Annotated in this window: 124 protein-coding genes (2 of these 124 running past the window's edge); 83 read left to right on the forward strand and 41 right to left on the reverse strand. The window is 63.6% G+C overall.

The genetic code is table 11. From position 1 onward, the window contains the following. Window positions 1-1107, reverse strand: the 5' portion of a protein-coding gene (egtB, locus tag E0H22_RS10265; protein ID WP_430715240.1) for an ergothioneine biosynthesis protein EgtB. It extends 132 nt beyond the left edge of the window; the window shows 1107 of its 1239 coding nt (coding positions 1-1107); the start codon lies at window positions 1105-1107; its stop codon lies off the left edge, out of view. Window positions 1108-1404: 297 nt separating this feature from the next. Here egtB and grxD point away from each other — a divergent pair, with 297 nt between their 5' ends. Genes grxD through E0H22_RS10285 form a run of 4 tightly spaced genes read left to right on the forward strand, consistent with a single transcriptional unit; the run spans window position 1405 to window position 4911 of the window. Beyond that, window positions 1405-1740: a Grx4 family monothiol glutaredoxin gene (gene grxD / locus E0H22_RS10270; RefSeq protein ID WP_233025543.1), complete on the forward strand. Its 336-nt coding sequence runs from the start codon at window positions 1405-1407 to the stop codon at window positions 1738-1740. Further along, complete coding sequence (locus E0H22_RS10275; protein ID WP_233026271.1) at window positions 1740-2282, forward strand: O-acetyl-ADP-ribose deacetylase; 543 nt, start codon at window positions 1740-1742, stop codon at window positions 2280-2282. The genes grxD and E0H22_RS10275 overlap by 1 nt, the downstream gene beginning before the upstream one ends. 48 nt (window positions 2283-2330) lie before the next feature. Continuing rightward, window positions 2331-3650: a serine hydrolase domain-containing protein gene (locus E0H22_RS10280; protein WP_233025544.1), complete on the forward strand. Its 1320-nt coding sequence runs from the start codon at window positions 2331-2333 to the stop codon at window positions 3648-3650. Then, window positions 3631-4911 carry a serine hydrolase domain-containing protein gene (locus tag E0H22_RS10285; protein WP_233025545.1) on the forward strand — a complete coding sequence of 427 codons (1281 nt, stop codon included), beginning with the start codon at window positions 3631-3633 and terminating at the stop codon, window positions 4909-4911. Before E0H22_RS10280 ends, E0H22_RS10285 begins: the two co-directional genes overlap by 20 nt. Before the next feature lie 106 nt (window positions 4912-5017). Here E0H22_RS10285 and E0H22_RS10290 read toward each other — a convergent pair whose 3' ends face one another. The 4 genes from E0H22_RS10290 to budC are packed head-to-tail and all read right to left on the reverse strand — an operon-like array spanning window position 5018 to window position 9910. Next, window positions 5018-6226 carry an ABC transporter substrate-binding protein gene (locus tag E0H22_RS10290; RefSeq protein ID WP_233025546.1) on the reverse strand — a complete coding sequence of 403 codons (1209 nt, stop codon included), beginning with the start codon at window positions 6224-6226 and terminating at the stop codon, window positions 5018-5020. Window positions 6227-6265: 39 nt separating this feature from the next. Next, window positions 6266-7291, reverse strand: coding sequence for a zinc-binding dehydrogenase (locus E0H22_RS10295; protein WP_233025547.1), 1026 nt, complete (start codon window positions 7289-7291; stop codon window positions 6266-6268). Between the two features lie 35 nt (window positions 7292-7326). Beyond that, window positions 7327-9075, reverse strand: a complete 1749-nt coding sequence (locus E0H22_RS10300; protein ID WP_233025548.1) for a thiamine pyrophosphate-binding protein — start codon at window positions 9073-9075, stop codon at window positions 7327-7329. Window positions 9076-9121: 46 nt separating this feature from the next. Beyond that, window positions 9122-9910 carry a meso-2,3-butanediol dehydrogenase gene (gene budC, locus E0H22_RS10305; protein ID WP_233025549.1) on the reverse strand — a complete coding sequence of 263 codons (789 nt, stop codon included), beginning with the start codon at window positions 9908-9910 and terminating at the stop codon, window positions 9122-9124. Window positions 9911-10095: 185 nt separating this feature from the next. On the opposite strand from budC, the gene E0H22_RS10310 reads away from it, so the two are divergent. After that, a complete protein-coding gene (locus E0H22_RS10310) occupies window positions 10096-10743 on the forward strand; it encodes a TetR/AcrR family transcriptional regulator (protein WP_233025550.1) in 648 nt (215 codons plus the stop codon). A gap of 57 nt (window positions 10744-10800) precedes the next feature. On the opposite strand, the gene rpsD is transcribed toward E0H22_RS10310, so the two are convergent. The 6 genes from rpsD to rpe form a co-directional block, all read right to left on the reverse strand. Then, window positions 10801-11418, reverse strand: coding sequence for a 30S ribosomal protein S4 (gene rpsD, locus E0H22_RS10315; protein ID WP_233025551.1), 618 nt, complete (start codon window positions 11416-11418; stop codon window positions 10801-10803). Between the two features lie 299 nt (window positions 11419-11717). Then, entirely contained in the window at window positions 11718-12113 is a 396-nt protein-coding gene (locus E0H22_RS10320) for a cupin domain-containing protein (protein ID WP_233025552.1), read from the reverse strand. Window positions 12114-12197: 84 nt separating this feature from the next. Continuing rightward, window positions 12198-12992 (reverse strand): glutamate racemase, encoded by a 795-nt coding sequence (murI, locus tag E0H22_RS10325; RefSeq protein WP_233025553.1) that lies wholly within the window; start codon window positions 12990-12992, stop codon window positions 12198-12200. A gap of 148 nt (window positions 12993-13140) precedes the next feature. Then, window positions 13141-13695 carry an MOSC domain-containing protein gene (locus tag E0H22_RS10330; protein ID WP_233025554.1) on the reverse strand — a complete coding sequence of 185 codons (555 nt, stop codon included), beginning with the start codon at window positions 13693-13695 and terminating at the stop codon, window positions 13141-13143. Window positions 13696-13810: 115 nt separating this feature from the next. Next, a complete protein-coding gene (gene purB, locus E0H22_RS10335) occupies window positions 13811-15121 on the reverse strand; it encodes an adenylosuccinate lyase (RefSeq protein WP_233025555.1) in 1311 nt (436 codons plus the stop codon). 113 nt (window positions 15122-15234) lie between these two features. Beyond that, complete coding sequence (gene rpe, locus E0H22_RS10340) at window positions 15235-15936, reverse strand: ribulose-phosphate 3-epimerase (RefSeq protein ID WP_233025556.1); 702 nt, start codon at window positions 15934-15936, stop codon at window positions 15235-15237. Between the two features lie 234 nt (window positions 15937-16170). Between rpe and E0H22_RS10345 the strand changes: the two genes are divergently transcribed. Further along, complete coding sequence (locus E0H22_RS10345; protein WP_233025557.1) at window positions 16171-16920, forward strand: EF-hand domain-containing protein; 750 nt, start codon at window positions 16171-16173, stop codon at window positions 16918-16920. 398 nt (window positions 16921-17318) lie between these two features. Then, complete coding sequence (locus tag E0H22_RS10350) at window positions 17319-18500, forward strand: outer membrane beta-barrel protein (RefSeq protein ID WP_233025558.1); 1182 nt, start codon at window positions 17319-17321, stop codon at window positions 18498-18500. A gap of 110 nt (window positions 18501-18610) precedes the next feature. On the opposite strand, the gene E0H22_RS10355 is transcribed toward E0H22_RS10350, so the two are convergent. Continuing rightward, window positions 18611-18883 carry a hypothetical protein gene (locus E0H22_RS10355; protein WP_233025559.1) on the reverse strand — a complete coding sequence of 91 codons (273 nt, stop codon included), beginning with the start codon at window positions 18881-18883 and terminating at the stop codon, window positions 18611-18613. A gap of 196 nt (window positions 18884-19079) precedes the next feature. Further along, a complete protein-coding gene (locus E0H22_RS10360; protein WP_233025560.1) occupies window positions 19080-20081 on the reverse strand; it encodes a P1 family peptidase in 1002 nt (333 codons plus the stop codon). Between the two features lie 122 nt (window positions 20082-20203). On the opposite strand from E0H22_RS10360, the gene E0H22_RS10365 reads away from it, so the two are divergent. Then, the gene (locus E0H22_RS10365) at window positions 20204-20938 is read left to right on the forward strand and encodes a cytochrome c biogenesis CcdA family protein (protein WP_233025561.1); all 735 of its coding nucleotides are present in this window, start codon (window positions 20204-20206) and stop codon (window positions 20936-20938) included. A gap of 170 nt (window positions 20939-21108) precedes the next feature. On the opposite strand, the gene E0H22_RS10370 is transcribed toward E0H22_RS10365, so the two are convergent. The 5 genes from E0H22_RS10370 to E0H22_RS10390 form a co-directional block, all read right to left on the reverse strand. Then, window positions 21109-22221 (reverse strand): branched-chain amino acid ABC transporter substrate-binding protein, encoded by a 1113-nt coding sequence (locus tag E0H22_RS10370; protein WP_233025562.1) that lies wholly within the window; start codon window positions 22219-22221, stop codon window positions 21109-21111. A 174-nt stretch (window positions 22222-22395) separates the two neighbouring features. Further along, the gene (locus E0H22_RS10375) at window positions 22396-23139 is read right to left on the reverse strand and encodes an ABC transporter ATP-binding protein (RefSeq protein WP_233025563.1); all 744 of its coding nucleotides are present in this window, start codon (window positions 23137-23139) and stop codon (window positions 22396-22398) included. 151 nt (window positions 23140-23290) lie between these two features. Continuing rightward, window positions 23291-24118 (reverse strand): ABC transporter ATP-binding protein, encoded by an 828-nt coding sequence (locus E0H22_RS10380; protein WP_233025564.1) that lies wholly within the window; start codon window positions 24116-24118, stop codon window positions 23291-23293. Beyond that, window positions 24115-25437 (reverse strand): high-affinity branched-chain amino acid ABC transporter permease LivM, encoded by a 1323-nt coding sequence (livM, locus tag E0H22_RS10385; RefSeq protein ID WP_283818809.1) that lies wholly within the window; start codon window positions 25435-25437, stop codon window positions 24115-24117. The genes E0H22_RS10380 and livM overlap by 4 nt, the downstream gene beginning before the upstream one ends. Window positions 25438-25450: 13 nt before the next feature. Beyond that, on the reverse strand, window positions 25451-26368 hold the full coding sequence (locus E0H22_RS10390) for an ABC transporter permease subunit (protein ID WP_233025565.1): 918 nt from the start codon (window positions 26366-26368) through the stop codon (window positions 25451-25453). Between the two features lie 284 nt (window positions 26369-26652). Between E0H22_RS10390 and E0H22_RS10395 the strand changes: the two genes are divergently transcribed. Next, entirely contained in the window at window positions 26653-26808 is a 156-nt protein-coding gene (locus E0H22_RS10395) for a hypothetical protein (RefSeq protein ID WP_233025566.1), read from the forward strand. Between the two features lie 202 nt (window positions 26809-27010). Then, window positions 27011-27607 carry a hypothetical protein gene (locus tag E0H22_RS10400; protein ID WP_233025567.1) on the forward strand — a complete coding sequence of 199 codons (597 nt, stop codon included), beginning with the start codon at window positions 27011-27013 and terminating at the stop codon, window positions 27605-27607. On the opposite strand, the gene E0H22_RS10405 is transcribed toward E0H22_RS10400, so the two are convergent. The 3 genes from E0H22_RS10405 to E0H22_RS10415 all read right to left on the reverse strand — a co-directional run bounded on the left by E0H22_RS10405 (window position 27604) and on the right by E0H22_RS10415 (window position 30228). Further along, window positions 27604-27993, reverse strand: a complete 390-nt coding sequence (locus E0H22_RS10405; protein WP_233025568.1) for a carboxymuconolactone decarboxylase family protein — start codon at window positions 27991-27993, stop codon at window positions 27604-27606. The genes E0H22_RS10400 and E0H22_RS10405 overlap by 4 nt on opposite strands. A gap of 84 nt (window positions 27994-28077) precedes the next feature. Then, on the reverse strand, window positions 28078-28857 hold the full coding sequence (pcaD, locus tag E0H22_RS10410; protein WP_233025569.1) for a 3-oxoadipate enol-lactonase: 780 nt from the start codon (window positions 28855-28857) through the stop codon (window positions 28078-28080). Window positions 28858-28875: 18 nt separating this feature from the next. Next, the gene (locus E0H22_RS10415; RefSeq protein ID WP_233025570.1) at window positions 28876-30228 is read right to left on the reverse strand and encodes a 3-carboxy-cis,cis-muconate cycloisomerase; all 1353 of its coding nucleotides are present in this window, start codon (window positions 30226-30228) and stop codon (window positions 28876-28878) included. 185 nt (window positions 30229-30413) lie between these two features. On the opposite strand from E0H22_RS10415, the gene E0H22_RS10420 reads away from it, so the two are divergent. The 10 genes from E0H22_RS10420 (at window position 30414) to E0H22_RS10465 (ending at window position 39227) form a co-directional block, all read left to right on the forward strand. Continuing rightward, complete coding sequence (locus E0H22_RS10420; RefSeq protein ID WP_233025571.1) at window positions 30414-30860, forward strand: SRPBCC family protein; 447 nt, start codon at window positions 30414-30416, stop codon at window positions 30858-30860. 234 nt (window positions 30861-31094) lie between these two features. Next, window positions 31095-31580 carry a (2Fe-2S)-binding protein gene (locus E0H22_RS10425; protein ID WP_233025572.1) on the forward strand — a complete coding sequence of 162 codons (486 nt, stop codon included), beginning with the start codon at window positions 31095-31097 and terminating at the stop codon, window positions 31578-31580. Window positions 31581-31620: 40 nt separating this feature from the next. Then, window positions 31621-32427, forward strand: coding sequence for an FAD binding domain-containing protein (locus E0H22_RS10430; protein ID WP_233025573.1), 807 nt, complete (start codon window positions 31621-31623; stop codon window positions 32425-32427). Window positions 32428-32462: 35 nt separating this feature from the next. Continuing rightward, window positions 32463-33371 (forward strand): AAA family ATPase, encoded by a 909-nt coding sequence (locus E0H22_RS10435; protein WP_233025574.1) that lies wholly within the window; start codon window positions 32463-32465, stop codon window positions 33369-33371. Between the two features lie 153 nt (window positions 33372-33524). Continuing rightward, complete coding sequence (locus tag E0H22_RS10440) at window positions 33525-34727, forward strand: vWA domain-containing protein (RefSeq protein ID WP_233025575.1); 1203 nt, start codon at window positions 33525-33527, stop codon at window positions 34725-34727. A gap of 11 nt (window positions 34728-34738) precedes the next feature. Then, a complete protein-coding gene (locus E0H22_RS10445) occupies window positions 34739-35062 on the forward strand; it encodes an XdhC family protein (protein WP_233025576.1) in 324 nt (107 codons plus the stop codon). Between the two features lie 2 nt (window positions 35063-35064). After that, on the forward strand, window positions 35065-35766 hold the full coding sequence (locus E0H22_RS10450) for an XdhC family protein (protein WP_233025577.1): 702 nt from the start codon (window positions 35065-35067) through the stop codon (window positions 35764-35766). Beyond that, window positions 35763-37367 carry an NTP transferase domain-containing protein gene (locus E0H22_RS10455; protein WP_233025578.1) on the forward strand — a complete coding sequence of 535 codons (1605 nt, stop codon included), beginning with the start codon at window positions 35763-35765 and terminating at the stop codon, window positions 37365-37367. Before E0H22_RS10450 ends, E0H22_RS10455 begins: the two co-directional genes overlap by 4 nt. Window positions 37368-37440: 73 nt before the next feature. Then, window positions 37441-37821: a DUF4189 domain-containing protein gene (locus E0H22_RS10460; protein WP_233025579.1), complete on the forward strand. Its 381-nt coding sequence runs from the start codon at window positions 37441-37443 to the stop codon at window positions 37819-37821. Between the two features lie 86 nt (window positions 37822-37907). After that, window positions 37908-39227, forward strand: a complete 1320-nt coding sequence (locus E0H22_RS10465) for an adenylate/guanylate cyclase domain-containing protein (protein WP_233025580.1) — start codon at window positions 37908-37910, stop codon at window positions 39225-39227. Between the two features lie 48 nt (window positions 39228-39275). Here E0H22_RS10465 and bcsS read toward each other — a convergent pair whose 3' ends face one another. The 3 genes from bcsS to E0H22_RS10480 form a co-directional block, all read right to left on the reverse strand. Beyond that, on the reverse strand, window positions 39276-40106 hold the full coding sequence (gene bcsS / locus E0H22_RS10470; protein WP_233025581.1) for a cellulose biosynthesis protein BcsS: 831 nt from the start codon (window positions 40104-40106) through the stop codon (window positions 39276-39278). A gap of 139 nt (window positions 40107-40245) precedes the next feature. Next, on the reverse strand, window positions 40246-40725 hold the full coding sequence (locus tag E0H22_RS10475) for a DUF488 domain-containing protein (protein ID WP_233025582.1): 480 nt from the start codon (window positions 40723-40725) through the stop codon (window positions 40246-40248). Between the two features lie 13 nt (window positions 40726-40738). Then, window positions 40739-41539, reverse strand: a complete 801-nt coding sequence (locus E0H22_RS10480; RefSeq protein ID WP_233025583.1) for a DUF72 domain-containing protein — start codon at window positions 41537-41539, stop codon at window positions 40739-40741. A gap of 295 nt (window positions 41540-41834) precedes the next feature. On the opposite strand from E0H22_RS10480, the gene E0H22_RS10485 reads away from it, so the two are divergent. Genes E0H22_RS10485 through E0H22_RS10495 form a run of 3 tightly spaced genes read left to right on the forward strand, consistent with a single transcriptional unit; the run spans window position 41835 to window position 45019 of the window. Next, the gene (locus E0H22_RS10485; RefSeq protein WP_233025584.1) at window positions 41835-42968 is read left to right on the forward strand and encodes a glycosyltransferase; all 1134 of its coding nucleotides are present in this window, start codon (window positions 41835-41837) and stop codon (window positions 42966-42968) included. A gap of 17 nt (window positions 42969-42985) precedes the next feature. Further along, window positions 42986-44494: a glycosyltransferase family 39 protein gene (locus E0H22_RS10490; RefSeq protein WP_430715271.1), complete on the forward strand. Its 1509-nt coding sequence runs from the start codon at window positions 42986-42988 to the stop codon at window positions 44492-44494. A 60-nt stretch (window positions 44495-44554) separates the two neighbouring features. Next, window positions 44555-45019, forward strand: a complete 465-nt coding sequence (locus E0H22_RS10495; protein WP_233025586.1) for a helix-turn-helix domain-containing protein — start codon at window positions 44555-44557, stop codon at window positions 45017-45019. Window positions 45020-45119: 100 nt separating this feature from the next. On the opposite strand, the gene phhA is transcribed toward E0H22_RS10495, so the two are convergent. Continuing rightward, window positions 45120-46004: a phenylalanine 4-monooxygenase gene (gene phhA / locus E0H22_RS10500; protein ID WP_233025587.1), complete on the reverse strand. Its 885-nt coding sequence runs from the start codon at window positions 46002-46004 to the stop codon at window positions 45120-45122. Between the two features lie 358 nt (window positions 46005-46362). On the opposite strand from phhA, the gene E0H22_RS10505 reads away from it, so the two are divergent. Further along, complete coding sequence (locus E0H22_RS10505; protein ID WP_233025588.1) at window positions 46363-47352, forward strand: Bug family tripartite tricarboxylate transporter substrate binding protein; 990 nt, start codon at window positions 46363-46365, stop codon at window positions 47350-47352. A 66-nt stretch (window positions 47353-47418) separates the two neighbouring features. On the opposite strand, the gene E0H22_RS10510 is transcribed toward E0H22_RS10505, so the two are convergent. The 3 genes from E0H22_RS10510 to E0H22_RS10520 form a co-directional block, all read right to left on the reverse strand. Beyond that, on the reverse strand, window positions 47419-48639 hold the full coding sequence (locus E0H22_RS10510) for an ABC transporter substrate-binding protein (protein ID WP_233025589.1): 1221 nt from the start codon (window positions 48637-48639) through the stop codon (window positions 47419-47421). A 67-nt stretch (window positions 48640-48706) separates the two neighbouring features. Then, a complete protein-coding gene (locus E0H22_RS10515) occupies window positions 48707-49030 on the reverse strand; it encodes a 2Fe-2S iron-sulfur cluster-binding protein (RefSeq protein WP_233025590.1) in 324 nt (107 codons plus the stop codon). A gap of 7 nt (window positions 49031-49037) precedes the next feature. Continuing rightward, on the reverse strand, window positions 49038-50303 hold the full coding sequence (locus tag E0H22_RS10520) for a cytochrome P450 (RefSeq protein ID WP_233025591.1): 1266 nt from the start codon (window positions 50301-50303) through the stop codon (window positions 49038-49040). 110 nt (window positions 50304-50413) lie between these two features. On the opposite strand from E0H22_RS10520, the gene E0H22_RS10525 reads away from it, so the two are divergent. Then, the gene (locus E0H22_RS10525; RefSeq protein WP_430715241.1) at window positions 50414-50938 is read left to right on the forward strand and encodes a MarR family winged helix-turn-helix transcriptional regulator; all 525 of its coding nucleotides are present in this window, start codon (window positions 50414-50416) and stop codon (window positions 50936-50938) included. Between the two features lie 113 nt (window positions 50939-51051). Here the strand turns inward: E0H22_RS10525 and E0H22_RS10530 are convergent, their stop codons facing one another. Together E0H22_RS10530 and E0H22_RS10535 are read right to left on the reverse strand one after the other, a co-directional pair. Continuing rightward, window positions 51052-51222, reverse strand: coding sequence for a hypothetical protein (locus E0H22_RS10530; RefSeq protein ID WP_233025593.1), 171 nt, complete (start codon window positions 51220-51222; stop codon window positions 51052-51054). After that, window positions 51222-51368: a hypothetical protein gene (locus E0H22_RS10535; protein WP_233025594.1), complete on the reverse strand. Its 147-nt coding sequence runs from the start codon at window positions 51366-51368 to the stop codon at window positions 51222-51224. The genes E0H22_RS10530 and E0H22_RS10535 overlap by 1 nt, the downstream gene beginning before the upstream one ends. 209 nt (window positions 51369-51577) lie before the next feature. On the opposite strand from E0H22_RS10535, the gene E0H22_RS10540 reads away from it, so the two are divergent. Then, window positions 51578-51784 carry a hypothetical protein gene (locus E0H22_RS10540; protein ID WP_233025595.1) on the forward strand — a complete coding sequence of 69 codons (207 nt, stop codon included), beginning with the start codon at window positions 51578-51580 and terminating at the stop codon, window positions 51782-51784. 58 nt (window positions 51785-51842) lie between these two features. Further along, window positions 51843-52580, forward strand: a complete 738-nt coding sequence (locus E0H22_RS10545; RefSeq protein ID WP_233025596.1) for a hypothetical protein — start codon at window positions 51843-51845, stop codon at window positions 52578-52580. Window positions 52581-52632: 52 nt separating this feature from the next. Here the strand turns inward: E0H22_RS10545 and olsE are convergent, their stop codons facing one another. The 4 genes from olsE to E0H22_RS10565 all read right to left on the reverse strand — a co-directional run bounded on the left by olsE (window position 52633) and on the right by E0H22_RS10565 (window position 57422). Continuing rightward, window positions 52633-53625 carry an ornithine lipid hydroxylase OlsE gene (olsE, locus tag E0H22_RS10550; protein WP_233025597.1) on the reverse strand — a complete coding sequence of 331 codons (993 nt, stop codon included), beginning with the start codon at window positions 53623-53625 and terminating at the stop codon, window positions 52633-52635. 221 nt (window positions 53626-53846) lie between these two features. Further along, the gene (locus E0H22_RS10555) at window positions 53847-54419 is read right to left on the reverse strand and encodes a DUF1254 domain-containing protein (protein WP_233025598.1); all 573 of its coding nucleotides are present in this window, start codon (window positions 54417-54419) and stop codon (window positions 53847-53849) included. Beyond that, window positions 54416-54997, reverse strand: a complete 582-nt coding sequence (locus E0H22_RS10560) for a DUF1214 domain-containing protein (protein ID WP_233025599.1) — start codon at window positions 54995-54997, stop codon at window positions 54416-54418. Before E0H22_RS10560 ends, E0H22_RS10555 begins: the two co-directional genes overlap by 4 nt. Before the next feature lie 157 nt (window positions 54998-55154). Further along, entirely contained in the window at window positions 55155-57422 is a 2268-nt protein-coding gene (locus E0H22_RS10565; RefSeq protein WP_233025600.1) for a transglycosylase domain-containing protein, read from the reverse strand. A 225-nt stretch (window positions 57423-57647) separates the two neighbouring features. Between E0H22_RS10565 and E0H22_RS10570 the strand changes: the two genes are divergently transcribed. The 17 genes from E0H22_RS10570 (at window position 57648) to E0H22_RS10650 (ending at window position 70646) form a co-directional block, all read left to right on the forward strand. Then, window positions 57648-58160: a YcgN family cysteine cluster protein gene (locus E0H22_RS10570; protein WP_233025601.1), complete on the forward strand. Its 513-nt coding sequence runs from the start codon at window positions 57648-57650 to the stop codon at window positions 58158-58160. Between the two features lie 119 nt (window positions 58161-58279). Further along, window positions 58280-59041, forward strand: coding sequence for a glycosyltransferase family 2 protein (locus E0H22_RS10575; protein WP_233025602.1), 762 nt, complete (start codon window positions 58280-58282; stop codon window positions 59039-59041). A gap of 154 nt (window positions 59042-59195) precedes the next feature. Continuing rightward, window positions 59196-60842, forward strand: coding sequence for an MDR family MFS transporter (locus E0H22_RS10580; RefSeq protein ID WP_233025603.1), 1647 nt, complete (start codon window positions 59196-59198; stop codon window positions 60840-60842). Window positions 60843-60997: 155 nt separating this feature from the next. Beyond that, window positions 60998-61162, forward strand: a complete 165-nt coding sequence (locus E0H22_RS10585) for a Flp family type IVb pilin (RefSeq protein WP_233026275.1) — start codon at window positions 60998-61000, stop codon at window positions 61160-61162. 140 nt (window positions 61163-61302) lie between these two features. After that, the gene (locus tag E0H22_RS10590; RefSeq protein WP_233025604.1) at window positions 61303-61575 is read left to right on the forward strand and encodes a DUF3551 domain-containing protein; all 273 of its coding nucleotides are present in this window, start codon (window positions 61303-61305) and stop codon (window positions 61573-61575) included. Window positions 61576-61589: 14 nt separating this feature from the next. Further along, window positions 61590-61883, forward strand: a complete 294-nt coding sequence (locus E0H22_RS10595) for a DUF3551 domain-containing protein (RefSeq protein WP_233025605.1) — start codon at window positions 61590-61592, stop codon at window positions 61881-61883. Between the two features lie 313 nt (window positions 61884-62196). Further along, on the forward strand, window positions 62197-62349 hold the full coding sequence (locus E0H22_RS10600) for a hypothetical protein (RefSeq protein ID WP_233025606.1): 153 nt from the start codon (window positions 62197-62199) through the stop codon (window positions 62347-62349). 41 nt (window positions 62350-62390) lie between these two features. Continuing rightward, window positions 62391-63050, forward strand: a complete 660-nt coding sequence (locus tag E0H22_RS10605) for a hypothetical protein (RefSeq protein ID WP_233025607.1) — start codon at window positions 62391-62393, stop codon at window positions 63048-63050. Continuing rightward, entirely contained in the window at window positions 63019-64293 is a 1275-nt protein-coding gene (locus E0H22_RS10610; RefSeq protein WP_233026277.1) for a DNA-packaging protein, read from the forward strand. The genes E0H22_RS10605 and E0H22_RS10610 overlap by 32 nt, the downstream gene beginning before the upstream one ends. Before the next feature lie 126 nt (window positions 64294-64419). Beyond that, window positions 64420-65595, forward strand: coding sequence for a phage portal protein (locus E0H22_RS10615; protein WP_233025608.1), 1176 nt, complete (start codon window positions 64420-64422; stop codon window positions 65593-65595). A 209-nt stretch (window positions 65596-65804) separates the two neighbouring features. Next, window positions 65805-66461, forward strand: a complete 657-nt coding sequence (locus E0H22_RS10620; RefSeq protein WP_233025609.1) for a metallophosphoesterase — start codon at window positions 65805-65807, stop codon at window positions 66459-66461. Window positions 66462-66571: 110 nt separating this feature from the next. Beyond that, window positions 66572-66799: a hypothetical protein gene (locus tag E0H22_RS10625; RefSeq protein WP_233026278.1), complete on the forward strand. Its 228-nt coding sequence runs from the start codon at window positions 66572-66574 to the stop codon at window positions 66797-66799. 23 nt (window positions 66800-66822) lie between these two features. Beyond that, entirely contained in the window at window positions 66823-66984 is a 162-nt protein-coding gene (locus tag E0H22_RS10630) for a hypothetical protein (protein ID WP_233025610.1), read from the forward strand. 284 nt (window positions 66985-67268) lie between these two features. After that, window positions 67269-67895, forward strand: coding sequence for an HK97 family phage prohead protease (locus E0H22_RS10635; RefSeq protein ID WP_233025611.1), 627 nt, complete (start codon window positions 67269-67271; stop codon window positions 67893-67895). Then, the gene (locus E0H22_RS10640) at window positions 67892-68815 is read left to right on the forward strand and encodes a hypothetical protein (protein WP_233025612.1); all 924 of its coding nucleotides are present in this window, start codon (window positions 67892-67894) and stop codon (window positions 68813-68815) included. The genes E0H22_RS10635 and E0H22_RS10640 overlap by 4 nt, the downstream gene beginning before the upstream one ends. Before the next feature lie 8 nt (window positions 68816-68823). After that, a complete protein-coding gene (locus E0H22_RS10645) occupies window positions 68824-69201 on the forward strand; it encodes a hypothetical protein (protein ID WP_233025613.1) in 378 nt (125 codons plus the stop codon). 191 nt (window positions 69202-69392) lie between these two features. After that, a complete protein-coding gene (locus E0H22_RS10650) occupies window positions 69393-70646 on the forward strand; it encodes a phage major capsid protein (protein WP_233025614.1) in 1254 nt (417 codons plus the stop codon). Window positions 70647-70696: 50 nt separating this feature from the next. On the opposite strand, the gene E0H22_RS10655 is transcribed toward E0H22_RS10650, so the two are convergent. Beyond that, a complete protein-coding gene (locus E0H22_RS10655) occupies window positions 70697-71020 on the reverse strand; it encodes a hypothetical protein (protein ID WP_233025615.1) in 324 nt (107 codons plus the stop codon). 336 nt (window positions 71021-71356) lie between these two features. Between E0H22_RS10655 and E0H22_RS10660 the strand changes: the two genes are divergently transcribed. Then, on the forward strand, window positions 71357-72133 hold the full coding sequence (locus tag E0H22_RS10660) for a hypothetical protein (protein ID WP_233025616.1): 777 nt from the start codon (window positions 71357-71359) through the stop codon (window positions 72131-72133). After that, window positions 72130-72501: a DUF2019 domain-containing protein gene (locus E0H22_RS10665; RefSeq protein ID WP_233025617.1), complete on the forward strand. Its 372-nt coding sequence runs from the start codon at window positions 72130-72132 to the stop codon at window positions 72499-72501. Before E0H22_RS10660 ends, E0H22_RS10665 begins: the two co-directional genes overlap by 4 nt. A 19-nt stretch (window positions 72502-72520) precedes the next feature. Here E0H22_RS10665 and E0H22_RS10670 read toward each other — a convergent pair whose 3' ends face one another. The 3 genes from E0H22_RS10670 to E0H22_RS10680 form a co-directional block, all read right to left on the reverse strand. Continuing rightward, window positions 72521-72733 carry a hypothetical protein gene (locus tag E0H22_RS10670; protein ID WP_233025618.1) on the reverse strand — a complete coding sequence of 71 codons (213 nt, stop codon included), beginning with the start codon at window positions 72731-72733 and terminating at the stop codon, window positions 72521-72523. 284 nt (window positions 72734-73017) lie between these two features. Then, window positions 73018-73344: a hypothetical protein gene (locus E0H22_RS10675; RefSeq protein ID WP_233025619.1), complete on the reverse strand. Its 327-nt coding sequence runs from the start codon at window positions 73342-73344 to the stop codon at window positions 73018-73020. Window positions 73345-73423: 79 nt separating this feature from the next. Continuing rightward, window positions 73424-74194: a S1 family peptidase gene (locus E0H22_RS10680; RefSeq protein WP_233025620.1), complete on the reverse strand. Its 771-nt coding sequence runs from the start codon at window positions 74192-74194 to the stop codon at window positions 73424-73426. Window positions 74195-74266: 72 nt separating this feature from the next. Between E0H22_RS10680 and E0H22_RS10685 the strand changes: the two genes are divergently transcribed. The 32 genes from E0H22_RS10685 to E0H22_RS10840 all read left to right on the forward strand — a co-directional run bounded on the left by E0H22_RS10685 (window position 74267) and on the right by E0H22_RS10840 (window position 104075). Next, on the forward strand, window positions 74267-74827 hold the full coding sequence (locus E0H22_RS10685) for a head-tail connector protein (protein WP_233025621.1): 561 nt from the start codon (window positions 74267-74269) through the stop codon (window positions 74825-74827). After that, window positions 74824-75144, forward strand: a complete 321-nt coding sequence (locus E0H22_RS10690; protein WP_233025622.1) for a phage head completion protein — start codon at window positions 74824-74826, stop codon at window positions 75142-75144. The genes E0H22_RS10685 and E0H22_RS10690 overlap by 4 nt, the downstream gene beginning before the upstream one ends. A gap of 14 nt (window positions 75145-75158) precedes the next feature. Beyond that, a complete protein-coding gene (locus E0H22_RS10695) occupies window positions 75159-75569 on the forward strand; it encodes a DUF3168 domain-containing protein (protein WP_233025623.1) in 411 nt (136 codons plus the stop codon). A gap of 100 nt (window positions 75570-75669) precedes the next feature. Next, complete coding sequence (locus tag E0H22_RS10700) at window positions 75670-76077, forward strand: phage major tail protein, TP901-1 family (protein ID WP_233026279.1); 408 nt, start codon at window positions 75670-75672, stop codon at window positions 76075-76077. A gap of 10 nt (window positions 76078-76087) precedes the next feature. Further along, window positions 76088-76405, forward strand: a complete 318-nt coding sequence (locus tag E0H22_RS10705; RefSeq protein WP_233025624.1) for a gene transfer agent family protein — start codon at window positions 76088-76090, stop codon at window positions 76403-76405. After that, window positions 76402-76605 carry a rcc01693 family protein gene (locus tag E0H22_RS10710; protein WP_233025625.1) on the forward strand — a complete coding sequence of 68 codons (204 nt, stop codon included), beginning with the start codon at window positions 76402-76404 and terminating at the stop codon, window positions 76603-76605. Before E0H22_RS10705 ends, E0H22_RS10710 begins: the two co-directional genes overlap by 4 nt. After that, entirely contained in the window at window positions 76598-77131 is a 534-nt protein-coding gene (locus E0H22_RS10715) for a phage tail tape measure protein (RefSeq protein ID WP_233025626.1), read from the forward strand. The genes E0H22_RS10710 and E0H22_RS10715 overlap by 8 nt, the downstream gene beginning before the upstream one ends. 258 nt (window positions 77132-77389) lie before the next feature. Further along, window positions 77390-78016 (forward strand): DUF2460 domain-containing protein, encoded by a 627-nt coding sequence (locus E0H22_RS10720; RefSeq protein ID WP_233025627.1) that lies wholly within the window; start codon window positions 77390-77392, stop codon window positions 78014-78016. Beyond that, window positions 78013-78909, forward strand: coding sequence for a DUF2163 domain-containing protein (locus E0H22_RS10725; RefSeq protein WP_233025628.1), 897 nt, complete (start codon window positions 78013-78015; stop codon window positions 78907-78909). The genes E0H22_RS10720 and E0H22_RS10725 overlap by 4 nt, the downstream gene beginning before the upstream one ends. Window positions 78910-78931: 22 nt before the next feature. Then, entirely contained in the window at window positions 78932-79384 is a 453-nt protein-coding gene (locus tag E0H22_RS10730) for an NlpC/P60 family protein (protein WP_233025629.1), read from the forward strand. Window positions 79385-79746: 362 nt separating this feature from the next. Continuing rightward, window positions 79747-80289, forward strand: a complete 543-nt coding sequence (locus E0H22_RS10735) for a hypothetical protein (RefSeq protein ID WP_233025630.1) — start codon at window positions 79747-79749, stop codon at window positions 80287-80289. A gap of 301 nt (window positions 80290-80590) precedes the next feature. Beyond that, window positions 80591-84433, forward strand: a complete 3843-nt coding sequence (locus tag E0H22_RS10740) for a baseplate multidomain protein megatron (protein WP_233025631.1) — start codon at window positions 80591-80593, stop codon at window positions 84431-84433. 4 nt (window positions 84434-84437) lie between these two features. After that, window positions 84438-85508 carry a DUF2793 domain-containing protein gene (locus E0H22_RS10745; protein ID WP_233025632.1) on the forward strand — a complete coding sequence of 357 codons (1071 nt, stop codon included), beginning with the start codon at window positions 84438-84440 and terminating at the stop codon, window positions 85506-85508. A 791-nt stretch (window positions 85509-86299) separates the two neighbouring features. Continuing rightward, entirely contained in the window at window positions 86300-87040 is a 741-nt protein-coding gene (locus E0H22_RS10750; RefSeq protein WP_233025633.1) for a glycoside hydrolase family 19 protein, read from the forward strand. Between the two features lie 2 nt (window positions 87041-87042). Next, window positions 87043-87630 (forward strand): 3TM-type holin, encoded by a 588-nt coding sequence (locus E0H22_RS10755; RefSeq protein WP_233025634.1) that lies wholly within the window; start codon window positions 87043-87045, stop codon window positions 87628-87630. Window positions 87631-87707: 77 nt separating this feature from the next. Continuing rightward, complete coding sequence (locus tag E0H22_RS10760; RefSeq protein ID WP_233025635.1) at window positions 87708-88379, forward strand: response regulator transcription factor; 672 nt, start codon at window positions 87708-87710, stop codon at window positions 88377-88379. A 207-nt stretch (window positions 88380-88586) separates the two neighbouring features. Then, window positions 88587-89972 carry an ATP-binding protein gene (locus E0H22_RS10765; RefSeq protein WP_233025636.1) on the forward strand — a complete coding sequence of 462 codons (1386 nt, stop codon included), beginning with the start codon at window positions 88587-88589 and terminating at the stop codon, window positions 89970-89972. A 96-nt stretch (window positions 89973-90068) separates the two neighbouring features. Beyond that, complete coding sequence (locus E0H22_RS10770) at window positions 90069-90542, forward strand: RT0821/Lpp0805 family surface protein (RefSeq protein WP_233025637.1); 474 nt, start codon at window positions 90069-90071, stop codon at window positions 90540-90542. A 98-nt stretch (window positions 90543-90640) separates the two neighbouring features. After that, window positions 90641-92017, forward strand: a complete 1377-nt coding sequence (locus E0H22_RS10775; protein WP_233025638.1) for a hypothetical protein — start codon at window positions 90641-90643, stop codon at window positions 92015-92017. A 153-nt stretch (window positions 92018-92170) separates the two neighbouring features. Further along, window positions 92171-93109: a LysR family transcriptional regulator gene (locus tag E0H22_RS10780; RefSeq protein WP_233025639.1), complete on the forward strand. Its 939-nt coding sequence runs from the start codon at window positions 92171-92173 to the stop codon at window positions 93107-93109. A 201-nt stretch (window positions 93110-93310) separates the two neighbouring features. After that, on the forward strand, window positions 93311-94264 hold the full coding sequence (locus E0H22_RS10785; protein ID WP_233025640.1) for an ABC transporter substrate-binding protein: 954 nt from the start codon (window positions 93311-93313) through the stop codon (window positions 94262-94264). 8 nt (window positions 94265-94272) lie between these two features. After that, window positions 94273-94959 carry an isochorismatase family protein gene (locus E0H22_RS10790; protein ID WP_283818812.1) on the forward strand — a complete coding sequence of 229 codons (687 nt, stop codon included), beginning with the start codon at window positions 94273-94275 and terminating at the stop codon, window positions 94957-94959. A gap of 29 nt (window positions 94960-94988) precedes the next feature. Continuing rightward, window positions 94989-95375, forward strand: coding sequence for a Rid family hydrolase (locus E0H22_RS10795; RefSeq protein ID WP_233025642.1), 387 nt, complete (start codon window positions 94989-94991; stop codon window positions 95373-95375). A 1-nt stretch (window position 95376) separates the two neighbouring features. Further along, entirely contained in the window at window positions 95377-96213 is an 837-nt protein-coding gene (locus E0H22_RS10800) for an ABC transporter permease (RefSeq protein WP_233025643.1), read from the forward strand. A gap of 12 nt (window positions 96214-96225) precedes the next feature. Further along, entirely contained in the window at window positions 96226-97041 is an 816-nt protein-coding gene (locus E0H22_RS10805; RefSeq protein WP_233025644.1) for an alpha/beta fold hydrolase, read from the forward strand. Then, complete coding sequence (locus E0H22_RS10810; RefSeq protein WP_233025645.1) at window positions 97038-97829, forward strand: ABC transporter ATP-binding protein; 792 nt, start codon at window positions 97038-97040, stop codon at window positions 97827-97829. Before E0H22_RS10805 ends, E0H22_RS10810 begins: the two co-directional genes overlap by 4 nt. Before the next feature lie 118 nt (window positions 97830-97947). Next, window positions 97948-98928, forward strand: coding sequence for a quinone oxidoreductase family protein (locus tag E0H22_RS10815; RefSeq protein ID WP_233025646.1), 981 nt, complete (start codon window positions 97948-97950; stop codon window positions 98926-98928). An 84-nt stretch (window positions 98929-99012) separates the two neighbouring features. Next, on the forward strand, window positions 99013-99819 hold the full coding sequence (gene rutD, locus E0H22_RS10820; RefSeq protein WP_233025647.1) for a pyrimidine utilization protein D: 807 nt from the start codon (window positions 99013-99015) through the stop codon (window positions 99817-99819). Window positions 99820-100010: 191 nt separating this feature from the next. Further along, a complete protein-coding gene (gene ccmI, locus E0H22_RS10825; RefSeq protein ID WP_233025648.1) occupies window positions 100011-101117 on the forward strand; it encodes a c-type cytochrome biogenesis protein CcmI in 1107 nt (368 codons plus the stop codon). A gap of 6 nt (window positions 101118-101123) precedes the next feature. Next, on the forward strand, window positions 101124-101618 hold the full coding sequence (gene ccmE, locus E0H22_RS10830; RefSeq protein ID WP_233025649.1) for a cytochrome c maturation protein CcmE: 495 nt from the start codon (window positions 101124-101126) through the stop codon (window positions 101616-101618). Beyond that, on the forward strand, window positions 101615-103597 hold the full coding sequence (locus E0H22_RS10835) for a heme lyase CcmF/NrfE family subunit (protein ID WP_233025650.1): 1983 nt from the start codon (window positions 101615-101617) through the stop codon (window positions 103595-103597). The genes ccmE and E0H22_RS10835 overlap by 4 nt, the downstream gene beginning before the upstream one ends. A 4-nt stretch (window positions 103598-103601) precedes the next feature. After that, window positions 103602-104075: a cytochrome c-type biogenesis protein gene (locus E0H22_RS10840; RefSeq protein WP_233025651.1), complete on the forward strand. Its 474-nt coding sequence runs from the start codon at window positions 103602-103604 to the stop codon at window positions 104073-104075. Between the two features lie 13 nt (window positions 104076-104088). Here E0H22_RS10840 and E0H22_RS10845 read toward each other — a convergent pair whose 3' ends face one another. Beyond that, entirely contained in the window at window positions 104089-104769 is a 681-nt protein-coding gene (locus E0H22_RS10845; protein ID WP_233025652.1) for a GntR family transcriptional regulator, read from the reverse strand. A 7-nt stretch (window positions 104770-104776) separates the two neighbouring features. Further along, on the reverse strand, window positions 104777-105673 hold the full coding sequence (locus E0H22_RS10850; protein ID WP_233025653.1) for an amidohydrolase family protein: 897 nt from the start codon (window positions 105671-105673) through the stop codon (window positions 104777-104779). A 134-nt stretch (window positions 105674-105807) separates the two neighbouring features. Here E0H22_RS10850 and E0H22_RS10855 point away from each other — a divergent pair, with 134 nt between their 5' ends. After that, window positions 105808-106779: a Bug family tripartite tricarboxylate transporter substrate binding protein gene (locus tag E0H22_RS10855; RefSeq protein WP_233025654.1), complete on the forward strand. Its 972-nt coding sequence runs from the start codon at window positions 105808-105810 to the stop codon at window positions 106777-106779. A 68-nt stretch (window positions 106780-106847) separates the two neighbouring features. Next, window positions 106848-107234 (forward strand): carboxymuconolactone decarboxylase family protein, encoded by a 387-nt coding sequence (locus tag E0H22_RS10860; protein WP_233025655.1) that lies wholly within the window; start codon window positions 106848-106850, stop codon window positions 107232-107234. Window positions 107235-107556: 322 nt separating this feature from the next. On the opposite strand, the gene E0H22_RS10865 is transcribed toward E0H22_RS10860, so the two are convergent. Further along, window positions 107557-107772, reverse strand: a complete 216-nt coding sequence (locus E0H22_RS10865; RefSeq protein ID WP_233025656.1) for a CsbD family protein — start codon at window positions 107770-107772, stop codon at window positions 107557-107559. A gap of 212 nt (window positions 107773-107984) precedes the next feature. Between E0H22_RS10865 and E0H22_RS10870 the strand changes: the two genes are divergently transcribed. The 3 genes in view from E0H22_RS10870 to E0H22_RS10880 are tightly spaced (at most 23 nt apart) and all read left to right on the forward strand, a layout consistent with a single transcriptional unit that may run on beyond the window. Next, a complete protein-coding gene (locus tag E0H22_RS10870; RefSeq protein ID WP_233025657.1) occupies window positions 107985-108422 on the forward strand; it encodes a GNAT family N-acetyltransferase in 438 nt (145 codons plus the stop codon). After that, window positions 108419-108643 carry a hypothetical protein gene (locus E0H22_RS10875; protein WP_233025658.1) on the forward strand — a complete coding sequence of 75 codons (225 nt, stop codon included), beginning with the start codon at window positions 108419-108421 and terminating at the stop codon, window positions 108641-108643. The genes E0H22_RS10870 and E0H22_RS10875 overlap by 4 nt, the downstream gene beginning before the upstream one ends. 23 nt (window positions 108644-108666) lie before the next feature. Further along, on the forward strand, window positions 108667-110535 hold the 5' portion of the coding sequence (locus tag E0H22_RS10880; RefSeq protein ID WP_233025659.1) for a GAF domain-containing protein. Its footprint extends 1323 nt past the window's final position; the window shows 1869 of its 3192 coding nt (coding positions 1-1869); the start codon lies at window positions 108667-108669; its stop codon lies off the right edge, out of view.

Below are 110535 nucleotides of genomic sequence, written 5' to 3' on the forward strand. Positions count from 1 at the left end.
CACCATGAACTTGCCGTTGTATTCACCGAGGGCGCCCTCGGCGGCACGGTAGCCGGGATAGGGAGCATAGGAGCTGCGCGTCCATTGCCAGACGATGCCGTAGGCATCGTTGAGACTGTTTGCGCGAGCGGCAACTTCCCATTCCATCTCGGTCGGCAGATGCTTGCCGCTCCAGCGCGCGAAGGCATCGGCTTCGTAATAGCTGACGTGGCAAACGGGTGAGTCGGGATCGATTGTCTGCAGACCGCCCAGCGTCATGATCCGCCATTCGCCGTCGATCTTGCGCCAGTGGCCGGGCGCCTGCCACTCCTCGCGTGCCGCGGCGGCAAAGCCGTCCATCAGCCACAGCGCGGCCTTGTCATAGCCGCCGTCATCCATGAAGGCACGCCATTCGCGATTGGTGACGAGATTGCGCGCGAGTCTCACGGGACCGACGAGGGCACGGTGTGCAGGCTTCTCGTTGTCGAAATGGAAGCTGTCGCCTTGATGGCCGATGGTATGGATGCCTTCGGTCAGGGTGGTCCATGCGTCGCTGCTGCGCATTGAACGCGGGAAGCGCCAGTCGGCGTCGTAGGCCGGCGGAATCGGGTTCTGCGCGAAGGCGTGTAGAATGTCGGTGTACATCAGCTCCTGATGCTGCTGCTCGTGGTTCATGCCGACTTCGAGCAGCGGGACCAGCGACGCGAGCTTGTCCTCGCTTGCGGTGTCGACGAATTTCACGACGGCGTCATCGACATGGCGACGATAGGCGGTGACCTCATCGGCCGAGGGCCGCGTAAGATGGCCGCGCTGGGCACGTGCGTGGCGGGGACCTGCGGAGACGTAATAGGAATTGAACAGATAGGCGTAATCGGGGTGGAAAACCTTGTAGCCCGGCTGATGTTCTCCAAGCAGAAATTGCTCCCAGAACCAGGTCACATGTGCACGGTGCCACTTGGCCGGGCTTGCGTCGGGCATCGACTGGATCAGCTGATCTTCCGGAGTCAACGGCGCGGCACGGCGCTCGGTCTCATGACGAACCGTCAGAAACGCATTGCTGAACTGTTTGGCGAGGGCGCCGGCCTGGAGGATCGGGGCTGCGTGCTGGGCGGATGCTGTTGGCGTCACGAAAGTCTCCGATTTTGAGGAGAACGTCAGTCTTCCCGATGGGTTCCACGGAACGGGTTTGTCCTAGATGGGGCCTTCCAAACGGGATGAAAGGCTTCCCATCATATAAATCCGCTCTTCCGCCGCCTGGACAAGCTGCGGAAAAGCGACCAGAGGGCTGCGCGGCTAGCCGGAAATGCCCGCCCAACCGGGCTTTCGGCTTGGGATGCGAAACGGTTTCGGTTACATATATGGGCAGGCGAGGGCCGCTGCGCCGAACGGGCAGGCAGCGATCAGGCTGCGAGCAAGGACGCGATCATGAGCATTGAGCAATTCATCGAGAACGAAGTGAAGACCAACGACGTGGTGCTGTTCATGAAGGGCACGCCGCAGTTTCCGCAATGCGGTTTCTCGGGCCAGGTGGTCCAGATCCTGGATCACGTCGGCGTCGGCTACAAGGGCCTCAATGTTCTCGAATCCGCTGAACTGCGTGACGGCATCAAGGTTTATTCGAACTGGCCGACCATTCCCCAGCTCTATGTGAAGGGCGAATTCATCGGCGGCTGCGACATCGTCCGCGAGATGTTCCAGGCCGGTGAGCTGCAGAGCCTGCTGGCCGAGAAGGGCGTGATCGAAGCCCAGGCGTCGGCCTGATCTTCCAACGACAAATCGGCCCGGTGACGCTGGACGTGATCGTGGCCGACATCACCACGCTCAGCGTGGATGCCATCGTCAACGCCGCCAATGAAACGCTCCTTGGCGGCGGCGGCGTGGATGGCGCGATCCACCAGGCCGCCGGCCCGGAGCTTCTGGCCGCATGCCGCCTGCTGGGCGGCTGCGCCACTGGCGATGCCAAGATCACCCTTGGATACCGTTTGCCCGCCCGCCATGTGATCCACACGGTCGGCCCGATCTGGCATGGTGGCCAACAGGGCGAGGACGCTGCGCTCGCCTCGTGTTACCGGCGCTCGCTCGCGCTTTGTGAGGCGAGCGGGCTGGCGACGGTGGCCTTCCCGGCGATCTCCACCGGCGTCTACGGCTTCCCCGCCAAACGTGCTGCGGGCATTGCGGTACGCGCGGTCGTCGAAACGGTGTCGAAAACACCCGGTATTCGCACGGTCACCTTTTGCTGTTTTTCCGAGCCATCTGCCGGATTGCATCGCAGCACGCTGGCTGGCGTTGCGCCTCTTGTTTGAGACCGGTGCGTCGCTAGACTTCGCGCTGTCTGGTCACGAGGATCTGCAATGGGGCGACGGGATGTGATGCGCGCACTGATCGCCGGCGCGATATTTGCGGCTGGTGCCGCTGCATTCCTATTTCAGACCTTCGCCGTAGCCGAAGACCGCTTCGCTTCCGAAGGCACTTTCGATATCCCTGCCGGCGCGCATTTCTCCCAGGAGAAGCTCAACGCGATCGACGTTTTCTTCAAGACGCAGATCGACAACGGCAAGATCCCGGGCGCCATCGTGCTGATCCAGCAGCATGGCAAGCCTGTCTATGAGCGCTTCTTCGGCGTTCGCGATCCCGACACCAAGCAGCCGATGACAGCGGACACGATCTTCCGTCTGCATTCCATGTCGAAGCCCATTACCTCATTTGCGGCGATGATGCTGGTGGACGAGGGCAAGCTGAAGCTCGACGATCCCGTCTCGACATACATTCCGTCCTTTGCGAAGGCCAAGGTCGGGGTCGAAAAGACGCTGGAGAATGGCGAGAAGGCGCTGGAGATCGTGCCGCCAAACCGGCCGATCACCATCCGGGACCTCCTGCTCCACACGTCGGGCATCACCTACGGTTTCTATGGCAACAGCCTGGTCCGTCGCGCCTATGGCAATGCCGATATCTACAATGGCGATTTCGACAACAAGGAGTTCGCCGATCGCATCGCGCAACTGCCGCTGGAATATCAGCCCGGCACCATGTGGGACTACGGACACTCCACCGACATTCTGGGCCGCGTGATCGAAGTCGTGTCGGGCAAGACGCTGCTCGGTTTCGAGGAGGAGAAGCTGCTCAAGCCGCTCGGCATGACCTCGACCGGTTTTTACGTGAAGGAAAAGGCGAAAGAGGCGCTGCTTGCCAAGCCGATGGGATGGGACAGCGATTTCCGCACGGGACGGCAAGGGCGCCCCGAAACTTATCGAAAATGGGAGTCCGGCAGCGGCGGCATGGTCTCGACCCTGTCCGACTATCGCAAATTCGCGCAGATGCTGCTGAACGGCGGTGAATATGACGGCAAGCGTTATCTGAGCCCGGTGACGTTCAAGGACATGACCACCGATCACATCGGCAAGGGCAGTGGCATTGCGCGCGACTATCTCTATTTCCCCGGCGACGGCTTCGGATTCGGTTATGGCTTTGCCGTGCGCACCGATGCGGGCAATGCCAAGCCGCCGCCGCCGGGATCGCTCGGCGAGCTGAAATGGGACGGCGCGTCCGGCTGTTATTTCATCATCGATCCCGTGCAGGACTTCTTCATGATCCTGCTCGAACAGACGCCCTCGGAACGCCAGCGCATCCAGCGCTCGCTCAAGCTGCTCGTCTATGAAGCGCTGGAGAAATAGCGCCGTTGCGCTCATGTTGCTGGCGCTGTTCGGTGCCGGCACCGATCGCGCTGCGGTGCCAATCGCGCGCGCCGAGAAAGCACAAGCTGTCGCGCGCGAATTTTCGCCCGACAAACTTCTCAAGCTCGACGATTACTTCCTCGGCATGGTGGCCGAGCGGAAGATCCCCGGCGCGGTGGTGCTGGTGCAGCAGCATGGCAAGCGCGTTTATTTCGACACATTCGGCAATCGCGACAGCGGCCATCCGATGACGGCGAATTCGATCTTCCGACTGTATTCGATGAGCAAGCCGATCACCTCGGTTGCGGCCATGATGCTGGTCGAAGATGGCAAGCTCAAGCTTGATGATCCCCTGTCGACATACATTCCGGCATTTGCCAAGGCCAAGGTCGGGCTGGATGCGACCGGCGGCGATGAGCACGCCAGTTTCGGGCTGACTCCGCTGCGGCGTCCGATCACAATCGCCGATCTGCTGAAGCATACATCCGGCATTACTTACGGCTTCTATGGCGAAGATCCCGCGCGAAAACGCTATGCGCAGCTCGATGTCTTCGGCCGCGACTGGGACAATGCTTCCTGGGCCGAGCGCATCGCGCAACTGCCGCTGGCCGAGCAGCCTGGCACCCTGTGGAATTACGGGCATTCCACCGACATTCTCGGACGTGTGATCGAAGTCGTGTCGGGCGACACACTCTATCACTTTCTCAGGGATCGCTTGTTCGAACCACTGGGCATGACCGACACGTCCTTCTACATCACCGACTTGAATCACCGCGAGCGCGTCGCCGAACCCTTTGCGTCGGATCGCATGGTGGGAGCGGTGGTTGGCATGCACGATCCGGCCGATGTCGGACGTTGGCAGGCGGGAGGCTCCGGCCTGGTCGGCACGATCGCAGATTACGCGCGCTTCCTGCAGATGCTGCTCGATGGCGGGAGCCTCGATGGCCGGCATTATCTCTCACCGGAGAGCGTGAAGGAGATGACGCGCGACCATATCGGTCCCGGCAGCGGCATCGCGCGCGACTATTATTATTTTCCCGGCGCGGCCAGCGGTTTCGGCTACGGTTTTGCCGTGCGCACAAAGGAACTGGCGGACGAACCGGGGCCGCTCGGCGAATTTCGCTGGGACGGCGTTGGTGGCACCTTCTTCTGGGTCGATCCCACGGACGACATGTTCGTGCTGGTGATGACTCAGGCGCCGTCGCAACGCTGGCGGATGGAGGTGGACGTGCGGAAGATCGTCTATGAGGCGCTGGAGTAGCGCCGTTACACTCAGTTTGTCATCACCCGGGAAAGCGGGTGATCCACTAGACACTTGCCTTCGTGTACTGGGTTGCCCGGCCAAGCCGGGCAACGGCAGTTGGTGATCACGTCCCCAGTACTTCGCCGAAACGCACCCAGGCCTTGCCGTCCCATTTCTGCAACTGCACCTGCGTCAGCGGTCGGTAGTTGGTCGGGCTGGTATTGACGTGGATGCCTGGCAGCAAGGTGGGCAGCATCACATCCTTGAGGTTTGCGGCTTGGGCCATGATGTTTTCGCGTGTGACGTTGCTGCCGCACTGTTCGAGCACCTTCACTAGCGCCGAGGCGACCGTGTACGCGTAGAGATTATAGAAGTCGTCCTTGTTGCCCTCGGAAAAGTACTTCTGCATGAAGGCAAGGAAGTTGGCGATTCCCTGATCGTCCTTCCAGGCTGGATCGGCAACATCCTTGAGATAGGCCGATGACAGCACGCCAACGGAATTTTCTGGACCGGCCGGGCCGATGGTGCCGGCATAGGACGACGAGCCGCCGGTGATGTAGTGACGAACCTTCCAGCCGGTCTCGGCGATCTTGCGGATCGCCTGTGCGGTGAACTTTGCCGTGGTGCCGGAGATCAGCGCATCCGGCGCCGCTGACTTCAATCGCAGGATCTGGGAGTCGATGGTCGGGTCGGAGGTCTCGTGTGAGATAATGGTCAGCTGGCTGCTCTCGCGGGCGCCGAGCGCATCTTTTGCGCCGAGCACGAAATCCTTGCCGAAATCGTCGTTCTGGTAGAGCACAGCGAATTTGGCGTCGGGCTTGTCGGCCAGCATATGTTTGACGAAGATCGCCGCTTCGGTGCGGGCGCTCGGCGCAAACCCCATGCTCCAGGGACTTGTTTTGTAGTCGCTCCATTTGTCGCCGTTCACCGACAGGAAGAGGTGTGGCACCTTCTTCGTGTTCATGTATTTGACGATGGCCGAATTCGGCGCAGTGCCGAGATTGCTGAACAGGAAGGCAACCTCGTCGTTCTCGACCAGCTTGCGGGTCTGTTCGACGGTCTTAGCCGGATTGAAGGCGTCGTCGTAGTAGATGAAGTCGATCTTGCGGCCGTTGATGCCGCCGCGGTCGTTGATCATCTTGAAGAAGGCGGCTTGACAGCGCGCCTGCACGCCATAGGCCGACACCGGTCCGCTCTGCGGCGAGGTGCTGCCGATCTTGATCGATGTCGGCGTGATGCCGGTGGTGTCGGCGGCACGCGCCTTCCCCGATATGAGTGTGATTGCCGTTGCGGTCGTGCCGACCAAGAAATGGCGGCGGTCTAAGGTCATCATTGCGGTCTCTCCCCGAAATATGTTCTGGCGCATGCGGTGTTAGCTGGGCGTCATCAAAACCTTGACCAGCGATTTTTGGCTCCGGAGCTGATCGAACACCTCGGGCAGCGCATCGAGCGAGACGATGCGCGAAACCATTGCGGTTGCCTTATCGGCATGGCGCGCGAGATAGCGGCTGACGTGGTGGAAATCGTCCATCGTATAGCCGAGTACGAATTTCAGCGTGGCTTCCTTGCGGATCGCCGAGCGCGGCAGCAGCCGGTCCTCAGTCATGCAGACGCCTACGATCACGGCGCGACCGCGGCGTGCCATCACGTCGATGGTCTGTTGCAGGAAACCGGGTGCGCCGACACATTCGAACACGATGTCGGGCGCGTCGATGCCGATCCGGGCCATGGCGGAAGGCAGCCCCTCGGCGAAGGGATCAATAGCGTCCATGGCGCCGAGTTGCACGGCACAGGCGCGGCGGTTGGCGTCTGGTTCGCTGACAACGACACGTGCCGCGCCGGCCTCCAGTGCCATCAGCAGCACGCCGAGGCCGATGGGGCCGCCGCCGATCACGAGAACGCTGTGGCCCTGCATGTCGCCGCACATATCCACGGCGTGACGGGCGACCGCCAGCGGCTCCATCAGAGCGCCGTCGCGCAGGCTGACATTGTCCGGCAGGGCGATCGCCTGCGAGGCACGGATACGGACATGGTCGGCATAGGCGCCCGGTACGTCCAGCCGAAAGCCCATGAAGCAGCTATTGGCGCAGGCGGGATCGGCGCCGGTGTGGCATTTGCCGCCGCCGGCACAGACATTGCAGACCCAAGTGGGATTGGCGGCGACACGCGCGCCGATCTGCCAGTCCGGTGAAGTCGATTGCACGACCTCGCCGGAGAATTCATGGCCCATGATCGTGCCAGGCGGTAGCACGCCGGGCGTCTCGGCAGCATGCAGGTCGGAGCCACAGATGCCGGTGAAAGCGATCTTGAGCAGCAGCTCGTTATCGCCGAGCACCGGCGGTGCGACATCGCGGATGACGAGACGCTCGCCTGTCTGTTCGAAGATTGCAGCGCGCATGGATGTCCTCATCGCTTCTCAGCCGTCGCACGCCGTCAGGCCGGCGCGCGGACGGGGATGTTCTCGTAATAGGGGATCATGATCTCGCGCTTCTCGTCGCTGATCGTGCCAAGCGCGGCCACCGTCACCGGATGCACCACATCGGGATCGATCATGATCTCGATGCAGGACGGCTTGCCAGAGGCGTAGGCGCGGGCGATGGCCGGTTCGATCTCGGCATAGTCGGTGACGCGCTCGGCATGGCAACCGAAGGCGGCGGCGACTTTGGCATAGTGGGTGCCGCTGAGCTCACTGATGGCACTATAATTGGCGCCGTACATGATCTGCTGGCCGTGGATCGACATGCCCCAGATCTGATTGTTGAGCACCACGGTGCAGATCGGCAGCCGGTGCCGCGCCATGGTGTCGAATTCCTGGATGTGGAAGCCCATGGCGCCGTCGCCGGTGATCTGCATCACGCGCTTGCCGGCCTCGGCCACCTGCGCACCGATCGCATGGCCGGGACCGCTGCCGAGAGTGCCGAGATAGCCGACGCCTTGTACATGGCCGGCACGGTCGGCGCGGACATGGAAGGCGGCCCAGCTTGCCGCTTCTCCGCCGTCGAGCACGATGGCGGCATTGTTACCGGCAGCGCGCACCGCGGCTTCGGCCGCGCGGAATGGATGTATACCGCCTGGCTCCTGCATGTTCGGATAGAGCTTATGCAGCTTGGCTTGCGCCGTGGTTGCAGCTGCGATCCAGGCCTTGCGTTCCGGCCATTTCTCCGTATCTGCAGCCGCGCGCAGCGTGTGGATGGCGGCGCCGACATCGGCGACGATGGGAAGCTCCACATGCCGCAGCAGGCTGAGTTCAGCCGCGTCGCTATGCACCTGGATCAACTTCGTCTCGGCCGGGAAGAACGAGGTGCTGCGGCCGGCCATGCGGAAGCCGAAACGGGTGCCGAGCAGCAGCGCCGCATCGGGGCGGTGATCGGTGAGCAGCGCCAGATTGCCGATGATCTGGCCGTTGAGCGGATGGCTGGACGGAAACACGCCCATGCCGCGGGTATTGGAAAACACCGGGATGCGTGTCGCCTCGGCGAGGGCGACAAGATCGTTGCGGCAATCGGAATAGCGCGCCTCGCCGCCGACCACGATCACCGGGCGCTCGCTTTTTTTCAGGATCGCGATGGCCGCGTTGATCTCGTCCGGATGCGGCGCGGGCCGGGGATGCACATGCAGGCCATGCGGCGCGCGGACATCGTCCTTGTGCGCGCGCATATGCAGGATGTCGATGGGCAATTCGAGCAGCACCGCGCCGCGGCGGCCGGTGGTCGCCTTGCGGATGGCGAGGGCGGTCAGATCCTGGATGCGCTCGGTATTGGTGATGCGATGCGCGTACTTCACCATCGGCAATGCGGTGGCGATCTGGTCGAAGCCGCCCTGCAGCGCATTGGTCTCGTCCTCGCGCAGCGGCGGCGCGCCGATGATGAACAAAGTGGGGATGCTGTCGAGCTGGGCGTTCAGCATCGCGGTGATGGCATTGGTGAAGCCGGGCCCGGCGGTGATGACGCAGACGCCGAGCTTGCCGGTGGCGCGTGCGTAGCCGTCGGCGGCATGGCCGGCCGCGGATTCGTGGCGGAAATCGACCAGGCGGATTTCGTTGTTGAAGCAGCCGCGATAGAAGGATTCGAGATGGCCGCCATGGAGCGCGAACACGGTGTCCACGCCGGCGACGCGCAGCGTGCGGGCGAGCAATTCGCCGCCTTCGATCCAATTCTCAGAAGGGGAGGTCGGTGCCGACATGTCGTCTCCTCGTTATTCTTGTTGATTGTTATGTGGCGCTGCGCGCTCAGGGCCCGGGCGCGAGGTGTCCGAGAAAGTTCGGTTGTCCGGTGCGTGCGGTGAGACCGCCATCGACCGGAAAATTCACGCCGGTGACATAGGATGCGTCGTCGGAGGCGAGGAAGGCGATGGCGCCGGCGATCTCTTCCGGTTGGCCCGGGCGGCCGAGCGGGATCAGCTGATCGTACTCGGCCATCACGGTTTCGTTGCCGCGCAGTTTTAGCGACAGCGGTGTAGCGATCAGGCCGGGGCAGACCGCGTTTACGCGAATGCCGTCGCGACTGTAGTCCAGCGCCATGTTGCGGGTGAGATTGACCACCGCACCCTTGGCGGCGTTGTAGGCGGAGAAGCCGTAGTCACCGAACAGGCCGGAGATCGAGGCGGTGTTGACGATATTGCCGCGCGTCTTGATCAGATGAGGGATGGCGTTGCGGCTCGCATGGAACACCGAGTCCACGCAGACCTTGAACACGCGGTGCCAGTTCTCCGGCGTCACTTCACTGACGCGGCCGAACGAGCCCATGCCGGCATTGTTGACGAGGATATCGAGTCGGCCGCGCTCGCTCGTCGCCTTTGCGATCAGCGCAGCGACGTCGTCAGGAACAGTGACGTCTGTGATGACGGTGGCGATCCGGTCGCTGACATCCTTCAGCGCTTTCGCCTGGCGGGTGAGGCCGTCGCGATCGATGTCGGAGAGATACACATACGCGCCTTCGCGCGCGAGGCGGGCGGCGGTGGCCGCACCAATGCCCGATGCTGCTGCCGTAACGACAGCAACCTTGCCGCTAAACCGCATGGCAACGTTTCCTCGTGATGTCCCGTCCGGCCGCGATGAACCGTACGGATGGCATTGTTCGCCATTTTCGTATAACGCGTTATACATAAATGATTTCACAGGCGTCAAGCGTCATTGCCTTGCGTCATCGCCGTAGCCCGGGCTTAGAGAAGGGCGCGATCGGACTGAACAAGGACATCGACCCATTGGCGCCCCGAGAACAGACCCGCGAGGAACTTCGCCGCAAGGTCGTCGCCGGCGCGCGCGCGCTCCTGTCGGAGACGGAGTCTGCCGAATTCTCCATGCGCGCCTTGGCAACCAAGGCTGATGTGGCGCACATGACGCCATACAATTTGTTCGGATCGAAACAGGCGGTGCTGCTTGCGGTGCTCGATGCCGACATGGCGGAGTTCGAGGCTGCCGTGCAGGCGCGACACAGTGTCGATCCATTGGTTGAGGTTTTCGAGATCGTGGCGCTGTGTGCAGAGTTCTGGTTTTCCGAGCCGCTGTTCTACAAGACGCTCTATCGCGAGCTACTCGACCTGAAAGGCGCGCCGCAGCAGCCACCGGCAACGCCGCTGCGCGACGAATTCTGGCGTCGCCTGACGCGGACGCTGAAGCAGCGTGGGCATCTGCACGCTTTCGTGGCCGAAGAGCCGCTAGCTGTGAATCTGCGCCGCATCGCCTTGCAGGCGATCAGCGTCTGGATCGCCCGCGATCTCTCTCAGCGTGAGGTCGAGGCGGAGCTCGGCTATAGTGTCTCGCTGGCGCTGCTTGGCGTCACCGTTCCGGATGCTGCCGAACGAATCCGGGAGCGGTTTCTCGGCTATCAGGCCGTTATCGCTCAGGTTTGAGCGCCAACAAAAAAGGCCCCGGAAACCGGGGCCTTTTCGTCATCGTCGCTAAAGCGATTAGCGCGAATAGAATTCGACGATCAGATGGGGCTCCATCTGCACCGCGAAGGGCACGTCCGACAGGGCGGGAACGCGGATGAACTTCGCGGTCATCTTGTTGTGGTCGGTTTCGACATAGTCCGGCACATCGCGCTCCGGAAGCTGCGAGGCTTCGAGAACGACAGCGAGCTGCTTCGAGGATTCCTTGACCTCGATGACGTCGCCAACCTTCACGAGATAGCTCGAAATGTTGACGCGCTTGCCGTTCACGCGGACATGGCCGTGATTGATGAACTGGCGGGCAGCGAACATGGTGGCGACGAACTTGGCGCGATACACCACGGTGTCGAGACGGCGCTCGAGCAGGCCGATCAGGTTTTCACCGGTGTCGCCCTTGAGGCGGGACGCCTCGACGTAAACGGCGTAGAACTGGCGCTCGGAGATGTTGGCGTAATAGCCCTTGAGCTTCTGCTTGGCACGCAGCTGGGTGCCGAAGTCCGAGAGCTTGCCCTTGCGGCGCTGGCCGTGCTGGCCGGGGCCGTATTCGCGCTTGTTGACCGGAGACTTGGGGCGACCCCAAATGTTCTGGCCCATGCGGCGGTCGATTTTGTACTTGGCTTCACTACGCTTTGTCATCGCGTCCTCGATAGTTTGAACAATGGATGTGAGGAGACGCGCCCTCCTGTGTACCGGGTGATCTTTTGAAGGAAATCCCGGCACCGACAGGCTCATTCCCAAAGCTGGGAGGAGAACCACGGGTGCGAAACGCTTCGCGGGCCGAAAACGGCCCGCGAGCAGGGCGGTTTCTAGGGGGCGGGGCCGGTTATGTCAATTCAAAGACAGGACTTTTTGGCCATTTCGCCAGCCCGGCAACCGGTTTCCCAGCCGAAACCACCGGTTTGGCAGGCAAAAGCCGGGTTCCCGCCGGTTCTAGCCTATTTCGGGGCCGGCGTGGCCACCGGCTTGCCGTCCTCGACCACATAGATGGCCAGCAGTTTGAGCCCCTTGGCGCCGGTCTTCACGTCATGCGGGATGCCGGCCGGCACGGCATAGGAATCGCCGGCCTTCAGCGCCTTGTCGGGCTGCCCTTCGATGATCAGCGTGGCCTCGCCATCGAGCACGTAGCCGGTATCGACGCCCGGATGGGTGTGGCGGCCGGCAAGCTGGTTCGGCCCGATCTCGGCGACGACAGTCACGATGTGATGGCCGGCGGGATATTTGATGTCCTGCAGCGGCGTGCGCTTGATGCCTTGCGCGGAGGCTGCGCCAACAGCGAAGGCTGCGATCGCAATGCCGAGCAGAAGCGGCTTGGTAACGCTGGTCTTGAGCATGTCACTCTCCCTTGCCGGTCTCTTGTCGGGCCGGCGCAACGGGAGGCTAGCAGTGCGCGTGGGAAAGTCGAGTGATCTTGCCGATCAGGCCGCGACCCTGCCGCCGAAGAACGGCGCCAGTGTTTCCGGCCATGCGTGGCGCTTGCCGGAGGTGTAGAGCAGCACGGAGTCATTGTGCATGACGCCCGGTTGCTGTGCCCCGATCAGATCGACGACGCGGCGCGCGATCGCCGGGGCGGGATCGATCCAGGCCACCGGCCATGGCGCGAGGCGCGTCAGTTCATCCAGCAGCAGCGGGTAATGCGTGCAGGCGAGGACCACCGTGTCGGTGCGGGCGCCCGCGGCGTCCTGCACGAAACAAGGAGCGATCTCGTTGAAGATGTCGGCGTCGGCCATGTCGCGACCGCTGCTGAGCGCGGCTTCGGCCAGCGAAGCGAGATTCGCCGAGCCGACCAGCGTGACAATGCAGCCGCCACCGAATTCGCGGATCAGCGTCTGGGTATATTCGCGCTTCACCGTGCCGGAGGTGCCGAGCACCGAGACGCGCTTGGTGATCGAGCCCGCGCAGGCCGGCTTGATCGCCGGCACGGTGCCGACAAAGGGCACGGTGTAGGCAGCCCGCAGATGTGAGAGCACGATGGTCGATGCGGTATTGCAGGCGATGACCACGAGATCGGGCCGGTGCGCGGCGATCAGTTCGCCCATCAGAGGGACGACGCGGCCGATCAGCGCCTGCTCGCTATGTTGGCCATAGGGAAAGAATGCGTCATCGGCCACATAGACATAGCGCGCACCCGGCCGTGCCTTCGCGATCTCGCGCTGGACGGTGAGGCCGCCGAGGCCGGAGTCGAAAACGAGGATGGTGGGGCGCGTGGACACGAAGGAAGCTTAGGCCGAGTTGGTTACTGCGGAGTTGCTGCAGGTCGAGCCATCAAGACACGGCCATTTGGGCTTTTTCGGGAAGGGGACACAAGCGCGTCGTTCCGGGTTCGGGCATGCCGCGCGCCCCAGAATGACAAGCCTGGTGCTAAACGGGCCGCAGCGGTTTGGATGTATCCGTAGGCATCTCGATCCGGATCGCATCGCCCGGGGCGACTTCGCCACCGGCCAACACCACGGCCATCACGCCGGCTTTGTAGATGAGGCCGCCGCCGGCATCACGATTTAGTGTCGCGGCCTTCAGTCCTTGCCGAAACCTGTCCATCAGCGTGCACGGCTCGCGCAGGCCGGTGAGTTCGATCACCGCGCTCGCACCCAGATGCAATCGCGTGGCGGTCGGGAACGCGGCGAGGTCAACGCCCGATGTTGTGATGTTTTCACCGAGATCACCGGGCGCAATGGAAAAACCCTTGCCGCGCAATTCGTCGAACAGCTCGGACGGGACCAGATGCACCTGCCGCAGATTAGGCCTGCAAGGATCGCGGCGGCGGTCGTAGCGGTGCTGCACCGTGGCGCCCATATGGCCGTCACCTTCGACGCCGAGGCCGCTGAGCAGGCGAATGCTCAGTGCCGGCGTCTTGCTGAAGTGATGGCCGCGCCTGACGCAGACGGCGACAACGCGGCCACTAAGCTCTACCCTCATGGTGAGGAGGCGCCGCTATGGCGCCGTCTCGAACCATGTGTGACTAAGCTTAGAGCGCGCCTCCATCCTTCGAGACGCTGCGCAACAGCGCAACTCCTCAGGATGAGGGACACAGTTAGTTGGCCGATCCAAACACGCGCTTGAAGATCGTGTCGACATGCTTGAGGTGATAGCCGAGGTCGAACTTCTCGGCGATCTCGTCGTCGGTGAGATACTTCTTCACGTCGGCGTCGTTCTTCAGCAGCGTCTGGAAGTCACCTTCCCCGCGCCACACCGGCATCGCGTTGCGCTGGACCATCGTGTAGCTGTCCTCGCGCGAGGCGCCCTTCTGCGTCAGCGCGATCAGCACGCGCTGCGAATGCACGAGGCCACCGAGACGGTCGAGATTCTTCTGCATGTTGGCAGGATAGACCAGCAGTTTCTCGATCACGCCGGCGAGGCGGTTCAGCGCGAAGTCGAGGGTCACGGTGGCGTCAGGGCCGAACATGCGCTCGGCGGAGGAATGCGAGATGTCGCGCTCGTGCCACAGCACCACGTTTTCCAGCGCCGGCGTTACATAGGCGCGCACCATGCGTGACAGGCCGGTGATGTTCTCGGTCAGCACCGGATTGCGCTTGTGCGGCATCGCCGACGAGCCCTTCTGGCCTTCGGAGAAGAACTCCTCGGCTTCCAGCACTTCGGTGCGCTGCATGTGGCGGATTTCGACGGCGAGGCGCTCCATCGACGAGGCGATGACGCCAAGCGTCGCAAAGTACATCGCATGGCGATCGCGCGGGATCACCTGGGTCGAGATCGGCTCCGGCTCGAGGCCCATCGCCTTGGCGACATGCTCTTCCACGCGCGGATCGATCTGCGCAAAAGTGCCGACGGCGCCGGAGATGGCGCAGGTGGCGACTTCCTTGCGGGCGGCGACGAGGCGCTCGCGGTTACGGGTGAATTCGGCATAGGCGAAAGCGAGCTTGAGGCCGAAAGTGACCGGCTCGGCATGGATGCCGTGCGAGCGGCCGATGGTCGGCGTCATCTTGTGCTCGAAGGCGCGGGTCTTCAGCGCGGCGAGCAGGCGGTCGATATCGGCGATTAAAATATCGGCGGCGCGCACAAGCTGCACATTGAGACAGGTGTCGAGCACGTCCGACGAGGTCATGCCCTGATGCACGAAGCGGGCTTCGGGACCCACGATCTCGGCGAGATGGGTCAGGAAGGCGATGACGTCATGCTTGGTCTCGCGCTCGATCTCGTCGATGCGCTCCACATTGAAGGTGGCGTCCTTGGCCTTGGCCCAGATCGTCTTGGCCGCGTCCTTCGGAATAGTCCCGAGTTCCGCCAATGCGTCGGCGGCATGCGCCTCGATCTCGAACCAGATCTTGAAGCGGGTCTGCGGCTCCCAGATGGAAGCCATTTCGGGACGGGTATAGCGCGGGATCATCGGCGTCTCGGACGTAAGAGGGGGATTTGGCCGCGGTTTAGCAGAGGCCAAACAGCTTGTGCAAACTTACCGCATTAACAGCATCGCGCCGACAGAGACGATGGTCCTATGAACTAGATGATCTCCCCGCGCGCCTTCATGGCCTCGCCGCGGATGCCGTCGATATTCGCCTTGTAGCTCTCCGTCGTGCCGCCCTTGAACACCGCCGAGCCTGCCACGAACGCATTGGCGCCTGCAGCCGCGAGCGCTGCGACATTCGCCGCTGAAACGCCGCCGTCGACCTCGATGTCGATCGGGCGCCCGGCCAGCATCGCGCGGAGATCGGTGACCTTGTTGATCGCCGACGGGATGAAAGCCTGGCCGCCGAAGCCGGGATTGACTGACATCACCAGCACGAGATCGACGAGGTCGAGCACATATTCGATGGCCGAGAGCGGCGTGCCGGGATTGAGCGAGACGCCGGCTTTCTTGCCGAGATTGCGGATCGCCTGCAGCGAACGGTGCAAATGGGGACCTGCCTCGGCATGCACGGTGATGTGATCGCAGCCGGCCTTGGCGAAGGCTTCCAGATAGGGATCGACCGGCGCGATCATCAGATGCGCGTCAAAAACCTTCTTGGTGTGCGGGCGCAGCGCCTTGATGACGTCGGGGCCGTAGGAAATGTTCGGCACGAAATGACCGTCCATCACGTCGAGGTGCATCCAATCGGCGCCAGCTGTATCGACGCTGCGGACCTCGTCGCCGAGTTTGGCGAAATCTGCCGCCAGAATGGACGGGGCGATCACCAGCGGGCGCGGCGCAAAGCTCTGGGACATGGTCGGTCTTCCTGAAGGGCGATGGGAGCGGCTCCGCGTAACATGTGGGTGGGAGCGCGGCAACGCGGCAGAGCGGGACTGTGGAGTTCCGGCAAAATCTGCCGCCGGGGCAGGGATTGCCCGGTCCGGAAGGGGCTGGAGTGCCCGAGGAGCATTGATTTTACGTCGCTTTTTTGCTGGCACGGCGCTTGCTGATCTCTCCATGGGCCATTCCGGTCCGGATGGAGATCGACGATGCTGGGCGTCGCGGCGCTTGCCACTTCGGCCATGGACCTTCTGCAGTCGCTGACCGCGAAGAAGAGCTCGTCCTCCTCACCGGCGAAGACAACGACCGGCCTCTCGCAGGGCACATCGTTCCAGCTTGGCACCCCCGCCGCGATCACATCGACATCGGGCGCGGTGGGCACGACGCCATCGACCGGCAACCTCTCGGCGTCGACCATGAGCGCGCTGCTCGATGCGCAGAGCCAGACCAATGTCTCGGCGAACTCCAAGACCCGTTCCGATGCGCTGAAGAGCCTGTTCAAGCAGCTCGACGGCGATAGTGACGGTTCTATCAGCAAGGCGGAATTCGAGGACAAGCTCGGCGCCGGCGGTACCAATGTCGCCAATGCCGACGCTGTATTCGCCAAGCTCGACAAGGACGGCAATGGTTCGGTGAGTCTGGATGAGCTCGGCTCGGCGCTGAAGGGCGCAGGCAAGGGCGGCGGCCATCGCCGTGCCGGCGGTACCGTCGGGGTCGGTGATTCAAGCGATGTGACTGGCGCGACCACTACGACTGCGATCAATCCCGACGGCTCCACGACGATATCGACGACTTATGCTGACGGCTCCAAGGTCACCTCGACCACCGCTCCGCCGAGCGCGGCGTCCACCGCGGCAACAGCCTCCTACAACGCCATTGAAAAGATGATCCAGAGTCAGGCTGACAGGATCTCTGCGGCGTCCAGTGCCGCCAGGTCGTCGATCTCGATGAACGCCTGATTCCGTCTTATGCGACTGTTCGCGATCGCCACGATGGCGCGCTGCATCTTCGCGCGTTGACGGCGTCGATCGCTGCTCACAAACGCGCAGACACGGCGACCGCAGCACATGAGCGCGACATTGCGTTCGGGTACTTCCGAATCATCGTCACGAATCACATACCGTAGCTGATGCGCTGGATGTTGGTGCAGAAGCGCTGTGGAGACATAACTACCGCGCGTTTTGTTATCAGGCGGTCCGCGTGGGTGGTTAGTTCCGCGTAAACTGGTAGTTGTTTCCGCGGCTCCGTCTTTTCCGCGCGCAGATCGCCGCAGGCCCGCAGGCGCCGGCAAACCTTCATTTCTTGCTAACTATAACGGGCCACGCTTCTCACCAGTTACAAGTAATTGTGGTGGAAGATGTTGCGTAGCAAAGTATTCGCGATAGCTGCGGGTATATATATACTCGGTAGCCAGTGCGGTGCGCCGGCCCGTGCGGACGACGAGTTCCTGGCATCGCTGCGTCTGCGCGGCGGTTATGATAGCAACCCGCAATTCACCTCGGGCGGTTCGCCGATCGGTAGCGCCTATATCGCGACCGATGTCGCACTTGCGGCGGCTGGTCGAGGTGAAAATACCAGCTGGGGAGTGGTCGCCGAGGCCAGCGGCACGCGCTATGCCAATGCGCATCTGCTGCCGGCGCTGACGGGTAAGGTGATTTTGCGCGGTTCGATGGGGGATGACGCGCTGCGCATCAGTTCGACGACCACCATCGCCGACGTCAATACCTACAATCTGCGTAGTACCGACCTGCTGCAGGCCATCAAGGTGGAGTCGCTGCAGAATTCGGTGAAGCTGTTCGTGACGGCGGAGGGCGGGCAATCGTCCATCAACCAGACCAATGTGATTTTCCAGGATTTCCTGCCGACGCCGTTGCAATACTGGCGCGGCGCCATCATTCCCGGGATCAGTGTGATCCGCGACAAGACCGAGGTCGGCGTGTCCGTCAATCTGTCGGCGCGGCGCTATACCGAGGAGCTCGACACATTCGGGTATCGCCGCGACAACGAGCGGGTCCAGCCGTTCCTGTTTGCGAAGTATGATGGCGAGACCATCACGGCCCAGGCCTCGATCTCACAGCTCTACGGCTTCTTTCACGACGTCGATTTCACCAATGTCAACCGCACCATGTTCGAGGCAAGCCTGACATGGCGACTGAAGCCGGTGACGCTGGATTTCCTGGCAACGCGGCGGGCGGCGGAGACGTCGTTCCCGATTTCGCCGATCACCGTCGACTCGATTTACTCGGCCAAGGCAGCATGGCAGGTCGATCCCAAACTGACGCTCACGGCGGGCGCGGCCTATGCGACGATGGAGTATCTGGACTCGCCGTTCCGCACCGAAACCTATTCGCTCGGCATCGGCATGTCGCGCGAGATTGCCAAGGATCTGAAATGGGGGATGGATGTCTCGCGAACCTGGGGCACGCTGCTCGACGGTGAAAAGACTCAGGCCATCATCGTGGCGTCGTCGCTGACGAAAACGTTCTCGCCGGATCTGGCGAAGGCCAAGACGGATGAAACCGTCAGGCCCTTGAAATAGGGCAGGCTTTAAAACAGCCGTGGCAGGTCGGGGGTTGCGAAGACGAGCAGGGCGTCCCCCGCTCGTCCGCTTCTGGTGTCAGCTACGAGTAGCTGCAGAGGTGTCAGGTCTTAGCAACCGCAGCCACCGTGTCCGCCGCCGCCAAGAAGGCCGCCGAGCAGGCCACCACGGCCAAGCACTGCGCCAAGAACGCCACCCTTGCCCGTGACGACACTGGCATTGATCGCCAGACCGCCACGACCGCTGAGCAGACCGAGCACACCGCCCGACCCAGTCAGCACGTTCGCATTCACGCCGAGGCCTTTACCACCACCGCCGCCGGCAAAAGCCGGAGCACTGACCAAGGCAGTCGCCATGGCTGCGACGAAGAGCATTTTCTTCATGACGTTTCTCCTCTGTTGTGTGCCCGTTGTTGGACACGTCGGAGGATGCGTCGATCTATTTGTCGCTGCAACTGAAAGACATTCTTAATATTAAAGGTGGCGACTTTTACTTTCCGATTATTTGGGTTTCGGTAGATCTATACGTTGCCGTGCAGAAGTATACCTGTGTCGGCGCCAATATCGTTCGGAAAAGGCGTCAAGATCCCTCGTGGCGGTCGCGCCACGCCGGCAATGCGCCCGCAAAGGGGAGAGCAGTCGCCTCATAGACGCCGCGTGCAATGGCCCGTGCGATCACATTGCCGGCGAGCATGCCGAGCTCGGTAAGGCCCGCCAGCGGATCGATCTCCTTCTCGCCGGTCGCAGCCGCAAACACGATGTCGCCGTCGAGCGGCGCATGCACGGGATAGATCGCATGCGCAAATCCCGTCTGCGCCATGATCGCCAGCCGCTGCGCCTGCGCTTTGGTGAGGATCGCATCGGTGGCGACGACGGCGAGCGTGGTATTTTCAGCGGCCGTTGCACCCGGGCCGCCCTTGATGCGCATGGCGAGCATGTCGGGGGTGGCCGTTGCGGGCAGGCCGCGGCCGCCGAACTCGGCATTCATCTCGAAGGCTGCAGCCCAGAAATGCGCGCTGTCGCCCATGGTGACGCTGCCGACCGCATTCACGACAGCGAGCGCTGCGACACGCACGCCCGATGCGGTGACGGCGGAGGCCGAGCCGAGGCCGCCCTTCAGATTGGCGGTGGTGGCTCCCATGCCGGCGCCGACGCTGCCGAGGGCGAAGTTCTCGCCGGCATTGACGGCCGCTGCATAACCGAGATCGCGATAGGGCGGAAAGCGGCCCCAGTTCTTGTCGCCGCCGTTGAGGAGATCGAACAGCACGGCGCCGGGGGCGATTGGCACCAGCGCGCTGCCGACGGCAAAACCGCGGCCTTGCTCGGACAGCCAGGCCTGCACGCCGCCGCCGGCCTCGATGCCGAATGCGGAACCGCCCGAGAGCGCGAAGCCATGAATGACGTCCACCGTATTGACGGGATCGAGCAGGTTGCTGTCGCGCGTGCCGGGGCCGCCGCCGCGGATGTCGACGGAAGCGACCGCAGGTCTGTCGAACAGGATCGCAGTGACGCCGGAGGCAAGCCGGGAATCGTCGGCGTGACCGACGCGGATGCCGGCGATATCGGTGAGCAAGTTTTTCATCTGGTTCCTCACGGCAAATTTTATGCTGCGATGGCGATCACGCCCGATCACAACCGTATCAACTGCACAGTCCTTGATCTAACATGCTTGCATGTCGGCGTGCGCGCGGTGCATCTAGCCGCATGATCACGGATGTCACGATCCCCGCTGCGCTGATTGCCGGCATTGTCAGCTTCCTGTCACCTTGCGTGCTGCCGCTGGTGCCGCCTTATCTCATCTATCTCACCGGTGCGACCATCGAACATGTCGCGAATGATGAGCAGGAGGCGGTGTCCCGGCGCGCGGTGATGATCTCGGCGCTGATGTTCGTGCTCGGCTTCTCCACGGTGTTCACCATGCTCGGCGCCAGCGCCAGCCTGATCGGCAGCGTGATCCGCGCCTATGCGGCGCAGCTCTCCATCATCGCTGGCGTGCTGATCATCCTGATGGGACTGCATTTCCTCGGCCTCACGCGGATCCGTCTCCTGATGCGCGAGGGGCGCCTTGCGATGCCGAAACCGGTGGGCCTGTGGGGCGCCTATGTCATGGGCCTCGCTTTCGCGTTCGGCTGGACGCCGTGCATCGGCCCGATCCTGGCGGCAATCCTGTCGGTCGCAGCTGCGGAGGCGACGGTGACGAAGGGAGCCGGGTTGCTGGCGATCTATTCGCTTGGCCTCGGCATCCCGTTCCTGGTCGCTGCTTTCATGGTGGAGCGCTTCTCCAGCGTGTTCGGGCGGATGAAAAAGCATCTCGTCCACGTGGAGCGCGTGATGGGCGTACTGATGATCCTCACCGGCGTCGCGTTTCTCACAGGAGCGATCGCCAATATGAGCATCTGGCTGCTGGAGACGTTTCCCGCATTGCAGAATTTCGGGTGAGGGTGGTTAGAGCCTGAACCTCCGCCCTCATGGTGAGGAGGCGCCGCTTCGGCGCCGCCTCGAACCATGATTGGTGATCGCATCCATCCTTCGAGACGCGCGCCTAGGGGCGCGCTCCTCAGGATGAGGGCGGAGTGGGGGGTGCGAAGGGGCGCGGGGGCGTGAGCCCCTCAGCTTCCCTTACCCAGCTCCGCGTAATTCCCTTTTGCGTCCCACTTGTAGACGACGTAGTCGATCGCCTTGATGTCGCCCTTGGCGTCGAAGGCCATCTTGCCGAGCACGGTGTCCCATTCGCCGGCCTTGATGGTGTCCATCACCTTCTTCAGGTCGGTGGAGCCCGCCTTGGCGACAGCCTGCGACCACACCTGGAAAGCGGCATAAGTGTAGAGCGTGTAGCCTTCCGGATCGATGTTCTTGGCCTTGAACTTCTCAACGATGGCCTTGGCCGTCGGCTTGTTGCGCGGATCGGGGCCGAAGGTGAACAAGGTGCCTTCCGCGGCCGGGCCGGTGATCGAGGCGAATTCCTTGTCGTTCATGGCATCGCCGGCCATCAGCACGGTCTTGAGGCCCTGGTCGCGCATCTGGCGCAGGATCAGGCCGGCTTCCTGATGGTAGCCGCCGACATAGACGAGATCGATATTGTCGCGCTTCAAACGCGAGACGATGGAGTTAAAATCCTTGTCGCCCTTGTTGTAGCTCTCGAACATCTTTTCGGTGAAGCCAGCCTTGTTCAGCGCCTTCTTCGTCTCGTCGGCGAGACCCTTGCCGTAGGTGGTCTTGTCGTTGAGGATCGCGACGTTCTTGCCCTTGAAGTTCTTGGTGATGTAGTCGGCGGCGACAAGACCCTGCTGGTCGTCACGGCCGCAGACGCGCAGCACGTTGTTGAGCTTGCGCTCGGTGAACAGCGGATTGGTCGAGGCCGGAGTGATCTGCAGCACATTGCTGTCGGCATAGGCTTCAGAAGCCGGGATGGACGACGACGAGCAGAAATGCCCGGCGACGAACGGCACTTTCGAGGAGGCCAGCTTTTCGGCGACCGAGCGCGCCTGCTTGGGATCGCAAGCGTCGTCCTCGACCTTCAGCGCAAGTTTCTTGCCGAGCACGCCCCCGGCGGCATTGATGTCGGCTGCGGCCTGCTCGGCCCCGTTCTTCATCTGCCGGCCGAAGGCGGATTCGCCGCCGGTCATGGGACCGGCCACCGCGACATTGATGTCTTGCGCAAAGGCTGCCGACGACAGCAGCGATGCGGCGAAAGCCAGACCGATGAGCTTGATGGGTTTCATATGATCCTCGCGATGATCCGAAACAGGGCCGTGCGGCCGGGTGGACGACACGAGAGTGTCTGATGATTTCCGCATGAAGTCATCGGCAATTTTAGGGCGCCAACAGGGGCGGCTGCGTCACTTCGCCGCCGGCTTTCCATGGCGCGTTCTGACTGTCTCAGCCGGGCACGCATGTCACCCGTGCCGCCCGCCTTCGAGATAGGCAGACCTGATCTCTGGCGCCCTCAGCAGCTCGCTGCCTGTGCCCGACAGTGTGATCAGCCCGTTGACCATCACATAGCCGCGATGGGCCAGACGCAGCGCGTGGTTGGCGTTTTGCTCGACGATGAGCACGGTGAGGCCATCCTGCTTGTTGAGCACGCGGATGGCGTCGAAGATCTGCTTGGCGATCAACGGCGCGAGGCCGAGCGAAGGCTCGTCCAGCAGCAGCAGGCGCGGGCGGCTCATCAGCGCGCGGCCGATGGCCAGCATCTGCTGCTCACCGCCGGACAGCGTGCCGCCGCGTTGGGTCATGCGTTCCTTCAGGCGCGGAAACAGCGTCAGGACCTTGTCCAGGCTTTCGCTGCGCTCGGCCGGCGTCATCTCGTTGACGTCGGCGCCCATCCGCAGGTTTTCCGCAACGCTCATGCGCGGGAAGATGCGGCGGCCTTCCGGCGACTGTGCGATGCGCATGCGCGCGATCTCGTGGGTCGGCAGTCCGGTGATATCCGTGCCGTCATAGACCACGCTGCCAGCGCGGGCGCGCGGCTTGCCGAAGACGGTCATCATCAGCGTCGATTTGCCGGCGCCATTGGCGCCGATCAGCGCGACGATCTCGCCGTGCTGGATCGAGAGATCGACGCCCTTCAGCGCTTCGATCTTGCCATAGGAGGCGCGCAGGCCGGTGACGGAGAGCATGGGGGCGGTGGAGGTGGTCATGCCGTGACCTCCGTGCCCCGGACGCGACGCAATACGAAGTATTGCTTCGCAGATCCGGGGCCGCACGAAGCGCGGCGTGTGTGGCAGTCCCGGCTCTGCGGAGCAGCGTGTAGGACGCTGCACCGCGTCCGGGACAAGTGAAGAGCGTCACTCACGTCTCGCCCTCCATCACCGCAATCGCCTCCTCTTCATCGGCGCCGAGATAGGCGGCGATCACTTTCGGATCGTCGCGGATTTCTTGCGGCGTGCCGTGGGCGATCTTGACGCCGTAGTCGAGCACGTTGATGTGGTCGGAGATTTCCATCACCACCGACATGTCGTGCTCGATCAGCAGGATCGAGGTGCCGTGCTCGCCCCGGATACGCAGCAGGAGTTCGTTGAGTTCGCCGCTTTCCTTCGCATTCAGGCCGGCGGCAGGTTCGTCGAGGCAAAGCAGTGCAGGCTCGGTACACATCGCGCGCACGATTTCGAGGCGGCGCTGGTCGCCATAAGGGAGATTACCGGCAGCATCGTCGGCACGGCCGAGCAGGCCGATCCGGTCGAGCCAGTAGCGGGCGAGATCAATGGCCGCGCCCTCCGCCGCCCGGAACGACGGCACGCCGAACAGGCCGAGAAACGTATAGCCAGACGCGCGCATCAGCGCGTTGTGCTGGGCGACCATCAAATTTTCCAGCGCGGTCATGCCGGGAAACAGGCGGATGTTCTGGAAGGTGCGCGCGACTTTCGCCGCCTTGGAAATGCGGAAATCGTTCAGCGTCTCCAGCCGCCATTCCATATCCGTATGGCGCAGGCGGATCGTGCCGGAGGTGGGCTTGTAGAAGCCGGTGATACAGTTGAATACCGTGGTCTTGCCGGCGCCGTTGGGACCTATCAGCGCGGTAATCTTGCCGCGTTCGGCCGTCAAGGACAGGTCGTTGACGGCGACGATGCCGCCGAACCGCATGGTCAGGTTCTCGACGCTGAGAATGTCGTTGATCATCCCGCGCCCTCCTTCACGAATTCGGAGGAGATTGCCTGATTGCGTTCGAGATAGACGGTGGGCGCGCGGTGGCCGATCAGGCCGCGCGGGCGCCAGATCATCAAGAACACCATCGACATGCCGAACACCAGCATGCGGAATTGCTCGAGGCCGCGGAACAGCTCAAAGCCGCCGATCAGCGCGAGCGCCGCAAGCGCGACGCCGAGCTGCGAGCCCATGCCGCCGAGTACGACGATGGCGAGCACCAGAGCGGACTCGTGGAACGTGAAAGACTCCGGACTGATGAAGCCCTGGCGGGTGGCGAAGAAGGCGCCGGCAAAGCCGCCGAACATGGCGCCGATGGCGAAGGCCGTAAGCTTCGTGGTCGTGGTGTTGATGCCGAGCGCGCGACAGGCAACTTCGTCCTCGCGCAAGGCCTCCCAGGCGCGACCGATCGGCAGGCGGCGCAGGCGGATCGTCGCCCAGTTGGTGATCAGCGCGAGCGCCAGGATCAGGTAGAACAGGAAGACGATGCGGTGCGTCGGCGAAAAGTCGATACCGAGCAGGGCGGCGAGGCCGTCGTCCCCCGGCGTCAGTGGAATGCCGAACATGGACGGGCGCGGAACGCCGGAAATGCCGTTCGGGCCACCGGTGAGCGATTGCCAGTTCAAGAGCACGAGACGGATGATCTCACCGAACGCCAGTGTGACGATGGCGAGATAGTCGCCGCGCAGGCGCAGCACCGGGAAGCCGAGCAGGATGCCGAAGAAGGCGGCGAGGATGCCGGCCAGCGGCAGGCAGATCCAGAACGACCAGCCGAAGGTGGTTGCCAGCAGCGCGTAGGAATAGGCGCCGACGGCATAAAATGCGACGTAGCCGAGATCGAGCAGCCCGGCGAGGCCGACGACGATATTGAGACCCCAGCCGAGCATCACATAAGTCAGCACGAGAATGCCGAGATCGAGAATGTAGCGCTCGTTGTAAAAGATCACCGGCACGAGGAAGGTGAAGATCAGCAGCACCGGCACCAGGGCCCGGCCGGCGAACGAGAGTGCCCGGGTGGCGGAAGGCGGCATGGCCCGCACAGTCTCGACGGGACCCCACCAGTGACGCAGGAGTTCGATCAGGATGCTGCCGCCGAACACCGTGGCGACCATGGCCGCGAGATCGCCGAAGCGTGTCCAGTAAACGAGCTGCCCGGTCGGGCCGGCTTCGGTGCGTACGCCGATCATCAGCGAGAACAGCACCAGCGCCACCAGCGCGGAGATGACCGCCTTCTTGAGGATGAATGTGGCGTCGAGGCCGCGGGCAGTTTTGCTTGATGTCGATGCTACTGCCACGCCGGATTCTACCTCAGACTTTTTCGACTTCGGGGCGGCCGAGCAAGCCGGTCGGCAGGAAGATCAGCACGACGATCAGGATCGAAAAGGCGGCGACGTCCTTGTACTCCGTCGAGAAATAGGCCGACCACAGCGTCTCGATCAGGCCGATCAGCAATCCGCCGAGCATGGCGCCGGGCAGCGAGCCGATGCCGCCGAGCACGGCGGCGGTGAAGGCCTTGATGCCGGCAACGAAGCCCATGAAGAAATCCACGAGACCGTAGTAGAGCAGGTACATCATGCCGGCGACGGCGGCGAGGGCGGCGCCGATGACGAAGGTCATGGAGATGGTGCGATCGACATCGACGCCGAGCAGCGAGGCCATCTTCTGGTCCTGCTCGCAGGCGCGCATGTCACGGCCGAGCCGCGTGCGGGCCACCAGCCAGGTGAACAGCGCCAGCAGCACGACGGTGGTGATCACCACGATGATCTGGATGTTGGACACGCGGATGGCGAAACCGTCAGCGCCTTCATGCAACGTATAGCCCCCGGTGATGATCGGCGGCACGGGCTTCACGCGCGCGCCTTGCGACACTTGCGAGAAATTCGTCAGCACGAAAGACATGCCGATGGCCGACAGCATCGGCGCGAGGCGGAAGGATTGGCGCAGCGGTCGATAGGCGATGCGTTCGATGGTCCAGCCATAGAGCGAGGTGATCGCCATCGAGACCAGCAATACCAGCAGCAGAATGACCGGTACCGCGGTGAGACCGATGGAGACGAGAATGAGAAAGGTGATCAGCGCGATGAAGCCGCCGATCATGAAGATATCGCCATGGGCGAAATTGATCATACCCACGATGCCGTAGACCATCGTGTAGCCGATGGCGATCAGGCCGTAAATCGAGCCGAGCACGAGACCGTTGATCAGTTGCTGGGCGAAATAATCCATAGACCCGTATCGAGCTGTCGTTCTGTCTGCGCCGATGCCAAAACCCCGACAGCCGGAATCTCGCGGTCGCTGCTCCATTTTCTAACAGCGCTTTTGCGGAGACAGCAACAGGGGCAGGTGCGGCTAAGTTGAGCTGTCCCTGCCGTTTTTCGCTGCAACGCAACCGGTTCCGCCGTCACATTCACCCAGCGAAATCGCCTTGCAAATGACATGTGGGAACTGAAACGATTTGTCCTGACATGCGTTGTGAGGCGGCTGGGCGGTTCAATCGAGGAGAACGGCAAGTGTCGAAAAATCAGAGCCAGAACAATCAGGACCAGCGTACCCCCGGGCAGCAGACCCAGAATCCCGGCCAGGGGCATCAGGGCCAGCAGGGCGGGCAGCACCGTCCGGGCCAGCAGCAGGACCCGCGGCAAGGTAATCCGGGTCAGCGTTCCTAGGGAACGAGCGTTCCAAGCCTCTTGAAGAAGGGCCCCGCCGAAAGGCGGGGCTTTTCTTTTGGCAAGCAAAAATTCCGCCGCTTCCCCACCTTTTGAAAATTAAGGTTACCAATCGGTTTACGTTGTCGCAGACTGGGGCGCGGCGTTAGCTCGCCGTCAACCATTCGGCTCGCGCGCGAGTCGCAGACAAGGCGTTGGCGGTATGTCCGAGCACAGCATTTCCCGGGACGGCATTTCGCAGGACAACTGGTCTGCGCAGGGCACGATCCAGACCTGGCGGCTCAGTACGGTCACCGGCGCGCTGCTTGCCTGCTATTTCATCCCGACCTGGACCATCTTCGCCCTCCGCATCATGGTCTCGCCGATCCAGGGATTTTACGAACGTCCGAACATCTCGCTGGCACTGTTTCTGAGCGATGTCCTGCAGCTCTCGAGCTTCGGCACCGTGCGCTATGCGTGGCTGCTGGCGCTCGCCAAGCTGACGGTGGTTGCATTCTTCGCCGTGTTCCTCGTCTTCATCACGCAGCCGAAAGTCCGCAAGACCGGCGGCTGCGATGAGGCGCTGGCGATGGCGCTCGGCATCGGCGGCGCGATTTCCTTTGCCGGCATGGCGATGGCGTGGCGGGTCGGCGAACTCGCCGCCATGCGGCTGCACATCACCGAGCTCCTGCTGATGCTCGGCGTCGCCATCGTGATGGCGTTCGAGCCGCCGATGCGCCGCGAGGCAGTCCAGCTGCCTGAATGGTCGGGCGAAGATCCCGGCGAAGCGCCGTCGTTGCACAAGGCGAATGCAGCCTAGATCTTCAGGCCCAGTTCCTTGATCACCGCGGCGGCTTCCTTGGTGGCATGATTGGCTGCGGGAACGCCGCAATAGATCGCCTGTTGCAGCAGGATTTCCTTGATGTCGTCCGGCGTGAAGCCGCCTTCGGTGAGGGCGGCGCGCACATGCATGCGGAATTCATCCCATTGGCCGAGCGCCAGCATGGTGCCGATCACCAGCACGCGCCGCGTACGATCGTCGAAATGGGGCCGAGTCCAGATCTCGCCCCAGGCATAGCGGCTGATCAGATCGAGGAAGTCGGCATTGAAGCTGTTCTTGCCGGCAGCCGATTTGTCGACCCAGGCATCGCCGAGAATTTTGCGACGCTTGGCGGTGCCGTTCTCGGCGCGTTGTTGTTCGTCCATGTGTGTAACTCCGCACACGAATTGATTTGTATTCCAGGCGATGGCCGTGCGCTCCCTCGCGCCCCTTGCGGGGAGAGGTTAAGATCAACGCTGTGTCAGGAAGCCGACCACAGCTTCGGTGAAGGCGTGACTCTGCTCAACGTTGGAAATATGCGCGGCGTCCAGCAGCGTCATGTTGGCGCCAGGAATGTTGGCACGGATGAATTCGCTCGCCGATACCGGCGTTGCATTGTCCTGCTTGCCGGCGATGACCAGCACCGGGCTCTTGATCTTGGGCAGCAGCGCGCGCTGGTCGAGCGTGCTGAGCGCCTCGCAGGCGGCGAGATAACCTTCCACAGGGGTGGCCAGCAGCATCGCCTTCATCTTTGCGGTGGCCTCCGGCTCGCGCTCGCGGAAATCGGCGGTGAGCCAACCACCGATAACCGCATCGGCGACGACTGCGAGACCGCCCTCGCGCACGGCCTTGATGCGGTTATGCCAGTTGGTCGGGTCCGGATAATAGCAGCTGGTATTGGCGAGGATCATCTTGTTGAAGCGATCCGGCGCATTAGCACCCAGCCATTGCCCGACCATGCCGCCCATCGACAGGCCGCACCAATGCACCTTGTCGATATTGAGATCGTCGAGGATCGCGAGCACATCCTTGCCGTAGCGCTCCATCGACACCGGGCCGTTCATGCCCGACTTGCCATGGCCGCGGCGGTCATAGCGGACCACGCGGAACAGTTTTGTGAGCGCCGGCATCTGCGGTTCCCACATGGCCATGGTGCAGCCAAGCGAATTCGACAGCATCAGGGTCGGCCCGCTGTCGCGGCCTTCGACGGAAACATTCAGCAGGCAGCCGTCGGCGTCGATCATGGGCATCGGAAAACTCCGTCGTTCTTAGTGCTTGAGTGAAGTCAGCAGACGATCGATCAGGGCCTGGGAGGCGCCCTGATAGTCCATCGGCTCGAACAGTTTGGCGATTGCATCGGCACTGAGCTGTGCCGTGACCTTCGGATCGGCAGCCAGCACGTCGCGCAGATGCTTGCTCTCGGCGCCGGCCTTCTTGCTGGCCGCTTCAACCAGATGATGGGCGTCGCTCTTGCCGAGCTTTTCGGCGAGCGCAAAGGTCACGGCCTCGGCCATGATCAGGCCGTGCGCCAAGTCGAGATTGCTGCGCATCCTCTCCGCGTCGACCTCCAGCCCTTCGGCGATATCGACGACCGCAGCAAGCGCGCCAGACGTCACCAGGAGCAGTTGCGGCAATGTCGGCCATTCCGCATGCCACGGTCCGGCGCTGCGTTCGTGATCCTGCACCTGCGCGGCGAAGATCGTGGCGGCGAGATTGGGGGCCATGGTGGCGGCGCCAAGTGCGGAGGCGGACGCCACCGGGTTGCGCTTGTGCGGCATGGTCGACGATCCGCCGCGGCCCGTGCCGGATGGTTCGAAGGCTTCGCCCACGTCGGTCTGCATCATCAGCGAGACGTCGCGGGCGATCTTGCCGCAGGTGCCGGTGAGGATGGCGAGCACCGACGCCGCTTCGGCGATGCGGTCGCGGTGCGTGTGCCACGGCGCATCCGGCAGCGGCAGGTCCAATTCCTTCGCGAGCTGCTCCGCTACCGCCAGTCCCTTATCGCCGAGCGCGGCCAGCGTGCCTGCGGCCCCACCAAATTGCAGCGCGAGGCCTTCGGCGCACAAGCGCGCGAGTCGGTGCCGCGAGCGATGCAGCGCTGCGGCATATTCGGCGAGCTTCAGCCCGAATGGCATCGGCAGGGCATGTTGCAGCCAGGTACGCGCGACCACTGCCGTATGGCGATGTTGCTCCGCCAGCTTCGCAAAGCCGGCGATGGCGCGATCGCAGTCGGCAAGCAGCGCATCAGCGGCGGCGCGCAAGCTCAGCATGGTTGCGCTGTCGATGACGTCCTGACTGGTCGCGCCCCAATGCACATAGCGGGCGGCGTCCGGATCAGTCTTCGCCACGTCGGCCGTCAGCGCCTTGACCAGAGGGATCGCGAGATTGCCCGAGCGAGTCGCTGCCTCGGCCAGCGCGGGGAGGTCGAAGCGGTCGGCGCGGCACGATGCCTCGATGGCGGAGACGGCAGCGGCGGGAATCACGCCGATTGAAGCCTCTGCGCGCGCGAGGGCGGCCTCGAAATCGAGCATATGCTGCAGAGTCGTCGCATCGTCGCAGATCGTGCGCATGGCGGCGCTCGACAGCAGCGGTGCCAGAAGTGGGGAAAGGGCTGTGCTCATTGCGGCCGGACCCTAGCCATTCCCGATGGAGTCTCCAAGAGGTCTGCAAAAGGGGCCGGACGACTTGTCGCTGTTGCACTGCGAACAGGCAACTTTCGGCGATCCGTCGGCCTTTCCTTTGTACGATCTGTGCATTACTTGGGATTATATCGCGTTTTGAATCCCCGATGTTCAGGAGACTGCCCATGGCCATGACGATGAGCGGCGAAGTGCAATTGGCCGCGAGCCGCGAAGTGGTGTGGGAGAAGCTCAACGATCCAGCCGTGCTGAAAGCCTGCATCCCCGGTTGCGAGGAGCTTGAGGCCACCGATGAGGGCGGCTTCCGCGCCACGGCAAAAATCAAGGTCGGCCCGGTCTCGGCCCGCTTCAAGGGCAAGGTGACGCTGAGCGACCTCGATCCCCCGAACGGCTACAAGATCACCGGCGAAGGCGAGGGGGGCGTCGCCGGTTTCGCCAAGGGTGGCGCCACGGTGGTCCTGACCGACAAGGATGGCGGCACGCTCCTGACCTACAATGTGGAAGCCCAGATCGGCGGCAAGCTCGCCCAACTCGGCCAGCGTCTGATCAACGGCTCGGCCAAGAAGATTGCCGACGAGTTCTTCGGAAATTTTGCGAAAGCCGTGCAGGGCTGAGCCTCTGTCCGGGCGCGTTGCGGCATTCCAAGCGAGGCTTCGCGGGCATGCCGCTGCATCGCGCCCCGGGACAGGATCGCATGCGATCACACTCTCTTGATGTCCGCGCAAAACGCGCAGCTGGCTGCGTTTCCCCGTGGTTGCCGAGCCAAAACTTCATCCATATGATGCGTTTGGAACGATTTTAAGAACCGGGCGGCCACGCGATGGCCTGCGCCGGCAAAGAGAGTGCATATGGCAAAAGTCTCGATGATCGTGAACGGCAGCCCCGTTACCAAGAATATCGATCCGCGCACCCTGCTGGTGCAGTTTTTGCGCGAAGAGTTGCGGCTGACCGGCACCCATGTGGGGTGCGATACCTCGCAATGCGGCGCCTGCGTCGTGCATCTCGACGGCAAGGCGGTGAAGGCTTGCACAACGCTCGCGGTGATGGCTGATGGTCATGAGGTGAAAACCATCGAAGGGCTCGCTGCCGATGGTGCGCCGCTGCATCCGATGCAGGAAGCGTTTCGCGAGAATCACGGATTGCAGTGCGGCTTCTGCACGCCCGGCATGATCATGACCGCCATCGATATCGTCCGCCGCAAGGGCCACGATCTCGACGACCATGTGATCCGCGAAGAGCTCGAAGGCAATCTCTGCCGCTGCACCGGTTATCAGAACATCGTGGCGTCGATCGCTGCGGGTGCCAAGGCGATGGAAAAATCCGATCTCGCCTGACGTTCAACGATAATCGCGAAACGCGCTTCAGGGATCTCCCATGTACGAATTCAAATATCATCGTCCGTCCACCGTGCGGCAGGCCGCGAATCTCCTCGCCAAGAATGAGGACGCAAAACTGATCGCCGGCGGCCATACGCTGGTGCCCGTCATGAAGCAGCGCCTCGCAGCGCCGCCACATCTGGTCGATCTCTCGCATATCGAAGGTATCGACGGCATCGAGATCAAAGGTCGCGTATTGGTGATCGGCGCCCTCGCCAAGCATGCAGATGTTGCAGCTTCGGCGACGGTCGCCGAAGCGATTCCCGCATTGGCCGAACTCGCCGGCCTGATCGGTGATCCCGCCGTGCGTCATAAAGGCACCATCGGCGGCTCGCTCGCCAATAACGATCCGACCGCGGACTATCCGGCGGCCGTGATGGCGATGGGCGCCACCATCGTCACCAACAAGCGCAAACTGAAGCCGGAAGAATTCTTCCAGGGCCTGTTCACCACGGCGCTGGAGCCGGATGAGATCATCACCAAGGTGTCGTTCCCGCTGCCGAAGAAGGCCGCCTACCAGAAATTCCGCAACCAGGCCTCGCGCTATGCGCTGGTTGGCGTGTTCGTTGCCAAGATGCCGTCGGCGGTGCGCGTCACCGTCACCGGCGCCGGCTCGGATGGCGTTTTCCGCGTCGAGGCGTTCGAGGAGGCGCTGAAGAAGCGTTTCTCACCGAAGGCGCTGGATGGCATTCCGGTGTCGGCGGATGGCCTCAACAGTGACTTGCACGGCAGCGCCGAGTATCGTGCACATCTGATCGGCGTGCTGGCCAAGCGCGCGGTCGAAGCCGCCAACAACCGGGCCTGATCGATCGGGCCCATCATTCTGAGATCGGGACATTCATGACTGCACCATCGGCGCTTCCCACCTCCGTCGATGGCATGCTCGATCTGCTGACCAAGCGTGGCTATTTCGCCGAACGCGCGCTGGCGACGGTGGCCTATCTGTCACTGCGCATGGGGCGGCCGCTGTTTCTCGAAGGGGAGGCCGGGGTCGGCAAGACCGAGATCGCAAAGGTGCTGTCGGCCGCGCTTGGTCGCAAGCTGATCCGCCTGCAATGCTATGAGGGGCTTGACGTCTCGTCCGCCGTCTATGAGTGGAACAGCGCCTCGCAGATGATTGCGATCCGCCTCGCGGAAGCTGCGGGCGAAAGCGACCGCGACCAGCTCGCCAGCGACATCTTTGCCGACCGCTATCTGATCAAACGCCCGCTGCTGCAGGCGCTGGAGCCGGATGTGAACGGTCCGCCGGTGCTGCTGATCGACGAACTCGATCGCGCCGATGAAGCCTTCGAGGCTTATCTGCTCGAAATCCTCTCCGACTTCCAGGTCACGATTCCCGAGCTCGGCACCGTGAAGGCGCCGGCACCGCCGATCGTCGTCATCACCTCGAACCGTACCCGCGAGATACACGATGCGCTGAAGCGCCGCTGCCTCTATCACTGGGTCGATTATCCCGCAGCCGATCGCGAACTCGCCATCGTCAAATCGCGCGTGCCCGGCATTTCCGCAAAACTGTCGCAGCAGGTGGTGTCGTTCGTGCAGAAGCTGCGCGATCAGGACTTCTACAAATCGCCGGGCGTCGCCGAGACGATCGACTGGGCGACCGCACTGACCGAACTCGATGCACGCTCGCTGACGCCGCAAGTGGTCGGCGACACGCTGGGCGCGCTGTTGAAGTATCAGGATGACATTCAGCGCATGCAGGGCGATGCGCTGGCGAAGACGATCAAGGAAGTGACGAGCGAGTGAGAGCGCCAGCACCATACCCGGCCCTCATCCTGAGGAGCCGCGTAGCGGCGTCTCGAAGGATGGCAACACGCTCTGAGCCAAATGCAGTCATGGTTCGAGACGGCGCCGAAGCGGCGCCTCCTCACCATGAGGCCGGTGTTTGGGGGAGCTGACATGCCCATCGATCATCTCAATCCGCCGACCGGGCAGATGGCCGACAATGTCATCGGTTTCGCTCGCGCGCTGCGCAAAGCGGGGCTGCCGGTCGGGCCCGGTGGGGCGATCGATGCGCTCGACGCGCTGCAACTGGTCGATATCGGAAAACGTGCCGACGTCTTCACGACGATGGAGGCCATTTTTGTCAAACGCCACGAACATGCGCTGATCTTCCGACAGGCGTTCGATCTGTTCTTTCGCGCCGAGGAAGACTGGAAGCAGATGCTGGATTCGGTGCCGCTGCCGGATGACGCGAGGCGCAAGCCGCCCCCGGCCTCGCGCCGTGTGCAGGAGGCGATGACCCAGCCGTCCCGCGGCGAGGAGCGTGAGGCGCCGCAGGAGCAGGAGGTCAGGCTCTCGGTTTCCGACCGCGAAATCTTGCAGAAGAAGGATTTTGCACAGATGAGCGCGGCGGAGATTGCTGAGGTCACCCGCGCCATCGCCGATATGCGACTGCCGCAGGCGGAACTGCGCACGCGCCGCACACGGCCGGATCGCCGCGGCGCGCGGCTCGATCTGCGCCGCACCTTGCGCGCCTCGCTGCGCACCGGCGGCGATATCGTCGATATCCGCCGCCTCGGCCTGATCGACAAGCCGGCGCCCATCGTGGCGTTGCTCGATATCTCGGGCTCGATGAGCGAATATACCCGCCTGTTCCTGCATTTTCTCCACGCCATCACCGACGCGCGCAAGCGTGTCTCGGTGTTCCTGTTCGGCACGCGGCTGACCAATGTCACCCGTGCCCTGCGGGCGCGCGATCCCGACGAAGCGCTGGCGAGTTGTTCGGCATCGGTGCAGGATTGGGCTGGCGGGACCCGCATCTCGGCTTCGTTGCACAATTTCAACAAGCTGTGGGGCCGCCGAGTACTCGGACAGGGCGCCATCGTGCTCCTGATTTCTGATGGACTCGAACGCGAGGCGGATTCGCAGCTCGCTTTCGAGATGGACCGCCTGCATCGCTCCTGTCGCCGGCTGATCTGGCTGAACCCGCTACTGCGCTTCGATGGTTTCGAGCCGAAGGCTCAGGGAATCAAAATGATGCTGCCCCACGTTGACGAATTCCGCCCGGTACATAATTTGACGTCTATCGATGGGCTCATTAAAGCCCTGTCCGCGCCGATATCCGGCCATCACCGCCTGCTGATCCGTCCCGCTGTGTAAGGAGGGTTCTGATGCTCAATCGCGAAGAAGACATCCTGCAGGCCGCCGAAGCCTGGCAAAAGGCTGGCCACGGCGTTGCGCTGGCTACGGTGGTGGAGACCTGGGGGTCGGCCCCGCGTCCGGCCGGCTCCAATCTGGTCATCAATGACGATGGCACATTTCTTGGCTCAGTCTCCGGCGGCTGCGTCGAAGGCGCCGTGGTCACCGAGGCCCTGGATGTGATCGAAAGCGGCCAGCCGAAATTGCTGGAATTTGGCGTGGCTGACGAAACCGCGTGGAATGTCGGTTTGTCCTGTGGCGGCACCATCCGCGTCTTTGTCGAAAAGGTAGGCTGATCGTGAAAACCGAGACCCTGGCGCTGCTCAATGCCGAGCGCGCCGCTCGCCGCGCAGTTATCGTGGTGACCGATATATCTGATGGTATACAGCGCATGGTGAAAGCAGCCGATTTCGCCGCCGATCCCTTGCATGCGGAGCTGGAAAGGCAGCTCCGCATGGGCAAGAGCGCCATGGTCGAGGTGGACGGTAAGAAGCTGTTCCTCAATGTCTATGCGCCCACAGCCAAACTCGTGATCATTGGTGCTGTTCACATCAGTCAGGCGCTGGCGCCGCTGGCGCGTTCGCTCGATTACGATGTCACCGTGGTCGATCCGCGTACCGCTTTCGCCAGCCCCGAGCGCTTCCCGGACGTGAAGTTGATCGCCGAATGGCCTGACGAGGCGCTGCCGCCACTCGGCGTCGATCGCTGGACCGCCTTTGTGGCCGTGACCCATGATCCCAAGATCGACGATCCCGCGCTGCTGCACGCATTCGAGAAAGACTGTTTCTATATCGGTGCGCTCGGCTCGCGAAAGACGCATGCCAAGCGTCTCGACCGCCTGAAGGGGCAGGGCGCGACCGATGCCGATCTCGCAAAGATCAAGGCGCCCATCGGCCTGAACATCGGCGCTGTCTCGCCATCCGAGATTGCCGTTTCGATTATGGCCGAGATTACCGCGGAGCTGCGTTTGCCGAGGGAAGCAAAGGCGAGCGCGGCATGAAGTTCGGCCCGGCCAGTCCGACCGAAGCTCTCGGCGGCGTGACGGTTCACACGCTACGGCAGGGAACGCTCGTTCTCAAGAAGGGCACCACCATTGGCCCAGACGAAGTGGCTGAGCTGACGCGCGCTGGTGTCAGGGAAGTCGTGGTTGTCCGTCTCGAGGACGGCGATGTTTCCGAAGACGCTGCTGCCGCCAGCATTGCACAGGCGATTGCGGGCGAAGGCGTTGCTGTCGAGCGCGCTTTCACGGGCCGCGCCAATCTGTTCGCGGCAAAGCCAGGCGTGCTTGTCGTCGACCGTGCCGCCGTCGATCGCATCAATGGCGTGGACGAAGCGATCACCTTGGCGACGCTGCAAGCCTTCAAGCCGGTGGTCGAGAACGAGATGATCGCCACCGTGAAATTGATCCCGTTCGGCATTGCCGCGACGCTCCGCGATGCCGCGGTGAAAGCTGCGGGCGGCGCGGCTATGCGGATCGCGCCTTACAAGGTGAAGAAGGTCGGCATCGTCTCGACCCTGCTGCCGGGCCTTTCGCCGAAGGTGATCGACAAGACCCTGCGCGTGACCGAGGAACGCCTCGGCCCCGCTGGCGCAAAAATCATCGCAGAGCGCCGCGTGCCGCACGACGAAAAGGTGCTCGCCGAGACCATCCACGAACTGCTGCAACTCGGCGCCGAACTCATCATCGTGTTCGGCGCTTCGGCCATTGCCGATCGCCGCGATGTCATCCCCGCGGCCATCGAGCAGATCGGCGGCAACATCCGGCATTTCGGGATGCCGGTGGACCCCGGCAATCTGCTGCTGATCGGCAGCGCCGGCGATGTGCCGATCCTCGGTGCGCCCGGCTGCGCGCGCTCGCCGGTGGAGAACGGATTCGACTGGGTGTTGATGCGTCTGCTGGCCGGGCTGGAAGTGACGCGCGCCGATCTGGTCGGCATGGGTGTCGGCGGCCTGCTGATGGAGATCGTCACGCGACCACAGCCGCGCGCGCCGGCGGAGACTGATGGCAACCGCAATGTTGCCGCGCTCATTCTCGCAGCTGGCCGCGGCACGCGGATGGGCGGGCCCAACAAGCTGCTTGCCGAGCTGAACGGCAAGCCGCTCGTGCGTATCGTCGCCGAACATGTACTGAAGTCGAAAGTGAGCAGTGTCACGGTGGTGACGGGCCATCAGGCGGCCGAAGTGGAAAAGGCGCTGCGCGGTCTCAATGTCACGTTCGTTTATAATCCCGATTATCCCGACGGCATCGCCAGCTCGGTGAAGACGGGCATCGCCGCCGTGCCGCAAGGTGCGGACGGTGCAGTCGTCTGTCTCGGCGACATGCCATTGATCGATGCCAAATTGATTGATCGCCTGATCGACGCCTTCGCGCCGGATCGCAGCCATCTGATCGCGGTGCCGGTCAGTGACGGTCGTCGCGGCAACCCGGTGCTATGGTCGCGTCGCTTCTTTCCGGAATTGATGGCGCTGGACGGCGATATCGGCGCGCGAGAGCTGATCCTGAAACATGCCGAAGCGGTGACGGATGTCGCTGTCGAAGGCCGGGGAGCCTTCCTCGACGTCGACACGCCGCAGGCGCTTGAAGAGGCGCGGGGCGGCTAGCGACGTTTCATTCACCAAGTCGAAACTCCCTCGCGCTAACGTCCCGCCGGACTGCACCTCGGGGGAGGGGAATTTGTCATTTCGTATCGCGGCGCGCTCACGCGCGTTTTTTTCTGCTGCGCTTGTTTTCAGTTTTGCATCGCTACAGCCGGCAATTGGTGCCGGCGCGCTCGCTATCGGCAAGTGCGGCGCCTATGGTCAGGCTTACGATCATTCTGCGTCGGCGTCCGCTGTCGCTGCCGCGAAGAAAGCCTGCAAGGGCGATTGCACCACCGTCACCATGAACCGCGCCTGCGCTGCGCTGTCGGTCGATATGGCCAATCCATGCGGAGCTCACGGTTATGCGGTGGCTCCACGCATTTCCTCGACGCTCAATGAAGCGACCAGGAAGTGCTACGACTATGGCGGCAAGGAATGCGTCATCCGCGCCTGGGCATGTGACGCCAAGGGGTAGCATCGTTACCTGCCGGTCATGGTCACCATCGCATTCGCCTATATTTGGCCTCGTTGATTCCGTCATCGACGGCTATGTTGTCGCCGATGATACCGCTCCGACGAACCATTTTTACACCCGCTGCCAAGGGCGCCGAGCTTCAGACGGCCCGTGAGGCGCTGAACCGCCAAGTGCTGCTCACCGAGCGGCTGCGCATCAAGGCCGTCATCGCGACCGTCGCGATCCTCATGGCATTGGTCACGGTCGTGCAGCTGCTCGCGCCGTCCATCTTCGCCGGCATTTCCCGGGGCGGTTTCGAACTCGGCTCGACCTATGTGATCTTCTTGCCATTTCTCGCACTCGAGCTTCTGGCACTGTATCTGATCACGCGACGCGCCGCCGAAAACAAGGATGTACCGGTCTTCCGGCGTTATCTCAGCGCATTGATCGAAACGAGCGTGCCGACCGCGGCGCTCTATCTGCATATGAACTGGATGGGCGCCAACACCGCGCTCGCCTTTGCGGCGCCGCTGACCTATTTCATCTTCATTATTCTCTCGACATTGCGGCTGGATTTCTGGCTGTCCACCTTCACCGGCTTTGTCGCGGCGTCGGAGATGTTCGCCATGGCGATGCTGTATCGGCCCGCAGGTTTTGCCGACGAGCCGATGCCGGAAAGCATTTTCCAGCTGGTCCGTGCGATCATGCTGCTCGTCGGCGGCGTGCTTGCGGGGGGCGTCGGCATGCAGTTGCGGCGACAGTTCGAGGCGAGCATCGCTGCCACCGCCGCGCGCGATCACGTCACCAATCTGTTCGGCCAGCATGTGTCGCCGCAAGTGGTGGAGCGGCTGCTCGCGACCGGCGCGGCACCGACCACCGAGATGCGGCAGGTCGCGGTGATGTTCGTCGATATCCGCAACTTCACTGCGGCTACTCATGTTCACACGCCGCGCCAGGTGGTGGAGCGTCTCGACGAGGCCTTTGCCATCCTGGTCGATGTGCTCGACCGCCACTCCGGTATCGTGAACAAGTTTCTCGGGGACGGATTTCTCGCACTGTTCGGTGCGCCGATCGAGGATCCCAACGCGGCGCAGTGCGCAGTCGAAGCCGCGCTCGAGATGCTGACGGAAATGGAGAAAAACAACAGCGACAGCGCGTGGCCACTGCGGATCGGCATCGGCATTCATATGGGCGCGGTGATCGCCGGCAATGTCGGGTCGCCGCGGCGGAAAGAATATACGGTCATGGGCGACACCGTGAATTTCGCCGCCCGTCTCGAAGCGCTCAATAAGGAATTCGGCTCACAATTGCTGATTTCCACGGCGGTGCGCGATGCCGCGGGGGAGGCCGGGCGCGATGCGACATGTCTCGGCGACGTTCAGGTGCGTGGCTATGAGCAGCCGCAGGCGGTGTGGCAGCTTCGTTAGAGAATGATCCTGTCCGATCGCCCGAAAACCATTTTTCGGGATCGTAGCCTAGTTATCGAAGAACGGCGCCCGTTTCGGCCGCAGCATGATGCCGAGACGGCCGTAAACGCCGTCGCGGCCGAAGTCGTCAGAGACGCGGCCTGCTGCAAAGCTCCATTCATAGTCGTTCGTGCGCAGCCCGGTGAGATGGACGCCGATCCGTGTCTGCCGGCTGAAACGGTCTCTGGACAGCGCTGCTTCCGGTCCGATCCAGAATGAATCGAACAGGCGCCAGCCAGCGGCGATGCGCGTGGTGTAGCCGTTATCGATGGTGGTGCCTGTAAGGGCATATTGGACCATCAGCTCGGCTGTCGGCTCCCACCACAAATCGGCGATGCCGCGCAGGCCCAAACGGGAACGCCAGCGGTCGCTGCGACCGTTCCGGTAGAAGAAGTCCACTTCGGCATCGGGGCCCAGGAGGAACTGCGCTTCCATCCGACCGACGCGAAACATGTAGCCAGGTAGAAGATAAGCGCGGGTGATCTGGGTATCGTAGCGGCCGAAGCGATCCACATATCGTTCCAGGCTTTCGGAGGCGAAGAGGCGCAGGATGAAGCCGTTGCGATCGAAGCCGTTCGGCATCCATTGCGCGCCCGCAAAGGCGCCGAAACTCCATTTCGACGCGTCGATTCCGCCGAAATAGATCAGCCTGTCAGGCATGCCGCCCGACAGATAATCGAAAGGTCGTTTACGGTTGGCGCGGTTGTCGAACAGTTCCGACCAGAACGACTTGCTGCGTGCGGGCGTCAACACGTTGAACTCGACGTCCATGGCATCGAAGTCCTGCGCGCCGGCCGCATCGGCCTGGCTGAAGCCGATGGCCAGCCCCGCGGTTCGCAATATCCGTCCCCAACGCATCGAGCCCCCACCCAACGCCACAGAACGCAACCGTAAATAACAATTTTAGGTAGAATACATGTGGATAATGCTACGTCCAGTGTGGATAAGGGAACGATAGAAGAACATGGAAGAAGTTTTTTTACTTCGGCTCGATCTGAGGCGCGACCAGATTCTCGATGGCGACGCCTTCGCGGTCCTCGATGATCTCGGCGATCCAGCGCCGGTGGCAATGCGTATGATCGCGCTCATAGCAGAGGATGCAGATCGGGCCGGCTTTCTCCACCAAGGCCGCCAGCTCATCCATCTGCTCGCGCGCCTGCGGCGTCTTGAGATGGGCGCTGTAGATCTTTTCAAGCTCCGCGATGTTGCCCGAGCGCGCCGCCTCGCGGCCGTCCTTCGGTGTGCCGAGCCCGCGCAGATGGACATAGCCGATGCCGCGTTCGTCCAGCCCTGCGGCAAGCTGCGACTTCGAAAAGCCTGGCCTGCGTGACGACGCGACGGCACGGACATCGACCAGCAGCTGCACGCCAGCGGCTTCGAGCTCGTCGAGCACGGATTTCGCCGGCGTCTGCTCATAGCCGATGGTGAAGAGTTTTGCCGTTTTCCTCGCCTTGGCCATGCATCGCTCCCGGCTATACCCGCTCGATCAGCGCCATCGCACCATGCGGCGCACGCACCTTCGCTTCGTGGATCACATAGGCGAACACGTCGCGCGGCTGTTTCTTGATCTTGCCGTCGCTCACCTTGGGCAGGTCGTCCGGTTCGCCGCCGCCGGCATAATGCTTGAACCGCCTGGCCCAGGCGTCCAGCGCCTTCGGCGCATAGGCGGTCGGGATCGAGTCCTCACCTTTCTGCAGGCGCAGATAGACGAAATCGGACGTGACATCGGCGATCGCGGGATAGGTTGCGTGTTCGGAGAATACCACGGGGATCTTGTGTTCGCGGAGGAGGGCGATGAAAGCCGGCGTGCGAAAACTGTCATGCCGCACCTCGACCACATGGCGCAGCGTGCGGCCGTCGCGTTCGCGCGGCAGGAGTTCGAGGAAAGCGCCGAAATCGGCCTCGTCGAATTTCTTGGTCGGCATGAACTGCCACAGCACCGGGCCGAGCTTGTCGCCGAGTTCGAGCACACCGGAATCGTAGAAGCGCTTCACACTGTCACCGGCTTCGGCCAGCACCTTGCGATTGGTGGCAAAGCGCGGACCCTTCAGTGAGAACACGAAGTCGTCCGGTACCTCGCTCGCCCATTTGCGAAAACTTTCCGGCTTCTGCGAGCCGTAATAGGTGCCGTTGATTTCGATGGAGGTAAGTTTGGAGGCGGCGTAGCTGAGTTCCTTCGCCTGGGTCAGCTTCTCCGGATAGAACGTCCCGCGCCAGGGCTCGAAGGTCCAGCCACCAATTCCGATGCGGATCTTTCCGGTCTTTGCTGCCATTCCGGTTCCTCCCGTTTTCTTCGAATCGCCCCTTGTGGAACGGCCCAACCATTCCTATCTCGCATTCAACGGTGACGTCGATGCCTAACCGCTCCGTTGCCGAGACGACCTTGAATGACCTGAGCCCTTGAGTGGGATGGCGCGCCGGATGTACGTGCGCCGGTTGTTCGGGGTCGTTTGCATTTTGGGCTGACGCCGTTGCTTTCGCCGACCCGTTTTCCATATACATTCAAACGGTTGATGCGTTCCAGCAGCGCCTTGGCAGGTTCCTGCGCGGCGGATATATGCTGGCGCCATGAACGATGCCATCACACCGGGCTCCGGACAGATCCTGCATGCGGGCGCTCCGCTGCAGCTGTCGGTCGTCGTCCCCACCTTCAACGAGCGCGGCAATGTGGCCACTTTGGTCCGGCGCCTCGATGCAGCCCTTGCTGGCATCGCCTGGGAAGTCATCTTCGTCGATGACAATTCTCCCGATGGCACGACCGATGCCGTGCGCGAACTGGCGCGGACGGATGCGCGGGTGCGCTGCATCCGCCGCATCGGCCGCCGCGGTCTGTCCGGTGCGTGCATCGAGGGCATGCTGGCTTCGTCCGCCCCCAGCGCCGCGGTTATCGACGGCGACCTCCAGCACGACGAAACGCAACTGGCAAAAATGCTGGGCCTGATCGAGGGCGGCGAAGCCGATCTCGTGATCGGCAGCCGTTATATCGATGGCGGCAGTGCCGACAGCTTTGACAACAAGCGTGCCGGATTCAGCAAATTTGCCACTGTGCTCGCCCAGCAGGTGCTGCGCGTTGATGTCGCCGATCCCATGAGCGGTTTCTTCATGATCCGCCGCGATCGTTTCGAGCAGCTTGCTCCACAGCTCTCGACGCAGGGTTTCAAGATCCTGCTCGATGTCGTCGCCACTGCGCGCGGTGCGCTTGTTATCAAGGAAGTGCCCTATACCTTCGGCTCGCGCCTGCATGGCGAGAGCAAGCTCGATTCGATGGTGGCGCTGGATTTCCTCGGCCTCATTCTGGCGAAGCTCACCAACGATGCGGTGTCGCTGCGCTTCCTGTTGTTCGCGCTGGTGGGCTCCATCGGCCTTGTCGTGCATTTCGCAGCCTTGTTCACCGGCCTGGAAGCCTTCGCGCTTCCCTTTGCCGAAGCGCAGGGCATCGCGGCTTTCTGCGCCATGACCAGCAACTTCGTGCTCAACAACTTCCTGACCTATCGCGACCAGCGTCTGAAGGGCCTGCGCATTCTGCAGGGCCTGATTCTGTTCTATCTGGTCTGCAGCGTCGGTCTGTTCGCCAATGTCGGCGTCGCCTGGTCGGTGTTTGACAATGAGCCGATCTGGTGGCTTGCCGGGGCGGCCGGTGCGCTGATGGGCGTGGTCTGGAACTACGCCATGTCCGGCCTGTTCGTGTGGCGCAAGCGGTGACGGCGGCCGATACCCGGATGGTCCGCGGCGCCTTCGCCGTGGTCATCGGCCTCGTGCTGCTGCGTCTCGCGGCGTCCGCCTGGACGCCGCTGACCTTCGACGAAGCCTATTACTGGATGTGGTCGAAGCATCTCGCCGGTGGCTATTACGATCACCCGCCAATGGTCGCTGTGGTGATCCGCCTGGGCACGCTGATCGCCGGCGATACGCCGTTCGGCGTGCGCCTGTTCTCGGTGCTGCTGACATTGCCCATGAGCTGGGCGATTTTCCGCGCGGCCGAGCTCTTGTTCGGCGGCAAGCGCATTGCGGTGTCAGCGATGCTGCTGCTCAATGCCACCATGATTGCGTCGGTCGGTCTGATGATCGTCACGCCGGATGCACCGTTGCTGGTGGCTTCGAGCTTCGTCCTGCTGGCGCTGGCGCAGGTCGCGGCGACCGGGCGGGGCGTCTGGTGGCTGGCGGTCGGCGTTGCCGTCGGCCTCGCGCTGCTTTCGAAATACACGGCGCTGTTTTTCGGCGCGGCGATCCTGATCTGGCTCGTTGTGGTGCCGAAGATGCGGCGCTGGCTGATCTCGCCATGGCCCTATCTCGGTGGCCTCACGGCCTTCGCCGTGTTTTCGCCGGTGTTGTTCTGGAATGCCGATCACCAGTGGGTGTCGTTCATCAAGCAGCTCGGCCGGGCCCGTATCGAGCAGTTCAAGGCGGCCTATATCGCCGAACTGATTCCCACCCAGTTCGCCTTCGCCACGCCACTGGTGTTCATCCTCGGCACCATGGGCCTTTATGCGCTGGCCCGTCGCCAGTCCGGCGCTCTGTCGTCGCGCGTGCTGGTCAGCGCCATGGTCTGGGTCATCGCGCTGTATTTCGCCTGGCACGCGCTGCATGCCCGGGTCGAGGCCAACTGGTTCGCGCCGGTCTATCCGGCCTTCGCGATCGCCGCAGCGGTCGCCGCCACCATGGTCCAGTGGCGTGGCCGGGCGCAGCGCACTGTGGATATCTGTCTGCGCTGGGCAACGTCGGTCGGCGCTGTGATGTTCGTCGCGCTGGTGGTGCAGGCCAATACCGGCCTTTTGTCCGGTTACAAGCGCGACGCCACCGTACGCAGCGTCGGGGTCGGTTTCCCCGAGCTGGCTGCGGAGATTGAAGCCGTGCGTCAGCGCACGGGTGCCACTTGCATCCTGGCACCCGACTACGGAACCACGAGCTGGCTGGCGTTCTATCTCCCGAAGGGAACATGTGTGGCCCAGCGTGGTCAGCGCATCCGCTGGATCAACATGCCGGAGCCCAGCACCGCAGACCTGGCCGGCAAGCTGCTGCTGGTCGCGCCGCCCGGCCTGATGGCCGATCCCGAATGGCGCGATGCGTTCAGCCGTGTTGAAAAGGTTGCCGAACTCCAGCGCAGGCGCGGCCCCCTTGTGATCGAGGATGTCCAGCTCGACCTGCTCGAAGGTCCGACAGGCGAGGTGCTCGACCGCTCGTTGCCGCCCGAACTCGGCGGCGGCCAAGAAAATCGCAGGCAGCATTGAACCTTCGCCATGGAGGCCGCGACCCATAACCGCACACAGACACGGGCGGTGATTGGGAAAATGGACAACACACAGCTTGCTTTCAGCAACCACTCCGACTTCACGAACAACCGGGCGCCCCTGCAGGACAGCCCGCCGGCGACCCCCGCGCAGCCGGATATCACCAATCTGACCGATGTCGGGGGCCTGCGCGGCGCGCGCATCGCCAGCGTCATCAACCAGATCAATGAGAGCTATGCCGACCAGCAGTTCTCGACCCGGGTGGTCGCGGAGAAGCTCGGCCTGTCGGTCCGCTATGTCCAGGATCTGTTGCAGGGCTCCGGTCTCAGCATCACCGATCGCATCATGCAGCTCCGCCTCGACAAGGCCCGCCGCATGCTCACCGAAGACAAGCAATGCACGCTCAAGATCAGCGAAGTCGCCGGCGCCTGCGGGTTCAACGAACTGTCCTATTTCCATCGCAGCTTCCGCCGCCGCTTCGGCGTCTCGCCGGCCAAGTTCCGCATTCAGTCGATGAACGGCTGACCTGGAGCGTAGGGTTGGTGGGTGAGGCGAAGCCGTAACCCACCGGCCGAGCTTGCAACGAAATTCCGGCGGCGGATTGCGCTACGCTTATCCGCCCTACCTACGGTGTAGCGCTTCGTTTCTTCCTGAAATACGCCAACGTTCCGCGGCTGACGACGTGATCCTGCGGGACCACCTCATCGGCCGCGATGTCTTTTGCCTGCGCAAGCCGCGCATAGAGCGGGGCGAAATCGCGATAGCTGTCCTCCAGCAGTTTCTCGAAACTGTCGATGACGAAATAGGTCTGCTGGAAATCGTCGATGATGTAGTCGGTGCGCATCACCCGTTCGAGATCGAAACCAATGCGATTGGGGGAGGGATCTTCCAGCGCGAAGACGGATTCCGTCACTGAAGACAGGATGCCCGCGCCGAAGATGCGCAGGCCCTCTGCGCTCTTCATCAGTCCGAACTCGATCGTGTACCAGTACAGCCGCGCCAGGTTCTTCAGCTGGCCGAGGGCCATCGCGCGCTGACCACCCTTTCCGTAAGCTTCCATGAAATCTGCATAGACGGGATTGGCGAGCAGCGGCACATGGCCGAACACGTCATGGAAAATGTCCGGCTCCTGCAGATAGTCCATCTCGCTTTCCGGGCGGATGAAGGCGCCGGCCGGGAAACGGCGGTTGGCGAGATGATCGAAGAACACGTCATCCGGGACCAGCTCGGCCACCGGCACCACCTGCCAACCGGTGAGAGGCTTCAACCGGGCGCTGAGTGTCGCCATGTCGGGAATGCCGCCGTCCGAGAGTTGCAGGTGCTGCAACGCGCTCTGGAATTCGTCGCAGGCGCGGCCCCGCAGCACCGTCTGCGCGCGGGCGTACAGCCGGTCCCAGCGATCGTGTTCGGCAGCGGAATAGGAGGCCCAGTCCTGATCGAGGGTGAAGTCGGCGCGCTTCGGTGCCGTAAGGTAGCGGTTCTTTCCGGTCGATTGATCCAGCGCAGTCATGACGCTCTCCGATCCCGATGACCATCCGGACTTAGCGTGCCGCCAAAAAATGGTTCCGTCCATGGTCCGTGCCGGCGGGGGTCGTCCAGGAGAAATATTCTATCGCATGCAGCGTGAACGCGACAGCAATTCACCACCGCCCCAATTGCATTTGCAAACCCGTTTCCTTGCCGGATGGACCCTCCGATGACATTTTCAGTGAGCTAACAAAGCTGCTTCCGAAGCTGTCGAAAGATCACCGACGGCAGCAAAAACAGCCAACATCGCCGGCTTTTCCGGCCTGCTCATGCGAGCAGGGCCGAATTGTCGTCTCTGCGGCGGCAGCTAAAACATGTCTCGCAACCAAAGGATCACGATCGTGCGCTCCGTCCTGTTGTCCCGGCTTCTCTCCGCTGCCTTCGCCTCGGTCATGCTGACCACGGGGATCGGCGCGGCTTGCGCGGCTGACAATTGGCCCAGCCGTCCGATCAAGCTGGTCGTCCCGTTCCCGCCGGGCGGCGCCGCCGATATCTCGGCGCGTGTGTTCGCCGACAAGCTCGGCGAGGCGCTGAACCAGACCGTCGTGATCGAGAACAAGGCCGGCGCCGGCACCGCGATTGCCGCCGAAGCCGTGGCCAAGGCGGATCCCGATGGCTACACGCTGTCGCTGGCGCCGGCCGGGCAGCTCACCATCCTGCCGCACATCAACAACAAGGTGCAGTTCGATCCGTTCAAGAGCTTCACCCCGGTGTCGATCCTGACCTCGGTGCCTTATGTGCTCGCGGCGAGCCCCGATGCGCCCGTGTCAAACGTCAAGGAGCTGATTGCGGCTGCGAAGCGCGAGCCCGGCAAGTTCACTTACTCGTCCTGCGGTCCCGGCACGCTCTGCCATCTGAGCGGCGAACTTTTCAAGAGCCTCACCGAGACCGATCTGCTGCATGTTCCGTTCAAGGGCAGTGCCCCCGCAGTGAATGCGCTGCTCGGCAATCAGGTCAACCTGTCCTTCGACACGCTGACCGTGCTTGCCCCGCAGATTCGCGACGGCAAGGTGAAGGGTCTTCTGGTCACCAGCCGCGAGCGTTCGCCGCAACTGCCGAACGTGCCGACCGCTGCCGAAGCTGGCGTCAAGGATTTCGTCGTCGATAGCTGGTTCGGTCTTGTTGTCCCCGCCGGCACGCCCGACGCCATCGTCGATCGCCTGAATGCCGAAGTGGTGCGCATCGGCGCGCTGCCGGAAGTCAAGGAGCGCCTGGAAGCCCAGGGTCTCAGCGTCACGACCTCGACCCGCGAAGCTTTCGCCAGGACCATCAAGGAAGACCATGTCCGCTGGGGCAAGGTCGTCGACGCCGCCGGCGCGAAGCTTTACTAAGGCTTCTGGTCTAATCTGAACGAAAGAAGGCCGGGGTGATTTTCACCTCGGCCTTTTTCTGTGCGCCTATTTCACCAGCGGGCAGCCGCCTTCGCTCATCGGGCGGAAGGCCTTCTCCGCCGGAACGGTCGCGAGCAGCTTGTAGTAGTCATAGGGATATTTCGACTCCGAGGGCTTCTTGATCTCGAACAGATAGATCGGATGGATGACACGACCGTCGGCACGGATCGTCACGTCCCCGAACAGCTTGTCCTTGCCCTTGAAGGTCTTCATCTGCGGCACCACCACGCCGGCATCGTCGCTGCCCTTCGCGGCGACGGCGTTCAGATAGGCCAGCGTCGACGCATAGACGCCGGCCTGATTGCCGCTTGGCATCTTGCCGTTCATACCCGGGCGCTGCGCGAAGCGTTTGGCGAAGGCACGGGTATCGTCATCCATATCCCAATAGAAGGATTCCGTCAGCAGCAGGCCTTGTGCGGTCTTCAGGCCCATGCCGTGGACGTCATTGATGAAGATCAGGAACGCCACCAGCTTCTGCGGGCCGTCCTGCATGCCGAATTCGCTCGCTTGCTTCACGGTGTTGATGGTGTCGGCGCCGGCATTGGCGAGGCCGATCACCTTCGCCTTCGATGTCTGCGCCTGCAGCAGCAGCGACGCATAGTCCGACGTGCCGAGCGGATGTTTCGACGCGCCCAGCACCTTGCCGCCGTGCTTGGTGATGTAGTTCGTGGCCTCTGCCTCGATGCCTTGTCCCAGCGCGTAGTTCACTGTGATGAAATACCAGTCGTCGCCGCCGCGCTGCATCATGGCCTGCGCTGTGGTGTTGCCGGTGGCCCAGGCGTCGTTGACCCACTGGATCGTGTTCGGCGAGCAGTCCTTGCCGGTGAGATCCGATGTCGCCGTCGATGAGGCGAGGAACGTCATCTTGGTGTTGCGCGCGATATTGTTGATGGCAAGTCCGACGGACGAGTTCGGCACATCGACGATGGCATCGACTTTCTCGACGTCCAGCCATTTGCGCGCGATGGCGGAGCCGACATCGGCTTTGTTCTGATGATCGGCATAGACGATATCGACCTTGATATTCTTGCCTCCGCCGTTGAAATCCTCGGCCGCCATGCGTGCGGCTTCCACCGAGCCCATGCCGTTGGTGTCTTGGAACACGCCGGAAATATCGTTGAGTACGCCGATGCGAACCACATCGTCGGAAATCTGCGCCTGCGCCTGCGCCGTGCCTGCCATGAAGCAGGACGCCGCGGCGGCTAACATTGTCTTGTAACCCTTCATTGTATCTCCCCCTGTTTGGTTGGTGACGCGGGTCCGGACGTTGCCGGTCGCGGTGATTGACACGAAGCTAGATCTGTCGCTCCGGCAGCCGCAGCACGAGCCCGTCGAGGGCATCGGTGATCCTGATCTGGCAAGAGAGGCGGCTGTTCGGCAGCCGATCCGCCGCCACGCCTTCGAGCAATTCGTCTTCGTCAGAGCCAACATCGCCAACGCGCGCGATCCAGTCGTTGCTCACATAGACATGGCATGTTGCGCAGACGGCGGTGCCGCCGCATTCCGCGACGATCTTGTCGATTCCGTGCCGGAGCGCGGCCGCCATGGCGCTGTCGCCGATCGCGGCATCGACACTCTGCGCGCGACCATCGGGATGGATGAAAGTAATGCTCGGCATGGGGTCCTCAGGCGGGCGTGATGGTGACGGGCAGGCTTTCCAGCCCGCGCAGTGTGTTGTTGTAGCGGCGCGCGATCTGGCCGCTGATCTCGATGGTTTTTACTTTGCGCGCCAAAGCCGAGAGCATTGCTTCGCCTTCGAGGCGGGCGACGAGCTGGCCGACACACATATGGATTCCTGAGCCGAAGCCGACATGGCCGGATGTCTTGCGCGTGATGTCGTAGCGGGCGGGATCGTCCCACCGCCGTGGATCGCGGTTGGCGGCGCCGAGGAACATCAGCACCTTTTCGCCTTCACCGATCCGGTGGCCGCTGATCTCGACGGGACGTGTCGTGGTGCGGAAGAAGGTCTGCACCGGGCTCTCATAACGCACGGCCTCTTCGAAGGCGTTGCGGGCGAGGGTGAGATCGGCTCGCAGCCGTGCAAATTCATCGGGATAGCGCGCGAGACAATAGACGGCGGCACCGATGCCGTTGACGGTAGTGTCGAGGCCCGCGGAGAGCAGCGAACGTACCAGCAGCGGCGCTTCGTCGTGGGTGATGTCGCCGCTGTCGGCCCGGGCATGGATGCAGGCGCCGAAACCGCCCGGCGTGAGGTTTTCGCGCTGGCATTGCGCCTGCACATAGGCCAGATGTGGCGCCGAGCGTGCGATGGCGTTCTCGCGCAATTCGTTGGGCGGGCCGAACGCGTTGAAGACAAGGCCTGCATAGGGCAGCAGGTTTTCGCGGCCTTCCTTCTGCAGCCCCATCGCGTCCGGGAAGACCGACAGCGGATAGGCTTCGGCGAGATCCGCGATCGCATCGAAACTGCGTCGTTCCAGCAGCTCATCCACTTTCGCATCGGCCGCGGCCATAAAGCCGTCGCGTAGCGTCTTCATCACCGCGGGTGACAGCACCTTGCTCAGCACCGCGCGGGTCCGCGTATGTGCGGGCGGATCGGCTTCGAGGATGAGGCTGGGTGGTCGCCACGGCTTCTCCTTGGCGAAATCGCTGAGGCCGACGCCGCGGCTGGAGCAGAAGGTGCCGGGATCGTTCAGCACTGCATGGACTTCCGCATAGCGGGCCACCGCATATACGTTCCATTTGTCGAGATAGACCACGGGGCCGGCCTCGCGCAGCAGCTCATGGGTCGGATGCGGATCGGCGAAGAAGTCGATGGCGAAAGGATCGACGTCGAGCGTCGGGATCTGCGGGAACGTATGGTCTGCCGCACGCGTATCGAAAGCGAGGACCGGCGCGGCCGGTGCCGGGTGGGGATCGGTCAAAGCGACCATGGCGCGTCTCCCTGTTTTCTTCTTGGCAACTGTCGCCGCATATCTCTATGTGGACGGCACGGGCGGCCCGGATCGCGGCTGGCCTGGAAACGCAGGTGAGGCCGCGGCGGATGGGTAGAAAAAAAGCGGGTAAGGACGTGTCCAGGAGCAATGCGCCTGCGCACAATGAAGCGGCTGCACACGCGTTGCTGCTCGATCTCGACCGCTACGTTCCGGCTTTCGTCACCTTCATTGCGAACAAGCTGTCGAACAGCGCGACTATCCATTATCAGAAGCATTTCGGCGTGAACGTCACGGAATGGCGGATCATGTCGCTGCTGGCGATCGAGCCGGGGATTCCGGCGTCGCGGATCTGCCAGGTCATCGGCTTCGACAAGGGGCCTGTTAGCCGAACCCTTTCGATGCTCGAAAGCAGGGGGCTGGTGACGATCGGCACCGATCGGCGCGATGCGCGGACGCATTCGATCAAGCTGACCGCCAAGGGGCGCAAGACGCACGATGCGGTCATCGTCGCTGCGCTTGAGCGCGAACAAAGGCTGTTGTCGTGTCTCGCGGACAGCGAGCGCGAAGTCCTGATCGATTTGTTGCGGCGTATTCACGGCAATCTCGATGCCGTCACCGCTCCAGCCGACTAGGCTCGGGCGCACACCATCCCGTCCGGTTCCGCGCATGCGGCCCGCCATCGTTTCTCTCCCTGAAGCAGCGCGGCAATCGAATTGCTGTTGGGGCGCCTGCTTGAGAGACGTTCTCACGAATTAGTTGCTAAGGCAACAAAAAGCTTTTGACCGGCATGTTGCTGCGCACGCAGCACAGAAAAGCCCGGCATCGCTGCCGGGTGCACCGTTGTCTGTAGGTTGGCAAAGCGCCTGCCCGCGAAATCGATCAGCACCGGTTGGCCACCGACCACCGGGAAAGCCATCAGTCGAGTAATCGCAGCGATAATTCACGCAGGAGGGTTTGGCGTGAATGTCCGAGATCGGCGAGTCGCAGCGCGGGCAGCGCATCCGTTTCTTTCCAGTTCTGAGAGAGGGGAAGGTCGTCCACGTTTTGCAGCGTTGCGCTCATCGTCAGACTTCGTCCTGCATGTCTGTCAGATGGTCGAATGAGGGGAGGCGTCGGTCCGATCCCCGGCGGTACCTGCAGAGAGGATTTTCAGACAGGAATGCTGCGATAGGTGGTTAAGGTCCCTCGGATGTCGTTAGGAACTCGTTAACCATAAATCTCCTTAATGCGCAGGCACAGTTCGCGAGGAGACGGTGCGAGAGGCGGAGACGATGGGCAGCATCATCAAGTTCCCGGTGAATGCGGCGGCACGCCGGCTGGGCGTGGATGTGGTCCTGCAACCTCGCGAACTATCAGCACAAATCCTGATCCTTCCGGTGATCCGTATCGAACGTCACGTCGATGACAGAAGCGGCGGGCGTGGTCCGGAAGAAGGTACTGCGCCGGGTCGTCGCCGTAAGCGTCGTGCGCGGTCCTGATCGCGGAAGTTGGAGCATGTCGATGATGCGCACACCGAGCCGCATACGGTTTCGGAGGATGGCTCCGGTTTTCGCATCTGCGATTGTCCTCAGCGCGACGCTCGGCGGTTGCGCCGGAGGGGATTTCGGCCGCACGCGAAACAACGCCGTCACCGACGACATGCATCGCTGGGTGGGCATCGAGGCCACCGGCAGCGTCGGTCTGAAGTCATCCGAATTCCAGCTCACCGATCTCGAGCGGCAATTGCGCGATCAGGCCTATCCCTTGATCGAGCCGCCGCATTCGCGTCCGCTGTGGAAGAGCGTGTTCGGCGATTACAAGTCGATTGAAGCGCCGTGGCGGCAGAACGTCGTGTTCGACCGCACGGCCTACGGGAAGCTTCTGATCGACGAACCTCATCGCTCCCATTCATCGCGCTACGCGGTGCTGATGGACGATGTGCGCAATGACATCCTGCGCTTCGAGGGCTTCTACGCCACGGCGATGCGTGTCACCGAGCTTGACCGCAAGCGTGCGGCCAGCCTCAAGCTCGTGTCAGGCCTGCAGCCAAATGAACGCCTCGACGCCAGTGCACGCATGGATGAGAATGCGTTGATCGTGCAATGGGTCGAGCAATGCCTGCAGCGGCGCGTGTCGTCCTATAAATGGGCGCTGGAACGCCTCGTGATTCATGCGCCCGACAATATGGCGGCAAGTGCCGACATGCTGATCAACGAACTCGCCTCGCAGGCCGATGCAGCAGCGGGCACGCTCGTATCCGCGCGCCCGGGCAGGGCACTTCGTGTCGGCGGATGATCGTAGGGCGGATTAGCGAAGCGCAATCCGCCGTTCTTCGCCACATCAAGGATTACGCTTCGCTAATCCGCCCTACGGCAGGCGCACTCGCTTTCTCGTCTGCGCTCTTGCCGTGCTCATCAGTCGTCTCCACCCGTCGCCCCAGAATTTGCCGCGCGCCCTTGCGTGAGAACGGCTGCACGATCTGACCGATGAAATCCGGCACGACCTTGCCGCTGATGCCGAGCCGGTCGGGCGAGGCTTTGTCCGGGTTGAGATAGGTGCCGAACACATGATCCCAGATCATGATGTTTTCGCAATAATTGCTGTTGCCCTCTTTCAGAGTCTTGGAGTGATGCCAGCGATGCAGCTTTGGTGTCGCAAACACCGGATCGAACAGCGGGGTGCGCGCTTCCACGTTGCAATGGGTCAGCAATCCCGTGATCGCCGTCACCGCACCGACCCACAGGAACACCTGGAGCGGCGCATCGAGCAGATAGAGCGGGATCTGGCTGAGTGCCGTCTTGATCAGCGAGTCCACCACATGGAAACGTCCGGTATTCACGACCCAGAGCCTGATGACGCTGTGGTGAAGGGCGTGAAAGCGCCAGAAGAACAGATTTTCATGCGCAATGCGATGCGACCAGTAGAGGCCGAATTCGGCAATCACCAGCGCAAGAACGACCTGTGCAATCAGTGGCCAATGTGTCGGCCACAGCTGTGAGACATGGTCCTCGGTGCGAGTCACGGTCGCGACCGCCATCGGTACGATCGACGTGGCGGCGATCGCGAGCTGCGCCGCGCCCTTGGTGAGCAATGTATGTCCAATATCGTTCAGCAGTTCGCCGTCATGTTCGAGCCATTCTGCGCGGTGCGGCGTGGTTCGTTCGAGCAGAAAGATCGCGCCCAGCAGCGCCGCGTAGACGGCGTTGAACCACATGATGGGCGCGGTGCTGGCAAAGGCGAAGCCTGCACCGACGAGCGCGCCGAAATAAAGCAGTGGCCACCAAACGAGAGAGAGGGGATAGGAAACCTTCGTTTCCGCCGTGGCCTGATCGTGATGCATGTGAGTTCCGGTCCGGTCGATTCGCCGTGTCATGGGATCGACACGCAGCATCGCCGATATGGATGGCAGGCAGATTACGCGTGTTCTCCGCCTGAAACTTTTCCATGCGGAAAGATGTCACGGGCGTCGCCTCGTATTCCTCTCCATGGAGCGTGGGGAATGTGAGCTCTGTTCCCGTCATTTTGTGGCGAGAACAGATGGCCGGTCAGGTTTTTCTGAGCTTACCGTTTCGTTGGCGCTGCCGGCTGATCGGTTTGAACGCGGCAATTCGCGGCGGTCAGCGAGGCTTGTGCCTGGGTCATCAAGCCGGGTTCCGCAGCCAGTGCCTTTAATACGATCAGTCCGGTCTCGCTGGGCGAGTCGATGATCAGCCGGTCGGCGGCGGTGACATCCTCTTCCTCGGGCAGCGCTTCGTGCTGCGCTTCGGTCATCAAGTCCAGCTCGATGACGCGGCGGCCTGCAGAACGGTCATTGATGGCGTAATAGGCGACGTCACTGCGGGTATAGAACGACACCGACGTATAAGACTGGCTCACCGGTACCGTCAGCTTGATCGGCCCCTTGGACAGATCGTAACGGCACACCGCCATCGCGAAAGCGGGGTCCATGAAGGGCAGCAGTGCATTTGTCGGATTGGTCTGCGCCAGCGGCGTCACCGTATTTTCCTTGGTCACCGCCGCGATCCGCGAATAGGCGTCCTGGGTGGCGATGCGCGGCAGCGCCAGCACGCTGACCAGGTGCACCACCCCGCCGAGCAGCAGGCCGCCGATGATGGTGAACAGCAGCCGGATCATGATGGACAGTCCATCGTAACGATAGCCGGCATCGGCGCGTCCTTCTGGCTGCGCGTCGCAACACCGACCGGCGTATCGTAAAGGCGCAGCGCCAGCACATAGCGATCGATGCCACTCGTCGGCAGCCAGTTGCCGGCGCGCGAACGCGCGGCGATACGAACCTCGAATGCGCCGTCGGCACTGCGCACGACTTCCTGGCTGGTGAAACCGTAGCGATCCAGCGTGTTGGCGACGAGGCGGCCTTTGGTATCGTACAGCGTCAGCGTCCAGAAGCGGGCCGGCGGGGTGACACCGCTGATCGCCACATCGCAGCGGCCGTCGAGCGGTTTCTTGTTGTCGTCGGTCATGGCCGTGAAAGTGATGCCGTCGCCGGTGCCGATCGGCAACTCGCCGGAGCGCGCGATGCCCGCACGGGCATAGGGGTCGATCTCATTCGAACCGCTGCGCGGCCGCGCGGTCCACGAGCCAATGGTGAGCGTGCCGAGATCGACGCCGCGCGTGGCCGTCGTCCATGTCAGGCCGAGGCCGACGCCAGCTGCGATGGCAAGCGCCAGAAGCGTGAGGAAGATCAGCCGCACGTAGCCACCACCATCTTTTCAGAACGACGCTCAGCTTGATGAATACGTGTCCCCGACGCGATGCGGCATTTCAAGTGAAGCGAAACTTCGCGATGCGGCACTTTGCGCCGCATCGCATCCGGGACACGATCCCATCGAGATGACATACGCTCAAGCATTAATTCTTGCGGGTGGGAACAGGGGTGGGCTTCGGGGAGGCATCGCCTGCTGCCGCATAGTTTTCCGGGAAGGCGAGCGTGGTCGAGGCACGTGGCTTCATCGGCTCTTCATTCGCGGAAGTGTTGCCGATCGTGCGTCCGGCATCGTCCAGCATCTTTTCCACGCGCAGCAGGATGTCGGCGCCGCGCCGCGTCAGCACCGGTGGCGGACCGGGCTTTTGCTCCTGCGCATTCGCCGCCATCGTGGACGAGGCAGCTGCGGCCGGATTGCGCGTGCCCATGCCCACGCCCGGTAGTTCGCGCACCTCAATGCCCTGATGCGCGGCGACCATGATGTCGTGCCAGGTCTGTGCCGGCAGCGAGCCGCCGGTCATACGGTTGGTCGGCGAATAGTCGTCGTTGCCGTACCAGACGGCGGCAGCGAAGTTGCCGGTGTAGCCGACGAACCAGGCATCGCGATAGGCATTGGTGGTGCCGGTCTTGCCTGCGGTGGGGATGCCATCGAGCGCAGCGCGGCGTGCGGTGCCTTCGCTCACCACATGGCTCATCATCTCTGCCATGTCGGCAGCGACGGAGGCGGGGATGGCCTGGGTCGGCTTCGGTCCGTCGCGGTCATAGCGCCAGACCAGATCGCCGGCGCCGGTGCGAACTTCCAGCACCGCATGCGGTGACACCGCACGGCCCTTGTTGGGGAAGGTGACATAGGCGGTCGCATGCTCGAGCACCGAGACCTCGGTGGAGCCGATCGGGAGCGATGGCGTATCGAGCAACGGAGCCTTGATGCCGAATTTGCGCGCGGTCTCGACAATCTTCGCACGGCCCGCTTTCGGGCTGCCCTTGCCGAGCGCGATAGAGAGCTTCACCGGCACCACATTGATCGAACGCGTGATCGCCTGGGTTAGCGTGACATTGCCCGAATAGGAGTGGCCGTAATTCTGCGGGCACCAGTTGCCGATGCAGACCGGGCCGTCGAGGATCACCGATTTCGGCGTGTAACCGTTCAAGAGCGCCGTGGTGTAGACATAAGGCTTGAACGACGAGCCAGGCTGGCGCATCGCGTCCACCGCGCGGTTGAACTGGCTGGCGCCATAGTCGCGGCCGCCCACCATGGCGCGGATGCCGCCGTCGAGATCGGCCACCACGGTGGCCGCCTGCGTCGCGTGATAGTCGCGGCCGAACTGACGGAGCTGGTTTTCAACCGCAGCTTCGGCGGCGCGCTGCACGTTCATGTCGATGGCGGTGCGCACCACGAAGACGCGCTCCACATAGGATTTCGGAAACGTGTCGACGAGCCGGCGCATCTCGTCGAAGGCCCAGTCGAGATAGTAGTTTGGCGACACTTCCTGGCGGCGATCGACGGCGACGGCCGGATTGCGGCGGGCGCCGAACACCTGGCCCTCGGTCATGAAACCGGCATCGACGAGATTGTCGAGCACCTGATTGGCGCGGGCGCGGGCGGCAGGCAGGTTGATGTGCGGCGCGTATTTGGTCGGCGCCTTGAACAGACCGGCGAGCATCGCGGCTTCCGCGAGCGTCACGTCGCGTGCCGACTTGTTGAAGTAGAAATGCGCGGCGCCGTCGACGCCAAAGGTGCCGCCGCCCATATAGGCGCGGTCGAGATAGAGCTTCAGAATTTCATTCTTGGTGAGACGGGTCTCGAGCCAGATTGCAAGGAACGCTTCATTGACCTTGCGTTCGATGGTGCGCTCATTGGTCAGGAACAGGTTCTTGGCGAGCTGCTGGCTGATGGACGATCCGCCCTGGCGCACGCCGCCGGCCTGCGCATTGGTGACCAGCGCGCGTGCGGTGCCGGCGATATCTATGCCGAAATGATCGTAGAAGCGGCGGTCTTCGGTGGCCAGCGTCGCCTTGATCAGGCTGTCCGGGAAGTCTTCCAGCGGGATCGAGTCATTGTGCTTGATGCCGCGGCTGCCGATCGGATTGCCATAGCGGTCGAGGAAGGTGACGGCGAGATCGGATTTCTTCAGCCAGTCCTCGTCGGCGGTTTCGCGGAACGCCGGCTGCGCCAGCGCGAGCATCAGCACGAGGCCACCGAGACCGAGGGTGGCGGCTTCCGACAGCGGCTCGATGAACAGCCAGCGCTTCCAGCTTCCCACATGGAACCTGTCCATGAAGGTCGCGTAGCGCTCCCACAGCTCCCGGGTACCGCGGCCGGAGGAGAACAGGCCGGAATCGATGCGTGCGTCGAGATCCAGCAGGAAGTGCCGGATTTTTGTGATCCACTTCGACGGGTCGATTGTCGGCACCTGGGGCCTTGGTATCGTTGCAGCGAAAGCCTCGCCCCCGAATGGGCCAAGCCGGCGTCTGTTGCGCAATCATTACGGCATCCCGGCGGCAGTGTTGCGGCACCGGAGACTCGGTAAAGTTTTAGCCGAGGAGGGGCGATAAACCAATGGTGGGGCAGTACAATTGCTGCTCAAGGCTAACGCCGCTAGAAGGGCGTTTCACTGCAGATTGGACTTATTCGACAGATGACCGCGCGTCCGCCCCGTCCCTCCGCGCAAGAGGGAATGTTCTGGAAAACCAAGACGTTGGAAGAAATGTCCGACGCGGAATGGGAGAGCCTGTGCGACGGCTGCGGGCGCTGCTGCCTGAACAAGCTGGAAGACGAGGATACCGGCCGGATCTACTACACCCACATCTCCTGCAAGCTCCTGGATGCCGGCCTATGTGCCTGCAAGGACTATCCAAATCGCTCCGACCAGGTGCCCGATTGCGTTCGTTTGACACCGGACAACGTTCGCAGCTTGAGCTGGCTGCCGCTCAGTTGCGGTTACAAGCTCGCCGCTGAAAAGCGCGATCTTTATTGGTGGCATCCGCTGATTTCCGGCAGTTCCGAGACCGTGCATGAGGCCGGCGTTTCGGTTCGCGGGCGCGTGGTGGCCAGCGAGGAAACCGTGCCGGACGAGGAGCTCGAGGATCATATCGTGTCGTGGCCCGCGCAATTGCCGCGCAGGGCGAAACTGAAGAAGCGGCCCGCCTAGCGCGCAGTGCTGAACCCGCGGAAAGCTGCCGGATATGGCTTGCTGCCCAACGGCACGGCCTCTATGAGGGGCGCTGGAGCCTCGTCGTACGGGGCCAAGCGAGGCAGCAATCGGTTCGGATGACGGCAACGCCTAAACTCTCGCTCATCGTCATCACCAAGAACGAGGAAGCCGCGATTGCGCGGTGCCTCGGCTCGGTGTCATTCGCCGACGAGATCATCGTCGTCGATAGCGGCAGCACCGATGCCACGGTGGATATTGCCAGATCCTTCGGCGCGGAGGTCATCGTCACCACGGACTGGCCGGGCTTCGGGCCGCAGAAGGCGCGGGCGCTGGAGCGGGCGCGTGGCGAATGGGTGCTGTCACTCGATGCCGATGAGTGGCTGGATGCGGAGGCGGTCACGCCGCTGAAGGCGGCTGTCGCCGCGGCCGACGCGCCGGCGGCCTACCGCATGTCGCGACGCTCGCGCTTTTGCGGCAGCGTCATCCGCCATAGCGGCTGGTCGCCGGATTATGTCACGCGGCTGTTCCGGCGCGGGCAGGCGCGGTTCTCCGACGATCTCGTGCATGAGCGCGTGATCGTCGATGGCGAGGTTCGCACCGCGAGCTTCCGCATCGAGCATGACAGCATCACCTCGCGCGCCGATGCCGAGGACAAGATCGTCCGTTATTCCACCGCCGCAGCGCAGCAGATGTTTTCGCGCGGCCGACGCGCCGGCGCCATGCAGGCGCTGCTGCACGGCTCGGCCGCTTTCATCAAGACGTTCGTTCTCCGTGCCGGTTTCCTTGACGGTGCTGCAGGGTGGCATGTCGCCGATTACAATTGCCGTTACGCCTATGAGAAATGGCGCCGGCTGGCGGAGCTGAGCCGTCACGCCTGATCACGCATGCGCGAGCGACCGCCCGCGGCGGGATGCTCCCATGCAATGAAACAACTGTCGCGCGCGCCTCGGGAAGCATAGATTTTCGCAGAGATGCCGGCGCGTGCGTTTCTGCGTCGCTGACGGCGCGACTTTTCAGTGCATCGAAGAGTTCATGAACAAGATCGAACGCCAGTGCCGCGGCTCCGCCGACGGCCAGCCCTTGTCCGACGATAGCTGGTCTGAAGATTTCCGGCCCGACCATCTCCGGTCCGACGTCCTTCTTGCCGACGACATTGCCGAAGAACTCTCGCGCATTCCCACCGAAGCGATCGACCTTGAACACGCGCCGCCGCCGGTGGCTTCCGCATCGCTCTCGCCCGCCGAAGTCCGCAGTATCCTGATCAGCCTTCTGATGGCGATGTTCCTGGCGGCGCTCGACCAGACCATCGTCGCGACGGCGTTGCCGACCATTGGTCGGCAATTCGGCGATGTCTCCAATCTCTCCTGGGTGATAACAGCCTATCTGCTCGCTTCCACCGCGGTGGCGCCGGTGTTCGGCACCCTGAGCGACATCTATGGCCGCCGTGCCACCATCATCGCGGCGATGGCGATGTTCATGGTCGGCTCCGTGCTGTGCGCGCTGGCACCGAACATGCTGGTGCTGATCATTGCCCGCGCGCTGCAGGGCCTCGGTGGCGGTGGCATTTTGCCGATCGTGCAGACCATCATCTCCGATGTCGTGTCGCCGCGCGAGCGCGGCCAGTATCAGGCTTATTTCAGCGGCGTGTGGGTCTCGGCCGGCATCGGCGGCCCGATCCTCGGCGGCATCTTCGCCGAGCATCTGCACTGGTCGATGATCTTCTGGATCAACATCCCGCTCGGCATCGGCGCGCTCGCGCTCATGCTGCCGAACATGAAGAAGATTCCGGTCTTCCATCGCCGCCGCAAGGTCGACTGGCTTGGCGGCGTCCTGCTGATGATCTCCGCCGTCGCCTTCATGCTGGCGCTGACCTGGGGCGGCACGCGCTTCTCGTGGCTCTCGCCGACCATCATCGCGCTGCTCGGCGCTGCCGTCGCCATTGGCTTCGCCTTCGTCTGGCACGCCATGCATACCGATCAGCCGTTCCTGCCGCTGTCCCTGATCGGCGGACGCGTGGTGCCGTATGCCATGGCGGCCGGCGGCTGCTGCATGGGCGCGATGCTCGGTCTTACCGTGCATTTGCCGCTGTATTACGAGGTCGTCTATGGTCTCACTGCCGCTGAGGCCGGACTCGCATTGATCCCGATAGCTGCCGTCTCGGTGCTCGGCGCGCTGATCGCCGGCCGCACCATGGTGAAGGCCGTGCATTACAAGCGCATCGCCATCGGCGGCACGTCGGTGGCCGCCGCGATGGGTCTCGCCATCGCGCTGCTGACGCCGCTGCCGCTGTGGCTGCTGCTCACCATGCTCGGTATTCTCTCGGTAGGCCTCGGCATGATCTTTCCGGTCAGCCTCGTGTCGATTCAGAATGCGGTGCCACGACCGCAGGTCGGCACCGTAACAGGCGCCATGAACTTCTTCCGCGCGCTGGTGTCGTCATTCACCGTCGCCGCCTTCACCACGGTCCTGCTCATGGCGTTGGGGCCGAATCTCGCGATATCGGGCGAACACGCGCAGGCGACGCAGGCGATCGCCCGCGAGGAAATGATCACGGCGTTCCGCTATGTGTTTGAGTCCGCGGCGGCGATGCTCGCACTCGCTGCGTTGTTCCTGATATTGATGGAAGAGCGCCCCCTGGCGGGGCCGGCGAAGCAGGCGGCCAGCGTGGTGTCGGAGTAGACGGAGATCGCGCATCGCATTTGCAGATAGTTACCGCACGATTAATTCATAATTGACGCTGTTTGGGAACTTCACTGCAACTTCTCGCAGCTAGGGTGACGGTCATTGCCAGGCACGGTGACGGAAGAAATCCGCACCGGATTGAGGAGGCCGAAGTGCTGCGTTTGATTTCGACATTTGCAAAAGACGAGTCCGGTGCGACCGCCATCGAATACGCGCTGATCGCCTGTGGCATCAGCCTCGCGATTATTGCTGCCGTGCAGGGGCTCGGCACGACGCTCAATGGCCGTTACGCTGACGTCAACGCGTCACTGAAATAGGACGGGCGACGGCGGCCCGATCCTCGTCCGCGGCGTCGGCTTGCCCGAACGCAATATCGTGAAGGTTCTGTCCGACGCGACGATGCGGCCTATATGTAGCTGCGCGGCATTCGCCGCGCATTTTCATATGAGGCATATCGATGACCCTCTATTTGCGATGGGCTGCGTCCGCCGGGCTGGCCGCTTTCCTGTTTATCGTTGCGGCGCCGACGCCGTCTCCTGCGGCCGGCGCGCAATATTGTATTGCTCAAAGCAGCGCCAATGGCCCGGCCGCCTATGTCGGCAACTGCATCTATTCCGATTATCAGCAGTGCGTCGCTGCCGCGGTCGGAACGCGCGGCAATTGCGTGGGCAATGTCGAATATCGCGGCGGTGCCGATGCGGCGCCGGCGCGTCCGCGTCGCGGGCGCTGACCGGAGCGCTTCACATGAATACGCGTCGTGTATCGCTCCTCGCTGTCGCCATGCTGGCAGTATGCCTTGCCGATGGTGCGGCCGAAGCCCGGCCGGCACGATCGGTGGGATCCGCCATTCCGCCATTTTGCGTGCTCACCGGCGGCCCCCGTGGCCCCGGAAGCCTGCCGCAGATCTGCCGGTTCTTCGATTATCGGCAATGCCTGCAGGCGGCAGCGGAGCTGCGCGGCAATTGCGTGGTGAACGTGGACTATCCCGGCAAGATCACCAGCGCCCCCGGCGCGGCCTGGTCGCAACCGGAGCGGTGAGGCAACCTCCTGAGCGCGCAGCCGAATCCGCTGGATGCAAGATTTATTTCCGATCTAAGATTTTATGCCTTGACAGCGTCGCGCTGCCCGGATAGGTTTACGGCATGCTCCACAAGTGGGTTTCGAGACGGTCGCCTTAGCGGCAGCGTCGCGAACCGGCGGAGTTCTCCCTCGTTTCGATAGCACCTGTTACCGGAACATCACCTTCCATGGTGCGTTGCGTTTGGGCAAGGCGCCGGTGCGTGCCTATTTCACGAGGTGCCGAAAGGCACCCGGGCGAGGTGTGACGTCGCCCGAGCAGAGCGAGGACGCCATGGCAACGAAGCAGAATGGACAGATCGTCGAAACCCCGACCGAGGCTCGCCAGGCCGAGCCGGGGCCGTCGGTGCTCGCGTTGCTGTCGATCAGCATCGGTCTGGCCGTGATCATCCTGGCGATCGTGTGGTTCGTGTTTTTCCGGACGTAAACCCGATCAATCCAAGGTGAATGTCAGCAGGGGAGTCCATTATGGCCAGGACATCGAAAGCCCGCCCGGCAGAGAAGCCGGCGCGGGCTTCTTCTTTGGATGGTGACGCGATCGAGGGGGACGATGCGGAGGCCCGCAGGCTCGCCGGCATCGCGCTGCGCAAGAAGACCGTCGCCGCCACCATGGTCTATGCCGGGCTCGGATTGCGGGCGAGCGACCGGGCGCTCAAGCTCGCAGCCAAAAAGCCGGCAGCCAGAAAGCCGGCGGCGAGCAAGACGCCTGCCGCGACGCCGTCCGCAAAGACACCGCGCGCCGCGGCATCGCTGAGGCCCGCCGCACGCAAGCGGCTGCGAACGCATTCGCAGTTCATCCAGCGCATCGCCGATACGATCGCCGGCCAGCTCGACCAGATCGACGCCATCACCCGCGCGCCCGGCCGCAGCGAGACCGGACCCAGCGAGGCCGAACGCCATGCGCGCACGGTGGCGGCGCTGGCGCGCGTGGCGGCGGAACTGCGCAAGGAGCGGGAAGCCGACCGGAGACGTGCAGATGATGACCACCGATCCGCCGATTCCGATCGGCCGCGCGACCTGGACGAACTCCGTGAAAGGCTTTCTCGCCGTCTGGAAGCGCGGCTCGGACGCGGATCGGCTGTTCCTGTGGGAGACGATGCAGCCGTCGGAACTCGACTTCCTGATTGAAGACTGCTGGCCGGTCTTCGCGCATCCGCATCAGGTGCCGCCGGTCGGCGCGCCGAATGGCGAACCATGGCTGACCTGGCTGCTGATCGGTGGACGCGGCGCGGGCAAGACACGCGCCGGCGCCGAATGGGTGCGCGCGCAGGCGCTGGGCCGGCCGCCCTTCGCCGAGCGCGCGACCGGCCGCATCGCGCTGGTGGGCGAGACCGAGCACGATGTGCGTGAAGTCATGATCGAGGGCGTGTCGGGTATTCTCGGCGTGCATCCGCGCGGCGAACGGCCGGTATGGTCGCCATCGCGCAGACGGCTGCAATGGGAGAACGGGGCGATCGCCGAGGTGTTCTCCGCGGAAGATCCCGAAAGCCTGCGTGGACCGCAATTCCATTGTGCATGGCTGGACGAGATGGCGAAGTGGCGGCAGGCCGAGGCGGCCTTCGACATGCTGCAATTCGGACTGCGGCTCGGGCAGCATCCACGGCAGTTGATCACCACCACGGCACGGCCGACCGCACTGCTCAAGCGCCTGCTCGCCGATCCCTCCACCGCGGTGACGCGGGCAGGGACCGCGGCGAATGCGTTTCATCTCGCACCGACCTTCCTGCGCCATGTGCTGGCGCGCTATGCCGGCACGCGGCTCGGGCGGCAGGAGCTGAACGGCGACATCATCGACGACCGGCCGGATGCGCTGTGGTCGCGCGCCATGCTGGAGCAGTGCCGCGTGGATGCGGCGCCCTGTCTGCAGCGCATCGTGGTCGCCGTCGATCCGCCGGCGACATCGACGAAGCGCGCGGATGCCTGCGGCATCGTGGCGGCGGGGCTGAGCGAGAACGGCACCGTCTATGTGCTCGCCGACGACAGCGTGCATGGCGCCACGCCGACCATGTGGGCCAGCAAGGCGATTGCATTGTGGCGGCGGCTCGAGGCGGATGCGCTGGTGGTCGAGGTCAATCAGGGCGGCGACATGGTGCGGACTGTCATCAACGAGATCGATGCGGGCGTGGCGGTGACACCGGTGCGCGCCACGCGCGGCAAATGGCTGCGCGCCGAGCCGGTCGCCGCGCTCTATGAGCAGGGCCGCGTCCGCCATGTCGGCGCGTTCGCCGCGCTGGAAGACGAGATGTGCGATTTCGCGAGTTCGGGATTGTCGAACGGCAAATCGCCGGACCGGCTGGATGCACTGGTCTGGGCCGTGTCCTCCCTCGCGCTCGGACGGCGCGGCGACGGGCCTCGGATCAGGACGCTGTAGTTCTTGTCCCGGGCGCGATGCAGCGCATTTGCGCTGCCTCGCAGAACCGGGACCGTATCAAACTCCAGAGCTTCGTGCGGTCCCGGCTCTGCGGGGCCGCGTCCGGGACAAGGCAAGGATAGACTCATGTTCGAACGCCTGAAAGCCTATCTCGCGGCGCCGGAGACCAAGGCGTCGCGCACGGCAAAATTGCTCGCGTTGCAATATGAAGGCCGCGCGCGCTGGACGGCGAAGGATTACGCCTCGCTGGCGCGCGAGGGCTACATCGCCAATGCCATCGTGCATCGCGCCGTGCGGCTGATCGCCGACAACGCGGCGGCGTGCCGCCTCATCGTGTTCGACGGCGCCGAGGAGAGCGAGGCGCATCCGCTCGCGCAGCTGCTGGCGCGGCCCAATCCGCGGCAGGACGGCAGCGTGTTCTTTGAGACGCTGTATGCCCATCTCCTGCTCGCCGGCAACGCCTATATCGAGGCGGTGACGCTGGATGAGCGCGTGCGCGAGCTTCATGCGCTGAGGCCGGATCGCATGAAGCTGCTCGCCGGCAGCGATGGCTGGGCCGAGGCTTACGAATACAGCGTGAGCGGCCGCAGCCTGCGCTTCGACCAGGCCGCGGCGCGTGTGCCGCCGATCCTGCATCTGACCTTCTTCCATCCGCTCGACGATCACTACGGTCTGGCGCCGATCGATGCGGCGGCGACGGCGCTGGACACGCACAACGCCTCGACGAAATGGAACAAGGCGCTGCTGGACAATGCGGCGCGGCCGTCCGGCGCGCTGGTCTATGCCGGGCCGGACAGCGCCGTGCTGTCGGACACGCAGTTCGACAGGCTCAAGCACGAGCTGGAGACCAATTATCAGGGCGCGGCGAATGCCGGCCGGCCGCTGCTGCTGGAAGGCGGCCTCGACTGGAAGCCGATGGCGCTGACGCCGAAGGACATGGATTTCCTCGAGGCCCGCCACACCGCCGCACGCGAGATCGCGCTGGCCTTCGGCGTGCCGCCGATGCTGCTCGGCATTCCCGGCGACAACACCTTTGCGAATTTCGCCGAAGCCAATCGCAGCTTCTTCCGCCAGACCGTGCTGCCGCTCGCCGCACGCACCGGCCACGCGCTGGCGCAGTGGCTGGCCGGCGAATATGGCGAGACCATCCGCGTCGAAATCGACACCGACCGCATCGACGCCCTGGCGGGCGACCGCGTCGCGCTGTGGGAGCGCGTCAACGCCGCGAATTTCCTGACGCTGAACGAGAAACGCGAAGCGGTGGGCTACGCGCCGGTGGAGGGCGGGGACCGGTTGGGATAGAGTGATAGAACCGTGTCCCGGGCGCGCTGCAGCGCAGGCGATGCGGCGCATCGCCGACAACGCTGCTGCGCAGAACCGGGACCGTGTAAAGCTCGGCGTTGCAAAGCTCGGCGTTTGTTGCGGTCCCGGCTCTGCGAAGCGGCATCAGCATGCCGCATCGCGTCCGGGACACGATGTCATCAAAGCGGAAATTGCTTGAGGTTCGCCGGATGCCGCTGACTTACGTCATTCCCGATCTGCACGGCCGCAGCGATCTGCTGGATCGCGCGCTGGCGCGGATCGATGCGCATGCGGCGGGGAATGCGCTGACGCTGGTGGTGCTCGGCGATTACGTGGACAAGGGGCCGGATTCGCGCGGGGTGATCGCGCGGCTGCGGGCAGCGATGCCGCCGCTGTGGCGCACCGCGATGCTGAAGGGCAATCACGATGCGCTGATGGCGGCGGCGCTGCGCGGCGACATCGCCATGGATGACTGGATGGCGAAAGGCGGCGACACCGCGCTCGCATCCTATGGCGGCGATGCCGCCGAGGTGCCGGTGCATGACATCGCCTGGCTCGACGGCCGGCCGTTGTTCTATGAGGATACGCATCGGGTCTATGTGCATGCCGGCGTCGATCCCCTGTTGCCGCTGCGCCAGCAGGAGGCATCGGTGCTGCTGACCAAGCGCTATGCCGATGACGACGACAGCGGGCTTGGCGGCAAGCATGTGGTGCATGGCCATGACCGCCGTCGCGACGGGCCGCTGCTGCTGGCCCATCGCAGCAATCTCGACACCAGCGCATGGACCACCGGGCGGCTGGTGATCGGCGTGTTCGACGACGAGGTGCCGGGCGGCCCGGCGGAGCTGATCGCGGTCACGCCGTAACGACGACGCGACGCTGCGGCTGATGCCGTGTCTCTTCTCACATCCGGACTGTGCATGCGCTGCCCCGCAGGGGGCGGTGTGCCTGCAGCTGCGTGAATGCCATGACCGTCATCTCCGATCTCATCGAGACGTTTCTCACCCGCGGCGATCTCGCGCATCTGGCGCTGTTCCTGTGGGCATCGGTGGCGAGTCTGGCGGCGCTGTTCGCGCTGCGCGAGCTGGCCGGCGCGTCCCGGCGGTTCGACGAATTCGTGCGCCAGCTGGCGCTCTTCAATCGCCGCATCGGACGGCGCGGGCATAAGGCCGACAACGACATCGATGCTGACGGCGAACGCTGAAGATCGCGCTTCGGAGGGGAACGATGGATAGCCTGCATGACGTGCTGCGTGCGATCCGGCCGGAGGCCAAGACCGCGAAAAATCATCTGAGCGTGATCAGCGAATTTCTCGCCCATCTCGACCAGCTACAGCGCCAGACGGCGCGGATATCGCCGCCCGCCAGGCCGAAGCGGCGCGGAAAGTAGTTCTTTTCCCTCCCCCTGGCGAGGCAAAGCCTCGCGACGCGGGGTCTGGCGGACGAATTCGTCCGTCATGGTGGATCGATCGCGACGGGTGGGGTGTCTCCACACGCGACGTCACGCGTGGTGCCCCCTCCCGGCTTCGCTCTGTGAGCTTCGCCGTGGCTCGCCCTGACCCACCACGGACGAATTCGTCCGTCGGACCCCACTGCGCACAGCTTCGCTGTGCTGGAGGGGAGGGACGTTACCGCCTGTGCCCGACATTCATCTTCATCGTCCCGAGGCCGCTCATGCTTGCCCCGTCGCCTGCACCTACGCGTCTGGCGCTGACGCCGGACGGGATCATCGAGGGCTATGCCTCGCTGTTCGGCGCCGTCGACCAGGCGCGCGACATGGTGATGCCCGGCGCCTTCCGGCTGACGCTGCAGCAGCGCGGCCTGCGCAGGATTCCGATGCTGTTCCAGCACGACCCGTCGGAGCCCATCGGCGTCTGGCTGGAGCTGCGCGAAGACATGCGCGGATTGTGGGCGCGCGGCAAACTCATTCCCGACGTGGCGCGGGCGCGCGAACTGCTCGCGCTGCTGCAGGCCGGCGCGGTGGATGGCCTGTCGATCGGCTATCGCACCCGGCACGGCGCCATCGATCCGAAGACGCGCATCCGCCGGCTGCATCAGGTCGATCTCTGGGAGATCTCGCTCGTCACCTTCCCGCTGCTCGACGGCGCCCGTGTCGAAGCGGTGAAGCAGTCGCGGCTGCGCACGGTGGCCGAGCGCGAATGGCAGCAGCTGACCGGTTCAGGTGCCGGCGCGGACGCACCGCCGGCGGCTGCGCGGCGCGGGAGAGCGGTGTGCTCACTGCACTCCCGCGCCGCACGGAAAGCGGCATTCCGCGGCATTGTGACGGGAGTGCTCCGATGACCCATCATCTCGGCGGTGGCTCAACGCCGCTGTCGTCACGCTATCTGCGCCCCGATGCCAGCCGTTACGTGCGGCCAGATGGGGCGCGGTTCATCCGCCCGGATATCGTGCGAATCCTGGCGCCGGGAACGATCTTGCCCGACGTCTTGCCTCGGACCGATCTCAAATACAGAGCGGATCAGCGTCGCATTCCCGCCGGGCAGCCCGGCGGTGGGCGTTGGGCCGACATGCTGACTTGGCTGATCTGGGGCGTGCCGCCATCCAGCGCGAATGACGAGCAGGATGACGATGGTGACGAGGGCGATGACGAGGAAGATGACGAGGAAGGTGGCGATATAGACGTCAGTGATGATGTGTTTCGCAACGCTTATGCCGGCGCCGGAGATGAAGTCGTTGTCAGCGACGGTGACTTCATCCCATCGGATACGACCGAAGCGTTCGTTGATGCTCAGACACAAGATACTGATCCTGAAACCGGCGAGCTGATCCGCGTTGGGGGAAGTAACAGCCCTATTCTCAATGAGTTTGGCGAGCCATATTACAAGAGCGGCGGACACCACGAGATGCCACGGGCGGTTTACGAAAAATGGGATCTTGCTCCTGAAACTCGTCGGGTATTTGGTGAATCTACAACGGGGAGTTTGCCGAAAGACCGGATGCCGGTGACTCCGAATGGAGAACTTCGAGGGCATTTTTGGGATCGTGCTCATCGCGAATACAACGACGCCGTATCGGATCTTAGTGATAAATTTTTCAGAGAGAATGATATTATGGAAACGCGGAGAATGACGCCCGATCAGGCGAGAGATCTCCTGAAAGAGATTCGAGAATCCGATGAGCCGAAGATCAGGGATTTCAATCGTGCTATGCGATCGATCGGCCGGATATTCAGAAGCGGCTCAGGTCGGGGCAACCAATAGAGGATGTCATGGCTGAATGGAGTAATCCACCGCTCGATCCTGTCTTTACGATCTTGCTTGATCGTATTGTTGCGCTGCTGACGCCACTTGGTACTCGCTATCAACACAACAGCCGTCGGGGCGACTATTGGGTGTCCGAGGATGATACCTGGCCAAAAATGGTAGAAGTCGAGTTCTTGAACTTGGATCTGTTGCGCCTGCCGGTAATTAAGTTACTACAGGTGTTGCTCGCCGAATATCCGGACTGGTCAATTGCCGTGCGTGTCGAGGGAATCGACGAGACAGGAAAGGGGCGAGGCATGGGGCTGATCGTCCAGTCCGATAGAATCGGCGATGAGCTCCAGCGCGAATATCTGCCAGCTATCTTTCAAGATATGCGCTTTTAATCACGAGCTATCGTAGTCCAACGCGCAGAGATTCTGCTTGCGTTACGAGACGGTCACGTAACAACCAATTTGGCAAAATCCGAGCGGTTCGTCCGTTCAGCCATTTCTTTCATCCCGTTCCGCAGCATAGCGGAGCGCTGCTTTTGCATGCCGATCACCTAGCCATTCAACATTGTCAGATGGAGGCCATCATGAATTTCGAACTTACCGACGCTGCCCCCGAGCACAAGGCCGGCTTTGCCGCGCCGCGCGAAAGCTATGACGAGTTGCGTCAGATCTTCGAGGACTTCAAGACCGCCAATGACGAGCGCTTGGCCGTGATCGAGCACAAGCGCGGCGACGTGCTGCTGGAGCAGAAGGTCGATCGCATCAATGCAGCGCTGGATGCGCAGCAGCGGCGGCTGGACGATATTTTGCTTCGGGGCGCTCGACCAGGGATAGGCGGTTCGCGCACCTCGCGCGATCATGCCGCGCGCGAGCACAAGAGTGCCTTCGATGCCTATGTGCGCGCCGGCGATGTCGAGGCGCTGCGCGCGTTCGAGACCAAGGCGATGTCGGTGGGCTCCAACCCCGATGGCGGGCATCTGGTGCCGCCCGAGCTCGAGCGCACCATCGGCGCACGGCTCATGGCGATTTCGCCGATCCGCAGTATCGCTTCGGTGCGTGAGATTTCCAGCAGCGTCTACAAGAAACCGTTCATGACGGCGGGCCCGGCGACGGGCTGGGTCGGCGAGACCGATGCGCGGCCGCAAACGGCGTCGCCAAATCTCGATGCGCTGTCGTTCCCGGCCATGGAGCTTTATGCCATGCCGGCGGCGACCGCGACGCTGCTCGACGACAGCGCGGTCGACCTCGACGAGTGGATCGCCTCAGAGGTTGAACTCGTTTTCGCCATGCAAGAGGGCGCGGCCTTCGTTGGCGGCGATGGCGTCAACAAGCCGAAGGGCTTTCTCAGCTATCCGACGGCGGCGAATGCGTCGTGGAGCTGGGGCAATCTCGGCTATCTCGCCTCCGGCGCGGCGGGCACCTTCGCGGCGTCGAATCCGTCCGACACGCTGGTCGATCTGATCTACGCGCTGAAGGCCGGCTATCGCCAGAACGGCTCCTTCGTGATGAACCGCAAGACCCAGGCGACGATCCGCAAGTTTAAGGACACGACCGGCGCGTATCTATGGCAGCCGCCTGCGCAGAGCGGCGGCCGCGCCACGCTGATGACGTTCCCGGTGGTCGAGGCGGAGGACATGCCGGATGTCGCGGCCAATGCGCTGGCGGTGGCGTTCGGCGATTTCCAGCGCGGCTATCTGATCGTGGACCGCGTCGGCGTGCGGGTGTTGCGCGATCCCTACAGCGCCAAGCCTTATGTACTGTTCTACACCACCAAGCGTGTTGGCGGCGGCGTGCAGGATTTCGACGCGATCAAGCTGCTGAAGATGGCGGCAAGCTGATAGAGCCACGATTGGCGCGGGCCACGTCGCGTTGCCCGTCGTAGGGGAGTTCAGCAATAGGTGAAGTAGTTGCAGCCGAATTGCGGTCGACCGATCAGCAGGTCCTGCGGCGCGCCGTAGTGGCTGTAATAGTAGGACACCTGCGGCGGCCCGAAATAGCGATGCACCTGCAGCGGCCCTGCCCCCTGGGGCGAATAAGTGGTGATCTTGTCCCAGGGCGGCGATTGGACCTCGAGATAACGCCCGCGGCCGGCTAGCGGCGCCGGCTCCATCGCCCTGCCGTAGTCGTTACGCGGATAGCCGGAGAGATCGGCGGCGGTCGCCGGCAGCGTCATGGCGGCGGCGATGCAGGCAAGGACGAGCGGGGGCAGCACGACGGGCATTCCTCATGACAAGCGTTTCGTCGCACGAGCGTGGTGACCACGCATCGTTGTCAGAACTGGCTTGTGTGAAGCTGACGCAGGCATGCGAGCCGCGTCGTGCCGGGGCGGTTGAAGGCCGCACGATGCAGCCAGAGCGCTGACGTCATACGCGGGCCTGACCCGCTTCTTCATTTTGTGCCGTTGCTGAAAGATGGATGGCCGGACCAGGCCCGGCCATGACGGCTTTTGAGTTTCTCTTCCCTCACTATCACTCGGATGGGTGCGCGCATGAAGGCCTGGCCGCTTCACCAGCAATGTCGGTTCGTGCGCCCAGATGCAGGACGATATTTGCGACCGGATGCCGGGCGCTATCTGACGCCGGAGCGGAAGTGGGATGGACAACCGCGAATTGAGGCGGGCGATCCAGATGGAGGGCAGTTTACGTTCGGTATGCAGGACGGAGATACGCAGTCGTTTAGTGATCCGCAGCGCCTCTATATTTATACTTCGAGAGATGAAGATGCTGAGGGGGAAGGCTCTGGCGGCGGGGGCAGCAACGGGCTGGATAGCGTCTTTACTGTAGCTAGCGGGCCTTCGGACTATCCATTCAATAACCATCCTCCGCTCGACGATCCGCCGGAGATTCCGGAAGTTAAACCGCCTCGTTCTTCTTCGGCAGCTCTACGAGTTGCGGCAAGCTGGTTGGGTCGTGCACTTGCAGTCGGCGCGTTTAAGGAAGCGGCTCTGTTCATCAGCGTACTTAGTGCGAGAGGTTGGGCGAGAGCAAAGGCGCACGAAATTGTCACTTCTCTCGATCCGCCCAAATCGATGAAAGAATTGGAAGAGGCCGTTGCCGTGCCGCGACGTGGAACGGAGTTGCATCATCACAAGATGGAGCAGCATGTGTCGAGGCAGCGCGGCATTCCACAATCCGAGATCGACGCTCCAGGAAATCGTGTTAGGATACCGACCTTCAAGCATTATGATATTACGAATTGGTACCGAACGCCTAATGAGAGGTTTGGTGGACTATCGCCGCGCCAATATCTCGCTGACAAAGCTCCTGACGAACATGCCCGTGTCGGACGGGAGGCTCTGATTCTTTTCCAGGTACTGAAGCCATGAAGCGTCGCGACATTTCGCATCAGACGGTACAGCAACTCGTTGAGAAATTTCAGGCGCTTTCGCTTGCGAAGGGCGAGGCGATCACGGGCGGTCAGATCGCTAAGGCAAGCAGGCTCTATTGGGAAATTGATGCCTTAAAGAGGGAACTGAAATCGCGTGACGGTGATCAGCGTCGTGCGCTTCACGCGCTTTATAGTCATCCAAACCCCCAAGTCCGTCTGGAAGCCGCCGATGCAACATTAGCCGTTCTTCCGGCTGAGGCGCGTGCTGCGCTGCAAATGATCATCGATCGGCATGAGTTTCCCCAGGCCGGCGACGCAGGGTTCACACTGCTGTATCTGAGCGACGGCAGATACGTTCCTGAGTGAACAACGTTGAAGGGCATACTCACTCCCCCTTCAACACAAACTTCTTCCGCAGCTCCACCGCGACATCATCCGCCATCTTCTGCGCATAGGTCGCGTGTTTAGGGGCGGTGATGACCATCGCGCGCCAGCCGAGGACGGGATCGGGGCGGACGGAGACATAGACGCCGCCCACGACGATGCGCTGGGCGATCATCTCTTCGAGTTCGGCTTCGGTCTTTTCTTGTTTGCCCAAGTGGCTTTCCTCCCGGCGGTGAAAGCTACTTCCTCATATGATGATAGGTTTCGGCTTGCCCGTTCACAAGGCGGCGAGCCGGAGAGGCTGTGAGTCTAACGTATTTTCGACCTTGATAGAACCGAGGCCGTGCAAGGCTCGGCGTTTGTTGCGGTCCCGGCTCTGCGAAGCGGCATGCCTGCGAAGCTTCGCTTCGCGTGGAATGCCGCATCGCGTCCGGGACACGATGTCATCACAGCAGAAATGACTCTCACCGCGCGGCTGAGCCGTTCGGTACGGCCTGTTCAGCAATAGCCATACCAGCCGCAGCCATAGGGCGCGCGGCTGAAGATCGTCTCCGGCCTGGTGCCGTAATAGGAGCGATAATAATACGAATTCGGCTTGCCGTAATAGCCGTGAACGATGGAGGGGATGTCCACCTCCGGGGCATAGGTGACGATGGGTTCCTCGACCGGCCTTTCCCGCTCCGCCACCACCACGCGGCGGGTTTGCGGCAGCGGCTCGGCGAACACGGCGCCGAGCCGGCTGTGGCCGGCGAGATCGGCGGCGTCGGCGGATGCCGCGCCAAGGGCGCAGGCGGCGAGGGACAGGGCGGCGAGGATGCGGTGCATGATTCGCCGAGGATAGCGGAGAAGGTTTCACGGAGATTAACGAGGCGGCGTAGGGCGGATGAGCGAAGCGTCATCCGCCCTACAGCCCTACGCCCCAGGCCTTGGCCGTCTGCACGATCCAGTCGCGGTAGAGCGTCAGCGGCGTCACGCCGGTGAGGCCGCCGCAGCCGGCGGCGTTCCTGGCGGCGGTGGACCAGGAGATCACGCCGATGACGACGCTGCGGCCGTTCTGCTGCTGCAGCACGGGGCCGCCTGAGTCGCCGGTGCAGGCGCCGATGCCGGGGCGCTCGTTATTGGTGGCGGGATCGAGCAGGCGGATCTGCAGCCGGCCGGGATGGCTGGTGGAGACGAGCTGCGCCGAACGCACCGTGCCGCCGCTCTTGCCGTCGCCGCGCGCGGCGACGCCGATGCCGGCGATGGTGTAGGCCTGCCCGGCCTCGAACGGTTCGAGCGGAATGCCGAGCGGCAGAACGGACTTGCCGGGCAGGGGATCGCTCAGCTGCAGCAGCGCGATATCGGCGCTGGCGCGATGCGCCTTGATGCCCTGGGCGTTGAAACCGGGATGATCGGCGACGCGCTTCACCGCGAGCAGCCGCGGCTGCCGGTCCGCATCATATTGCACGATCTTGTAGCTCGCGCCCGGCGAGACGCAATGCGCGGCCGACAGCACGAGGGTGGGCGCGATCAAGGTGCCCGAACAGAAATTGCCGCGCGAGCCGACAATGGTGAGCACGCTGCGGCCGAGCGCATCACTGTCGACGCCGGCGCCGCCGACCAGCGCCTTCGCCGGCGCAATAAAAAACGACGACGCAAGCGCCATCAGCGCGAGCGCGCGACCTGTCTGAATCATGGCGGAATGTCACCGCTGCGTCGCCGCGATGTCAATGCACCGATTTGTCCCATCCCATCTGCGGAGAGCCGCATGTCCGCGATTCTGCTGACACCGCCGTCGCGCGAGCCGCTGACGCTGAGCGAAGCCAAGGCGTTCCTGCGTGTCGACCACGCGGATGACGACGCCGTCATCGCCGCGCTGATCGCGGCGGCGCGCGTTCATGTCGAAGCGATGACACGGCGCGCGCTGCTGGCGCAGAGCTGGCGCTTCGTGCTGGATGCGTGGCCGCGCCACGGCCGCTTCGCGCCGCGGATCGGGCCGCTGCGCGCGCTGATCGCGGCGCGCGTGTTCGATGCCGATGGCGCGGCGCGCGCGATCGATCCCGAGAGTTTCGTCGTCGACAGCGCGGCGAATGCGATCGCGGCACCATGTTTCGCGCTGCCGGCGCCGGGGCGGGCGCATGCGGGGATCGCGCTCGATGTGCATTGCGGCTATGGCGCCGACGCCAGCGACGTGCCGGAGGATCTGCGGCAGGCGCTGCGGATGCTGCTGGCGCACTGGTATGACAACCGCGTGGCGACGGCGGATGGCGCGCTGGCGCCGGCGGGCGTCGGCGCGCTGCTCGCGCCCTACCGGATGCCGGCGCTATGAAAAATCCCGGCCGCATGAAGACGCGTCTCGTCATCGAGGCGCCGCTAGACAGCGATGACGGGCAGGGCGGCGTGGTGCGCAGCCATGTGCCGGTCGCCGCTGCCTGGGCGGCCGTCATGCCGGGCAGCATGCAGCATGGCGGCGAGGCCGACAGCGATGGCGCCGTGGTGCGGCTGCGCATCGTGCTGCGCAGCGGACACGGGCTGACGCTGCGGCATCGCCTGGTCGATGGCGACAGGATTTATCGCATCGACGCGCTCGGCGACAGCGCGGATCGCCGCTTCACCGAGATCCATGCCAGCTATCGCGTGACCTGACCAAGGAGTGTCCGATGCCCGCTGCCCATGTGGCGCTGCGTGCGGCCGTGCATGCGGCGCTGAAGGCCGACACCGCGCTCATCGCCGTGCTCGGCGGCGCGCGCGTGCATGACGAAGTGCCGCGCGATGCCGCGTTTCCCTATGTGACGCTGGGCGACGCCCGCATCACCGATATGTCCACCGACGACGGCGAGGTGCAGGAACATCAGCTGGTGCTGCATGCGTGGTCGCGTCAGGGCGGACACAAGGAGGCGCATGTGATCGCCGGCGCGCTGCTCGCCGCGCTCGACGACGCGCCGCTGGCGCCGGCGGGGCATCGGCTGGTCAATCTGCGCTTCGCCGTGGCGGATATCCGCCGCGAGAGCGATGGCCGCACCTATCACGCGGCGGTGCGCTTCCGCGCCGTCACCGAACCTTTGAGCTGATCACCGTCGCAGGCGACGGAGCTCGTTACGGTCCCGGTTCTGCGAAGCAGCGCGAAGAGCGCTGCATCGCGCCCGGGACATATCAATGGGGGAGCACGAGATGGCCGCACAGAAAGGCAAGGATCTGCTGCTGAAGATCCATGACGGCACGGCTTACGTGACGGTGGCGGGGCTGCGCAGCCGGCGCATCGCCTTCAACGCGGAGCTGGTGGACATCACCCATGCCGAGTCCGTCGACCGCTGGCGTGAGCTGCTGGCCGGCGCCGGCGTGCGCCGCGCCTCGCTGTCGGGGCGCGGGCTGTTCAGGGACGCTGCCTCCGATGCGCTGGTGCGGCAGCATTTCTTCGACGGCACGATCGGCAACTGCCAGATCGCGGTGCCGGATTTCGGCAGCATCACCGGCCTGTTCCAGATCGCCAGCCTTGAATTCGCGGGCGAGCACAATGGCGAGCTGACGTTCGACATCGCGCTGGAATCGGCGGGGCCGCTGGTCTTCGCGGCCGCATGAGGAGGCGATCATGGCGAACCGGCATCGCGGCGAGATCGCTGCGGAGCTCGGCGGGCGGAGCCGCACGCTGGTGCTGACGCTCGGCGCGCTGGCGGAGCTGGAGAGCGCGTTCGGCGCTGACGATCTCGTCGCGCTGGCGGAACGCTTTGGCGCGGGGCGGCTGGCGGCCCGCGATCTCGTCGCCATCATCGGCGCGGGGCTGCGCGGCGCCGGCGAGGTCGTCAGCGATGACGAGGTGGCCGCGATGACCGCGAGCGGCGGCGCCGCCGGCTTCGTCGCCATTGCCGCGGATCTGGTCGCAGCGACGTTCGGCGAGATTGCGCGATGACGCCGTTTCCCTGGCAGGCGGCGATGCAGATCGGCTTCGGCGTGCTGCGGCTGTCGCCGGAGGCGTTCTGGCGGATGACGCCGCGCGAACTGGCGGCGGCGATGACGATGCTGCGCGGCGCGATGCCGGAACCGATCGACCGCGCGCGGCTGGACGACATGATGCGGCGGTTTCCCGATCGCGAGGTGGATCATGAGTGAGATTGACGATCTCGATGCCGCCGCTGCGCGCGTCGATGGGCTGAAGGCGAAGACCGTCAATCTCACGGCTGCCGCGGCCACGTTTGCCAAGACGATGACGCAGGCCTTTGCGTCGTCGAGCGCGAGCGGGCAGAAATTCGACGACGTGCTGAAAACGCTGGCGGGCAGGACGATGTCGCTGGCGTCGAACCCGACCACGGGTCTCGCCAGCGGGCTGCAAGGCATCGTGTCGAGTCTCACGGGCAGCGCGAACAACGTCAAGGCGTTTGCTGCCGGCGGCATCATCGGGACGCCGAGCTACTTTCCGATGGCCGGCGGCACCGGACTGGCCGGCGAGGCCGGGCCGGAGGCGATCATGCCGCTGCGGCGTGCGAGCGACGGCAGTCTCGGCGTCGCCGCGCAGGGCGGCGGCAGCGTGATCCATGTGCAGATCGCGACGCCGGATGCCGAGAGCTTTCGCCGCTCGGAGAGTTACGTCACCGGCCAGATTGCCCGCGCGGTGGCGCGCGGCCAGCGCAGCCTGTAGCGCTGCTGTCCCTCATGGTGAGGAGACCTAGCGGCGCAACCGCGCCGCTGGAAGCGTCGTCTCGAACCATGACCTCGCCTGGCTCGGAGTGTGCGGCCATCCTTCGAGACGCCGCTACGCGGCTCCTCAGGATGAGGGACGGAGAATCGAGATCCTGAGCTGAACGGGCATTGTTCCGAGCAAAAGCAGCCGAAAACCACCTCGACCGCTTTATGAGTCAGCCTCTCCGGATGAGGGGGGAGAGTATGGGGAGCGAAGATGAACAGCTTTCACGAGGTGCTGTTCCCGCTCGACATCGCGCTGAAGAGCGCGGGCGGGCCGGAACGCCGCACGGAGATCGTCTCCTTCGGCTCCGGCCGCGAGGAGCGCAACGCGCGCTGGGCGCATTCGCGCCGGCGTTACGACGCCGGCTATGGGATCAAGACACTGGACGCGCTGCGCAGCGTGGTGGCGTTCTTCGAAGAGCGGCGCGGGCGGCTGCATGGCTTTCGCTGGCGCGACCGGCTCGACCAGATCTCGGGTCTCTCCGGCATCACACCACTCGATCAGGGCATCGGCACCGGCGACGGTGTACGCCAGGTGTTTCAATTGACGAAGACATATGGCGGGAATTTCGCGCCTTATCATCGCGTGATCGACAAGCCGGTGGATGGCAGCGTGCGGGTGGCGGTGAATGGCGGCGAATTGCTGCCGCCGATGTTCAGCTGCGATGCGACGACCGGGCTGGTGACGTTCGCCGCGGCACCCGCGTCCGGCGCGGCGGTTACGGCCGGCTTTCGTTTCGATGTGCCGGTGCGGTTCGATACGGATTATCTCGAAGTCGATCTGTCGGCCTTCGCGGCCGGGGCGATCCCGAAGATTCCGCTGGTGGAGATCCGGATATGAGAGCGATCCCGTCGGCATTGCAGGCAAGACTCGACAGCGGCGTCACCACGCTGGCGCAGGCGTGGAAGCTGACGCGGCGTGATGGTGTCGTCTTGGGATTCACCGATCACGATCGCGATCTCGTCTTCGACGGTGTCGTCTTTCGCGCCGGTACCGGCTTTGCGGCGTCGGAGGCGGCGGGGCGTTTCGACCTGTCGGTGGAGGGCGGGGACATCGCGGGAGCGCTGGACGGCGATGGCCTCGACGAGGCCGATCTCGCGGCCGGAAAATACGACGCCGCGGAGATCGAGACCTGGCTGGCGGACTGGAGCGATGTGTCCCTGCGCGTGCTGACGGCGCGCGGGCGGCTCGGCGAGGTGAAGCGCGAAGGCATCGCCTTCATCGCGGAAATCCGCGGTCTTGCCGATCTGCTCGCGCAGGAAAGCGGCCGGCTTTATACGGCAACATGCAGCGCCGATCTCGGCGACGCACGTTGCCGGATCGATCTCGGCGATCCCTCGCGGCGCGGATACGGCACCGTCGATGCATTGCTCGGCACGTCGGTCTTCGTGACGGGAGGCCTTGCGGGCTTTGCCGGTGGCTATTTCACGGCAGGACGGCTGAACTGGACCGGCGGCGCCAATGCCGGGCTTGCCATCGAAGTGAAGCAGCATCGCGCCGATGACGGCGAGGTGATGTTATCGCTCTGGCAGGCGATGCCCGAACCCGTCGCGGTGGGGGACACCTTCGTTGTCACCGCCGGCTGCGACAAGACGCTGGCGACCTGCCGCGATCGTTTTGCCAATGTCGATAACTTCCGCGGCTTCCCGCATATGCCCGGCAACGATTTCATCATGAGCTATCCGCTGCCCGGCACGCTGTCGCAGGACAGCGGCGCATCGCTGTTCGGTTGACGTCGTCGTTGGAAACGCGGTCATGACATCCTCGATCTCCAGGGCGGCCATCGTCGCCGAGGCGCGCGACTGGATCGGCACGCCCTATCGTCATCAGGCTTCGCTCAAGGGGATCGGCTGCGATTGCCTCGGTCTCGTGCGCGGGGTCTGGCGCAACTGCGTCGGCGCCGAGCCGGAAACGCCGCCGCCCTACGCGCCCGACTGGGCGGAGGCGCGCGGCGAGGAGGCGCTCGCGGCAGTGGCATGCCGGCATCTCGTCGCGGTGAAGCCGGATGCGTTCGATGCCGGCGATGTGCTGCTGTTCCGCTGGCGCGACGGCTGCGTCGCCAAACATGCGGCGATCGCGACCGACGACGGCACGATGATCCACGCCCATGACGGAGCCGTCGTCAGCGAAGTCGCGCTGGCGCCGTGGTGGCGGCGAAGGCTGGCATTCGCATTTCGGTTTCCGGAGCGAGTTGAAGACGATTGTTGATTTCTCGTAGAGGTCGTATTTTGCAATTTTTGCACCCTTGAGGATGCCGATGAGTCGAACTCATCTCCCGTGCCATTTTCTGTGCCTTTCGTTGACATATGTCAACGGCGCGCTATAGTTGCTGAAGCGCGTGAGCCGGCCGAAGCACATCAGCAAAGAGGTCGAGGCCGCAATCCTCTATGCGGAAGCGATGGGGTGGCGATTCAGGAAAATGGGCCATTGGGGTCGGCTGTTTTGCGCGCACGCGGATCGCGACGGATGCGCCCAGCAAGTCAACGGAACGCCCAGGAGCGCAGAGAACCACGCGAAGCAGATTCGACGGGCGGTCGAGAGGTGTCCTCACCAGCGTGAGCGGGGCAAGAATGAAGACGTTTGAATTCAGCATCATCGCTTCCGGCGTCGATCCCGATGCGGATGATTTTGGCGATCGCTTTTACGACGCCGGCTGCGATGATGCGCTGGTCGCTTTCCAGAAGGGGCATACGATCATCGATTTTGCGCGCGAGGCAGAGTCCCTGGCGCATGCCATTGCGTCGGCGGTCGAGAACGTGGTTGCTGCGGGAGCTATCGTCGACCGGATCGAGCCCGATCCGCTTGTGAATCTATCGGATATTGCCGGGCGAACGGCACTTACCCGTGCTGCCATTTCAAAATATGCGAATGCTGCAGGTTCAAAGCGTTTTCCCGCGCCGGTCGCCCGCGTGACGTCCGATACGCCGCTATGGGACTGGGCCGAAGTGGCCGGCTGGATGGTCGCGCATAAGGGGCTGTCCGCCGACACGGCCATCGAAGCAGGGGTTGTGAAGGCTGCGAACATGGCCATCGAGCGAGGGGAGACCCATCTGCGCGATCGACTCCTGAAGCAGGCCGAGCGTGATCGCAAGATGTTTGAGGCGGCCGACTGAATTGAGCATCGGCGCGGAGTGCGGAATTCCTAGAGCAGTTCTTGCTTTCATGGAATCGTGTCCCGGACGCGATGCGGCATTCTTATGCCGCTTCGCAGAGCCGGGACCGCAACAAACGCCGAGCTTTGCACGGTCCCGGTTCTGCGCAGCAGCGTTGTCGGCGATGCCACGCATCGCCTGACGCTGCAGCGCGCCCGGGACACGGTTCTATCAAGGTCAGAAAGACCCTCGCTTTTCGATCGCGCCAGAGCTCCGGCATGCCGGAGCTCTTTGCTTTTGCGCGTGCCACCGGGAATCTATCATGTCCACGCTCGTTCTCTCCTCTGCCGGCGCCGCGATCGGCGGCTTGTTCGGGCCAGCGGGGACGGTCATCGGGCAGATCGCCGGAGCTGCGCTCGGTGGTGTGATCGACAATGCGCTGTTTGGAAATCGCGGTGCGGGAAGGGAAGGACCGCGGCTCGGCAGTCTCGATGTCATGTCGTCCAGCGAAGGCACGCCGATCCCGCGCGTCTATGGCCGTGTCAGGCTCGCCGGACAGGTGATCTGGGCAACGCAGCTGGAGGAAGTCGCCGGCACCGACGAAGCCGGCGGCGGCAAGGGCATGGGCGGAGCGGTCGCAAGCGGGGCGACCTACAGTTACTTCGCCAATTTTGCGGTCGGTCTTTGCGAAGGCACCATCGGCCGGGTGGCGCGGGTGTGGGCGGATGGCAAGCCGCTCGATCTCGACGGCATCAATTATCGCATCTATCGCGGCAGCGAGGATCAGGCGCCCGATGCGCTGATCGTCGCCAAGGAGGGCGCAGGACATGCGCCGGCCTATCGCGGGCTCGCTTACGTGGTGTTCGAGCGTCTGCCGCTGGTCAATTTCGGCAACCGGATTCCGCAATTGTCGTTCGAGGTGGTGAGGCCGATCGGCCTGCTCGAGACGATGACGCGGGCGGTGACGTTGATTCCGGGCACGACGGAATTCGGTTACGAACCGTCGCCCGTGGTGCAGGTGGTCGGGCCGGGACAGGCCGCGCCGGAAAACCGGCATATTGCCTCGGCGCCATCCGATGTGGTTGCAGCACTCGACGATCTGCAAGGCATGTGCCCGAACCTCGCGCGCGTGGCCATCGTCGTCGCCTGGTTCGGCTCCGATCTGCGCGCCGGCCATTGCGTGGTCCGGCCAGGTGTCGAGAGCACCGCGAAGGCGACGGCGCCGGAGGCGTGGTCGGTCCAGGGAGTGACGCGCGAACACGCTTATGTGGTTTCGCAATCGGAGGGCCGGCCGGCCTTCGGCGGCACTCCGTCGGATGCGAGCGTGATGCATCTGATCGCGGAACTGAAGGCACGCGGGCTGAAGATCACCTTCTATCCGTTCGTGATGATGGATGTGCCCGCAGGCAATACGCTGCCCGATCCGTGGAGCGGCGCGGTCCCGCAGGCCGCCTATCCATGGCGCGGTCGGATCACATGCGACCCGGCGCCTGGCGTTGCGGGATCGCCGCAAGAAACGGAACTTGCGGCGGCCCAGGTGGACGCGTTCTTTGCCGGCGGCGTGTGGAACTATCGCCGCATGGTGCTGCATTACGCGCAGCTTGTGGGGCTGGCCGGCGGTGTCGACGCGTTTCTGATCGGCTCGGAGCTGCGCGGGCTGACGCGCGTGCGCTCGGCGCCTGGCAAATACCCCGCCGTCGCCCAGCTGGCAGCGCTTGCCAGCGACGTCAAGGCGATCGTTGGCGGCGGCACCATGGTGACCTACGGCGCCGACTGGACGGAGTATGGCGCCGATGTCGTGACGCCGGATGCATCGGAGGTCCGCTTTCCGCTCGATGCGCTGTGGGCATCGCCGGCCATCGACGCCGTCGGGATCGATTACTATGCGCCGTTGTCGGATTGGCGCGACGGCGCGTTGCATCGCGATCGCAGTAAGGCCGGTTCGATCTACGATCGCGACTATTTGCGCAGCAACGTCGCCGGTGGCGAGGCGTATGACTGGTTTTATCCGGACGATGCGGCGCGCAACGCGCAGGCGCGCAGCGCGATCACCGACAGGCTCGGCAAACCCTGGATGTTTCGGCTGAAAGATCTGCGGGGATGGTGGTCGCATGCGCATCATGAGCGGGTCGGCGGCGTCGAGACCGGCGCCACCGCCTGGGTGCCGCAGGGCAAGCCGATCTGGCTCACTGAAGTCGGCTGTCCGGCGGTGGACAAGGGCGCCAATCAGCCGAGCGTATTTCCCGATCCGAAATCGTCGGAAAATTTCGTGCCGCATTTCTCGAACGGCGCGCGCGACGACCTGATGCAGCGGCGCTATCTGGAAGCGCTGTTGTCGGCCTTCGATCCCGCTCATGGCGGCGATGCAACGCTCAACCCGGTGTCGGCCGTCTATGGCATGCCGATGATCGACGTTTCGGCGATCCACCTGTGGACCTGGGATTCCAGGCCGTATCCAGTATTTCCCGCGGCGGAGGACGCCTGGAGCGACGGAGCCAACTGGCATACCGGACACTGGCTCAACGGCCGGCTCGGCGGCGCACCGCTGGATGCGCTGGTGGAGCGGCTCGTCACCGATAGCGGTGTCGTCGGGGTCGATGCCGCGCAACTCCGCGGTGGCTGCGATGGCTATGCGGTGGATCGGCCGATGGCGCCGCGGGCGATGATCGAGCCGCTGGCTGCCGCCTTTGCCTTCAATGCGACTGCGGCAGATGGTGTGCTGCGCTTCATCCCGCGCGGTGGCGAAGTGGTGGCGGAATTGTCCGAGGACGATCTCGTTGCGCCGGAGCAGGGCGCGCTTGCTCACATGGTGCGCGCGCAGGAGACGGAACTGCCGCGGCAGGTGGGCATCGGTTTCTCCGATGCGCTGGCGGATTATCGTCGCAGGGCCGTCACTTCCCGCAAACTGGTCGGTGGCGCCAACCGCCTGCTACAGGCCGATCTCGCCGTCATCACCAGCGACGCAGCGGCAACGCAGCGTGCGGAGGTGTGGCTGCAGGATCTGTGGGCCGGACGCGAGCGCGCAGAATTCTCGCTCGGCAGGGCGTCGCTCGCACTTGCGCCGGGCGATGTGGTTGCGCTCGCGCTGAATGGACGACGGCGATTGTTCGAGATCGACGGTCTCGTCGATGCCGATGCGCGGCGCGTGACGGCGCGCAGCATCGATCCCGACCTGTTCGACGTGCCACAGCCGACGCCGACGATCGCGCCACCGCCGCCGCCGCCAGCGCTCGGGCCGGTGCAGGTTGTCGTGCTCAATCTGCCGGTCATCGACAACGGCAATGCCGATGTGCTGACGCGGCTCGCGGTGTTCGCCAATCCGTGGCCGGGCGGTGTGACGGTCTGGCAGTCGAAGGACGATGCGAGTTTTCAGGTCGCAGCCAGCGTGCCGCGGCCGGCGGTGATCGGCGAAACGCTCGATCCGCTTCCGGCGGGGCCGCTGGCACGGTGGGACAACGCGTCGTCGATGCGCGTGCGGCTTTATGGCGGCGTTCTGAATTCGCTGTCCGATGCGCGCGTGCTCGGTGGCGGCAATGCAGCGGCGGTGCAGAATGGCGAGGGACGATGGGAGATTTTCCAGTTCGCGCGGGCTGAACTCGTGGATGAACGGACCTATCGGTTGTCGCGTCTGCTGCGGGGGCAGAGCGGCAGCGATCCGGCCATGGCGGCAACGCTGCCCGAGGGCACCCGTTTCGTACTGCTCGATGGCAACCTCGTTCCCATCGCCCGCGGACTGGATGCACTGGACCGGCCGCTGTCGCTGCGGCTCGTCGGCCGTGGGCGCAGCACCGACGACGCCAGCGCGACGGCGTTGACGGCGCTGCCGGATCGCACCGCGCTGTTGCCGCTGGCGCCGGTGCATGTGAAGGCCGTGCGCAGGAGCGACGGCGTGCATGTGAGCTGGATCCGCCGCACGCGCATCGATGGCGATGGCTGGGCCGCCGAGGTGCCGCTCGGCGAGGATGGCGAAGCCTACCGGCTCGATATTGTTGCCGATGGCAGCGTGAGGCGCAGCATCGCCTGCGCGGCGGCGCAGGCGGTTTATGCCGCAGCGGACGAGATCGGCGACTTCGGCGCGTTGCAGCCGAGCCTGCAGCTGCGCGTGATGCAGCTCTCCGGCACGGTCGGGGCCGGGCATAGCACCGACGTTACACTGACGGTTTGACATCATGAGCACGACGCCCAATCTCGGACTGCCCTATATCGATGGCGGGCAGGCGCAGAAGCATGTCACGCATAACGAAGCACTGCGCATGCTGGACGCCACGATCCAGATCGCGGTGCTGGACAGGACGCGGACCGTGCCGCCGCCAATGCCGGCGGAAGGCGAACGGCACGTCGTGGCGGCGGGTGCGAGCGGCGCATGGAGCGGCCATGCGCAGGCCATCGCGACATGGCAGGACGGGGCCTGGGCGTTTCTCGCGCCAAGGGCCGGCTGGTGCATATGGTCGATCGCGGATGACATCGTGCTGGTGTTCGACGGCGCCGCGTGGCGCGACCTGCGCAATCTCGCGCTCGACAACGCCGCCCATCTCGGCGTCAACACGGCGGCCGACCTCGTCAACCGGCTCAGCGTCAAGTCCGATTCAGTGCTGCTGTCGCATGACGACGTGACGCCCGGCAGCGGCGATGTGCGGATGACGCTGAACAAGGCGCTGGCGGCAAAGGATGCCGCGCTCATGTTCCAGACCGGCTTTTCGGCGCGTGCTCTGCTCGGCCTGTTCGGCGACGATAATTTCGCCATCAGGGTCTCCGCCGACGGGGCGGCGTTTCATCCCGCGCTGACGGTCGACCGGACCAGCGGGCAGATCGGCCTTCCGCAATCGCCGAAATTTTCGGCCTTCATGAACTTCGACAAATATTGCGCGGCCAACACTTTCACCAAAGTGCAGTTCAACAACGGACGGCACAACGACTTCAACGCGTTCGACACGGCCGACAATCAGTTCGTCGCACCGGCCGCGGGGTACTACGCCCTTGGTTATCGCGTGCTGTTCAAGGCCAATGCGGCGCCGCCGACCTCGATGATCGCGACGCTCTACAAGAACGGCAGCGAGCTGATCGACGACATGCGGATGCAGACCTCATCGCCTCCGGTCAGCAACAGGACCTCGCTGAGCGCCAGCGGCGTGCTCAAGCTGGCGGCCGGCGACACGATTGCCGTCTGGGCCCTCATGGAGACCAATGACGGCTACATCGCCGCCGCGCAGAACAGCTTTTACGGCCATCGCATTCCCTGATCCCGGCGCCGTCCCTCTTGGTGAGGAGCGCGCATCTGCGCGCGTCTCGAACCATGAGCTGGCCTGGCTCCTGAGCCTGCGGCCATCCTTCGAGACGCACGCCTTCGGCGTGCTCCTCAGGATGAGGGAAGAGTATTTGGCCTGGCTCTGAGCCTGCGGTCATCCCTTGCGAATGGCTTTGCCATTCGCAAGGAGAAGCCGCTTCCGCCTTTGCTCTTCGAGCTTCGGCGGGCAAGTCGCGGCTTCTCAGGATGCGGGATGGAACGCGGGAGCGTTTGGTTATTCGAGTTCACCAAAGGACAGCATCTCAATCTCCGTCCCTCATGGTGAGGAGCGCGCATCTGCGCGCGTCTCGAACCATGAGTTGGCCTGGCTCCGGAGTCCGGCAGCCATCCTTCGAGACGCACGCCTTCAGCATGCTCCTCAGGATGAGGGAAGAGTGTTTGGCCTGGCTCTGAGCCTGCGGTCATCCCTTGCGAATGGCTTTGCCATTCGCAGGGAGAAGCCGCTTCCGCCTTTGCTCTTCGAGCTTCGGCGGACAAGTCGCGGCTTCTCAGGATGCGGGATGGAACGCGGGAGCGTTCGGTTATTCGAGTTCACCAAAGGACAACATCTCAATCTCCGCCCCTCATGGTGAGGAGCGCGCATCTGCGCGCGTCTCGAACCATGAGTTGGCCTGGCTCCGGAGTCCGGCAGCCATCCTTCGAGACGCACGCCTTCGGCGTGCTCCTCAGGATGAGGGGGAGTGCTTGGCCGGCGTGTTTATCCATCGTCACCCGGAGGACAACATCATGCAGCTCGATGAAGCCTGCCTGCGGCGGCTGTGGCCGCGGGGCGACAGCCGCGTGCCCGGTCTGATCGCCGGCATCGCGCGGTCGTCTTCGGATGTGTTCGCGCGCTATGGCATCGCAACGGCGGATCTCGCCGCGCATGCGATGGCGCAGATCAGCCACGAATGCGGGGCGGGGCGCGATGTCGTGGAGAACATGAACTATACGGCGGCGCGCATGATGCAGGTGTGGCCGTCGCGCTTTCCGACGCTGGCAAGTGCGCAGCCTTACGCAGGCCATCCGCGGGCGCTCGCCAACAAGGTCTATAACGGCCGCATGGGCAATCGCATCGGCTCCGACGACGGCTGGACCTTTCGCGGTCGCGGTGGCGCGCAGACGACGGGGCGCGAGGGCTATCAGCGCGTGAAGCAGGCCACCGGGCTGGACGTGATTGCGCATCCGGAGCTGCTGATCGATCCCGTGCATTTCCTGAACTGCGCCGTGTCGGATTTCGTCAATTGCGGATGTCTGCCCTATGCGCGGGCCGATGACGTGGTCGGCGTCACGCGGCGTCTGAACGGCGGCACCATCGGCCTCGCAGAGCGCAAGGTCTGGCTCGCGACATGGAAGCGCGAACTGGCGGGCGCGGCGGCAACGCCGGCGATCGCATCGCCGCCGCTCGCGCCGGAGATGCCGGCCGCAAAGCGATCCGCCGTCGCATCGATCATCGCCGCGGTCATCGCGGCATTCCGGAGGGCATGATCATGGAATGGGAGCATCTTGCAAAGCAGGTGATTTCCCTGGGGGCGCCGATGCTGGGCATGGCGCTGGGCGGCCCGCTCGGCGGTGTCGCCGGGGACATTCTCGCCAAGGCCATCGGCGCGGCGACATCGACCCCGGCCGGCGTACAGGCGGCGTTGCCCGCCGCCGACCCGGCCAAGCTTGCCGAGGCGGAGGCGCGCTGGGCGGAAATGATCCGCGCCGAGGCGGAGACGCAGCGGACGGCGATCGCCGAAACGCAGGCGACGATCCGCGCCGAACTTGCCAGCGAGGATGCCCTGCAGCGCTGGTGGCGGCCGGCCTATGCGATGGAGTTGACGGTAGAGTGTGCCGCGCTCTGGGCCGTGTTGATGCACGAATTCTGGACCGGGGATATTCAGACCATCAATACGCTGGTCAACGCGTCCGCGCTGCTGGTGGCCTATTGGGGGTTCCGGTTCGGCGTGCTAGGCGTCTATATCGGCGGCCGCACCCGCGAAAAGGTCAGCGCGGTCACCGGGCAGGATGCGCCCGGGACGATCGAAAGGCTGGTCAAGGCGGTATTGGCCAAAGAGGGCGTGAAGAAAAAGTAATATCGGCCGGCGCCGGTATTCATTTGGCGTTCACCCGCCGGGGGCTCCACTCGGCATGTGAACGTGGAGAACTCAAAGTGCGTCTGCTCGTCGTCGAAGATGATCCCGATCTGAACCGTCAGCTCACCACCGCGCTGACCGATGCCGGCTATGTCGTGGACCGCGCCTTCGATGGCGAGGAGGGGCATTTTCTCGGCGACAGCGAGCCCTATGACGCCGTGGTGCTGGATATCGGCCTGCCGAAGATGGACGGCATCTCGGTGCTGGAAGCCTGGCGGCGCAATCACCGCGTGATGCCGGTGCTGATCCTGACCGCGCGGGACCGCTGGAGCGACAAGGTGCAGGGCTTCGATGCCGGCGCCGACGACTATGTGGCGAAGCCGTTTCATCTGGAGGAAGTGCTGGCCCGCATCCGCGCGCTGCTGCGCCGTTCGACCGGCCATGCGCAGTCGGAGCTGAGCTGCGGTCCGGTGGTGCTGGATACGCGCACCGGCCGTGTCAGCGTGTCCGGCAATCCGATCAAGATGACGTCGCACGAATACCGGCTGCTGTCCTATCTGATGCATCACACCGGCCGCGTGATCTCGCGCACCGAGCTGGTCGAGCATCTCTACGATCAGGACTTCGACCGCGACTCGAACACCATCGAAGTGTTCGTCGGCCGCATCCGCAAGAAGCTCGGCGTCGACATCATCCAGACCGTGCGCGGTCTCGGCTATCTCCTGACGCCGCCCCAGGCGGGGGCGTGATGGCAATGGCCGGACATATGCGCAAGGCTCGGCCCTCATGGTGAGGAGGCCTAGCGGCGCAATTGCGCCGCTGACAGCGCCGTCGCGAACCATGAGCTGGCTTGGCTCCGAGCCTAGCTGCCATCCTTCGAGACGCGCGCAAGAGCGCGCTCCTCAGGATGAGGGGAGAGCTTGGACTGTTTGTGCTCCATGCTGGCGGAGCATCGCATGACTCGCACCAACTCGCTCGCCACCCGCTTGTTTCTCACGGCGACGGCGTGGGTGGTGGTCATCCTTGTCGTCACCGCCTTCATCCTGTCCTCGGTCTATCGCAGCGCGACCGAGCGCGCCTTCGACCGCCGGCTCAATCTGTATCTGCGTACGCTGGTCGCCGAGGTCGCATCGCCGCCCGAATCCGGGGAGCAATCGCCCTCGCTCGGCGAGCCATTGTTCGAGCTGCCGCTGTCCGGCTGGTATTGGGAAATCGCGCCGACCGACGGCGCGAAGACCGAGATCCGCGCCTCACGCTCGCTGTGGGACAAGAAGCTGCCCAAGCTCGAGGACCAGGGGGCCGAGCTCACATCCTCCGGCGTCCGGCTCGGTTATGTGGACGGGCCCGAGGGGCAGCACCTGCGCATGGTGGAGCGGCCGGTCGATCTCGGCGCCGACGGCAAATTCCGCGTCAGCGTCGCCGGCGACGCGACGGAGATCTTCGAGGAGACGCGCACGTTCGATTACTATCTCGGCAGCACCTTTGCGGCGCTGTCCATCGTGCTGGCGCTGACCACGCTGTTTCAGGTCCGCTTCGGCCTCGCGCCGCTGAAGCGCCTGTCCGAAGCCATCGCGGATATCCGCTCCGGCCGCGCCGAGCGGCTCGAGGATCGCTATCCCGTCGAGCTCGTGCCGCTGGCGCGCGAGATGAACGCGCTGCTCGATGCCAACCGCGCCATCGTCGAGCGCGCGCGCACCCATGTCGGCAATCTCGCCCATGCCATCAAGACGCCGCTCTCGGTGATCGTCAACGAAGCCGGCGCCGTGCGCGCCAACGGCAATGCCGCCGATCCGCTCGCGGCGAAGGTGCTGGAACAGGCGGATGTGATGCGCGACCAGCTTGCCCATCATCTCGAACGCGCGCGCATTGCGGCGCGCGTCACCGTCATCGGCACCGTCACCGAGGTGGCACCGGCGCTGGAGGCGCTGTGCCGGACCATGGAAAAGATCCATCGCGGCTGTGACATCGATCTGACCGCGGACGGCGCCGCGAAATTCCGCGGCGAGAAACAGGATCTGGAAGAAATGGTCGGCAATCTCGTCGACAACGCCTGCAAATGGGCCGACCATCACGTCGGCATTGCCGTCGAGGTGGAGCGGGCAGGCGCCGGGGATCCGTCGCCGAAGCTGCGCATCACCGTCGATGACGACGGTCACGGATTGTCCGATGACGAACGGGCCCAGGTCGCCCGTCGCGGCCGGCGGCTCGACGAGACCAAGCCGGGTTCCGGTCTCGGCCTGTCCATCGTGGTCGATCTCGCCGCGCTCTATGGCGGCAGCCTGACCCTGGGCAAGGCGCCTATCGGAGGCCTGCGGGCGGTGCTGGTGTTGCCGGCGATCTAGGTTTCCTTGACGGCGCCCCGATCTCGCCCGAATTATCCCGTTCGTAACCACTTTGGCGTTTGTTACTTCCCTGTTTTGCGTCCGAGGTTCCCGTCCATGCTCAGGTTCGACATGCTCTGTGTTGCCGCTGTTGCGCTGGCGCTGGGTGGTTGCGACATGACGACGTCGGACGGCAGCCTCGGCCTTGGCACCGATACGATCGCGCGGGCCTATAGCAGCACCAAGTCGGCCGTCGGCCTGTCGGAAGAGAACGCGGCGACCGCCGTGACCAACGCCGCCTTCGGCGGATTGATCGGCGCCAAACTCGGCGCCCAGCTCAATGACGAGGACCGCCGGCTGGCCTATGAGGCCCAGCTCGCCGCACTCGACCGCGGTGCGCCCGGCGCACCCGTGCCCTGGCGCAACGACCAGAGCGGGCGTTACGGCAATATCGTCGCCGGCCCCGTCTATAGCCAGAAGGGCCTGCAATGCCGCGGCTTCTCCCACACCATTACGGTGAACGGCGACATCAAGTCGGCCCGCGGCACGGCCTGCAAGAGCCCGGAAGGCGCGTGGGCGGCGGCTGCCTGAGCCCTATCCTCAACCGGTTCTTAACGACGCGACTGCTACAAGACCCGGTGGCCGCTTTCGGTCTTGAACCTGCCGGCGAGTGCTGATTTCTGGGCCTTATGAACAAGACCTCCATCGATCGTCTCCGGGACTATCTGGCGCAACTGCCCCAGCAGTCGCAGATGCTCCTGCTGCGCGAATATGAGCGCGCGATCGAACGCGGCGAGGACGTCAAGGTCGCTCATTTCGTGCTCGATCAGCTGCGCGGCGTGATGCGCGGACACGAAGACGCCGTCAGACCCCGCGTCGAGGATCCCACCCGTCTGGTGTTCAGGTCGCTGGAACCGTTCCTGGTCGATGGCGTGCAGGCGGTACGGCCGGGGCAGATCCGGCGGCCGTCGCTGCTGCCGGTCTGGCAGTGGCTGGAGCGCGACGCGGCGGACGCGGTGCGCGATTTCGACGCCGCCGTCGCGGAAGCGTCCGACAACGCCGCCGCCATCGAGCGCGCGGTGAAGAAATTCCAGCAGGCGGCGGCCGGCACCATCGCCAACGCGCTGTCGGGCGGCGGTGGCCGCGCGGCGCGCATCGGACCGACCCATGCGGTGGAGGACCTTCCGGCCATCGGCGCGGCGCTGAAGGCGCGCGAACAGCTCGACGCTTTCGCCGGCAAGCTGCCGGGGGTCCTGCGCAGCTTCGGCGAGGCCCAGGTCGCCTCCATCAACAGCGCGCTCAACGTCCCGACGCTGACCACACCGCAGGTGCTGCCTTTCGCGCTGTCGCTGGTGATGCAGCGGCTCGCCGCGCCATGGCAGATCATCCGGCTCGCCGTGAAGATCGCGGCCTCCGACGACGAAATCCGCGTCGCCGCGACGCCCTATGGCGTGGCCGTGACCATGGCGCTCGCCGATCTGCACAATGTCGCCGCCAATCTGCGCGTCGACATCCGGCGCGGCCGGCTCGACAGCGCACCCGAACTGCTGAAGATCGCCCATGACGGCGTGCGCGGTCTGCGCACCGAACTCGACATGCGCAACGACAGCACGTGGGGCCGCCAGATGGCGGCGATCCGGGTCGAGATTTCCGCGACGCTGCAATCGGAAATCGAGAGCGTGCCCGGCCGCGTGCGCCGCCTGCTGCGGCAGCGCCCCGACAAGGAGATCGCGCCGACCGCGGCCATCGATCCCTCCGAGGTCGAGGAGGTCGTCGCGCTGATCAATTTCGTCGCGGTGTGCCGCACCTATGCGAGCGAGCTGGCGATCAACGAAGTCACGCTGCGGACCTATTCGGACCTGCAGCAATATGTCGAGAAATCCACCGAGGCGCTGGTGCAGTCGCTCCGCGCCGGCGATGCGCGGGTGCGCAACTATCGGCAGATGCAGGCCAGAACGGCGATCCGCTTCTGCCACGTCCTGTTCGGCCAGGAATACGCCGCGCTGATGACCCGCGCCGCCGAGCAGGCGATGGTGGTGGTCGAGAAGCCGAAGAAGGCAGGCTGAGGCACGAACGCCCGCTGCGCCGACGCCCCGCCACAGAGCCGCGTCCCGATGGGAGCCTCGATGCGAGTCTTGGCGCCGGCATCACTCGACGAGAAGCGGTGACGATGGCAGACTAGCGCATCCATCGTGTTTCTTCCCGCGTTGCGAGTGGTCGTGCGTTTTCTCACGCTGCGTTACTTCAATGAAGTGGCCCGACTGGGCTCGATCCGCAAGGCCGCGGATCGCCTGCATGTGGCGCCATCGGCGGTCAGCCGACAGATTGCGCAGCTCGAGCATGAGGTCGACGCGATCCTGTTCGAGCGATCGAAGGGGGGCGTGCAGCTCACCGTCGCAGGCGAGGTGCTGGCGCGGCATAGTCACGGCATTTTCCGCGATCTTGACCGGGCCCGGACAGGGATTGACGAGTTGCGCGGCTTGCGGCGCGGCGAGGTCAATCTCTGGGTCATCGAAGGGATCGTATCGGATCTGCTTCCTGGCGTTCTCGCGCGGTTTCACGACAAGTATCCGGGCATTTCCTTCAAGGTGCTCACCGCGTCCAGCGATCGCATCATCGAAGCGCTGTTGGCGGACGAGGCCGATATCGGCATCACATTCAACGCACCGCGTCGCATCGAGATCGAGATCGTCGGTGAATTCGTCGAGCCGATTTACTGCCTCGTCTCGGCGTCGCATGCATTCGCGTCCCGTGCGTCGTTGACGCTCGCCGATATCTGCAGCACGCCGCTCGCCTTGTCGGAGCACAGTTTCGGTCTTCGCCAGATCTTCGAGCGGGCCGTCATCGAACGTCGGCTCAAGCCGAAGATCGTGGTGACCACCAACTCCCTCGAATTGACCAAGACGATGGCCGCCACGGGGAAGGCGGTGACCTTCATGCCGGCGCTTACGGTCATCAAGGAACTGGCCACGGGGAGTCTTCGCGCGATCCCGGTCAGCGAGCCTGAATTCGTGTCCGGCCGCTCCAGCATCAGCGTCCACCGCGACCGGCCGCTGCCCCATGCGGCGCAGGAGTTCCTGAAAGTGCTGACTGCCGAGCTGAAAGGCCTCTCCGCGGCGCCGCGCGCCAATCCGGCCGGAGCGGCCGCCGTCGGCTGACGTGTTGCCTTTTCGGTACGTTCACATGACAGCTTCTCGTCTTTGCACGATTGAAGGCACTGGCTAGGCTTTGGGCATCGACCTCTATGGAGCTGGTCTATGCCCTCAAACGTGAAATTTCCTTCTCCTTCGCTCGCGATGTCGAGAAGAACTGTTCTCATTGGTGCCAGCAGCGCCGGTGCGGCCCTTGTCCTGGGCCGGATGGGATCACCGGCTCTCGCGCAGGGCCTGACCTCGGTCAAAGTCTCCGAGGCCATCCATCTCGGCATCTATGTCTCGGTCTACGCAGCCAAATTCGGAGGCTTCTTCAAGAAGCACGGTCTGGATGTCGCGGTCAGCTCCGCCGGCGGCATCGCTGCGGCGCTGCCGGTGGTGTTGTCGGGCAACGCCACGTTCGCCGTGACGGGCACGGGCATGTCGGTCAACGCCGCCGTGGAAGGCGCGAAGATTTCCAACATCGCCAAGATCGTCGGCGGCATGGCCATGTGGGCGGTGGCCAAGCCGGGCGCGAATTTCAAGACTGTCGACGACTTCAAGGGCAAGACGCTGGCTACCTTGCGCTTCCCGTCATCGACGATCCAGGTGCCGACCTATGTCATGAAGGAGAAGGGCGGCTTCGAGGCCGAGAAGGCCGGCGTCAAATTCCTGCAGTTGCCACCCGGTGCCCAGGCGCAGGCCGTGCTCGATGGCCGCGCCGATGTCGCGGTCATGTTCGAGTGGGATGCGAGCATCGCCAAACAGCAGTTCGGTCTCGAGCCCGTGATGGCGCTCGGTGATTTCATCCCGCCAGCGGCTTTCACGACGGCGATGTTGCCGACTGCCGAGGTCACGAAGAACCCCGCAATGGTTCAGGCCTTCTGCGACGCGCTGGCAGAAACACAAGTGGCGCTGCATGCGGACCGCGAATTGTTCGTGAAGACATCGCAGGCCGAATTCCCGCAGTTGTCGGAGGCAGTGATCCGTTCGGCGGCTGAAAACATCCTGGTCAAATCGCAGGCCATTCCGAAAGCTCCGACCATCTCCAAGGCCGAGTGGGACGCGGATATCGCCTTCGAGATCGCTGGCGGTTCGCTCAAGGTCGGCCGTCCCTATGAGGAGATGGTCAACAACACATTCGCCGAAAAGGTCGCAGCCAAGTTCAGCAAGGCCGGCTGAGGGAGACGATGATGCGAAGTCTGATTGCCAAGCCGGAGCCGATCGCTTTCGACGCATCGCGCACCGCGTTGATCGTCGTCGACATGCAGAACGGCTATTGCTCGCCGGGTGGTTATTTCAGCCATCTCGGCGTCGATCTGGCACCGACCCAGCAGGTCATTCCCGCAATTTCCGAACTCGTGCGAATTTCACGCGCGGGCGGCATGCAGGTGATCTGGCTGCAGAATGGTTGGGACACCGAGCTGAAGGAAGCCGGGGGCGAAGGCTCCGTCAATCAGCTCAAGGGCAATTCCCTGAAACTGATGCGCAGCCGTCCGGAGCTGAAGGGCAAGCTGCTCACCAAGGGCGGGTGGGATTACGAGCTCGTCAAGGAGCTGAAGCCTGACGGCAGCGACATCGTGATCCCGAAGCCGCGCTATAGCGGTTTCACCGGCACCCAGCTCGACAGCATTCTGCGCAGCCGCCGCATCGACACCGTACTGGTCTGCGGCGTCGCTACCAATGTGTGCGTCGAGTCCACCATCCGCGACGCCTATTTCAAGGAGTACTTCCCGGTGCTGGTTCGCGATGCCTGCTATCAGGCCGGGCCGGACTTCATCCAGGACGCCACGATCTACAATGTCGAGCACTTCTTCGGCTGGACATCGTCCATCAACGACATCGCCGCCGCCTGCGCCGTCGAACGCGCCGCCTGATCAACCACGCACATCGCAAAGGGACCGTCATGCCCATCGAAATCCTGACCCCGCCGAATCCGCCGCCGCCGCTTGCACCCTATAGCGCCGGCACCAAGGCCGGTGGCTTCATCTACGTGTCCGGCACGCTGGCAATCGGGCCGAATGGTGAGACCATGCATGTGGGCGATGCCGCCGCACAGACACGCTATGTCATCGAGGCGATCAAGGCGGTGATCGAGGCGGGCGGTGGCACGCTGAAGCATGTCGTCATGAACCAGATCTTCCTGAAGGACCTTGCCGATTACGCCGCCATGAACGCGGTCTACAAGGAGTACTTCCCGGAAAATCCGCCGGCGCGTTACTGCATCCAAACGCCGCTGGTGCGCCCGGACTTTCTGGTCGAACTCGCCACCACCGCCTATGTCGGGCCCTGACATGGCGAACACCGAAACCGCGGGCGTGCTGGCCGAGCGGGCGATGGTCAGCAAATTGGCGGCGCGGCGACGATGGTCGCCGTTCGCGCTGATCGGCAAGGGCCGCATCCTGTTCTATCAGCTGCTGGTGATCGGCGCCTTCCTGCTGCTGTGGGAAGTCGCGATCCGCAATGAATGGATCAAGGTCTATCTCTACGGCCAGCCGACCGGCATCTGGCGCGAATTCGTCAAGGCGCTGACGTCTGGCACGCTGCTGCGCGACACCTGGGTCACCACTCAGGAGACCGTGGTCGGTTTTCTGATCGGCGGCATTCTCGGCTCGCTGGCGGGTCTGTCGCTGTGGCTATCGCCGACGGTGGCCGCGGTGCTGCGGCCGATCATGGTGGCCATGAACGGGTTGCCGAAGATCGCGCTGGCTCCGCTCATCATCGTCTGGTTCGGCATCGGCATCGAATCGAAGATTGCCGTGGCAGCCATCATCACCTTCATCGTGGCGATGATCACCTCCTTCGACGGCGCCAAGGAGATCGACCACGACTATGTGCGGATGCTGAAAGCGATCGGCGCCAGCCGCTGGCAGATTTTTCGGATGGTGATCCTGCCGGGCTCGCTGCCGTGGATCGCCTCGGGCTTCCGCCTCAATGTCGGCTTTGCCATGATCGGTGCGGTGGTCGGTGAATACATCTCCGCGGAGCAGGGGCTCGGATACTACGTCTACTATTCCGGAACGCTCTACAACCTGAATGCCGTCTGGGCCGGGATCCTCGCCTTGATGATCCTTGCGCTGGTGCTCGACGCCATCGTCGGCAGGATCGAACGCAGCATGATGTGGCGTTGAGAAGGAACTGTCATGCCTCTCGCGAAAATTCACGACGCCGACATTCACTACGACATCAAGGGCGAGGGCGAGCCGGTCTTGCTCGTTGCCGGCCTCGGCGGCGTCGCGTCCTACTGGAATCCGAATCTCACAGCTTTCACCGAGCGCTATCAGGTCATCCTGCATGATCATCGCGGCACCGGCGGCAGCACGCGTTCGGAGATGCGCTACAGCGTCGAACTGATGGCGGACGACCTGCTGCGCCTGATGGATGTGCTGAAGATCGAGAAGGCGCATCTGGTCGGACATTCGACCGGTGGCGCCATCGGCCAGGTGATCGCCGCCATTGCGCCGGAGCGGATTGCGAGCCTCGTTCTTTATGCCAGCTGGGCGGTGCATGACAATCTGATGGAAGTGAACATGCAGCTGCGCCGCCGCATCGCCATGGCGATGGGGGAGGCGGAATATCACCGCACCACGCCGGTGTTTCTCTATCCGCCCACTTATATCCGCGACAACAAGGAGCAGCTGGAGCGCGATATCGCCGCTTCCATCGCCGGCACGTCGAGCAAGACCATTCTCGACGCCCGCGCTGCCGGCATCCTCGCTTTCGACGGGTTGCAATATCACGACCGCATCACATGTCCGACCATGGCCATCGTCGCCGAGGACGACATCCTGACGCCGCCTTATGCGTCGGACATCATGGTGGAGCGCATCAGGGGCGCGAGCCTGATCAAGGTGCCGAAAGGCGGCCATGCGCTGTCGCGCTCGGAGCCAAAAATCTTCAACGATGCCGTGCTCGGCTTCCTCGCCAAACACCCGATCGCCCAGGAGGCCGCAGCATGAGTTCGATCGAGAGAGACGTCGTCCTTCGCGCCGATTCCATCGGGATGATTTTCAATCCCGACAGTGCCAAGCCGGTGACGGCCATCGCCGATATCGGCTTCGACCTGCATCGCGGCGAAGTGGTTGCCATTGTCGGCCCGTCCGGCTGTGGCAAGACCACACTGTTCAATATCATCGCCGGCTTGCAGATTCCGTCCCAGGGCAAGGTGCATGTCAATGGCAAGCAGGTCGATCAGGCGACCGGTCACGTCGGCTACATGCTGCAGAAGGACCTGCTGCTGCCGTGGCGGACCGTGCTGGACAATGTGATCATCGGCCTGCAGGTACGGAACACGCCGCGCAAGGAGGCTGAGACGATCGCACGCGGCCTGATCGAGGCTTACGGTCTCAGGGATTTCGAAAAGAGCTATCCGTCGGAATTGTCTGGCGGCATGCGCCAGCGCGTTGCCTTCATGCGCACTCTGGCCTTCAGCCCCGACGTCATCCTGCTCGACGAGCCGTTTTCGGCGCTCGACAGCCAGACTCGCCTGGTGCTGCAGGCCGACATGGCGCGCATCATCCGCGAGCGCAACTGCAGCGTCGTGCTCGTCACCCACGATGTCGGCGAGGCCATCACCATGGCGGACCGCATTGTCGTGATCACCAGTCGCCCCGGCCGCGTCAAGGCCATCCATGACGTCGATATCGCACCGGAGTCGCGCCATCCCATGAAGGTGCGCAAGCAGCCGCGCTTCACCCAGCTGTACGAGCAGATCTGGGCGGAGCTCGGCGTCAATATCGCCGCCTGATCACCGAGACTTGTGAATGGCGCCATCGGCGGCCCTTGCATTGCCGATACATGCAGTTGCATGGTTCTGGCGATGGCAACGGCGATTGCCGGATCATGGGACATCAAGAGGATTGAGTATGACGCAAGCGCGCGTGGTCGAGGTTACTGAGTTCGGCGCTCCCGAGGTGATGAAGGTCGTGACCAAGGATCTGCCGCCGCCCGCTGCGGGCGAGGCGCAGATCCGGCAGACGGCGATCGGATTCAACTATCTCGACATTTCCCAGCGCGGCGGTGCCATGCCGTTGCCATTGCCGACCGGGATCGGACACGAAGCTGCCGGCGTGGTCGAGGCGGTGGGCGAGGGCGTTACCGATGTGAGGGTCGGAGATCGCGTGGCCTATATGAATGCAGGTATCGGCGCCTATGCCGATGTCCGCAATGTCGCGGCGGGCAAGCTCGTGGTGTTGCCGGCGAGCGTCAGCGACGAGGCCGCGGCGACGCTGATCTTCAAGGGTATGACGGCGCAGTATCTCGTCAAGAAAACGCATCCGGTCCAGCCGGGCGATATCGTGCTGGTGCATTCTGCCGCCGGCGGCGTGGGCCAGATTCTCTCGAGCTGGGCCAAGGCGCTCGGTGCCACGGTTGTCGGTACGGCGTCCACGCCGGAGAAATGCGCTATTGCCAGGAAGGCTGGCTGTGATTTCGCGATCGATTATTCGAAGCCAGGCTGGGTTGAGGAATTCCTGCAGGTGACCGGCGGCCGCAAGGCGCGCGTCGTCTACGATGCCGTCGGCAAGGATACGTTCTATCAATCGCTGGATTGCACGGCGCCGTTCGGCCTTGTCGTGCTGTACGGGGCGGCCTCGGGGCCGGTGAAGGATTTTGAGCCGGAACTGCTCAACAAGAAGGGCTGCCTGTTCCTGACGCGGCCGTCGGTGTTTCCGCACAATGCCGATCCGGCCACCTTCCGCGCCAATGCAGCCGACCTGTTTGATGCAATCGCCACCGGCAAGGTCAAGGTGGATATCGGCCAGCGCTTCAAGCTCGAGGACATCGTCAAGGTGCATCAGCAGGTCAAGGGCCGCGCGACCACGGGCGCAGTCCTGATCACGCCGTAACTGCACCCCGTCATGTCCGCTTTGCGCCAAGGCGGACATTCTCCACACATGATTTTCGATCAGACCCAAAGGTGAGTTCTAACGATGACTTTTGCCAAGAGCTTTGATGGCGCACCCATCTATTTCGAAACTCATGGCAGAGGTGTGCCACTCATCTTCTCGGCAGGTATGGGAGGCGGCGGCGGCTTCTGGACGCCGCAGATTGCCGAGCTCGCGAAACAATACCAGGTCATCGTCTACGATCATGTCGGGACGGCGCGGAGCCGGGGCGACGCGCCGGTCGGGCGCAGCATCGCTGGCATGGCTGGCGATATCGCCAGTGTGCTCGATCATCTCGGCCACGACAAGGCGCATGTGGTCGGCCATGCGATCGGCGGCATTGTCGGGCTCGAACTCGCGATGACGCAGCCCGAGCGCTTGCGCAGCGTCACCGTGGTCAACGGTTGGGGCCGCGCCGATGCATTTTTGCGGCGCTGCTTCGAGGTGCGCAAGGAAATCCTGCGGGTCTCCGGACCGAAGGCCTATGTCCGTGCACAACCGCTGTTTCTGTTTCCGCCGCAATGGATCGCCGAGAACGAAGCGAAGCTCGACGCGGACGAGGCACATATCGTCTCGCATTTCCCGCCAGCGGAGACGATGAATGCGCGTATCGAGATGTTTCTCGCCTTCAATCCCGGCGCGCGGTTGCAAGCGATCAAGGCGCCGGTACTGGTAACGACCGCTGCCGACGATGCACTGGTGCCTGCGTATCTGACGCGCGAACTCGCCGCGGCGATTCCTGGCGCGACATTGCGCGAAGTCAGCTACGGCGCGCATGCCTTCACGGCGGTGACGCCTGACGTGTTCAATACGATGTTGCTGGCGTTTCTGGCGGGCGTCGATCGCTCGTGACCTTTGCGCCGTCTATCAACGAAGCTTGTGACAAGGCGCGGTTTGCGGCCGTGGACCGCGCCATTCCCGATCCATAGCGATATCCCGCCCGGCACGATGGCGTAAAAGTCAATTGCGCGGGGGGAAAGGCCATGATGTAACCGGCCCCGGACGTCGATTAGATCGACTCGAAGGTACGTCGGAACCCATTGATGACCTTATGGTTTGTGTTCGCCTTGATGACCGCCGCGGCAGCTTTCGCCGTGCTGTGGCCGCTCGGCCGGACGAGCGCCGCGACGGGGGGCACCGAAGTCGCCGTCTATAAGGACCAGCTTGCCGAGGTCGGGCGGGATGTCGCGGCCGGGCTGATCGGACCTGCCGAGGCGGAAGCGGCGCGGGTCGAGATCGGCCGCAGGTTGCTGGCGGCCGTGGATGCCGACGGCAAGAGCGCGGCGGGGAGCGCGCCGCGCCTGCGCAAGGCGGTGTCGCTGGTGGCGCTGATCGGGCTGCCGCTGATTGCCGTCGGCGTCTACCTGCCGCTCGGCTCACCGCAGCTTCCGGATATGCCGCTGGCCTCGCGCCAGCAGACGCCGAGCCCCAATCAATCGGTTGTCAGCCTGATCGCGCAGGTCGAGGCGCATCTCGAAAAGAACCCCACCGATGCGCGCGGCTGGACGGTGCTGGCGCCGGTGCTGGCGCGGATCGGCCGCCATGACGACGCGGTGCGCGCCTATCGCAACATCATCACCTTTGGCGGCGACAGCGCGGCGCATCGCGCCGATCTCGGCGAGGCGATGACCATGGCCGCCAATGGCGTGATCACGGCAGACGCCAAGGCGGAATTCGATCGCGCCGTCGCGCAGGACGCCAATGAGGTGAAGGCGCGTTTCTTCCTCGGCCTTGCCGCCGAGCAGGATGGTCGCGGCGCCGACGCCGCGACGATCTGGCGCGGGATGCTCGACCAGGCTCCGGCCGATGCGCCGTGGCGCCCGGCGGTGAGCGCGGCTCTGGCGCGTGTCGGCGGCAAGGGACCGGAGCTCCCTGCGCTGCCCCGGGAGACTGTTGCTGCCGCGCAGGACATGAATGCCGATGATCGCAGCGCGATGATCCAGGGCATGGTCGATCGTCTGGCAACGCGCCTGAAGCAGGACGGCAGCGATGTGGATGGATGGCTGCGCCTCGTGCGCGCTTATCTCGTGCTCGGCGAGCACGCCAAGGCAAAGAGCGCGCTGGCCGATGCGCGGCAGGCCGTCGGCAGCGACGCCGAGCGGCTGCGCAAGCTGAATGACGGCGTCAAGGACGCCGGTCTCGATGGATAATTCGCGATGACACGCAAGCAGCGACGACTGACGATGATAGGCGGTGCGCTCGCGATCCTGGCGATCGCGGCGGGCCTCGTGCTCAATGCGTTGCGCGACAGCATCGTGTTCTTCTCGACGCCGACCATGGCGGCAGAGAAGCAAATCCCGGCAGGCAAGCGGTTTCGCCTCGGCGGCATGGTGGAGCAGGGCTCGCTGCAGCGTGGCGACAATCTCGCCGTGAGCTTCAAGGTCTCCGACGGCGGCGCGACGCTGCCGGTGAACTACAAGGGCATTCTCCCGGACCTGTTCCGCGAAGGACAGGGCGTGGTCGCCGAAGGCGCGCTCGACGCGCATGGCGTGTTCAAGGCGGACACCGTGCTCGCCAAGCATGACGAGACCTATATGCCGAAGGAAGTGGCCGATGCGCTGAAGAAGCAGGGCCGCTGGAAGGAAGGCGAGGGCGGCAAGCCGGTGGTTTCGCAGGACACCACCAGCGCCAATCCGAGCATCACACGATGATCGCCGAAGCCGGACATTACGCACTGATCCTCGCGCTCGCGCTGGCGCTGATCCAGTCGACCGTGCCGGTGGCCGGCGCGCAGCTGCGGGACACCGCGCTGATGAACGTGGCGCGCTCGACGGCGCTGGCGCAGTTTCTGTTCTGCGGATTGTCGTTCCTGGCGCTGACCACGCTCTATGTCGCGTCGGACTTCTCCGTCGCCAACGTGTTCGAGAATTCGCATTCGGCCAAGCCGTTGCTCTACAAGATCACCGGCGTATGGGGAAACCACGAAGGCTCGATGCTGCTCTGGGTGTCGATCCTCGCTTTCTTCGGCGCGCTGGTGGCGACTTTCGGCAACAATCTGCCGCTGTCGCTGCGCGCCCATGTGCTGGCGGTGCAGGGCTGGATCGCCGCGGCGTTCTATCTGTTCATCCTCGCAACCTCGAACCCGTTCCTGCGCATGGCGCAGGCGCCGCTGGAAGGTCGCGACCTCAATCCGGTGCTGCAGGATATCGGGCTCGCGGTGCATCCGCCGATGCTCTATCTCGGCTATGTCGGCTTCTCCATCTCGTTCTCCTTCGCCGTCGCCGCGTTGATCGAAGGCCGCATCGACGCCGCCTGGGCGCGCTGGGTGCGGCCATGGACCCTGGTGGCGTGGATTTTTCTCACCCTCGGCATCGCCATGGGCTCGTACTGGGCCTATTACGAACTCGGCTGGGGCGGCTGGTGGTTCTGGGACCCCGTCGAGAACGCCTCGCTGATGCCGTGGCTGTCCGGCACCGCGCTGCTGCATTCCGCCATCGTGATGGAGAAGCGCAACGCGCTGAAGGTCTGGACCGTGCTGCTCGCGATCCTCACATTCTCGCTGTCGCTGCTCGGCACCTTCCTGGTGCGCTCCGGTGTGCTCACCTCGGTGCATGCCTTCGCGACCGATCCGTCCCGCGGCGTGTTCATTCTGGTTATTCTCTGCCTGTTCATCGGCGGCAGCCTGACGCTTTATCTCTGGCGCGCGCCCTCGCTGAAGCAGGGCGGGCTGTTCGCGCCGATCTCGCGCGAAGGCGCGCTGGTGCTGAACAACCTGTTCCTCACCACGGCCTGCGCCACCGTCTTTGTCGGCACGCTGTATCCGCTGGCGCTGGAAATGCTGACCGGCGACAAGATCTCGGTGGGGGCGCCGTTCTTCAACCTCACATTCGGACCGCTTTTCGTGCCGCTGCTGCTGGCCGTGCCGTTCGGCCCGCTGCTGGCCTGGAAGCGCGGCGATGTCCGCGGCGTCGCGCAGCGGCTGCTCGCCGCCGGCATCGCAGCGCTGCTCGCCATCGCGCTCGTCTGGGCCTGGACATCGGGCGGCGCGGCGCTGGCGCCGCTGGCGATCGGGCTCGCCGTGTTCGTCATTGGCGGCGCCATCGTCGATATCGCCGAACGCATCATGCTGTTCCGATTGCCGCCGGCGGTCTCGTTGCGACGCGCGGCCGGTCTGCCGCGCGCAGCCTGGGGCACGGCTTTCGCGCATGCCGGCCTTGGTGTCGCGCTGATCGGCATCGTGTGCGAGAGCACATGGAATACCGAATTCATCGGCACGCTGAAGCCGAACGATGTGGCGAAACTCGCCGGTTACGAGCTGACGCTGAAGGAGATCACCCAGCGCCAGGGGCCGAACTATCGCGAGAGCATCGCGCGCTTCCGCATCACCCGGGACGGTGACGAGATCGGCGAGATGGTGCCCTCGAAACGCAATTTCCCGGCACGGCAGACGTCGACCACCGAGGCGGCGCTGCTGTCGCGCGGCGCCAGCCAGCTCTATATCTCGCTCGGCGACGACACCACGACCGGCGCCGTCGCGGTGCGCATGTATCACAAGCCGCTGGTGCTGATGATCTGGTGGGGACCGGTGCTGATGGCGCTGGGCGGCGTGCTGTCGCTGTCCGACCGGCGCCTGCGCGTCGGAGCGCCGAAGCCGGCGAAGTCCGCGCCGACGCTGCAGGCGGCGGAGTAGGGCGATGCGGCGGATGATGGCCGGGCTTCTTGCTTTCGCGCTGCTGGCGGGCTCGCCGGTGCATGCGGTGCAGCCCGACGAGATCATGCAGGACCCGGCCAAGGAAGCGCGGGCGCGCAACCTGTCGAAAGAGCTGCGCTGCATGGTCTGCCAGAACCAGTCCATCGACGATTCCGACGCGCCGCTGGCGCGCGACCTGCGCCTGTTGGTGCGCGAGCGCATCGCGGGCGGCGAAAGCGACAGGCAGGTGCTGGATTTCCTGGTCGCGCGCTACGGCGAATTCGTCCTGCTGAAGCCGCGCCTGGAACTGCACACGCTGTTGCTGTGGCTGCTGACGCCGCTGGTGCTGATCGGCGGGGCCGGCGCGCTGTGGTGGCAGACCCGGCGACGCAAGAGCCACGACACCATCGCCGCTCTGACGGTGGAAGAAGAGGCCCGGATCGAACGGCTGCTGCAGGCGCAGGACAAGTCGAAGTAAACGGGCCCGCGGTCTATTTCTGGAGAGCGGCCTGAATATTGCGTCCGGTGCGTTCGATATGTTCGCGCAAGATTCGGGTCGCATCGCGTGTGCGGCGCTCGATTACCGCATGGGCCATGGCCGTATGTTCCGCGGGAACGTCGCGATCCGGCCGATGCTTCTTCAGGAAGATGCGGCGATAGCGATCGCTCTGGTCATGCAGGGTGGCGCAGAACTGGCGCAGCAATGGCATTCCGCAGGCCGCGATCAGTTCGGCGTGGAAGGCGCGGTGCGCGACCTCCCAGACCTCCTGTTCGGCGACTGACCGTGAGCCGCGCTTGCAACGGCTGAGCTGGTGAAGCGCGCCCAGCACGCGGCCTTCCCATGCGATGTCGCCGTGTTCGATGGCCTCCCTGATCGCCAGTCCCTCGAATTCGATACGCAGACGGATGATCTCGGTCAGATTCTCGGCCGAAACCGGCGTGACGCGATAGCCGCGCTGGTCGATCAGCGCGACGAGACCGTCATTCTCGAGCCGGCACAGCGCCTCGCGCAACGGGCTGAGGCTGACGCCGAAGGCGGCGCGCAGGCGGTCGAGATTGAGCTTGCTGCCGGGCAACAACTCGCCGCGCATGATGGCGTCGCGCAGACGGACGACGAGGGCGGTCGAGAGGGTGGCGGGCGCCGGAAGGGGCGTGGTGGCTGTGTTGCTCATGATCAGGTCAACTGATGGATTCGAAACCGTAGAGCGAAGCCGGGTTGTCCACCAGTGCCAGTTTCTGCGATCGGGCGCAGGGCAGCCAGAGTGGAATGAGATCGACGAGATCGCCGTCATTCGGCATCGCCACGGGACAGATCGGATGCGGCCAGTTGCTGCCCCACAGGATCCGATCCGGGCGGAGGGCGACAACCTTCTCGATCATGGGCAGCATGTCGCGATGCGGATAGGGCTCGGCGGACAGCCGGTACAGGCTGGCGAGCTTGACCCAGCAGCGATCCGTATCGAGCAGGCGGAGCAGTGTCCGGAACGGTTCGGAATCGACGCCTTCGGCGGCGCTGATGCGGGCCAGGTGATCGAGCACGAACGGACTGCGCGTCGCCAGCAATTGCGGCGCGATGTCGACGAGCTCCGTGGCCTTGTTGAAATGCAGGACCAGATGCCAGCCGAGATCGAAGGTTTCGCCAGCGAGGCGGTCCAGATGCGCAAAGGACGCGCCGCCGCTCACCACCGTCGACATCCGGCAGCCGCGCATGCCGCGGCGATGCATGTCCGCAAGTTCGCTTTCGGGGAGGCCTGAGGGGATCACGGCCACGCCGCGCAAGCGGGTCGGATTGCGGTCGAGCGCCGCCAGGGTGGCGCTGTTGTCGGTGCCATGCGCGCCGCCATGCACGATCACGGCGCGATCGACGCCGAGCACGTCGTGAAGCTGCATGAGGTCTTCATAGGTGCAGTCCTCCGGCGTGTAGCTGCGCTGATCGCTGAAGGGAAACTGCGCCTGCGGACCGAAGACGTGGACATGGGTGTCGCACGCGCCTTTCGGCATGGCGAAGGCCGGACGCCTCGGATGGCGGTCGGGACCGGGGCAGGGTTTGGGCGAGCCGGATGTGTGTGAACTCATGGTTGCGCTTCTCCACCACCGGTCGGCCATCCCTGCATGGACAGCGCGAATTTTGCCGCCGATTTGACGACGGCGCCAAGCGGTGTCAACATAAAATCGACGAAACAAAAAAAATCGATTATTTGGAGGATGGCGTGAGGTATTGGGTTTCTGCAGTCACGGCGCTGGTGATGGCGTCCGTGATCGGTCAGCCGGCACAGGCCGCGGGGTTTCCGGACCGCGGCGTCAAGATCGTGGTGCCGTTCCCGGCCGGGGGATCGAATGATGTGGTGGCGCGGTTGCTCGGCACCAAGCTGTCCGAACTCTGGGGCCAGCCGGTGGTGGTCGACAATCGCCCCGGCGGCGGCGGCAATATCGGCGCCGAGGCGGTGGCCCGTTCGCCCGCCGACGGCTACACGCTGCTGCTGACAGCGCCGGGGCCGCTCGCAGTCAATCAATCGCTTTATACGCAGCTGCCGTTCAATCCGGTGCAGGATTTCACGCCGGTGGCGCTGATCGCTTCGGTGCCGATCGTGCTCGCTGTGAATCCCGGCGTGAAGGCGACGACCGTGGCCGAACTCGTCGCGCTGGCGAAGGCGTCGCCGGGCAAGCTGAATTTCGGATCGTCGGGCCTTGGATCGACCAATCATCTCGCCGGCGAATTGCTGAAGACACGCGCCGGTATCGACATCGTGCATGTGCCTTATCGCGGGGCAGCGCCGGCGATGAACGATCTCATCGGTGGACAGATCCCGATCCTGTTCGACAACATGCCGGCGGTTCGTCCCCAGGTGCAAGGCAAGACGATCCGCGCGCTGGCCGTTGCCGGTGCGACCCGCTCATCGCTTTTCCCGGAGCTGCCGACGATGGCCGAGGCCGGCATCGCGAATTTCGAGGCGTCGTCATGGTTCGGCCTCGTGGCGCCGGCGAAGATGCCGCCGGACGTCACCAAGGCCTTGATCGGCGGCGTGGCGAAGGTGATGAAGGACCCCGATATGACGAAGCGGCTGGCGGAGGTCGGGGCCGAGCCCGGCACCTTGTCCGGCGACGCGTTCGGCGCTTTCCTCCGCACCGAGTCGCAGAAATGGGGGCAGGTGGTGAAGACCGCAGGGGCGAAGGTCGACTGACGGCGGCGCTCTCTTTGCGGTGTCGGTGACCGCCGGTCCGCGATCCCATGATTGAAGATAGGAACGACATGTCGAAAACAGATGCCAAGCTCGATGAACTGAAAGCCCGCTACGAGACCATGATCGGCTTCACGCCGCCGAAGATCGCAAAGCGGCTCGAGCTTGGCATGCGCGTCGACCCCGGTCTTGTCGCTGCGCTTGAAGACTGGCGCATCGCCGCGCTCACGCCGGCGGCGCTCGATCAGAAGACGGTGCAGCTGATGGCGTTTGCCATCCTGCTGGTGCAGACCTCCGAAGCCGCCGCCAATCACGCCAGGGCGGCCATCAAGGCGGGGGCGACGCTGGACGAACTCCACGCCAGCGCCGGCATCGCCGCACTCTTCCGCGGCGTCGCGGCCTTCAACATGGCAGGCGAGATTCTCGCGGGCCTGTTTCCGGAAACACGCTCCGATTGATCGCAAATCGCTGCGCGTGTTGCTGTGAATGTGACTGGATCTACTCCGCGCGTTGAAGTTTTTAGGTGTTACTGTTCTTGATTGTCAGTCCGTTAAATTGAGGCCGGCCGCGCCACCCTCCAGGAGGGTTGCGGTCGGCCCTCAATCACCAGTCCGCTAAACTAAGATGCGTGGTGAAGCGTTGCGAAAGAAGATCTCGCCGCGCGCGCTTTTTCAGAACAAGATTGAGAGAGCGAGCGTGATCGGATAGGCCGAAAGACACACAGCAGAATGAAAAAGGCCGCCATAATAGCGGCCTTCTCTATTGACATGCTTGTGCTACTCAGAGCGGCTTCTTGAGCGCATCAGCGGTCTTGTCGATCGCATCCTTCGTCGCATTTTTGGCGTCGCCCATAGCCTTCTGCGCGTCGCCCTTGGCTTCCTGCGCCGCGCCTTCTGCCTTGAGTTTGTCGGATCCGGTGATCTCGCCGATGCCCTGCTTGGCCTTGCCAACTGCCTCATTGGCGATGCCCTTGATCTTGTCGGTGGTGCCGCTCATTTCTTTCTCCAATCTGTAAGTAACTGGCAACGGCTTACGAACTCATTCGCTGTGCTGACGGTTCCAGCCATCAGCCATAATATGTCGGTTAACAGACAAAAGGGGGGTGCCGGGAGTATAAGCGGCAACTATCGTGCAATCGCTGCTTAACCGAGAGTGCGGGCTCCTTCCGCAAGACTTGCATCGCACGCTAATGCGGTATTGTTGAACACATGACCCAAGACCTGACGATTATAAGTGCCCCGGCGTTCTCGATGATTTGCAATGAAGCGTTCTCATTGCGAAAGGAGGTCTTTGTCCGTGAGCAAGGAGTGTCTGAGGCCGAAGAGTTTGACATCGATGACCTCACAGCGGTGCATTTGGTTGCCCTACTCGCTGGTGAAGTTGTCGGGACCCTGCGGTTGGTCTCGGAAGACAGACATATCAAAATAGGTCGGGTCGCCGTTTCCCATGGCGCGAGGGGTAAAGGTATTGCAAAGCAGATGATCTCGCGTGCGATGAAAACTTCGAAGTCTGCTGGGAATGAGCGCTTTCACCTAGCGGCACAGGTCGACAAAGTCGGCTTTTACATGAAGCTGGGCTTTAAAGCCTATGGTGAAGAGTTCATGGATGGCGGCATGCCTCACGTGGCTATGCGAAACTATGATTGAAGATTTCCGACATCCCGTTCCGTAAGCGTGGTACCCGGATGGCCGACGCCTGCCGTCATTGGCGGGTCTCCCGATCCGGGTTCCCGCATACAGTTTCGTTAGCGTTGGTGCGCACAGGCGACGTGCTTGTATTGATGGAACTTTTCCTCTCATTTGTGAGTTCCGACGTGGTTGCGACCGGCTTCTTCGTCGGCCGCTGCTCGGCAGTGATGTTCGCCTAAGCTACCAAACGTCGGGGGATTAAATGGCCGGGGATAGTTTGTCGCCGACTCGCGACGAAGTGCTGGCCGTTCTTGGAGATTACATCAGGGACGTTGCCGATCCGGAGGAGCTGGCTTATCTCGCGGCCGAGCTGCTCGGCAAAACGCTACAAGTCAGCCGCGCCGGATACGGCACTATCGACGCAGCGGCCGAAACGATCGCGATCGCTAAAGACTGGAATGCGCCGGGCGTTCGCAGTCTCGCGGGCGTGCTGAAGTTCCGGGACTACGGGAGATACATTGAGGACTTGAAGCGCGGCGAGACCGTGGTTTTTGCAGATGCCAGGCAAGATCCGCGGGTCGGAGACAACGCTGAGGCCTTGGAACAGATTTCGGCTCGCGCCATCGTCAACATGCCCGTACTGGAGTCCAACGGTGTCGTGGCGCTCCTTTACCTCAATCACAACCAAGTCCGGTCCTGGAGCGATACGGAGCTCAGCCTCATACGCGAGGTCGCCGAACGCACCCGTACGGCGGTTGAAAGGCGGCGGGCTGAGACGGTCGTTCGTGAAAACGAGTCTCGATTAAGATTTCTAGACGAACTGGGCAGCCGCACAGCCGGAGCGCAAACGGCTGACGAGATTCTCTCAGTCACGACCCAGTTGCTTGGCCAGCGCCTTTCTGTCGCCAACTGCGCTTACGCGGATATGGATGGCGACCAAGACGGCTTTACGATCAGGGGCGACTGGGCGGCCCCCGGCGCCAAACATATCCTTGGCCACTACAGCCTCGCGGATTTCGGAACAAAAGCCGTGCGAGAGCTAGGCGCAGGTCGACCGCTGATCATCAACGATAACCTCAAGGAACTGGCGCCGCATGAAGCGCAGACCTTCCAGTCTATCGGCATCGGCGCAACGATCTGCATGCCATTTCTCAAAGATGGTCGGCTTACCGCCCTCATGGCGATCCACCACGCCCATCCGCACGTCTGGACAGCCCAAGAGCTCGCGCTGCTCGAAGAGGTAACATCCAGATCGTGGGCGCATATTGAACGTGTGAGATCTGATGATGCGGCGCGGCAGGCCGCGGACCGATTAAGCCTAGCAACCAAAGCTGCCGGCATCGGCATCTGGGACTACGACCCCATAAGCGGCACGTTGCGCTGGGACAATCAGTGCAGAGCCATGTTTGGACTCCGGCCGGACGCGCAGGTGACATACGAGCGCTCATTTTTGCAAGGGCTTCACCCGGATGATCGCGATCGCATCCATGAAGCGGTTTCGAAAGCTCTCGATCCTGCGTCGCCAACCTCCTACGACGTCGAATTCCGCACTGTCGGTATCGATGATGGGGTGGAGCGATGGATTGCCGCAACCGGCGACGCAATCTTTGACAGCGCGCGGGCTGTGCGTTTTGTCGGGACGGTCATCGATATCACCGACCTGAAGAGAACGGAACGACACCTTCGCATTCTTAACGATACCGGGGCCTCAGTCGCCCGCGAGCGTGATCTTGAGAAGATCGTTCAAACCGTCACCGACGCCGGTGTTGAACTGTCCGGCGCCCAGTTCGGCGCGTTTTTTTACAATGTCCTGACCCCGGACGGTGGCAGCTATATGCTCTATGCCCTTTCGGGCGTGCCACGTTCCGCTTTCGAGAATTTTCCGATGCCGCGCAACACGGCGGTTTTCGAACCGACCTTTCTCGGTACGTCGGTTGTGAGATCCGACAATATCCTTGAAGATCCCCGCTACGGGAAGAACGCGCCAAGGAAGGGGATGCCGGATGGACACCTGCCGGTGCGTTCCTATCTTGCGGTCCCAGTCATCTCCCGCAGCGGGGAAGTGCTCGGCGGTCTGTTCTTCGGCGACGAGCAAACCGGAAAATTTCAGGAGAGCCATGAGACGGCACTT

Source organism: Rhodopseudomonas boonkerdii (assembly GCF_021184025.1).
GTDB lineage: Bacteria > Pseudomonadota > Alphaproteobacteria > Rhizobiales > Xanthobacteraceae > Tardiphaga > Tardiphaga boonkerdii.

Excerpts from the sequence above, each read along its gene's own strand:
- grxD (WP_233025543.1), top strand. The coding sequence starts at position 1,405 with ATGAGCATTGAGCAATTCATCGAGAACGAAGTGAAGACCAACGACGTG.
- E0H22_RS10280 (WP_233025544.1), top strand. The coding sequence starts at position 2,331 with ATGGGGCGACGGGATGTGATGCGCGCACTGATCGCCGGCGCGATATTT.
- E0H22_RS10285 (WP_233025545.1), top strand. The coding sequence starts at position 3,631 with ATGAAGCGCTGGAGAAATAGCGCCGTTGCGCTCATGTTGCTGGCGCTG.
- E0H22_RS10290 (WP_233025546.1), bottom strand. The coding sequence starts at position 6,226 with ATGATGACCTTAGACCGCCGCCATTTCTTGGTCGGCACGACCGCAACG.
- E0H22_RS10295 (WP_233025547.1), bottom strand. The coding sequence starts at position 7,291 with ATGCGCGCTGCAATCTTCGAACAGACAGGCGAGCGTCTCGTCATCCGC.
- E0H22_RS10300 (WP_233025548.1), bottom strand. The coding sequence starts at position 9,075 with ATGTCGGCACCGACCTCCCCTTCTGAGAATTGGATCGAAGGCGGCGAA.
- budC (WP_233025549.1), bottom strand. The coding sequence starts at position 9,910 with ATGCGGTTTAGCGGCAAGGTTGCTGTCGTTACGGCAGCAGCATCGGGC.
- rpsD (WP_233025551.1), bottom strand. The coding sequence starts at position 11,418 with ATGACAAAGCGTAGTGAAGCCAAGTACAAAATCGACCGCCGCATGGGC.
- E0H22_RS10320 (WP_233025552.1), bottom strand. The coding sequence starts at position 12,113 with ATGCTCAAGACCAGCGTTACCAAGCCGCTTCTGCTCGGCATTGCGATC.
- E0H22_RS10330 (WP_233025554.1), bottom strand. The coding sequence starts at position 13,695 with ATGAGGGTAGAGCTTAGTGGCCGCGTTGTCGCCGTCTGCGTCAGGCGC.
- purB (WP_233025555.1), bottom strand. The coding sequence starts at position 15,121 with ATGATCCCGCGCTATACCCGTCCCGAAATGGCTTCCATCTGGGAGCCG.
- rpe (WP_233025556.1), bottom strand. The coding sequence starts at position 15,936 with ATGTCCCAGAGCTTTGCGCCGCGCCCGCTGGTGATCGCCCCGTCCATT.
- E0H22_RS10345 (WP_233025557.1), top strand. The coding sequence starts at position 16,171 with ATGCTGGGCGTCGCGGCGCTTGCCACTTCGGCCATGGACCTTCTGCAG.
- E0H22_RS10350 (WP_233025558.1), top strand. The coding sequence starts at position 17,319 with ATGTTGCGTAGCAAAGTATTCGCGATAGCTGCGGGTATATATATACTC.
- E0H22_RS10355 (WP_233025559.1), bottom strand. The coding sequence starts at position 18,883 with ATGAAGAAAATGCTCTTCGTCGCAGCCATGGCGACTGCCTTGGTCAGT.
- E0H22_RS10360 (WP_233025560.1), bottom strand. The coding sequence starts at position 20,081 with ATGAAAAACTTGCTCACCGATATCGCCGGCATCCGCGTCGGTCACGCC.
- E0H22_RS10365 (WP_233025561.1), top strand. The coding sequence starts at position 20,204 with ATGATCACGGATGTCACGATCCCCGCTGCGCTGATTGCCGGCATTGTC.
- E0H22_RS10370 (WP_233025562.1), bottom strand. The coding sequence starts at position 22,221 with ATGAAACCCATCAAGCTCATCGGTCTGGCTTTCGCCGCATCGCTGCTG.
- E0H22_RS10375 (WP_233025563.1), bottom strand. The coding sequence starts at position 23,139 with ATGACCACCTCCACCGCCCCCATGCTCTCCGTCACCGGCCTGCGCGCC.
- E0H22_RS10380 (WP_233025564.1), bottom strand. The coding sequence starts at position 24,118 with ATGATCAACGACATTCTCAGCGTCGAGAACCTGACCATGCGGTTCGGC.
- E0H22_RS10390 (WP_233025565.1), bottom strand. The coding sequence starts at position 26,368 with ATGGATTATTTCGCCCAGCAACTGATCAACGGTCTCGTGCTCGGCTCG.
- E0H22_RS10400 (WP_233025567.1), top strand. The coding sequence starts at position 27,011 with ATGTCCGAGCACAGCATTTCCCGGGACGGCATTTCGCAGGACAACTGG.
- E0H22_RS10405 (WP_233025568.1), bottom strand. The coding sequence starts at position 27,993 with ATGGACGAACAACAACGCGCCGAGAACGGCACCGCCAAGCGTCGCAAA.
- pcaD (WP_233025569.1), bottom strand. The coding sequence starts at position 28,857 with ATGCCCATGATCGACGCCGACGGCTGCCTGCTGAATGTTTCCGTCGAA.
- E0H22_RS10415 (WP_233025570.1), bottom strand. The coding sequence starts at position 30,228 with ATGAGCACAGCCCTTTCCCCACTTCTGGCACCGCTGCTGTCGAGCGCC.
- E0H22_RS10420 (WP_233025571.1), top strand. The coding sequence starts at position 30,414 with ATGGCCATGACGATGAGCGGCGAAGTGCAATTGGCCGCGAGCCGCGAA.
- E0H22_RS10425 (WP_233025572.1), top strand. The coding sequence starts at position 31,095 with ATGGCAAAAGTCTCGATGATCGTGAACGGCAGCCCCGTTACCAAGAAT.
- E0H22_RS10430 (WP_233025573.1), top strand. The coding sequence starts at position 31,621 with ATGTACGAATTCAAATATCATCGTCCGTCCACCGTGCGGCAGGCCGCG.
- E0H22_RS10435 (WP_233025574.1), top strand. The coding sequence starts at position 32,463 with ATGACTGCACCATCGGCGCTTCCCACCTCCGTCGATGGCATGCTCGAT.
- E0H22_RS10440 (WP_233025575.1), top strand. The coding sequence starts at position 33,525 with ATGCCCATCGATCATCTCAATCCGCCGACCGGGCAGATGGCCGACAAT.
- E0H22_RS10445 (WP_233025576.1), top strand. The coding sequence starts at position 34,739 with ATGCTCAATCGCGAAGAAGACATCCTGCAGGCCGCCGAAGCCTGGCAA.
- E0H22_RS10455 (WP_233025578.1), top strand. The coding sequence starts at position 35,763 with ATGAAGTTCGGCCCGGCCAGTCCGACCGAAGCTCTCGGCGGCGTGACG.
- E0H22_RS10465 (WP_233025580.1), top strand. The coding sequence starts at position 37,908 with ATGATACCGCTCCGACGAACCATTTTTACACCCGCTGCCAAGGGCGCC.
- E0H22_RS10475 (WP_233025582.1), bottom strand. The coding sequence starts at position 40,725 with ATGGCCAAGGCGAGGAAAACGGCAAAACTCTTCACCATCGGCTATGAG.
- E0H22_RS10480 (WP_233025583.1), bottom strand. The coding sequence starts at position 41,539 with ATGGCAGCAAAGACCGGAAAGATCCGCATCGGAATTGGTGGCTGGACC.
- E0H22_RS10485 (WP_233025584.1), top strand. The coding sequence starts at position 41,835 with ATGAACGATGCCATCACACCGGGCTCCGGACAGATCCTGCATGCGGGC.
- E0H22_RS10490 (WP_430715271.1), top strand. The coding sequence starts at position 42,986 with ATGGTCCGCGGCGCCTTCGCCGTGGTCATCGGCCTCGTGCTGCTGCGT.
- E0H22_RS10495 (WP_233025586.1), top strand. The coding sequence starts at position 44,555 with ATGGACAACACACAGCTTGCTTTCAGCAACCACTCCGACTTCACGAAC.
- phhA (WP_233025587.1), bottom strand. The coding sequence starts at position 46,004 with ATGACTGCGCTGGATCAATCGACCGGAAAGAACCGCTACCTTACGGCA.
- E0H22_RS10510 (WP_233025589.1), bottom strand. The coding sequence starts at position 48,639 with ATGAAGGGTTACAAGACAATGTTAGCCGCCGCGGCGTCCTGCTTCATG.
- E0H22_RS10515 (WP_233025590.1), bottom strand. The coding sequence starts at position 49,030 with ATGCCGAGCATTACTTTCATCCATCCCGATGGTCGCGCGCAGAGTGTC.
- E0H22_RS10520 (WP_233025591.1), bottom strand. The coding sequence starts at position 50,303 with ATGGTCGCTTTGACCGATCCCCACCCGGCACCGGCCGCGCCGGTCCTC.
- E0H22_RS10525 (WP_430715241.1), top strand. The coding sequence starts at position 50,414 with ATGGGTAGAAAAAAAGCGGGTAAGGACGTGTCCAGGAGCAATGCGCCT.
- E0H22_RS10530 (WP_233025593.1), bottom strand. The coding sequence starts at position 51,222 with ATGGCTTTCCCGGTGGTCGGTGGCCAACCGGTGCTGATCGATTTCGCG.
- E0H22_RS10535 (WP_233025594.1), bottom strand. The coding sequence starts at position 51,368 with ATGAGCGCAACGCTGCAAAACGTGGACGACCTTCCCCTCTCTCAGAAC.
- E0H22_RS10540 (WP_233025595.1), top strand. The coding sequence starts at position 51,578 with ATGGGCAGCATCATCAAGTTCCCGGTGAATGCGGCGGCACGCCGGCTG.
- E0H22_RS10545 (WP_233025596.1), top strand. The coding sequence starts at position 51,843 with ATGGCTCCGGTTTTCGCATCTGCGATTGTCCTCAGCGCGACGCTCGGC.
- olsE (WP_233025597.1), bottom strand. The coding sequence starts at position 53,625 with ATGCATCACGATCAGGCCACGGCGGAAACGAAGGTTTCCTATCCCCTC.
- E0H22_RS10555 (WP_233025598.1), bottom strand. The coding sequence starts at position 54,419 with ATGATCCGGCTGCTGTTCACCATCATCGGCGGCCTGCTGCTCGGCGGG.
- E0H22_RS10570 (WP_233025601.1), top strand. The coding sequence starts at position 57,648 with ATGACCGCGCGTCCGCCCCGTCCCTCCGCGCAAGAGGGAATGTTCTGG.
- E0H22_RS10575 (WP_233025602.1), top strand. The coding sequence starts at position 58,280 with ATGACGGCAACGCCTAAACTCTCGCTCATCGTCATCACCAAGAACGAG.
- E0H22_RS10580 (WP_233025603.1), top strand. The coding sequence starts at position 59,196 with ATGAACAAGATCGAACGCCAGTGCCGCGGCTCCGCCGACGGCCAGCCC.
- E0H22_RS10590 (WP_233025604.1), top strand. The coding sequence starts at position 61,303 with ATGACCCTCTATTTGCGATGGGCTGCGTCCGCCGGGCTGGCCGCTTTC.
- E0H22_RS10595 (WP_233025605.1), top strand. The coding sequence starts at position 61,590 with ATGAATACGCGTCGTGTATCGCTCCTCGCTGTCGCCATGCTGGCAGTA.
- E0H22_RS10600 (WP_233025606.1), top strand. The coding sequence starts at position 62,197 with ATGGCAACGAAGCAGAATGGACAGATCGTCGAAACCCCGACCGAGGCT.
- E0H22_RS10605 (WP_233025607.1), top strand. The coding sequence starts at position 62,391 with ATGGCCAGGACATCGAAAGCCCGCCCGGCAGAGAAGCCGGCGCGGGCT.
- E0H22_RS10610 (WP_233026277.1), top strand. The coding sequence starts at position 63,019 with ATGCAGCCGTCGGAACTCGACTTCCTGATTGAAGACTGCTGGCCGGTC.
- E0H22_RS10615 (WP_233025608.1), top strand. The coding sequence starts at position 64,420 with ATGTTCGAACGCCTGAAAGCCTATCTCGCGGCGCCGGAGACCAAGGCG.
- E0H22_RS10620 (WP_233025609.1), top strand. The coding sequence starts at position 65,805 with ATGCCGCTGACTTACGTCATTCCCGATCTGCACGGCCGCAGCGATCTG.
- E0H22_RS10630 (WP_233025610.1), top strand. The coding sequence starts at position 66,823 with ATGGATAGCCTGCATGACGTGCTGCGTGCGATCCGGCCGGAGGCCAAG.
- E0H22_RS10635 (WP_233025611.1), top strand. The coding sequence starts at position 67,269 with ATGCTTGCCCCGTCGCCTGCACCTACGCGTCTGGCGCTGACGCCGGAC.
- E0H22_RS10640 (WP_233025612.1), top strand. The coding sequence starts at position 67,892 with ATGACCCATCATCTCGGCGGTGGCTCAACGCCGCTGTCGTCACGCTAT.
- E0H22_RS10645 (WP_233025613.1), top strand. The coding sequence starts at position 68,824 with ATGGCTGAATGGAGTAATCCACCGCTCGATCCTGTCTTTACGATCTTG.
- E0H22_RS10650 (WP_233025614.1), top strand. The coding sequence starts at position 69,393 with ATGAATTTCGAACTTACCGACGCTGCCCCCGAGCACAAGGCCGGCTTT.
- E0H22_RS10665 (WP_233025617.1), top strand. The coding sequence starts at position 72,130 with ATGAAGCGTCGCGACATTTCGCATCAGACGGTACAGCAACTCGTTGAG.
- E0H22_RS10675 (WP_233025619.1), bottom strand. The coding sequence starts at position 73,344 with ATGCACCGCATCCTCGCCGCCCTGTCCCTCGCCGCCTGCGCCCTTGGC.
- E0H22_RS10680 (WP_233025620.1), bottom strand. The coding sequence starts at position 74,194 with ATGATTCAGACAGGTCGCGCGCTCGCGCTGATGGCGCTTGCGTCGTCG.
- E0H22_RS10685 (WP_233025621.1), top strand. The coding sequence starts at position 74,267 with ATGTCCGCGATTCTGCTGACACCGCCGTCGCGCGAGCCGCTGACGCTG.
- E0H22_RS10690 (WP_233025622.1), top strand. The coding sequence starts at position 74,824 with ATGAAAAATCCCGGCCGCATGAAGACGCGTCTCGTCATCGAGGCGCCG.
- E0H22_RS10695 (WP_233025623.1), top strand. The coding sequence starts at position 75,159 with ATGCCCGCTGCCCATGTGGCGCTGCGTGCGGCCGTGCATGCGGCGCTG.
- E0H22_RS10700 (WP_233026279.1), top strand. The coding sequence starts at position 75,670 with ATGGCCGCACAGAAAGGCAAGGATCTGCTGCTGAAGATCCATGACGGC.
- E0H22_RS10705 (WP_233025624.1), top strand. The coding sequence starts at position 76,088 with ATGGCGAACCGGCATCGCGGCGAGATCGCTGCGGAGCTCGGCGGGCGG.
- E0H22_RS10710 (WP_233025625.1), top strand. The coding sequence starts at position 76,402 with ATGACGCCGTTTCCCTGGCAGGCGGCGATGCAGATCGGCTTCGGCGTG.
- E0H22_RS10715 (WP_233025626.1), top strand. The coding sequence starts at position 76,598 with ATGAGTGAGATTGACGATCTCGATGCCGCCGCTGCGCGCGTCGATGGG.
- E0H22_RS10720 (WP_233025627.1), top strand. The coding sequence starts at position 77,390 with ATGAACAGCTTTCACGAGGTGCTGTTCCCGCTCGACATCGCGCTGAAG.
- E0H22_RS10725 (WP_233025628.1), top strand. The coding sequence starts at position 78,013 with ATGAGAGCGATCCCGTCGGCATTGCAGGCAAGACTCGACAGCGGCGTC.
- E0H22_RS10730 (WP_233025629.1), top strand. The coding sequence starts at position 78,932 with ATGACATCCTCGATCTCCAGGGCGGCCATCGTCGCCGAGGCGCGCGAC.
- E0H22_RS10735 (WP_233025630.1), top strand. The coding sequence starts at position 79,747 with ATGAAGACGTTTGAATTCAGCATCATCGCTTCCGGCGTCGATCCCGAT.
- E0H22_RS10740 (WP_233025631.1), top strand. The coding sequence starts at position 80,591 with ATGTCCACGCTCGTTCTCTCCTCTGCCGGCGCCGCGATCGGCGGCTTG.
- E0H22_RS10745 (WP_233025632.1), top strand. The coding sequence starts at position 84,438 with ATGAGCACGACGCCCAATCTCGGACTGCCCTATATCGATGGCGGGCAG.
- E0H22_RS10750 (WP_233025633.1), top strand. The coding sequence starts at position 86,300 with ATGCAGCTCGATGAAGCCTGCCTGCGGCGGCTGTGGCCGCGGGGCGAC.
- E0H22_RS10755 (WP_233025634.1), top strand. The coding sequence starts at position 87,043 with ATGGAATGGGAGCATCTTGCAAAGCAGGTGATTTCCCTGGGGGCGCCG.
- E0H22_RS10765 (WP_233025636.1), top strand. The coding sequence starts at position 88,587 with ATGACTCGCACCAACTCGCTCGCCACCCGCTTGTTTCTCACGGCGACG.
- E0H22_RS10770 (WP_233025637.1), top strand. The coding sequence starts at position 90,069 with ATGCTCAGGTTCGACATGCTCTGTGTTGCCGCTGTTGCGCTGGCGCTG.
- E0H22_RS10775 (WP_233025638.1), top strand. The coding sequence starts at position 90,641 with ATGAACAAGACCTCCATCGATCGTCTCCGGGACTATCTGGCGCAACTG.
- E0H22_RS10785 (WP_233025640.1), top strand. The coding sequence starts at position 93,311 with ATGGGATCACCGGCTCTCGCGCAGGGCCTGACCTCGGTCAAAGTCTCC.
- E0H22_RS10790 (WP_283818812.1), top strand. The coding sequence starts at position 94,273 with ATGATGCGAAGTCTGATTGCCAAGCCGGAGCCGATCGCTTTCGACGCA.
- E0H22_RS10795 (WP_233025642.1), top strand. The coding sequence starts at position 94,989 with ATGCCCATCGAAATCCTGACCCCGCCGAATCCGCCGCCGCCGCTTGCA.
- E0H22_RS10800 (WP_233025643.1), top strand. The coding sequence starts at position 95,377 with ATGGCGAACACCGAAACCGCGGGCGTGCTGGCCGAGCGGGCGATGGTC.
- E0H22_RS10805 (WP_233025644.1), top strand. The coding sequence starts at position 96,226 with ATGCCTCTCGCGAAAATTCACGACGCCGACATTCACTACGACATCAAG.
- E0H22_RS10810 (WP_233025645.1), top strand. The coding sequence starts at position 97,038 with ATGAGTTCGATCGAGAGAGACGTCGTCCTTCGCGCCGATTCCATCGGG.
- E0H22_RS10815 (WP_233025646.1), top strand. The coding sequence starts at position 97,948 with ATGACGCAAGCGCGCGTGGTCGAGGTTACTGAGTTCGGCGCTCCCGAG.
- rutD (WP_233025647.1), top strand. The coding sequence starts at position 99,013 with ATGACTTTTGCCAAGAGCTTTGATGGCGCACCCATCTATTTCGAAACT.
- ccmI (WP_233025648.1), top strand. The coding sequence starts at position 100,011 with ATGACCTTATGGTTTGTGTTCGCCTTGATGACCGCCGCGGCAGCTTTC.
- ccmE (WP_233025649.1), top strand. The coding sequence starts at position 101,124 with ATGACACGCAAGCAGCGACGACTGACGATGATAGGCGGTGCGCTCGCG.
- E0H22_RS10835 (WP_233025650.1), top strand. The coding sequence starts at position 101,615 with ATGATCGCCGAAGCCGGACATTACGCACTGATCCTCGCGCTCGCGCTG.
- E0H22_RS10840 (WP_233025651.1), top strand. The coding sequence starts at position 103,602 with ATGCGGCGGATGATGGCCGGGCTTCTTGCTTTCGCGCTGCTGGCGGGC.
- E0H22_RS10845 (WP_233025652.1), bottom strand. The coding sequence starts at position 104,769 with ATGAGCAACACAGCCACCACGCCCCTTCCGGCGCCCGCCACCCTCTCG.
- E0H22_RS10850 (WP_233025653.1), bottom strand. The coding sequence starts at position 105,673 with ATGAGTTCACACACATCCGGCTCGCCCAAACCCTGCCCCGGTCCCGAC.
- E0H22_RS10860 (WP_233025655.1), top strand. The coding sequence starts at position 106,848 with ATGTCGAAAACAGATGCCAAGCTCGATGAACTGAAAGCCCGCTACGAG.
- E0H22_RS10865 (WP_233025656.1), bottom strand. The coding sequence starts at position 107,772 with ATGAGCGGCACCACCGACAAGATCAAGGGCATCGCCAATGAGGCAGTT.
- E0H22_RS10870 (WP_233025657.1), top strand. The coding sequence starts at position 107,985 with ATGACCCAAGACCTGACGATTATAAGTGCCCCGGCGTTCTCGATGATT.